Annotated in this window: 103 protein-coding genes, 3 tRNA genes and 1 pseudogene (2 of these 107 cut by a window edge); 37 read left to right on the plus strand and 70 right to left on the minus strand. The window is 73.0% G+C overall.

Annotated elements, in window-relative coordinates:
- The 6 genes in view from AOM03_RS04480 to AOM03_RS04505 are tightly spaced (at most 51 nt apart) and all read right to left on the minus strand, a layout consistent with a single transcriptional unit that may run on beyond the window.
- Positions 1 to 156, minus strand: partial view of an MFS transporter gene (locus AOM03_RS04480; protein ID WP_062378567.1) — the start only. Its footprint begins 1,062 nt before the window's first position; 156 of the gene's 1,218 nt are visible here — the first part of the coding sequence; the start codon lies at positions 154 to 156; its stop codon lies off the left edge, out of view.
- A complete protein-coding gene (locus tag AOM03_RS04485; protein WP_062378568.1) occupies positions 153 to 830 on the minus strand; it encodes a metal-dependent transcriptional regulator in 678 nt (225 codons plus the stop codon). The genes AOM03_RS04480 and AOM03_RS04485 overlap by 4 nt, the downstream gene beginning before the upstream one ends.
- Before the next feature lie 10 nt (positions 831 to 840).
- Positions 841 to 1,689 carry a metal ABC transporter permease gene (locus AOM03_RS04490; RefSeq protein ID WP_062378569.1) on the minus strand — a complete coding sequence of 283 codons (849 nt, stop codon included), beginning with the start codon at positions 1,687 to 1,689 and terminating at the stop codon, positions 841 to 843.
- Entirely contained in the window at positions 1,686 to 2,387 is a 702-nt protein-coding gene (locus AOM03_RS04495) for a metal ABC transporter ATP-binding protein (protein WP_062378570.1), read from the minus strand. The genes AOM03_RS04490 and AOM03_RS04495 overlap by 4 nt, the downstream gene beginning before the upstream one ends.
- The gene (locus AOM03_RS04500; protein ID WP_062378571.1) at positions 2,384 to 3,298 is read right to left on the minus strand and encodes a metal ABC transporter solute-binding protein, Zn/Mn family; all 915 of its coding nucleotides are present in this window, start codon (positions 3,296 to 3,298) and stop codon (positions 2,384 to 2,386) included. The genes AOM03_RS04495 and AOM03_RS04500 overlap by 4 nt, the downstream gene beginning before the upstream one ends.
- A 51-nt stretch (positions 3,299 to 3,349) precedes the next feature.
- Positions 3,350 to 4,057, minus strand: a complete 708-nt coding sequence (locus AOM03_RS04505) for a copper resistance CopC family protein (RefSeq protein WP_082092101.1) — start codon at positions 4,055 to 4,057, stop codon at positions 3,350 to 3,352.
- Between the two features lie 110 nt (positions 4,058 to 4,167).
- On the opposite strand from AOM03_RS04505, the gene AOM03_RS04510 reads away from it, so the two are divergent.
- The 3 genes from AOM03_RS04510 to AOM03_RS04520 are packed head-to-tail and all read left to right on the plus strand — an operon-like array spanning position 4,168 to position 7,225.
- The gene (locus AOM03_RS04510) at positions 4,168 to 5,295 is read left to right on the plus strand and encodes a glycosyltransferase family 4 protein (RefSeq protein WP_062378573.1); all 1,128 of its coding nucleotides are present in this window, start codon (positions 4,168 to 4,170) and stop codon (positions 5,293 to 5,295) included.
- Entirely contained in the window at positions 5,292 to 6,410 is a 1,119-nt protein-coding gene (locus AOM03_RS04515) for a glycosyltransferase (RefSeq protein WP_062378574.1), read from the plus strand. Before AOM03_RS04510 ends, AOM03_RS04515 begins: the two co-directional genes overlap by 4 nt.
- Positions 6,407 to 7,225 (plus strand): SGNH/GDSL hydrolase family protein, encoded by an 819-nt coding sequence (locus AOM03_RS04520; protein WP_162197260.1) that lies wholly within the window; start codon positions 6,407 to 6,409, stop codon positions 7,223 to 7,225. The genes AOM03_RS04515 and AOM03_RS04520 overlap by 4 nt, the downstream gene beginning before the upstream one ends.
- A gap of 28 nt (positions 7,226 to 7,253) precedes the next feature.
- Here the strand turns inward: AOM03_RS04520 and AOM03_RS04525 are convergent, their stop codons facing one another.
- A complete protein-coding gene (locus AOM03_RS04525; protein WP_082092102.1) occupies positions 7,254 to 7,823 on the minus strand; it encodes a hypothetical protein in 570 nt (189 codons plus the stop codon).
- A gap of 184 nt (positions 7,824 to 8,007) precedes the next feature.
- Here AOM03_RS04525 and AOM03_RS04530 point away from each other — a divergent pair, with 184 nt between their 5' ends.
- From AOM03_RS04530 to AOM03_RS04545, 4 genes are all read left to right on the plus strand, one after another.
- Positions 8,008 to 9,981, plus strand: coding sequence for a M3 family metallopeptidase (locus AOM03_RS04530; protein ID WP_062378577.1), 1,974 nt, complete (start codon positions 8,008 to 8,010; stop codon positions 9,979 to 9,981).
- 208 nt (positions 9,982 to 10,189) lie between these two features.
- A complete protein-coding gene (locus AOM03_RS04535; RefSeq protein ID WP_062378578.1) occupies positions 10,190 to 12,430 on the plus strand; it encodes an exo-beta-d-1,3/1,6-glucosidase in 2,241 nt (746 codons plus the stop codon).
- 23 nt (positions 12,431 to 12,453) lie between these two features.
- A complete protein-coding gene (locus tag AOM03_RS12970) occupies positions 12,454 to 13,890 on the plus strand; it encodes an MFS transporter (protein WP_062378579.1) in 1,437 nt (478 codons plus the stop codon).
- Positions 13,891 to 13,925: 35 nt separating this feature from the next.
- The gene (locus AOM03_RS04545; protein WP_062379200.1) at positions 13,926 to 14,699 is read left to right on the plus strand and encodes a fructosamine kinase family protein; all 774 of its coding nucleotides are present in this window, start codon (positions 13,926 to 13,928) and stop codon (positions 14,697 to 14,699) included.
- Positions 14,700 to 14,734: 35 nt separating this feature from the next.
- Here the strand turns inward: AOM03_RS04545 and AOM03_RS04550 are convergent, their stop codons facing one another.
- Both AOM03_RS04550 and AOM03_RS04555 read right to left on the minus strand, forming a co-directional pair.
- On the minus strand, positions 14,735 to 16,375 hold the full coding sequence (locus AOM03_RS04550) for a SulP family inorganic anion transporter (RefSeq protein ID WP_062378580.1): 1,641 nt from the start codon (positions 16,373 to 16,375) through the stop codon (positions 14,735 to 14,737).
- Positions 16,372 to 16,737: an ArsR/SmtB family transcription factor gene (locus AOM03_RS04555; RefSeq protein WP_062378581.1), complete on the minus strand. Its 366-nt coding sequence runs from the start codon at positions 16,735 to 16,737 to the stop codon at positions 16,372 to 16,374. Before AOM03_RS04555 ends, AOM03_RS04550 begins: the two co-directional genes overlap by 4 nt.
- Positions 16,738 to 17,045: 308 nt before the next feature.
- On the opposite strand from AOM03_RS04555, the gene AOM03_RS04560 reads away from it, so the two are divergent.
- The 4 genes from AOM03_RS04560 to AOM03_RS12655 are packed head-to-tail and all read left to right on the plus strand — an operon-like array spanning position 17,046 to position 19,895.
- Positions 17,046 to 18,230: an LLM class flavin-dependent oxidoreductase gene (locus tag AOM03_RS04560; protein WP_062378582.1), complete on the plus strand. Its 1,185-nt coding sequence runs from the start codon at positions 17,046 to 17,048 to the stop codon at positions 18,228 to 18,230.
- Positions 18,227 to 18,793 carry a MarR family winged helix-turn-helix transcriptional regulator gene (locus AOM03_RS04565; protein WP_227589880.1) on the plus strand — a complete coding sequence of 189 codons (567 nt, stop codon included), beginning with the start codon at positions 18,227 to 18,229 and terminating at the stop codon, positions 18,791 to 18,793. Before AOM03_RS04560 ends, AOM03_RS04565 begins: the two co-directional genes overlap by 4 nt.
- Positions 18,790 to 19,494: a CE1759 family FMN reductase gene (locus AOM03_RS04570; RefSeq protein WP_062378583.1), complete on the plus strand. Its 705-nt coding sequence runs from the start codon at positions 18,790 to 18,792 to the stop codon at positions 19,492 to 19,494. The genes AOM03_RS04565 and AOM03_RS04570 overlap by 4 nt, the downstream gene beginning before the upstream one ends.
- Entirely contained in the window at positions 19,491 to 19,895 is a 405-nt protein-coding gene (locus AOM03_RS12655; protein WP_176564416.1) for a GNAT family N-acetyltransferase, read from the plus strand. Before AOM03_RS04570 ends, AOM03_RS12655 begins: the two co-directional genes overlap by 4 nt.
- A 285-nt stretch (positions 19,896 to 20,180) precedes the next feature.
- Here AOM03_RS12655 and AOM03_RS04580 read toward each other — a convergent pair whose 3' ends face one another.
- The 3 genes from AOM03_RS04580 to AOM03_RS12660 form a co-directional block, all read right to left on the minus strand.
- Complete coding sequence (locus tag AOM03_RS04580) at positions 20,181 to 21,227, minus strand: glycerate kinase (protein WP_062378584.1); 1,047 nt, start codon at positions 21,225 to 21,227, stop codon at positions 20,181 to 20,183.
- Positions 21,228 to 21,294: 67 nt separating this feature from the next.
- Positions 21,295 to 22,629, minus strand: a complete 1,335-nt coding sequence (locus AOM03_RS04585) for a glycoside hydrolase family 43 protein (protein WP_174441929.1) — start codon at positions 22,627 to 22,629, stop codon at positions 21,295 to 21,297.
- Complete coding sequence (locus AOM03_RS12660; RefSeq protein ID WP_062378586.1) at positions 22,626 to 23,279, minus strand: NADPH-dependent F420 reductase; 654 nt, start codon at positions 23,277 to 23,279, stop codon at positions 22,626 to 22,628. Before AOM03_RS12660 ends, AOM03_RS04585 begins: the two co-directional genes overlap by 4 nt.
- A gap of 63 nt (positions 23,280 to 23,342) precedes the next feature.
- Between AOM03_RS12660 and AOM03_RS04595 the strand changes: the two genes are divergently transcribed.
- Positions 23,343 to 24,857 (plus strand): DHA2 family efflux MFS transporter permease subunit, encoded by a 1,515-nt coding sequence (locus AOM03_RS04595; RefSeq protein WP_062378587.1) that lies wholly within the window; start codon positions 23,343 to 23,345, stop codon positions 24,855 to 24,857.
- Positions 24,858 to 24,887: 30 nt separating this feature from the next.
- On the opposite strand, the gene AOM03_RS04600 is transcribed toward AOM03_RS04595, so the two are convergent.
- The 4 genes from AOM03_RS04600 to AOM03_RS04615 form a co-directional block, all read right to left on the minus strand.
- The gene (locus AOM03_RS04600) at positions 24,888 to 25,889 is read right to left on the minus strand and encodes a methyltransferase domain-containing protein (protein WP_162197261.1); all 1,002 of its coding nucleotides are present in this window, start codon (positions 25,887 to 25,889) and stop codon (positions 24,888 to 24,890) included.
- Between the two features lie 129 nt (positions 25,890 to 26,018).
- Positions 26,019 to 26,768 carry an SGNH/GDSL hydrolase family protein gene (locus AOM03_RS04605; protein ID WP_062378591.1) on the minus strand — a complete coding sequence of 250 codons (750 nt, stop codon included), beginning with the start codon at positions 26,766 to 26,768 and terminating at the stop codon, positions 26,019 to 26,021.
- 43 nt (positions 26,769 to 26,811) lie between these two features.
- Positions 26,812 to 27,297 carry an NUDIX hydrolase gene (locus AOM03_RS04610; protein ID WP_062378593.1) on the minus strand — a complete coding sequence of 162 codons (486 nt, stop codon included), beginning with the start codon at positions 27,295 to 27,297 and terminating at the stop codon, positions 26,812 to 26,814.
- Positions 27,298 to 27,463: 166 nt separating this feature from the next.
- Complete coding sequence (locus AOM03_RS04615; protein ID WP_062378596.1) at positions 27,464 to 29,131, minus strand: FAD-binding protein; 1,668 nt, start codon at positions 29,129 to 29,131, stop codon at positions 27,464 to 27,466.
- A gap of 111 nt (positions 29,132 to 29,242) precedes the next feature.
- Here AOM03_RS04615 and AOM03_RS04620 point away from each other — a divergent pair, with 111 nt between their 5' ends.
- On the plus strand, positions 29,243 to 30,094 hold the full coding sequence (locus AOM03_RS04620; protein WP_062378598.1) for an HAD-IIB family hydrolase: 852 nt from the start codon (positions 29,243 to 29,245) through the stop codon (positions 30,092 to 30,094).
- A gap of 110 nt (positions 30,095 to 30,204) precedes the next feature.
- On the opposite strand, the gene AOM03_RS04625 is transcribed toward AOM03_RS04620, so the two are convergent.
- From AOM03_RS04625 to AOM03_RS04685, 14 genes and pseudogenes are all read right to left on the minus strand, one after another.
- Positions 30,205 to 30,277, minus strand: a tRNA-Ala gene (locus tag AOM03_RS04625).
- Positions 30,278 to 30,386: 109 nt separating this feature from the next.
- Complete coding sequence (locus AOM03_RS04630; RefSeq protein WP_062378600.1) at positions 30,387 to 30,983, minus strand: histidine phosphatase family protein; 597 nt, start codon at positions 30,981 to 30,983, stop codon at positions 30,387 to 30,389.
- Positions 30,980 to 31,600: a histidine phosphatase family protein gene (locus AOM03_RS04635; RefSeq protein WP_062378602.1), complete on the minus strand. Its 621-nt coding sequence runs from the start codon at positions 31,598 to 31,600 to the stop codon at positions 30,980 to 30,982. The genes AOM03_RS04630 and AOM03_RS04635 overlap by 4 nt, the downstream gene beginning before the upstream one ends.
- Positions 31,597 to 31,965 carry a ribosome silencing factor gene (gene rsfS / locus AOM03_RS04640; RefSeq protein ID WP_062378605.1) on the minus strand — a complete coding sequence of 123 codons (369 nt, stop codon included), beginning with the start codon at positions 31,963 to 31,965 and terminating at the stop codon, positions 31,597 to 31,599. Before rsfS ends, AOM03_RS04635 begins: the two co-directional genes overlap by 4 nt.
- The gene (locus AOM03_RS04645; protein WP_156157612.1) at positions 31,965 to 33,824 is read right to left on the minus strand and encodes a hypothetical protein; all 1,860 of its coding nucleotides are present in this window, start codon (positions 33,822 to 33,824) and stop codon (positions 31,965 to 31,967) included. Before AOM03_RS04645 ends, rsfS begins: the two co-directional genes overlap by 1 nt.
- On the minus strand, positions 33,817 to 34,386 hold the full coding sequence (gene nadD, locus AOM03_RS04650) for a nicotinate-nucleotide adenylyltransferase (RefSeq protein WP_265101846.1): 570 nt from the start codon (positions 34,384 to 34,386) through the stop codon (positions 33,817 to 33,819). The genes AOM03_RS04645 and nadD overlap by 8 nt, the downstream gene beginning before the upstream one ends.
- 28 nt (positions 34,387 to 34,414) lie before the next feature.
- Positions 34,415 to 34,561: a hypothetical protein gene (locus tag AOM03_RS12850; RefSeq protein WP_169746412.1), complete on the minus strand. Its 147-nt coding sequence runs from the start codon at positions 34,559 to 34,561 to the stop codon at positions 34,415 to 34,417.
- Positions 34,562 to 34,621: 60 nt separating this feature from the next.
- Complete coding sequence (locus AOM03_RS04655; protein WP_062378611.1) at positions 34,622 to 35,905, minus strand: glutamate-5-semialdehyde dehydrogenase; 1,284 nt, start codon at positions 35,903 to 35,905, stop codon at positions 34,622 to 34,624.
- A 143-nt stretch (positions 35,906 to 36,048) separates the two neighbouring features.
- The gene (locus AOM03_RS04660) at positions 36,049 to 38,796 is read right to left on the minus strand and encodes a cation-translocating P-type ATPase (protein ID WP_062378613.1); all 2,748 of its coding nucleotides are present in this window, start codon (positions 38,794 to 38,796) and stop codon (positions 36,049 to 36,051) included.
- A 293-nt stretch (positions 38,797 to 39,089) separates the two neighbouring features.
- Positions 39,090 to 40,283, minus strand: a complete 1,194-nt coding sequence (proB, locus tag AOM03_RS04665; protein ID WP_082092107.1) for a glutamate 5-kinase — start codon at positions 40,281 to 40,283, stop codon at positions 39,090 to 39,092.
- The gene (gene obgE / locus AOM03_RS04670; protein ID WP_062378616.1) at positions 40,280 to 41,806 is read right to left on the minus strand and encodes a GTPase ObgE; all 1,527 of its coding nucleotides are present in this window, start codon (positions 41,804 to 41,806) and stop codon (positions 40,280 to 40,282) included. Before obgE ends, proB begins: the two co-directional genes overlap by 4 nt.
- Before the next feature lie 123 nt (positions 41,807 to 41,929).
- On the minus strand, positions 41,930 to 42,181 hold the full coding sequence (rpmA, locus tag AOM03_RS04675; protein WP_062378619.1) for a 50S ribosomal protein L27: 252 nt from the start codon (positions 42,179 to 42,181) through the stop codon (positions 41,930 to 41,932).
- Positions 42,182 to 42,195: 14 nt separating this feature from the next.
- Positions 42,196 to 42,504: a 50S ribosomal protein L21 gene (gene rplU, locus AOM03_RS04680; RefSeq protein ID WP_062378622.1), complete on the minus strand. Its 309-nt coding sequence runs from the start codon at positions 42,502 to 42,504 to the stop codon at positions 42,196 to 42,198.
- Between the two features lie 156 nt (positions 42,505 to 42,660).
- Positions 42,661 to 45,207: pseudogene (locus AOM03_RS04685) on the minus strand (Rne/Rng family ribonuclease); the annotation flags it as partial.
- A 420-nt stretch (positions 45,208 to 45,627) separates the two neighbouring features.
- Between AOM03_RS04685 and AOM03_RS04690 the strand changes: the two are divergent.
- The 5 genes from AOM03_RS04690 (at position 45,628) to AOM03_RS04710 (ending at position 53,120) form a co-directional block, all read left to right on the plus strand.
- Positions 45,628 to 47,109 carry a cytochrome ubiquinol oxidase subunit I gene (locus AOM03_RS04690; protein ID WP_062378626.1) on the plus strand — a complete coding sequence of 494 codons (1,482 nt, stop codon included), beginning with the start codon at positions 45,628 to 45,630 and terminating at the stop codon, positions 47,107 to 47,109.
- A gap of 13 nt (positions 47,110 to 47,122) precedes the next feature.
- A complete protein-coding gene (gene cydB / locus AOM03_RS04695) occupies positions 47,123 to 48,145 on the plus strand; it encodes a cytochrome d ubiquinol oxidase subunit II (protein ID WP_062378628.1) in 1,023 nt (340 codons plus the stop codon).
- Between the two features lie 7 nt (positions 48,146 to 48,152).
- The gene (locus tag AOM03_RS04700) at positions 48,153 to 49,733 is read left to right on the plus strand and encodes an ABC transporter ATP-binding protein/permease (RefSeq protein ID WP_062378631.1); all 1,581 of its coding nucleotides are present in this window, start codon (positions 48,153 to 48,155) and stop codon (positions 49,731 to 49,733) included.
- On the plus strand, positions 49,730 to 51,424 hold the full coding sequence (gene cydC, locus AOM03_RS04705) for a thiol reductant ABC exporter subunit CydC (protein ID WP_227589881.1): 1,695 nt from the start codon (positions 49,730 to 49,732) through the stop codon (positions 51,422 to 51,424). Before AOM03_RS04700 ends, cydC begins: the two co-directional genes overlap by 4 nt.
- 103 nt (positions 51,425 to 51,527) lie before the next feature.
- Complete coding sequence (locus tag AOM03_RS04710; RefSeq protein ID WP_162197262.1) at positions 51,528 to 53,120, plus strand: GAF domain-containing sensor histidine kinase; 1,593 nt, start codon at positions 51,528 to 51,530, stop codon at positions 53,118 to 53,120.
- 187 nt (positions 53,121 to 53,307) lie between these two features.
- On the opposite strand, the gene AOM03_RS04715 is transcribed toward AOM03_RS04710, so the two are convergent.
- The 12 genes from AOM03_RS04715 to AOM03_RS04770 form a co-directional block, all read right to left on the minus strand.
- On the minus strand, positions 53,308 to 53,925 hold the full coding sequence (locus tag AOM03_RS04715; protein WP_062378635.1) for a response regulator: 618 nt from the start codon (positions 53,923 to 53,925) through the stop codon (positions 53,308 to 53,310).
- Between the two features lie 19 nt (positions 53,926 to 53,944).
- Positions 53,945 to 54,943 carry a bifunctional DNA-formamidopyrimidine glycosylase/DNA-(apurinic or apyrimidinic site) lyase gene (mutM, locus tag AOM03_RS04720; RefSeq protein ID WP_062378637.1) on the minus strand — a complete coding sequence of 333 codons (999 nt, stop codon included), beginning with the start codon at positions 54,941 to 54,943 and terminating at the stop codon, positions 53,945 to 53,947.
- A gap of 95 nt (positions 54,944 to 55,038) precedes the next feature.
- Positions 55,039 to 55,740, minus strand: a complete 702-nt coding sequence (gene rnc, locus AOM03_RS04725; RefSeq protein WP_062378639.1) for a ribonuclease III — start codon at positions 55,738 to 55,740, stop codon at positions 55,039 to 55,041.
- Between the two features lie 29 nt (positions 55,741 to 55,769).
- Positions 55,770 to 55,964 carry a 50S ribosomal protein L32 gene (gene rpmF / locus AOM03_RS04730; protein WP_062378643.1) on the minus strand — a complete coding sequence of 65 codons (195 nt, stop codon included), beginning with the start codon at positions 55,962 to 55,964 and terminating at the stop codon, positions 55,770 to 55,772.
- 2 nt (positions 55,965 to 55,966) lie between these two features.
- On the minus strand, positions 55,967 to 56,518 hold the full coding sequence (locus tag AOM03_RS04735; protein WP_369345441.1) for a YceD family protein: 552 nt from the start codon (positions 56,516 to 56,518) through the stop codon (positions 55,967 to 55,969).
- Positions 56,519 to 56,643: 125 nt separating this feature from the next.
- A complete protein-coding gene (gene coaD / locus AOM03_RS04740) occupies positions 56,644 to 57,138 on the minus strand; it encodes a pantetheine-phosphate adenylyltransferase (RefSeq protein ID WP_062378646.1) in 495 nt (164 codons plus the stop codon).
- A gap of 9 nt (positions 57,139 to 57,147) precedes the next feature.
- Positions 57,148 to 57,729 (minus strand): 16S rRNA (guanine(966)-N(2))-methyltransferase RsmD, encoded by a 582-nt coding sequence (gene rsmD, locus AOM03_RS04745; protein WP_062378648.1) that lies wholly within the window; start codon positions 57,727 to 57,729, stop codon positions 57,148 to 57,150.
- A gap of 55 nt (positions 57,730 to 57,784) precedes the next feature.
- Positions 57,785 to 58,213, minus strand: a complete 429-nt coding sequence (locus AOM03_RS04750; protein ID WP_156157613.1) for a hypothetical protein — start codon at positions 58,211 to 58,213, stop codon at positions 57,785 to 57,787.
- 26 nt (positions 58,214 to 58,239) lie between these two features.
- The gene (locus tag AOM03_RS04755; RefSeq protein WP_062378652.1) at positions 58,240 to 58,770 is read right to left on the minus strand and encodes a hypothetical protein; all 531 of its coding nucleotides are present in this window, start codon (positions 58,768 to 58,770) and stop codon (positions 58,240 to 58,242) included.
- The gene (locus tag AOM03_RS04760) at positions 58,767 to 59,342 is read right to left on the minus strand and encodes a signal peptidase I (protein WP_082092110.1); all 576 of its coding nucleotides are present in this window, start codon (positions 59,340 to 59,342) and stop codon (positions 58,767 to 58,769) included. The genes AOM03_RS04755 and AOM03_RS04760 overlap by 4 nt, the downstream gene beginning before the upstream one ends.
- 22 nt (positions 59,343 to 59,364) lie before the next feature.
- Positions 59,365 to 59,940, minus strand: a complete 576-nt coding sequence (locus tag AOM03_RS04765; protein WP_062378656.1) for a hypothetical protein — start codon at positions 59,938 to 59,940, stop codon at positions 59,365 to 59,367.
- A gap of 154 nt (positions 59,941 to 60,094) precedes the next feature.
- Positions 60,095 to 61,333 carry an AGE family epimerase/isomerase gene (locus AOM03_RS04770; RefSeq protein ID WP_062378658.1) on the minus strand — a complete coding sequence of 413 codons (1,239 nt, stop codon included), beginning with the start codon at positions 61,331 to 61,333 and terminating at the stop codon, positions 60,095 to 60,097.
- Between the two features lie 140 nt (positions 61,334 to 61,473).
- Here AOM03_RS04770 and AOM03_RS04780 point away from each other — a divergent pair, with 140 nt between their 5' ends.
- A complete protein-coding gene (locus AOM03_RS04780) occupies positions 61,474 to 63,318 on the plus strand; it encodes a cellulase family glycosylhydrolase (protein WP_227589882.1) in 1,845 nt (614 codons plus the stop codon).
- Positions 63,319 to 63,710: 392 nt separating this feature from the next.
- Here AOM03_RS04780 and AOM03_RS04785 read toward each other — a convergent pair whose 3' ends face one another.
- The 3 genes from AOM03_RS04785 to AOM03_RS04795 all read right to left on the minus strand — a co-directional run bounded on the left by AOM03_RS04785 (position 63,711) and on the right by AOM03_RS04795 (position 69,037).
- Positions 63,711 to 65,012: an ISL3 family transposase gene (locus AOM03_RS04785; RefSeq protein ID WP_062378662.1), complete on the minus strand. Its 1,302-nt coding sequence runs from the start codon at positions 65,010 to 65,012 to the stop codon at positions 63,711 to 63,713.
- 231 nt (positions 65,013 to 65,243) lie between these two features.
- Positions 65,244 to 67,517, minus strand: coding sequence for an ATP-dependent DNA helicase RecG (locus tag AOM03_RS04790; RefSeq protein WP_062378664.1), 2,274 nt, complete (start codon positions 67,515 to 67,517; stop codon positions 65,244 to 65,246).
- Positions 67,514 to 69,037 (minus strand): DAK2 domain-containing protein, encoded by a 1,524-nt coding sequence (locus tag AOM03_RS04795; RefSeq protein WP_156157615.1) that lies wholly within the window; start codon positions 69,035 to 69,037, stop codon positions 67,514 to 67,516. The genes AOM03_RS04790 and AOM03_RS04795 overlap by 4 nt, the downstream gene beginning before the upstream one ends.
- Before the next feature lie 224 nt (positions 69,038 to 69,261).
- Between AOM03_RS04795 and rpmB the strand changes: the two genes are divergently transcribed.
- The gene (rpmB, locus tag AOM03_RS04800; RefSeq protein ID WP_062378670.1) at positions 69,262 to 69,453 is read left to right on the plus strand and encodes a 50S ribosomal protein L28; all 192 of its coding nucleotides are present in this window, start codon (positions 69,262 to 69,264) and stop codon (positions 69,451 to 69,453) included.
- Positions 69,454 to 69,662: 209 nt separating this feature from the next.
- Here the strand turns inward: rpmB and AOM03_RS04805 are convergent, their stop codons facing one another.
- From AOM03_RS04805 to AOM03_RS04830, 6 genes are all read right to left on the minus strand, one after another.
- The gene (locus AOM03_RS04805) at positions 69,663 to 70,604 is read right to left on the minus strand and encodes a thiamine-phosphate kinase (protein WP_082092112.1); all 942 of its coding nucleotides are present in this window, start codon (positions 70,602 to 70,604) and stop codon (positions 69,663 to 69,665) included.
- Between the two features lie 48 nt (positions 70,605 to 70,652).
- Positions 70,653 to 71,627, minus strand: coding sequence for an NAD(P)-dependent alcohol dehydrogenase (locus AOM03_RS04810; protein WP_082092113.1), 975 nt, complete (start codon positions 71,625 to 71,627; stop codon positions 70,653 to 70,655).
- On the minus strand, positions 71,624 to 72,643 hold the full coding sequence (locus tag AOM03_RS04815; protein WP_062378675.1) for an NAD(P)-dependent alcohol dehydrogenase: 1,020 nt from the start codon (positions 72,641 to 72,643) through the stop codon (positions 71,624 to 71,626). Before AOM03_RS04815 ends, AOM03_RS04810 begins: the two co-directional genes overlap by 4 nt.
- An 85-nt stretch (positions 72,644 to 72,728) precedes the next feature.
- On the minus strand, positions 72,729 to 72,953 hold the full coding sequence (locus AOM03_RS04820; RefSeq protein ID WP_062378678.1) for a helix-turn-helix transcriptional regulator: 225 nt from the start codon (positions 72,951 to 72,953) through the stop codon (positions 72,729 to 72,731).
- A complete protein-coding gene (locus AOM03_RS04825; RefSeq protein ID WP_062378680.1) occupies positions 72,953 to 73,399 on the minus strand; it encodes a hypothetical protein in 447 nt (148 codons plus the stop codon). Before AOM03_RS04825 ends, AOM03_RS04820 begins: the two co-directional genes overlap by 1 nt.
- 82 nt (positions 73,400 to 73,481) lie before the next feature.
- On the minus strand, positions 73,482 to 74,840 hold the full coding sequence (locus AOM03_RS04830) for an MATE family efflux transporter (protein WP_062378683.1): 1,359 nt from the start codon (positions 74,838 to 74,840) through the stop codon (positions 73,482 to 73,484).
- 372 nt (positions 74,841 to 75,212) lie between these two features.
- Here AOM03_RS04830 and AOM03_RS04835 point away from each other — a divergent pair, with 372 nt between their 5' ends.
- Entirely contained in the window at positions 75,213 to 75,725 is a 513-nt protein-coding gene (locus tag AOM03_RS04835) for a DUF3515 family protein (RefSeq protein ID WP_082092114.1), read from the plus strand.
- Positions 75,726 to 75,892: 167 nt separating this feature from the next.
- On the opposite strand, the gene AOM03_RS04840 is transcribed toward AOM03_RS04835, so the two are convergent.
- The 4 genes from AOM03_RS04840 to murA are packed head-to-tail and all read right to left on the minus strand — an operon-like array spanning position 75,893 to position 80,008.
- Positions 75,893 to 76,984: a D-alanine--D-alanine ligase family protein gene (locus tag AOM03_RS04840; protein ID WP_062378684.1), complete on the minus strand. Its 1,092-nt coding sequence runs from the start codon at positions 76,982 to 76,984 to the stop codon at positions 75,893 to 75,895.
- Positions 76,981 to 77,985 (minus strand): NAD(P)H-dependent glycerol-3-phosphate dehydrogenase, encoded by a 1,005-nt coding sequence (locus tag AOM03_RS04845; RefSeq protein WP_062378686.1) that lies wholly within the window; start codon positions 77,983 to 77,985, stop codon positions 76,981 to 76,983. Before AOM03_RS04845 ends, AOM03_RS04840 begins: the two co-directional genes overlap by 4 nt.
- Entirely contained in the window at positions 77,982 to 78,695 is a 714-nt protein-coding gene (locus AOM03_RS04850; protein ID WP_062378688.1) for a lysophospholipid acyltransferase family protein, read from the minus strand. Before AOM03_RS04850 ends, AOM03_RS04845 begins: the two co-directional genes overlap by 4 nt.
- Positions 78,696 to 78,697: 2 nt before the next feature.
- Positions 78,698 to 80,008 (minus strand): UDP-N-acetylglucosamine 1-carboxyvinyltransferase, encoded by a 1,311-nt coding sequence (murA, locus tag AOM03_RS04855; RefSeq protein ID WP_062378691.1) that lies wholly within the window; start codon positions 80,006 to 80,008, stop codon positions 78,698 to 78,700.
- Positions 80,009 to 80,130: 122 nt separating this feature from the next.
- On the opposite strand from murA, the gene AOM03_RS04860 reads away from it, so the two are divergent.
- The gene (locus AOM03_RS04860) at positions 80,131 to 81,132 is read left to right on the plus strand and encodes a PfkB family carbohydrate kinase (RefSeq protein WP_162197263.1); all 1,002 of its coding nucleotides are present in this window, start codon (positions 80,131 to 80,133) and stop codon (positions 81,130 to 81,132) included.
- 251 nt (positions 81,133 to 81,383) lie between these two features.
- Positions 81,384 to 82,352, plus strand: a complete 969-nt coding sequence (locus AOM03_RS04865; RefSeq protein ID WP_062378693.1) for a PrsW family glutamic-type intramembrane protease — start codon at positions 81,384 to 81,386, stop codon at positions 82,350 to 82,352.
- Between the two features lie 159 nt (positions 82,353 to 82,511).
- Here AOM03_RS04865 and AOM03_RS04870 read toward each other — a convergent pair whose 3' ends face one another.
- Both AOM03_RS04870 and AOM03_RS04875 read right to left on the minus strand, forming a co-directional pair.
- On the minus strand, positions 82,512 to 83,168 hold the full coding sequence (locus AOM03_RS04870; RefSeq protein ID WP_062378695.1) for a nucleoside/nucleotide kinase family protein: 657 nt from the start codon (positions 83,166 to 83,168) through the stop codon (positions 82,512 to 82,514).
- A 58-nt stretch (positions 83,169 to 83,226) separates the two neighbouring features.
- A complete protein-coding gene (locus AOM03_RS04875) occupies positions 83,227 to 84,054 on the minus strand; it encodes a CPBP family intramembrane glutamic endopeptidase (protein ID WP_227589883.1) in 828 nt (275 codons plus the stop codon).
- A 70-nt stretch (positions 84,055 to 84,124) separates the two neighbouring features.
- Here AOM03_RS04875 and AOM03_RS04880 point away from each other — a divergent pair, with 70 nt between their 5' ends.
- Positions 84,125 to 84,880 (plus strand): CPBP family intramembrane glutamic endopeptidase, encoded by a 756-nt coding sequence (locus AOM03_RS04880; RefSeq protein WP_062378697.1) that lies wholly within the window; start codon positions 84,125 to 84,127, stop codon positions 84,878 to 84,880.
- Between the two features lie 132 nt (positions 84,881 to 85,012).
- Positions 85,013 to 86,170 carry an ATP-binding protein gene (locus AOM03_RS04885; protein WP_227589884.1) on the plus strand — a complete coding sequence of 386 codons (1,158 nt, stop codon included), beginning with the start codon at positions 85,013 to 85,015 and terminating at the stop codon, positions 86,168 to 86,170.
- Between the two features lie 73 nt (positions 86,171 to 86,243).
- Here the strand turns inward: AOM03_RS04885 and leuD are convergent, their stop codons facing one another.
- Positions 86,244 to 86,882: a 3-isopropylmalate dehydratase small subunit gene (gene leuD / locus AOM03_RS04890; protein ID WP_062378699.1), complete on the minus strand. Its 639-nt coding sequence runs from the start codon at positions 86,880 to 86,882 to the stop codon at positions 86,244 to 86,246.
- An 11-nt stretch (positions 86,883 to 86,893) separates the two neighbouring features.
- Entirely contained in the window at positions 86,894 to 88,318 is a 1,425-nt protein-coding gene (leuC, locus tag AOM03_RS04895; RefSeq protein WP_062378702.1) for a 3-isopropylmalate dehydratase large subunit, read from the minus strand.
- Positions 88,319 to 88,372: 54 nt separating this feature from the next.
- Between leuC and AOM03_RS04900 the strand changes: the two genes are divergently transcribed.
- The gene (locus AOM03_RS04900) at positions 88,373 to 89,095 is read left to right on the plus strand and encodes an IclR family transcriptional regulator (protein ID WP_062378704.1); all 723 of its coding nucleotides are present in this window, start codon (positions 88,373 to 88,375) and stop codon (positions 89,093 to 89,095) included.
- A gap of 321 nt (positions 89,096 to 89,416) precedes the next feature.
- On the opposite strand, the gene AOM03_RS04905 is transcribed toward AOM03_RS04900, so the two are convergent.
- Entirely contained in the window at positions 89,417 to 91,327 is a 1,911-nt protein-coding gene (locus AOM03_RS04905; protein WP_062378707.1) for an acyltransferase family protein, read from the minus strand.
- Positions 91,328 to 91,498: 171 nt separating this feature from the next.
- Between AOM03_RS04905 and AOM03_RS04910 the strand changes: the two genes are divergently transcribed.
- Together AOM03_RS04910 and AOM03_RS04915 are read left to right on the plus strand one after the other, a co-directional pair.
- Positions 91,499 to 92,029: a flavodoxin family protein gene (locus tag AOM03_RS04910; protein ID WP_062378709.1), complete on the plus strand. Its 531-nt coding sequence runs from the start codon at positions 91,499 to 91,501 to the stop codon at positions 92,027 to 92,029.
- Between the two features lie 9 nt (positions 92,030 to 92,038).
- On the plus strand, positions 92,039 to 92,476 hold the full coding sequence (locus AOM03_RS04915) for a thiol-disulfide oxidoreductase DCC family protein (protein ID WP_062378711.1): 438 nt from the start codon (positions 92,039 to 92,041) through the stop codon (positions 92,474 to 92,476).
- 80 nt (positions 92,477 to 92,556) lie between these two features.
- Here AOM03_RS04915 and AOM03_RS04920 read toward each other — a convergent pair.
- Positions 92,557 to 92,629: transfer RNA gene (locus tag AOM03_RS04920), tRNA-Glu, on the minus strand.
- A gap of 193 nt (positions 92,630 to 92,822) precedes the next feature.
- Here AOM03_RS04920 and AOM03_RS04925 point away from each other — a divergent pair.
- The 3 genes from AOM03_RS04925 to AOM03_RS04935 all read left to right on the plus strand — a co-directional run bounded on the left by AOM03_RS04925 (position 92,823) and on the right by AOM03_RS04935 (position 97,058).
- Positions 92,823 to 93,881 (plus strand): serine hydrolase domain-containing protein, encoded by a 1,059-nt coding sequence (locus AOM03_RS04925; RefSeq protein WP_062378712.1) that lies wholly within the window; start codon positions 92,823 to 92,825, stop codon positions 93,879 to 93,881.
- Positions 93,882 to 94,192: 311 nt separating this feature from the next.
- Entirely contained in the window at positions 94,193 to 94,711 is a 519-nt protein-coding gene (locus tag AOM03_RS04930) for a ClbS/DfsB family four-helix bundle protein (RefSeq protein ID WP_062378715.1), read from the plus strand.
- A gap of 187 nt (positions 94,712 to 94,898) precedes the next feature.
- Positions 94,899 to 97,058 (plus strand): ATP-dependent Clp protease ATP-binding subunit, encoded by a 2,160-nt coding sequence (locus AOM03_RS04935; RefSeq protein ID WP_062378717.1) that lies wholly within the window; start codon positions 94,899 to 94,901, stop codon positions 97,056 to 97,058.
- 70 nt (positions 97,059 to 97,128) lie between these two features.
- Here the strand turns inward: AOM03_RS04935 and AOM03_RS04940 are convergent.
- From AOM03_RS04940 to AOM03_RS04950, 3 genes are all read right to left on the minus strand, one after another.
- Positions 97,129 to 97,203 (minus strand) — tRNA-Gln (locus AOM03_RS04940).
- Between the two features lie 94 nt (positions 97,204 to 97,297).
- A complete protein-coding gene (locus AOM03_RS04945; RefSeq protein ID WP_062378719.1) occupies positions 97,298 to 99,667 on the minus strand; it encodes an ATP-binding cassette domain-containing protein in 2,370 nt (789 codons plus the stop codon).
- Positions 99,668 to 100,021: 354 nt separating this feature from the next.
- The gene (locus AOM03_RS04950; protein WP_062378721.1) at positions 100,022 to 100,753 is read right to left on the minus strand and encodes an HAD family hydrolase; all 732 of its coding nucleotides are present in this window, start codon (positions 100,751 to 100,753) and stop codon (positions 100,022 to 100,024) included.
- Between the two features lie 120 nt (positions 100,754 to 100,873).
- On the opposite strand from AOM03_RS04950, the gene AOM03_RS04955 reads away from it, so the two are divergent.
- Positions 100,874 to 102,208 (plus strand): hypothetical protein, encoded by a 1,335-nt coding sequence (locus AOM03_RS04955; protein ID WP_062378724.1) that lies wholly within the window; start codon positions 100,874 to 100,876, stop codon positions 102,206 to 102,208.
- 98 nt (positions 102,209 to 102,306) lie between these two features.
- Here the strand turns inward: AOM03_RS04955 and AOM03_RS04960 are convergent, their stop codons facing one another.
- The 3 genes from AOM03_RS04960 to AOM03_RS04970 all read right to left on the minus strand — a co-directional run bounded on the left by AOM03_RS04960 (position 102,307) and on the right by AOM03_RS04970 (position 105,334).
- Positions 102,307 to 102,951: a GNAT family N-acetyltransferase gene (locus AOM03_RS04960; RefSeq protein ID WP_082092119.1), complete on the minus strand. Its 645-nt coding sequence runs from the start codon at positions 102,949 to 102,951 to the stop codon at positions 102,307 to 102,309.
- A gap of 42 nt (positions 102,952 to 102,993) precedes the next feature.
- Positions 102,994 to 104,475, minus strand: a complete 1,482-nt coding sequence (gltX, locus tag AOM03_RS04965; RefSeq protein ID WP_227589885.1) for a glutamate--tRNA ligase — start codon at positions 104,473 to 104,475, stop codon at positions 102,994 to 102,996.
- Positions 104,476 to 104,545: 70 nt separating this feature from the next.
- Positions 104,546 to 105,334, minus strand: coding sequence for a fumarylacetoacetate hydrolase family protein (locus AOM03_RS04970; protein ID WP_062378731.1), 789 nt, complete (start codon positions 105,332 to 105,334; stop codon positions 104,546 to 104,548).
- 67 nt (positions 105,335 to 105,401) lie between these two features.
- Here AOM03_RS04970 and AOM03_RS04975 point away from each other — a divergent pair, with 67 nt between their 5' ends.
- Both AOM03_RS04975 and AOM03_RS04980 read left to right on the plus strand, forming a co-directional pair.
- Positions 105,402 to 105,896, plus strand: a complete 495-nt coding sequence (locus AOM03_RS04975) for a ClbS/DfsB family four-helix bundle protein (RefSeq protein WP_062378739.1) — start codon at positions 105,402 to 105,404, stop codon at positions 105,894 to 105,896.
- Positions 105,893 to 106,900, plus strand: coding sequence for a heparan-alpha-glucosaminide N-acetyltransferase domain-containing protein (locus AOM03_RS04980; protein WP_062378742.1), 1,008 nt, complete (start codon positions 105,893 to 105,895; stop codon positions 106,898 to 106,900). The genes AOM03_RS04975 and AOM03_RS04980 overlap by 4 nt, the downstream gene beginning before the upstream one ends.
- Before the next feature lie 60 nt (positions 106,901 to 106,960).
- On the opposite strand, the gene AOM03_RS04985 is transcribed toward AOM03_RS04980, so the two are convergent.
- On the minus strand, positions 106,961 to 109,363 hold the full coding sequence (locus AOM03_RS04985; protein WP_062378744.1) for a glycoside hydrolase family 3 C-terminal domain-containing protein: 2,403 nt from the start codon (positions 109,361 to 109,363) through the stop codon (positions 106,961 to 106,963).
- 51 nt (positions 109,364 to 109,414) lie between these two features.
- The gene (locus AOM03_RS04990; protein ID WP_227589886.1) at positions 109,415 to 110,683 is read right to left on the minus strand and encodes an MFS transporter; all 1,269 of its coding nucleotides are present in this window, start codon (positions 110,681 to 110,683) and stop codon (positions 109,415 to 109,417) included.
- 138 nt (positions 110,684 to 110,821) lie between these two features.
- Here AOM03_RS04990 and AOM03_RS04995 point away from each other — a divergent pair, with 138 nt between their 5' ends.
- On the plus strand, positions 110,822 to 111,460 hold the full coding sequence (locus AOM03_RS04995) for a TetR/AcrR family transcriptional regulator (protein WP_062378749.1): 639 nt from the start codon (positions 110,822 to 110,824) through the stop codon (positions 111,458 to 111,460).
- On the opposite strand, the gene AOM03_RS05000 is transcribed toward AOM03_RS04995, so the two are convergent.
- Positions 111,457 to 112,446: a lipocalin-like domain-containing protein gene (locus AOM03_RS05000; protein WP_062378751.1), complete on the minus strand. Its 990-nt coding sequence runs from the start codon at positions 112,444 to 112,446 to the stop codon at positions 111,457 to 111,459. The two genes, AOM03_RS04995 and AOM03_RS05000, sit on opposite strands and share 4 nt — an antisense overlap.
- Before the next feature lie 132 nt (positions 112,447 to 112,578).
- Between AOM03_RS05000 and AOM03_RS05005 the strand changes: the two genes are divergently transcribed.
- Together AOM03_RS05005 and AOM03_RS05010 are read left to right on the plus strand one after the other, a co-directional pair.
- On the plus strand, positions 112,579 to 112,899 hold the full coding sequence (locus tag AOM03_RS05005; RefSeq protein ID WP_062378754.1) for an ArsR/SmtB family transcription factor: 321 nt from the start codon (positions 112,579 to 112,581) through the stop codon (positions 112,897 to 112,899).
- Positions 112,896 to 113,877, plus strand: the 5' portion of a protein-coding gene (locus AOM03_RS05010; RefSeq protein WP_062378756.1) for an alpha-amylase family glycosyl hydrolase. The gene runs 386 nt beyond the window's last position; the window shows 982 of its 1,368 coding nt (coding positions 1-982); it begins with the start codon at positions 112,896 to 112,898; its stop codon lies off the right edge, out of view. The genes AOM03_RS05005 and AOM03_RS05010 overlap by 4 nt, the downstream gene beginning before the upstream one ends.

Below are 113,877 nucleotides of genomic sequence, written 5' to 3' on the forward strand. Positions count from 1 at the left end.
CTGGATCACGGCGCCCGCGCCGGCCTGCGTGAGGCCGATGCCGAAGGCCGCGAGCACCATCGACGCGAGCACCCACGCGGGGTGCGCGGCATGGGACGTGCGGGGCGTGAGCCAGCGCGGCTGCGCGCTCGGGCGGGTGGGGGGCAGCGCGGTCATGCGCGGGCCTCCGGAAGGAGCCACACCGCGGACGCGGCGGGCGCGGGCAGGTCGAGCGGCGCGCCGCCGTCCACCTCGATGCGGGGACCGGATCCGTCCTCGCCCGGCCGCAGGACCGTCAGTCGCGCGTCGACCACCACCCCGAGCGCCGCGAGCTCGCGCAGCACCTCCGGGTCGGCATCGGACACGCGCGTCACGACCCACCGGCCGACCGCGGCCGCGGCCAGGTTCACGCCCTCCACGGCGTCGACCTCGCCCGCCGGGCTGGGGATCGGGTCGCCGTGCGGGTCACGGCGCGGGTGGCCGAGCAGGCCGTCGAGCGCGTCGATGAGACGCGCCGAGCACGCGTGCTCGAGCACCTCCGCCTCGTCGTGGACCTCGTCCCAGCCGTAGCGCAGCTGGGTCACCAGGAAGGTCTCGATGATGCGGTGCCGGCGCACCATCTGCAGCGCGCGGCGCTCGCCCTCGCGGGTCAGCGTGATGGCACCGTACGGCTCGTGCTCGAGCAGGCCGGCGGTCACGAGCTTGCGCACGTTCTCGGAGACGGTCGGGGCGGAGACGTTCAGCCGCTGGGAGAGGAACTTGGTGGTGACCGGGGTGTCGGTCCACTCGGTCGCGCTCCACACCACCTTCACGTAGTCCTGTGCGGTGGCAGACAGCTCCGCCTCGTCCATCGTCTCCTCCTCAGCGCACCGCCCGACGCAGGTGTCGCCGGAGGACACCGTACCTGCCGAAGGCGAAGGCCAGACCGAACGCGAGCCCGTGGACCGTGACGACGGTCGCGCCGGAGGCGGTGTCCAGGTGATAGCTCGCGTACAGGCCCACCACGGTGACCGCCGCGGCGATCGCCGGCGCGAGCCAGAGCATGCGCGCGAGCGAGTTGGTGAGCAGATGGGCGGTGGCACCAGGCGTGATGAGCATCGCGACCACGAGCACCACGCCCACCGCCTGGAGCGCGGCCACCGCGACCAGGGCGAGGACCGCGAGGATCATGGCGGCGGTGGCCCGGGGCGAGCGTCCCAGCGACGCCATGTGCGCGCGGTCGAACGCGAACCACGTGAACCGGTGCCGGAACGCGAGCATCACGCCCAGCGCGATCGCGGACAGCACGAAGACCTGCAGCGCGTCCGCATCGGACACGCCCAGCATGTTGCCGAAGAGGATGTGCGACCGGTCCACCTCGGACGTGGTGACGGAGATGAGCACCAGGCCCGCCGCGAACAGCGTCGAGAACACCACGCCGATCGCGGCGTCCTCCTTGATGCGGCTGTGCTCGTGCACCCCCTGGATGAGAGCGACCGCGAGCAGCCCGAACACGATGGCGCCCACCGCGTAGGGCAGCCCCAGCAGCGGGGCGAGCACCACCCCGGGAAGCACCGCGTGGCTCACCGCGTCACCCAGCAGCGACCAGCCGATGTGCACCAGCCACGCCGACAGCATCGCACCCACGCACGACGCCGCGAGCGTGATGACGAGCGCCCGCACCATGAACGAGTACGACCACGGGTCGACCAGCCACTCCACCGCGCTCACCGGCGCACCCCGAACGCGCGCGCGAGCAGGTCGTCGGTGAGGGCCTCACGCGGGGGTCCGTCGGCGATGACCCGCTGATGCAGGAGGATCGCGCGGTCGGCGAGGTCCGGCACGGACGCGAGGTCGTGCGTCGACATGAGGATGGTGCGCCCCTCCCCCACGAGCTCGCGCAGCAGCGCGTAGAAGGTGGCCTGCACACCCGCGTCGACGCCACCCAGCGGCTCGTCGAGCACGATGGTGGGCGCGTCCTGCACGAGCGCGCGGGCGAGCAGCACCCGCCGGCGCTGGCCGCCCGACAGCTCGCCGATCTGCCGGCGCTCGAGCCCGTCGAGGCCCACGCGCGCGAGCGCGTCGCGCACCGCGACGCGCAGGTGCGCGTGCGAGACGTGGCGCGCGTACGTGCCCATGGCGACCACCTCGGAGACGCTGACGGGGAAGTCCCTGTCCACCGCATCGGCCTGCGGCACGTATGCCAGCCGGCCCGCCCGGCGCGCGACCGCGGCGTCGCCCCCGTCGATGTGCACGGTGCCGCGCGTGGGGACCAGGGAGCCCGCGATGGCGGCGAGCAGCGAGGACTTGCCCGAGCCGTTCACGCCCAGCAGCACCGTGAGGCCCGGGCCCACGGCGAAGGAGACGTCGTCGAGCGCGAGCACCTCGCCGTACGCGACCGTGAGGCCGCGCACCTCGACGCCGTTCACGATCCCAGGCCCGCGGTCAGCGTGTCCACGTTCGTGGCGAGCAGGTCGAGGTAGGTGGAGGCCGGACCGTCGGCCGCCGTGAGCGAGTCCACGTACAGCACCCCGCCGAAGGTCGCGCCCGACTCCTGCGCCACGCGCTCCATCGCGGACGTGTTGACGGTGGACTCGCAGAAGACGGCCGGCACGTCGCGATCCCGGGCGATCTCGACGGCGTCGGCGACCGACTGCGGGGTGGCCTGGGTCTCCGCGTTGACGGGCCACAGGTAGGCCTCGTCGAGCCCGGCGTCCGCGGCGAGGTACGCGAACGCCCCCTCGCACGTGATGAGCACCCGCCGCTCGGGCGCGATCTCCGCGAGCGCCTGCGCGAGCCTGTCCCCCTCCGCCGCGATCTCGGCGACGTAGGCGTCCGCGTTGGCCGCGTACGTCGCGGCCCCGTCCGGGTCCATGTCCGCGAGCGCCGCCTCGATGGCCCGCACGTAGATCTCGGCGTTGTCCGGCGACATCCAGGCGTGAGGGTTCGAACGCCCCTCGTACTCGCCGCCGGCGATCGCGAGAGGCTCGATGTCCTCGGTGAGCGTCACGCGCGGCACGTCCACCTGCGCCAGGAAGTCCTCGAACCACGCCTCCAGGCCCAGCCCGTTGTCCAGGATGAGGTCCGCCTCCGACGCCCGCACCACGTCCGAGGCGGTGGGCTCATACCCATGGATCTCCGCGCCCGCGCGCGTGATCGACTCGACGCGCGCGCGGTCGCCCGCGACGTTGGCGGCCATGTCCGCGATGACGGTGAAGGTGGTGAGCACGACGAACTCGTCGCCGTTGGCCGTCGCGTCGTTGCAGCCGCCCAGCAGCGGCGTCGTGGCCAGGACCGCGGCGGCAGCGCCGATCCTTGTCCACCCGGGGAAGTTAGACATGCCTAACTTGTAGCGGTCCTGGCCCCTCGGGGGCAAGTCGCCGCGCGCGAGTCAGCCGCGCTCGCCCGGACGGCGGCGCGCCTTGACGACCAGCGCGATCGCCGTCGCGGTGAGGCTCAGCGCGCCGAAGCCCAGGAGCGCGCCGCGCGGCAGCGCCTCGGCCGGGGTCGTCGGCTCGTCGGAGGTCGACCCGGCGGTCCCGGTCGCCTCCGTTGCCTCCGTCCCCCCTGTCGTTCCCGCCTCACCAGTCGTCCCCGCCTCCCCAGTGGACGATGCATCGGCCGGGGACGACGCCCCGGTCGCCCCCTCGTCGGGGGCCCCGGACGCGCCGGCACCCCCCGCATCGTCCCCCGGCGCGAAGGTGAACGCGATCGTGCCCTCGATGGGGTGCCCGTCCTCCGCGACCACCCGCCAGGCGAGGGTCGCCTCGCCCGGCGCGAGCGCGCCGGCGGGCACGGAGGCCTCGATCACGTGCGTTTCGGGCAGCTCGGGCTCGAGCGTGGTCCGGGTCCCGTCCGCGGACTCGAGCACCAGCTGGTGGCCCAGGTCCAGCAGCGCGCTCGTGAACTCGAGCGACACCTCGGGCAACTCCTCGACGCTCGCGTCGGGGGCCGGGGTCGAGTCGACCAGCGCCGTGTGCGCCGCCGCCGGCGCGGCGACACCCACCACCCCGACGCCCACCACCCCGACACCGACGATCACGACGCCGAGGAACGCCGCGAGGGCCACCAGCACGGACGAAACAGAGGCTCGGCGCATGGGACCAGTGTCCCGCAGCGCGCGGCATCACCCGACCGTCACCGGACATTCACCGTCCGTTAGGGTCGCGTTGCACCCTTCGTTCACCTCGACTCCCGACACTGGGGTCCGTGAAGGTTGCCCTGGTTGCTGAGTCGTTCCTGCCGCACACCAACGGCGTCACCCATTCGCTCCTCAGGGTGCTGGACCACCTCACCGCGCAGGGTCATGAGGCGGTCATCATCGCTCCCGAGGCCAAGGGTGCCCCCGACCGCGTGGGCGCCGCCCGCGTCCGCCACGTGCCCGCCGTCGGCTGGCCCGGCTACCGCGACGTCCGCGTCTCGCTGAGCGGCCCGTATGCGCTGGGCCGCATGCTCGACGAGGAGCGGCCCGACCTGGTGCACCTCGCCTCCCCCTTCATGCTCGGCTGGTCCGCCGTGCGCGCCGCCTCCGCCCGCGCGATCCCCACCGTCGCGATCTACCAGACCGACGTGCCGGCCTACGCCGAGTCCTACAAGATGCCGTGGGGCTCGCCGCTGCTGTGGCACCGCGTCCGCCGCATCCACGAGCAGGCGGACCTCACCCTCGCCCCGTCGAGCCACGCCATGGACCAGCTCCGGGCCGCCGGCGTGCCCCGCCTGCGGCTCTGGGGCCGCGGCGTCGACACCGTCCGCTTCGACCCGGCCCACCGCTCCGAGGCGCTCCGCGCCGCCTGGGCGCCCCGCGGCGAGACCATCGTCGGCTACGTGGGCCGCCTCGCCCAGGAGAAGCAGGTGGAGGACCTCGCCGCCATCTCCCGCCGGCCCGGCACCCGGCTCGTCGTCGTGGGCGACGGCCCCGAGCGGGCCCGCCTCGAGCGCCTCATGCCCGAGGCCGTCTTCACCGGCTTCCAGGGCGGCGACGACCTGGCCCGCGCGCATGCGAGCTTCGACGTGTTCGTCCACCCCGGCGAGCGCGACACCTTCGGTCAGACCATCCAGGAGGCGCACGCCTCGGGCGTGCCCGTGGTCGCCGTCGGCGTGGGCGGCCCGGTCGACCTGGTCCGCCACGGCTCCACCGGCTACCTCTACGAGCCCGGCCGCCTCGACTGGATGGAGGCCGCGGTGGCCTCGCTGGTCGACAACCCCGCCGAGCGCCGCCTCATGGGCGCGCGCGGGCGCGCGGGTGTCGAGACGCGCACGTGGACCCACGTGTGCGACGCGCTCATGGAGCACTACCGTGACGCGGCCGGCAGCAGCTCGGTCGGAGTGGCGGCGTGAGGATCGCCCAGGTAGCGAACTTCTACGGACCGTCCTCCGGTGGACTGCGCACCGCGCTGCACGCGCTGGGCCACGGCTACGTGGGCCACGGCGACGAGGTCCTGCTGGTGGTCCCGGGCGACCACGACGCGGACGAGGACACCCCGCACGGGCGCCGCATCACGCTGCACAGCCCCGTCCTGCCGGGCACGGGCGGCTACCGGGCGATCACCCGCCTGGGCGCGGTGCACGATGCGCTGACGGAGTTCGCGCCCGACGCCCTCGAGGTCTCGGACCGGACCACGCTCGCCTCGCTGGGCCCCTGGGCGACCCGTCGCGGCATCAACGCGACCTTCATCGCCCACGAGCGCGTCGACCGCGTGGTCGGCGTGGCCATGCCGGCCGCCCTCGAGGGCGCCGTGCCCGGGCTCGCCGCCCGCCACGTCCGCTGGCTCACCCAACGCTTCCCCAGCATCGTCGCCACCACCGCCTTCGCCGGCGAGGAGTTCGCGCGCGCCGGCCACCCGGTCACCACCGTGCCGCTCGGCGTCGACCTCGACCGGTTCCACCCGGGCCACCACTCCCCGCTCGTCCGGCGTCGCCACGCGGAGGACGGCGAGGTGCTCATGCTCCTCGCCTCGCGCCTGTCGCCGGAGAAGAACCCGCACATCGCGATCGATGCGGCGCGCGAGCTCGCGCGGCGCGGTCGCCCCGTGCGGCTGGTGTGCGCCGGCGCGGGCCCCCTCGACGGGAGCCTCCGCCGCCGCGCCGCCGGAGCCCCGGTCGAGTTCCTGGGCTTCGTCAACGACCGCGCCCGGTTCGCGGCGCTGCTCGCGACCGCGGACCTCATCCTCGCGCCCGGGCCGCACGAGACGTTCGGCCTGTCGGCCCTCGAGGCGCTCGCCTCTGGCACCCCCGCCGTGGTGAGCGCGACGTCCGCGCTGCCGGAGGTCGTGGGCGACGCGGGCGTCGCGGCCGCGAACACCGCCACCGCCTTCGCCGATGCGGTCGACGCGCTCCTCTCCCGCGACGGCCGGGGCCGCCGCGCCGCGGCCCGCGCCCGGGCCGAGCAGTTCCCGTGGGAGGCGACCGTCAGCCGGATGCGGGCGGTCCACGGGACGCCGGTGGCCGCGTGACCAGGGGGCCGCGGGTCGTCGCGCTCGGCGACTCGATCACCCTGGGCATCGGCGACGGCGTCCAGCACTCCGACGGGAGCGTGGGCTGGGCCGCGCTGACGGCCCAGGCGCTCGGCGCGAGCCGCTTCGTCAATCTCGCGGCCAACGGGGTGCGCGCGCGTGACCTCCTGCGCGACCAGGTGGCCATCGCCGCCGCGGAATTCCCCGACGTCGTCCTGCTCACCGTCGGCGGCAACGACGTGCTGCGCGGCGACTTCTGCGCCACCGAGGTCGAGGACGCCCTGGGCGACGCCGTCACCGTGCTCGCCCAGCCCGGCCGGCGCATCGTCGCCATCCGTCTCGAGCGCATCGGCCTGTTCGACCTCGCACCCAAGGCCGTTACGGACGTCATGGCCCGCCGCATCGCCCAGGTGAACGCGGCCATCGCGCGCGTGGCCGCCCGCGGCGGCGTCGAGCTGTTGGACGGCGGACGCGTCATCGAGTCGGTCGGCGCCGAGGCCTGGCACATCGATCGCATCCACCCGTCGCCCGCGGGGCACCGAGCCCTCGCCCGGGCCGCCGTCGCGCGCCTCTCGGATCCGCGCGTCGCGGATGCCTGGCCCGCCGCGCGGCCCATCCCGGCGGCCCCCAAGCCGCCGTCGCGCCTCGCCATCGCGACGTGGCTCGTCGTCAACGGCGCGCCCTGGCTTCTGAAGCGCAGCCGCGACCTGCTGCCCCAGATCGCCGGAGTGGTGATGCGGGGCCTGGCAGACGAACGGCGTGCCCGCCCCACGGGCGGACACGCCGTCGAGGGCTACGCCCCCGTCGAGGCCTGAGCCTCGGCCGGGGGCGCGTCGCCCCGCGTCAGACCAGCCAGCTCTTCTCCCCGACCAGTCCGCGCCACCACTTGCCCAATCCGATGGACTGGTGCGCGAGCTCCACGTAGACGATCGCGAGCATCGCGAGCGCCATGACGATGTGGTCGTCGAGGACCGGGTTGGTGGTCGGCCACATCTGGGTCGCGTACATCATGAGCAGCATGGCCGTGCCGGCCCACGCGCCCACCTTGGTGCCGATGCCCAGGATCAGGGCGAGGCCCACACCCAGCAGGCCCAGCATGAACGGCCAGTCGGTCCAGCGCTGGCCGCCGAGCTCGACGAAGAACGCGTTGAACGGGCTGTTCACATTGCCGCCGTAGACCAGGTAGCCCTCGGTGATGGCGCCGCCGTTGATCCACGCCCGCTCGCAGAACGCGTCGATCGTGAACGAGCCGTCCTCCGCCGCGGTGCGGCAGGTCGAGAAGCCGAGGCCCAGGAACTTGTCCAGGAAGGCCCACAGGAAGTAGAAGCCGAGCGCGATGCGCGTGATGGACAGCATGGCCCATCCGAAGCGGCTGCGGCTGGTCGTCGTACTCGACGCCTCCGTATCGGTCATGTTGTTCTCCCTCCGATGCACGGGTCGCCGCCACGCGCGGCATAGAACCCGCTCCCTCACGCTACTCCCGTCTGTCGGGCATCTCGGCAGGTACGCGACGAAAACGCGGGAATCGTCACTCGCTCGCAACGCGACGTTCACGGCTCCGTCACGGGTCTCGCGCCCCGCCGCCTAGCATCGAGGCATGACCGATGCGCTTCCTCCCCTCACCCTGCCCGCCCACGACGAGCCCTGGCTCAACTTCTCCCGCGACTATGTGGGGAGCCGCCTCGACGAGGCGCGCGCGCTTCTCGCGCGCGTGCGCGCGGGGCGCGCAGGGGGCGCGCGCGGCGCGGGTGGCGCGGGCGACGCGGGCGACGCGGGCGACGCCGATGCGCTGGCAACGTGGGACGCCGCCGCCACCCTGGTGATGCACGCCGAGCAGTTCGCCTCCGCCCTGTCCGAGGTCCACCCGGACGCCGACGTCCGCAAGGCCTGCTCCGACCTGCACAACGAGGTGGTCCGGTTCCGCCTCGAGCGCGACTCGGACCCGGCGCTGTTCGCCGCGATCGAGGCGACCACCACCCCGGACGATGCGCTGGCCGCCCGGGCGCGGGACCTCACCCTGCTCGACTTCCGCCTTCAGGGCGCCCACCTCGACGACGCCACCCGCGCCCGGCTCACCGAGCTCAACTCGGCGATCTCCGAGGCGACCACCGAGTTCTCCGAGAACATCCGCGACGCCGTGGGCCGCGTCCGGGTCCCCGCCGAGGCGCTCGACGGGCTGCCCGAGGACTTCAAGGCCTCGCACCCGGCCGACGACGAGGGCCTCGTCACCATCACCACGGACTACCCCGACCTGGTGCCGTTCATGGACATGTCGCGCGACCGGGCCGCCCGCCGGCAGCTCCTCGAGGCCGACTACCTGCGCGCCTACCCGGAGAACGATGCGGTGCTCGCCCGCCTGCTGGAGCTCCGCGACGAGAAGGCGCGCCTCCTGGGCTACCCCGACTTCCCCGACTACGCGGTCGCGACCATGATGATGCCCTCCGGCGACGCGATCGAGGAGTTCATCGCGGACGTCAACACCGCCGCCCGACCGGCGGGGCTCGCCGATCGGGAGCGACTGCTCGCCCGTCTGCGCCAGGACGTGCCCGACGCCACGGAGCTCACCGCGGCGGACAACCGCTACTACATCGAGGTGCTCAAGGAGGAGCTGTTCGGGGTCTCGCCGCACGAGGTGCGCCGCTACATCGACTTCGCCAAGGTGCGCGACGGCATCCTCGACCTCACCGGCCGCCTCTTCGACGTGTCGTACGAGCCCGTCGACGCACCCTCGTGGGACGCGGACGTGACGGCGTACGACGTGATGTCGGAGGGCGAGCGCATCGGCCGCATCCGCCTCGACATGCACCCGCGCGAGGGCAAGTTCGGCCACATGGCCTGCTTCCCGCTGGTCAACGGACTCGAGGGGCGCCACCTGCCCGAGGCGTCGCTCGTGTGCAACTTCCCGCGCGGGCTCATGACGTTCGACGACCTGCTGACCTTCCTGCACGAGTTCGGCCACCTGGTCCACGCTATCTTCTCCGGTCACGGCCGCTTCGCGCGCCTCGCCGGGCTGTCGGAGGCGGGCGAGTGGGACTTCGTCGAGGCGCCCTCGCAGCTGCTCGAGGAGTGGGCCTACTCCCACGAGGTGCTCAAGGAGTTCGCGACCGATGCGGACGGCAACCCGATCCCCGCGGAGCTCGTGGACGCGCTGCGCGCCAGCCGCGACTTCTGCGAGGGCCTGCTCACCTGCCGCCAGCTCACCTACGCGACGCTCTCCTACCGCCTGCACCGCGACCACCCGACGGACATCGCGCCGGTCGCGGAGCAGATCGAGCGCGAGATGGACGTGCGCGATCCCATCCCGGGCACGCGCCAGTACTGCTCGTTCGGCCACCTCACGGGGTATTCGGCCTGCTACTACACCTACCAGTGGAGCCTGTCGATCGCGAAGGACCTGTTCACGGCGTTCGACCCCGAGCACCTCACCGACCCCGCCGTGACGCGCCGCTACCGCGACCTGGTGCTCTCACCCGGCGGCGAGAAGCCCGCGGCGCAGCTCATCGAGGACTTCCTGGGACGGCCCTACTCGACGCAGGCGTACCGCGACTGGCTGGGCTCCCTCGCGGGCTGAACCTCGCGGCCCGCTGCGGCCCGCCGCACCCGCGGCACCCGGGATGCGCCCCGGGAGGTGCTCATTGCCCGTTTCGGCTCGAAATGGGCAATGAGCACCTCCGGAGACGCTGCGGCGCACTCCACCCCGCCCTGTCGAAGCGTTTCGACACGGCGCCCGGGCCGTGGTACAAATCACCACGAAGCACATCGCCGTGAAAGGGATCCGCATGTCCGCACCCGCCTACCTCGACGCCACGCTGCCCACCCCGGAGCGCGTCACCGACCTCATCTCCCGCATGACGCTCCCGGAGAAGGTCGGCCAGATGATGCAGATGCACACCTACGACGGCGTGCCCCACGTCATCGAGGAGTTCCACGTCGGCTCGATCCTCCACGCCTCGCCCGAGCGCCTCGACGAGGCCCACACCCTGCAGGAGCGCACGCGCCTGGGCATCCCGCTGCTGGTCGGCGAGGACTGCATCCACGGCCACTCCTTCTTCGACGGCGCCACGATCTTCCCCACCCAGCTGGGCATGGCGGCGACCTTCGATGCCGACCTGGTCCGGCGCATCGGCCGCGCGACCGCCCGCGAGGTGGCGACCACCGGCATCCACTGGACCTTCTCCCCCGTCCTGTGCCTCACGCGCGACCTGCGCTGGGGCCGGATCTCGGAGACGTTCGGCGAGGACCCGTGGCTCATCGGCGAGCTCGCGTCCGCGCTGTTCCGCGGCTACCAGGGCGACGGACTGTCCGACCCGACGGCCATCCTCGCCACCGCCAAGCACTTCGCCGGCTACTCCGAGACCCAGGGCGGCCGCGACGCCTCCGAGGCGGACCTGTCTCGCCGCAAGCTCGCGTCCTGGTTCCTGCCGCCGTTCGAGCGCGTCGCCCGCGAGGGCTGCCGCACCTTCATGCTGGGCTACCAGGCCACCGACGGCGTCCCGATCACCGTCAACGAGTGGCTGCTCAAGGACGTCCTGCGCGACCAGTGGGGCTACACGGGCACGCTCATCACCGACTGGGACAACGTGGGCAACCTCATGCGCGAGCAGCGCCTGTTCCCCGACTACGGCCACGCCGCCGCGGCCGCCGTCAACGCGGGCAACGACATGATCATGTGCACGCCCGACTTCTTCCAGGGCGCCCAGGACGCGGTCGCCCACGGCCTGCTGTCCGAGCAGCGCATCGACGAGGCGGTCGCCCGCATCCTCACCCTCAAGTTCGACCTGGGCCTGTTCGAGGACGTGCGCCGCGCGGACCCCGAGCGCCAGCGCGAGGTCATCGCCTGCGCCGAGCACACGGAGCTCAACCTCGAGGCCGCGCGTCGGTCCCTGGTCCTCCTCCAGAACGACGGCACCCTGCCGCTCGAGCGTGGTGGTCGCGCGCCGTCGCGGATCGCGGTGGTAGGCCCCAACGCCGACGACGCCGACTGGACCCTGGGCGACTGGGCCGGCGCCTCCGGCCAGGCCGACTGGCTCATGCACGGTCACCCGCGCGAGCAGATCGCCACCGTCCTGGACGGCCTGCGCGCGCTCGCGCCGTGCGAGGTGACCTACGCCCGCGGCGCGGACATCCTCACCACGGGCCCCGACCCGGAGGGCGCCTTCTTCGCCGACGGCCAGCCCCGCCCCCAGGTGGTCGTGCCGTGCGAGCCCGACGAGGCGATGATCGCGGCGGCCGTCGAGGCCGCCACGGGGGCCGATGCGGTGGTCGCCGTCGTGGGCGACCGCATCGAGCTGGTGGGCGAGGGGAAGTCGACGGCCACCCTCGAGCTGGTGGGCGCCCAGGTCGCCCTGCTCGACGCGCTCGAGCGCACCGGCACGCCGGTGATCGTGGTCGTCGTGGCCTCGAAGCCGCTGGTGCTCCCCCCGTCCGCGCACCGCGCGGCCGCGATCGTGTGGGCCGCCAACCCCGGCATGCAGGGCGGCACCGCGGTGGCCGAGCTGCTGCTGGGCCGCATCGAGCCGTCCGGCCGCCTGCCCATCTCCTTCGCCCGCCACGCCGGCCAGCAGCCCACTTACTACAACCAGATCGACGCCCAGCACGGCACGCGCTACGCGGACCTCACGCAGCGTCCCGCGTGGGTGTTCGGCGAGGGGCTGTCGTACACGACCATCGAGTACTCGGACGCGCGCCTCGCGGCGACGGACCTGGGGATGGACGACGCCGTCGAGGCGACGGTCACGCTCACCAACACCGGCGACCGGCCCGCCCTCGAGACGGTGCAGCTGTACATCCGCGACGTCACCACGTCCGCGACGTGGGCCGACCGCGAGCTCAAGGCGGTCGCTCACGTGACCGTCGAGCCCGGCCAGTCCGTCGACGCCACCGTGACCGTGCCGGTCGCGGAGTGCTCGATCGTCAACGCGCGGGGCGAGCGCGTGGTGGAGCCCGGCGCGTTCCAGGCGCTCATCGGTCCGTCCTCCCGCCGCGACCAGCTCCTCGCCGCGGACTTCACCGTCGCCTGAGCACGTGCCCGTAGCCTGAGCCCATGACCGCCGTCCCCGCGGCCTCCGGCCCCGCGTCGGGCCCGTCCACGTCGCCCCCGAGGCGCCTGCGACGGGCCCGGCTGGGCGTGGCCCTGCTGTTCCTCACCAACGCCATCGCGTACGCCAACCTGGTGCCCCGGCTGCCCCAGGTGCGCGTCGACCTGGGGCTCAGCTACACGCAGTTCGGCCTCGCGATCGCCATGATGCCGGTGGGCGCCCTGGTGCTCGGGCTCAGCGCGGGGGCGCTGCTGCGTCGATTCCAGTCCGCGCGCGTGGGCACGGCCGGCATGATCGCGATCGCAGCCGCCGTGGTCGTGGCGGGCCTCGCGCCGAACGGCTGGGTCTTCGCGGGGGCGCTGTTCTTCGCGGGCGCCTTCGACGCCGTCGCCGACGTGGCCCAGAACGCGCACGGCCTGCGCGTCCAGCGCGGGTACGGGCGCTCGATCCTCAACGGGATGCACGGCATCTGGTCGATCGGCGCCGTCGCCGGCGGACTCATGGGCGGCGCGGCCGCCGGGCTGGGGATCCCGCTGTCGTGGCACCTGCTGGGCGTCGCCGTCCTCGTCGCCGTCGTGGTGCTGGTGGGACACCCGATGCTGCTGACAGGGCCGGACCCGCGCACGGACGCCGCGGCGCCCGACGAGCGCACCCCCGATGCCCCCGCCACCGGCGCTCCCACCGCAGAGGCTCCCGCCCCCGATGCGCCCCACCACAGCGTGCCCAACCCCGACGAGCTCACCCACGATTCGTCGGGCTCCCTCGCCGACGCCCCCGCCGTCGCCGCCCCGCACGTCTCCACCCAGCACACAGCCGACCCCACAACCGCCCACGGCGCCACGGCGCGCCCAGGCGTCGCGGGCCGCACGTGGCTCACCCTGGTCGCCCTCGGAGTCATCGCGATGTCCGGCACCTGGGTCGAGGACGCGGGAGCCACGTGGGGTGCGAGCTACCTGGGCGACGAGCTGGGCGCCGGCGCCACCCTCGCCGCGCTGGGATTCGTGGCGCTGCAGCTGTTCCAGTTCGTGGGCCGCATCACGGGCGACCGGATGGTCGACCGCTGGGGGCAGCGGGCGGTGGCACGCACGGGCGCCGCGATCGGCCTGCTCGGCATGGGCACCGCGCTCGCCCTCCCGACCGTCCCGGGCACCATCCTGGGCTTCGGAGCGGCGGGCTTCGGCGTCGCCACCCTCATCCCGTCCGCCATGGCCGTCGCCGACGAGCTACCAGGCTTCAAGCACGGCGCCGCGCTGACCTACCTGGGCTGGCTGCTGCGCGCGAGCTTCCTGGTCTCTCCGCCGTTGGTGGGGCTGCTCGCGGACTCCTTCTCCATCCGCGTCGGCCTCGCGCTGATGCCCGTCTCCGCGGTGATGGTGCTGCTGCTCGCGCGCGTGCTCACCCCCAAGGCGCTCACCCTCGCCGCGCACGGCGGCGCTCAGTGAACCTGCGGTGGCGCCCGCGCCGACTCCCGACCCGCGTGGAGACCGCGGACACCTTCGCCAAGCACCGCCCGGACGCCCCGGCCGGGTTCTTCGAGGCCGAGGCCGCAGGCCTGCGCTGGCTCGCGGCGGCGGGCGGCGCCCGCACCGTCGCCGTCGCCTCGGTGGCGCACGAGAGCATCGTCCTCGAGCGCATCGTCCCCGCCCACCCCACCCCCGCGGCGGCCCACGCGCTCGGCCGCGACCTGGCCCGCACCCACGCCGCGGGCGCGCCCGCGTGGGGCGCCCGGCCGGACGGCTGGGACGGCCCCCTGTTCATCGGCGAGCGGGGCATGCCGGCCACCACCGCATCGTCCTGGGGCGCGTTCTACGCCCAGGCGCGGGTCCTCTCGTTCCTGCCGCCCGCGCTCGAGGCGGGCTTCCTCACCGCGCGCGAGGCCGCGCGCGTGCGCGAGGCGTGCGCGCGCATCGGCGCCGGCGACCTGGACGACGACGCGCCGCCCGCCCGCATCCACGGCGACCTGTGGGCGGGCAACCTGCTGTTCGACGCGCGCGGGGCGGTCCTCATCGACCCGGCCGCGCACGGCGGCCACCCCGAGACGGACCTGGCGATGCTCGCGCTGTTCGGCGCCCCGCACCTCGACGCGATCCTCGCCGGCTACGCCGAGGCCGCGCCGCTGCGGCCCGGGTGGCGCGACCGCCTCCCCCTCCACCAGCTCCACCCGCTCGCGGTCCACGCCGCCGGTCAGGGCCGCCACTACGGCGTGGCCCTGGCCGATGCGGCGGCCCGGGTCCTCGCGCTGCCCGCCTGAGCGTCGGGACACCTGAGCGTCGGGCCGCCCGAGCGTCAGGCTGGCGAGCGCTCCCCCGCCACCAGTTCGCGCGCGTGCGCGACCGCCTCGGCGAGGTCGTCGTAGACGTGGTTCTCGTGGCCCAGGGCGCCGCGCACCCCGGCGTGCTCGACCAGCCGCTCGTGCCGATCCTGGACGCCCTTGACCAGCACGGTGACGCCGCGGCGCTCGAGGCCCGCGATGAGCTCGGCGAGCACCTGCGCACCGGTCGCGTCGAGCAGTTGAAGCTGCGACATGCGCAGGATCACCACGCGCACGCCGTCGATCCGCGCGACCCGGTCGAGGACCCGCTGCGCGTCGCCGAAGAACAACGCGCCGTCGAGGCGGAGCACCGCGATGCGGTCGTCGCCGGGCGCCACCGGCCCCGCGAGCTCCTCGCGGTGCACGCCTCCGGAGCTCGCGAGCTGGCGCAGCGCGAACAGCGCGGCCACCGCGATGCCGATCGCGACGGCGTAGATGAGGTCCACGGTCACCGTGATGATCGCCGTGATGACGAAGATGACGGCGTCCGAGCGCGAGCTGCGCAGGATCGCCCGCACCGTGCGACCGTGGACCATGGTCGCGGCGGTCACCATGAGCACGCCGGACAGCGCCGCGAGCGGGATATGCGCCACGACGCCCGAGGCGATCATCACGATCGCCAGCAGCACCAGCGCGTGCGTGACCGCGGCGAGGCGCGTGCGGCCGCCCGAGCGCAGGTTGACCGCGGTGCGCGCGATCGCGCCCGTGGCGGGCATGCCGCCGAAGACGCCCGCGGCCATCGAGGCGAGGCCCTGGCCCACGAGCTCGCGGTCGGGGTCGTAGGCGCCGGTGTCAGAGTGCGACGCGGCGACGCGGGCGGACAGGAGCGACTCGATCGCGGCGAGGGCCGCGACCGTGAGCGCGGGCAGGATCAGCGGGGTGAGCCCGTCGAGGGTGATCGCCGGGAGCGCGGGCATGGGCAGGCCCGCCGGCAGCTCGCCGATGTCCGCGATGTCGTTGGGGATGAGGCTCGTGGCGATCGAGGCGAGCGCGATCGCGATCACGGAGCCGGGCACCGCGCGCGTGAGGCGCGGCACGAGCAGCATGACGGCCGCGACGCCCGCGACGACGGCGAGCGTGGGCCAGGCCGCGGCCCAGTCGGCGGTGGCGATCGCCTGGCCGGCCGCGGCGATCGCGTTGCCGTGGAGGGACCCGGAGTCGATGCCCAGGGCCGCCGGGATCTGCTGGAGCCCGATGATCACCGCGATGCCCAACGTGAAGCCCTCGAGCACCGGCCACGGGATGAGGCCCACGAGGCGACCCAGCCGTGCCACGCCGGCGAGCACCACGAAGATGCCCGCGAGCACGCTCACCAGGGCCAGCGCCCCCAGGCCTCGCTCGGCGAGGATGGGCGCGAGCACCACGACCATCGCGCCCGTGGGGCCGGAGACCTGGACGTGCGAGCCGCCGAAGACCGCGGCGACCACGCCGGCGACGATCGCCGTGATGAGGCCCGCCTCGGCGCCCGCGCCGGAGGACACGCCGAACGCGAGCGCGAGCGGCAGCGCGACGATGCCCACGGTCAGGCCGGCGAGCAGGTCGCCGCGCCACGTGCGCGGCAGGTCGGCATAGTCGCGGCGGCCGGGCAGGAGGCCGCGCAGTCCGGTGGCGGTCATCGGGCCGCCTCCTCGGCGAGGAGGTCCGCCTCGCGGGCGAAGACGTCCGCCTGGTCGCGGCGGGTGTCGAGCACGTCCCTCAGGACGATGCGCGCCGCACCAAGCAGGTCCGCCACGCTCGCGTGGGCGAGCCGGTAGGTCACCTGACTGCCGCTGCGCTCCGAGGCGACAAGCCCGGCGCCGCGCAGCACCCGCAGGTGCTGCGACAGGTGCGAGGCCTCCAACCCGGTCTGGTCGAGCATCTCCGAGACGCCCAGCGCGCCGTGCTCGGCGAGCAGCTCGAGCACCCGGATCCGCACGGGGTGCGCCAATCCTTTGAACAGCTCCGACTTGACCTCGTTCAACGGACGCCCGGAGTCCATGGGCCACCCTCCCGCTTTTGATGACTTGATGGAATCATCATATGGAGGCCGCGGGACCATCACCCCTGACGTCCGGCCCAGGTGAGGCGGCAAGCCACCCGCGACCGCCGGCACCGCACCCGGACCAATCCACCGGGCCCGGCCTGACCCGGCCCCGCGCATCGTCCGCCGGCACCGCGCCGGCCTCCTCGATCCCTGCCGACCCCGCGCATCGTCCCTCCGGAATATCCCCGCACCCCTGGCGCTTATTACATGCATACGCATATATTTGAAGGGCGGGGCACCTCGCCCCGCACGGAGGAGGCACCATGCAGTTCGGCATCATGTCCGTCTCGGACATCACCCGCGACCCGGTCAGCGGCTACACCCCCTCGGAGAAGGAGCGCATCGACGCGATCGTGCGCATCGCGGTGCACGCCGAGGAGGTGGGCCTGGACGTCTTCGCGATCGGTGAGCACCACAACCCGCCGTTCTTCTCCTCTTCCCCCACCACGCTGCTCGCGCACATCGGCGCACTCACCGAGCGCCTCATCCTCACGACCTCCACGACGCTCATCACCACGAACGACCCGGTCCGCCTGGCCGAGGAATACGCGATGCTCCAGCACCTGGTGGGCGGCCGCATGGACCTCATGCTGGGCCGCGGCAACACCGCGCCGGTGTACCCGTGGTTCGGCCAGGACATCCGCCAGGGCCTGCCGCTCGCGCTCGAGAACTACAACCTCCTGCACCGCCTGTGGCGCGAGGACGTGGTCGACTGGGAGGGCCAGTTCCGCACCCCGCTGCAGGGCTTCACCTCGACGCCGCGCCCGCTCGACGACACCCCGCCGTTCGTGTGGCACGGCTCGATCCGCACCCCCGAGATCGCCGAGCAGGCCGCGTTCTACGGCAACGGCTACTTCGCCAACAACATCTTCTGGCCCAAGGAGCACTACCAGCGGCTCATCCGCTTCTACCGCCAGCGCTTCGAGCACTATGGCCACGGGCCGCAGAAGAAGGCGATCGTCGGGCTCGGCGGCCAGGCCTTCCTCGCGGAGAACAGCCAGGACGCGCACGCCCAGTTCCGGCCCTACTTCAACGAGGCGCCGGTGTACGGCCACGGCCCGTCCATGGAGGACTTCGAGGAGATGACCCCCCTGTCGGTGGGAAGCCCGCAGGAGGTCATCGACAAGACCCTCACCTTCCGCGAGGCGTTCGGCGACTACCAGCGCCAGATGTTCCTCATCGACCATGCCGGCCTCCCCGTCGACACCGTGCTCAAGCAGCTCGACCTGCTGGGCGAGCGGGTGGTGCCGGTGCTGCGCGAGGAGCTCGCCGCGCGCCGCGACCCCGAGGCCGCCGAGCCGCCCACGCACGCGAGCCTCGTCAAGGCGAAGTACGGCGACGCCGAGCCGCGCCAGCCGCGCCCCAACGCCAACCGGGGCGACAACGTCACCGGCGGCTCTCCCTACCAGGACTCGGAGGCCGAGGTCTCCGCGTACCCGGCGCCGTGAGCGCGCCCGTGACGCCGGCGGCGCCGGACGCGCAGATCGCGGGGGCGCCGGCGCCTGCCGCCAGCCGCCGCACCCGCACGGTCCTCGCGAACGATGCGTGGGAGTCCCTCCTCGCGGCCCACACCCACCTGATGCGCCGCTTCGGCGCGGAGGACATGTGGTCCGAGGTCTCCATGCGCGAGTACGACGTGCTCTACACGCTGGCCAAGCGCGACGAGCCGCAGCGCATCTCCGAGCTGGGCAAGCACGTCATGCTGAGCCAGCCCGCCCTGTCCCGGCTGGTCGAGCGCCTGGTCGAGCGCGGCCTGGTGGGCCGCTGCGCGGACCCCCGCGACGCCCGCGCGGCCCACGTCTCGCTCACCGAGGCGGGGCGCGCGCTGCAGCGGCGCATCGGCCTCGCGCACGGCCGCTCGGTCGCGGCCGCCATGACCGCGGCGCTGACCGACGAGGAGCTCGCCCTCCTCGAGTCTCTCAACCGCAGGCTCGCGGCCTCGACCCCGTCCTCGGCGCCAGCGCCCTCCCCGGCCACCATGCCCACCCCGACCCCTCAGGAGCCCTCGTGACCGACTTCCGCCTCGTCGTCGTGAGCGCCGGCGTGTCCGACCCGTCCTCGACCCGCCTGCTCGCGGACCGCGCCACCCAGCGAGTGAGCGCACTCGCTCGCGAGCGTGGTCACGCCGTCTCCGTGACCACGGTCGACCTCCGCGAGCTCCTTCCGGAGCTTCCCGCGGCCCTGTCGAGCCAGCTCCTGGGCCCGCGCTTCACGCAAGCGGTCGACGCCCTGGTCGCCGCCGACGCCCTCGTCGTGGCCACGCCCGTATACAAGGCGGGCGCCTCGGGGCTGTTCACCAGCTTCTTCCAGGTGCTCGACAACGACCTCCTCATCGGCAGGCCCGTGATCCTCGCCGCGACCGCCGGCACCGCCCGGCACGCCCTCGTGGTCGACGAGGAGATGCGCGCCCTCTTCGCCTACCTGCGGACCCTCCCCGTGCCCACGAGCCTGTTCGCCTCCACCGAGGACTGGACCGACAAGGCCCTGGGCCAGCGCATCGACCGCGCCGCGCGCGAGCTTGTCCTGCTCATGGATTCCGGCTTCGCACGCGCGGTGAGGGACGATGCATGGGGCAGCTACCAGCACACCTACGGTTCCGCCGGGGGCACCGAGCTGGGGATCGACCTCGACTCCGACATGATGCGTCTCGCCACCGGCGGGTCTCTCCGTTCGGGGGACGACGACCCGTTCGATCCGCGGGGGCCGGCGTGACCGGCGACGGAGCGGCCTCCGCCGCGGGCGACGGCGCGGCGAGTGCGCCGGCCGACGGCGCGGCGAGTGCGCCGGCCGACGGCGCCGCCGGCGCGAACGAATACGGAACCCGCGCGGTCGAGGTGGTCCGCAACGCCGAGCGCGGCCGCTACGAACTGCTCGTCGACCACGCGCTCGCGGGCTTCGCCGACTTCCGACTGCGCAAGGGGCGCATCGTCTTCACGCACACGGAGGTGGACGACGCCTACGGCGGCCAGGGCCTGGGCCGACGCCTCGCGGGAGACACCCTGGCGGACGCGGCACGTCGCGGCGAGCGCATCGTCCCCCGCTGCCCCTTCATGGCGCGCTACCTGCGCCGCAACGAGGTCCCCAACGCGGAGGTCGACTGGCCGGAGGACTGAATCGGCCCACCACCCCGCGCGCCTCGCGCCCTCGCCACCTCGCCAGCTCGCTCCGCCTCGCGCCCTCGCCACCTCGCGCCCCCTGCCGTCCGGGACACTGAGGACCGCAAAATCACCGGTTCTGCACCCTGCGGGACAGCGGGGACCGCACGCAGCGGCGCGCACCGGTCCCCACTGTCCCGCAGCGAGCACGCGGGGCGTATTCGCGGTCCCCACTGTCCCGGAGCCACAGGCGACCCGCGCACCCCGCGCGCCTCGCGCCGCGCGCCGCGCGCGCCGCGGTCCCTACTGTCCCGAACCCAGGGAGGGACCCCACTCCCGCGCCGCCCGCGCCCCCGCCTCCTCGAGCCACCGCCGCGGCTCCGCTTTCGCGGCCTCGACGGACCCGGAGAGGTCCGCGAGCGCGAGTGCCCGACACCCGGGATCCGCGTCGACCTGCCCGGCCACCACCGCGACCCGCGGGAACGAGTCGAGCGCGTGGCCCACGACCTTCCCCGTGAGCGACTGGTCGTCGAAGCGCCCCTCGCCGGTGACCACCAGATCCGCCTCCCGGGCCGCGGCCTCGAGACCCGACACTCGCGCGACCGCGGCGGCGCCGGGCACCAGCTCGGCGCCCCAGTGCGCGAGCGCGTAGCCGACTCCCCCGGCGGCGCCGGCCCCGGGCAGGCCCGGGTCGGTCCCGAGCCGCGCCGCGACCGCCTCCAGCCGCCGCTCCAGCACCACGACCTGCTCCGGCGACGCACCCTTCTGCGGCCCGAACACCGCGGCGGCGCCCCGCGGCCCCAGCAGCGGCGCGGTGACGTCGGTGAGCACGATCGCACCGCCTGCCGGAGGGCGTCTCGCGCCCAACGCCTCGAGCACGGGGATCCCGCCATCCGTGGACGCGGACCCGCCGATCGCGATCACCAGCCGCTCGCAGCCCGCGTCGATCGCGGCGGCCATCACCTCGCCCAGCCCGCGGGAGGTGGCCCCGAGCGGGTCGAGCGCGGGCATGAGGTGCAGCCCCGCGACCGCCGCGAGCTCACACAGCGCGGTCCCGTCCCCGAGGTCGAGCCACACGCCCGCCACGGGCTCGCCCGCGGGCCCGGTCACCTGCGGACGTGTCGTGCGGGCGCGGCGCCCGGGGGCAGGTGGGATCGCGGCCCGGAGCTCGGCCCCCGGCACCGCCGCGCGGAACGCGGCGAGGGTGCCCTCGCCGCCGTCTGCCTGCGGGATCTCGACCAACGCATCGTCCGGACGTACCCGCCGCCAGCCCCGGGCGAGCGCGGCGGCCGCCCGCTCGGATGGACAGGTGCCCTTGAACGTGTCGGGCGCGAACACCACCGTGGCCATGCGCCCACCCTGGCAGGCCGATGCGCGACCCGCCACGCAGAGCCGCCTCGGCGCGCCGCAGCTGCCGCTACGCGATCTCGAGCGTCGCCGCGACGTGAATCGCGGTCGCGCTGAACGGACGCCTGCCCGGCGCGTCCCACGCGCGCGAGGCCGCCTCGCCCACCCAGTCGTTGAGATTCGCGCCGAGCGTCCCGCGCAGGACTCCCGCGACCGCATGGCGACCGGGAGAGGCGGCCTCGTCGGCCGCCAGGGTCCACTCGACCGGGAACGATGCGGTGCCGCCCCCGTGCAGCGTCGCCTCGGCGCGGGCCGGCAGGGCGGCGCGCACCTCCTCGGTCGTGGCGCCGACCGGCACCCGCACCGTGCCGAGCGTCGGCGAGACGGCCTCGCGCGCATCGGCCGCCCGCACGGCGTCGTACTGCGCCCGGGTCAGCCCGATCACCCCGCCGTGCTTGGTCGCCGCCGGCAGGTCGAACCGGTCCGACTCGAGCAGCGCCCACGGCCGCTCCGCGTCCAGGTCCGTCGAGACGAGCGGGTGGTACCCGCCGTCGGGGATGACGTCCACATACAGGTACCAGCGGTCCTCGCCGTGCACCTTGAACATCGTGGGCCCCTCGACCCCGTGCCCGCGCGCGTACTCGTCGCCCAGGTTGTCCTGAACCGGAGTCCACACCGCATCGGCCTCCCACCAGCGCGCCGCCTGGGTGCGCTCCATGAAGATGCCCCGGCGCGTCGCCCCGTTGTCCTTGGTGACGCGGTAGGTGCGACCGGCGTGCTGGATCATCGAGCAGTCGATCGCGAAGTCGCCCGTGTCGAGGAGGACGCCGCCGTACTCCCAGGTCTCCTGCGAGAAGTCGCGTGTGGTCCCCCAGACGATGCGGTGGTGACCGCCGTCGATGCCGGCCGAGAAGTACACGACGAAGCCGCCGTCGCCCTCCGCGTACAGGTCGGGCACCCACGTGGTCTCGGGGGCCCACATCATGTCGAGCGCGGGCACCCCGGCCGCGGGCGCGCCATCCGGCGCGAGCGCCACGTCGAACTGGGTGAGCGGGGACCAGGAGATGAGGTCCGCCGACGTCCACACGTTCATCCGGGTGGAGTAGCCGTGCGTCCAGGCGTCCCACCCGGCCTCGTCCCCGCCGAACACCCGCAGGTCCGTCGCGATGATGAAGTACGTGGCCGTCACCGGATCGAACGTGAGGTGCGGGTCGCGCACGCCCGTCGTGGACAGGTGCGAGGCGAGCACGGGCTCTCCCCCATTGAGCCGGTCCCAGCGCTCCGGGTCGTCGCCGCGGGAGATCGACAGGTGGACCTTCTCGCGGTACCCCTGGGCGTCCTCGACGAAGTGCACCATGAGGTAGCCGAAGGGCTCCTCCGGGGACGCGGGCTCCCGGGGCGTCACCGCGCACCACCCTCGCGGCCGTGTCGCGCCCGCGCGACCACCCGGCCGCGCTGCGATTCCGGGAAGCGCGCGAGCATCTCTCGCAGCTCGGCGGCCGTCGCGTCCGAGCCGAAGATCTCCGTGCCGGGCTCGAAGGCCACCCCCGCCGCCAGGGGCCCCGCGAGCACGGGGTCGAAGCCCAGCGCGTCGACCAGCGCCGCGACGACGGCCGTGTCCCGCGCATCGTCCCCCGCGATCGCGATCCCCCGCCGGTCCGGATGCCCGGCCGGGTGCGGGAGGTTCTCCACCTCCCACGCGCTCGCGTGCCCGAAGGCCTTGACCACCCGCGATTCGCGCAGGAACGCCTGCACCGTCTCCGACGTGGACGTGCGCGGGTCGTCGAACTCCGGGCGGGCCCCGTCGACCTCCCACCAGTGGTTCATGGCGTCGACGACCAGCGCGCCCCTCAGCAACCCAGCGGGGAGCGCGCGATACCGGGCCAGGGGGATCGCGAGGATCACCACGTCGCAGGCGCAGGCCGCGGCCGGGTCGTCGGCGGACCCGGCGACCTCGACCGCGAGACCGGCGCCACGCGCGTGCCGCGCGAGCGCGCCGCCGAACCTGCCGACGCCCAGGACGCCCACGGAACGCGGCAGGTCGGGAGTGTCCACGCTCGCACCCTAGCGGGCACCCGGGACTTGGTGGAGGGCGTGGCCGTCCGGAACAATGTCTCGGTGACCCACGACGACTCGCCCCAGGCCACGACCCGCGCTCAGGCGCCGACGCCCACCGCCGCGCCCACCCGGGACGATGCGACGGCCCGGCGCAACAGCATCGTCATCTGGGTGCTCATCGTCTCCGCCTTCGTGGTGATCCTCAACGAGACGGTCATGGGCGTGGCCATCCCCCACCTCATGACCGACCTGGGCGTGACCGCGGTCGCGGCCCAGTGGCTCACCACCGCCTTCCTCCTCACCATGGCCGTGGTCATCCCGGTCACGGGATTCCTCCTGCAGCGGTTCCACACGCGCCCGGTGTTCATCGCCGCCATGACGCTCTTCGCCGCGGGCACCGCGCTCGCGGCGCTCGCCCCGGGCTTCGAGGTGCTGCTCGTCGCGCGCGTGATCCAGGCCGGCGGCACGGCGATCATGCTGCCGCTGCTCATGACGACCGTGATGCAGCTCGAGCCGCCCGCCACGCGCGGCCGTCGCATGGGGTCGATCTCGGTGGTCATCGCCGTCGCGCCCGCGATCGGCCCGACCATCTCCGGGCTGATCCTGTCCGCCCTGCCGTGGCGGTTCCTGTTCGTGTTCGTGCTTCCCATCGCGCTGACGACGCTCGCGATCGGGGCCCGGATGATCCGCAACGTGACCGAGCCGCGCGAGGCACCGCTCGACGTCCCGTCGGTCGTGCTCTCCGCGCTCGGGTTCGGCGGCATCGTGTTCGGGCTCAGCGCCATCGGCGAGCATGCCGACGGCGGCGCGGGAGCCACCACCGTGCTGGCGCTCGCGGTCGGAGGGCTCGCGCTCGCCGCCTTCGTGCTGCGACAGCTCGCGCTCCAGCGCATCGACGATGCGCTCCTCGACCTGCGCACCTTCCGCATCCCCACGTTCGCGGTGTCGATCGGGATGTTCGTCATCATGATGATGTCGCTGTTCGGCTCGATCATCCTGCTGCCGCTGTTCATGCAGGGTGTGCTGGGTCTCACGGTGCTCCAGAGCGGCCTGCTGCTGCTCCCCGGCGGCCTCATCATGGGCCTCGCGGCGCCGAGCGTCGGCCGGGCGGTCGACCGCATCGGCTCCCGCCCCCTGCTCATCCCGGGCGCGGCGATCCTGGCGGCCACCATGTGGACCCTCGCGGCGATCGTCGGCCCGGAGACCCCGTGGTGGCAGCTGCTGGCGTGCCACATCGCGCAGAGCGTGGGCCTCGCGCTCATGTTCACCCCGCTGTTCGCCGCGAGCCTGGGCTCGCTGCCGCCGCGGCTGTACTCGCACGGCTCCGCGACCGTGTCGACCGTTCAGCAGGTCGCCGCGGCCGCGGGCACCGCGCTGTTCGTGTCGACCATGGCCCGGGTGGCCACGGCGCACGAGGCGGCCGGGGAGACGGCCGCCCAGGCGCAGGCGTCCGGCATCGCGACCGCGTTCGCGATCGCGGGGGTGCTCGCGACGGGGGCGGTGGTCGCCGCGGCATTCATCCGGCGGCCCGTCGAGTCCGCCGGCGAGCAGACGGGCACCCCGATCGCTCACTAGGGGCGGGTGCGGACGAACCCGGCGCCGGGGCTACAGCTTCGGCACCTCGACCACGCCGTACACCCCGTCCGGCGCCGTGTACGCCACGGCGTCGGCGACCGGCACGTCCGCGGCCTCCATGAGCGCCACGACCTCCTCGCGCGTGCGCAGGCGCGCGCGTGTGGGTACGAGTGCCGCGAGGCGCACCAGCCGCAGCGGCCTGTCGTCGCGCATCGCCGAGAACACGAGGGACCCGCCCGGCCGCAGCAGCGCGAAGCCGCGCCGGATCGCCTCGACCGCGTGCGGCTCGTCGAGCGCCTCGACGGCGTCGACCAGGTCCACCAGGTCCTGCGTGCCGTCCTCGAGGTCCGGCGCCGTGCCCAGTTCGCCGCGCACGAACCGGTGATGCGCGGGATCCACCCCGTGGCGCACCGCGATGCGCAGCGCGACGTCGACGTCCTCGTCGCTGGCGTCGACGAAGGTCGCGGACACGTCCGTGCCGGCGGCCTCGGCCGTCGCGATCGCGCTGACGAGCGCGAACGCGTCGCCGCACCCGAGGCTCGCCCAGCGGACGGTGCCGCGCACGTCCACCAGGGAGCGCGTCGCGAGCCAGTGGACGATGCGCGAGCGGGCCCGGATGGCCCGCGCGTCCAGGGCGTGGGTCAGGAGGTGGCGGTCGGCGGCGGACAGTGCGTGCCCCGCGAAGAGCTCGTCGCCCCGGCCCGGCGACGCGACCCGCCGGGCGGCCGGCAGGTGAGGATTGGCGCGCGCGAGCGCGGTGCCGAGCGTCGCGCTCCAGGCACGAATCCCCGGCGAGCCGGCCAGCTCGCGGCGCACGTCGTCGGGAGAGCCGCCGTCCTCGAGGTCGTCCTCCCACGCCTGCATCTGCGCGTCGAGCGCCTCGCGCGCCCCCGGATCCGCGTCGGACTCGTCCTCGACCTGAACCCGCATCACGCGTAGGCCTCCAGGCTCGACTCCCGCACCGGTGACATGGACCTCGAGCCCCGCGAACGTGGGCCCCTGCGACGCGTCGGTCGCCACTGGCGTCGTCATGCACGCCTCCCCCCAGCGCCACGCGGCCGCCCCCACAGCCATGACCGCGTTCTCGCATGCTAGGAGCCGGGCGCGCGGCCCGACAAGGCCGCCGACGGAAATCGTGACCTCGCCGAGACCCGACGCCGGTCAGGCCGCGGACACCGCCACCCACGCGGGTGCCTTGGGCGGGCGCCCATCACCGGAGGACCGGCGCGTGACGCGCCGGCCCAGCCAGGGCAGCACGTAGCGGCCCATGTAGGCAGCCTCGCCCGCGACCGAGCGGGGCGGCTCGGCGAGATCGCCGCGGTCGGGAAGGACGGTCGGCACGCCCAGGTGGTCGAGCATGCGAGCGGCGACCCGCGCGTGGCCCAGGGGGTTGAGGTGGAGGCGGTCCGCGGACCAGTACGCGCCGTGCCGCATCTCGCCGTCCGAGTAGTTGTCGACGAAGGACACGTGGGGCGGCTGTGCGAGGCGCGTGCAGATCTCCATGAGGTCGTCCGCCCGCCGGGCGAACACCCTCCCACGGGGCAGGCGCGCGGTCGGGTCCGGGCCGCTGAGGAGCACGAGCCGCACCCCGGCTTGGCCGGCGAGGTCGACCACGCGCGACACCAGGTCCTCGACGCGGGCGGGATCCCATCCCGGCCGCATCATGTCGTTGCCGCCGCCGTTGAAGGTGAGCACGTCCGGCGGTGGGTCGAGCGCGAGCGCGGCGTCGCACTGCTCCGTCGCGATCGTCTCGAGCAGGCGCCCCCGGATCGCGAGGTTGGCGTAGTGCACGTCCCGCCCGGCCCCGGCCAGGCCCGCGGCGACAAGGTCGGCCCACCCGCGCATCGTCCCGTCGGCGAGCGGGTCCCCGACCCCCTCGGTAAAGCTGTCCCCGATTGCCGCAAATCTCACGGCCAGCACCCTAGCCCGAACCGGGGACGACGCGCCGCGGCGGTCAGCGCACGAAGGCCGTCACATCCGAGTCGCTCGCGCCCATCTCCACCCGGCGCCGCATGTCCTCGCGCATCTCCGGCAGCGCGTCGAGCGGGAACCAGCGGGCATCGGTGTTCTCGCCGTCGGCGGGGTGCGGCTCGCCGCTGATGTACCGGCAGCGGAAGGTGAAGTCGACGTACTGGGAGACGTCCCCGTTCTCGTAGGTCACCGGGGGCAGCACGTGCACCCACGAGAGCACCTCCGGCTCCGCCACGACGTCCGCCTCCTCGAGGCATTCGCGCACGGCCGCGACGGCGGGCTCCTCCCCCGGGTCCACGATGCCCGTCACCGGGGTCCACTGGCCGTTGTCCGCGCGCCGGACCAGCAGCACCTCGCGCCCGTTGCCCGAGGGCGCGGGGCGCAGCACCACCGCGGTCGCGCCGGGCAGCCACAGCATGTCGTGACCGATCTTGGAGCGCAGGTCGAGAACGAAGTCCGGAGTCGCCATGGCCGCCACGCTACGGCACCGCACGGGGCGACCTCAGGGACCCTGGGGCCGCCCCGCATCGGCCGCCACCACAGCGACCACCACGCGCCGGTGGTAGCTCCGGGCACGTCTCACCCCCAAGACGAGCCCAGAGCTACCGCTGGGAGGCCAGGCGCCCGACCCCCCCCTACCCGACCGCGACCCGCGAGCGCACGCCCGCGTGCTTGCCCGCCAGGTAGCCGAACACCAGCGCCGGGCCCAGCGTCGAGCCGGCCCCCGGGTAGGTGCGCCCCACCACCGACGCCGAGCAGTTCCCCGCCGCGTACAGCCCCTCGATGACCGTGCCGGACGTCGACAGCACCCGCGCGTTCTCATCCGTGAGCAGCCCGCCCTTGGTGCCCAGGTCGCCCAGGATGATCTTCACCGCGACGAACGGCCCGTGGGCGATCTCGCCCAGGTTCGGGTTGGGTCCGTGCGTGGGGTCGCCGTAGTAGTTGTCGTAGGCGTCCTTGCCGCGGCCGAAGTCCTGGTCGACCCCGTCCCGCGCGAAGGAGTTGAACCGCTGGATGGTCGCCTTGAAGTTGTCCTTCGGCACGCCCATCTTCTCCGCGAGCTCCTCGAGCGTGTCCGCCTGGACCGCGCTACCCTCCTCGAACAGCGCCTTCTTGCCCATGAGGAAGGCGTTGTTGAGGTAGCGGCGGCGGTGACGCACGTCGAGGATCATCCACGAATGGTTGGTGCGCTCGAGCCCGCGCTCGATCATCGCGTGCCCGAAGTCCACGTAGCTGGTCGACTCGTTGACGTACCGCTGCCCCTCCTGGTCCACCACGATGGTGAACGGCATGGACCGCTCGGAGACGATGAACGTGGCACCGTGCTCCCCGGCAGGGACCACCGACGGACCCCACCAGGCGTCGTCCATGAGCGCGACCTCCGCGCCGTGCCGTATGCCGATCTCGATCGCGGTGCCCAGGTTGTCCGGGCTGCCCGACGAGTACTCCTGGTCCAGCCCCTGGTACGTGGCCCGCCACGCGGCGTTGTGGTCGAAGCCGCCGGCGCCCAGGTGCACGCCCGCGCGCGTGCGAATGCGCCGCTCGCCCTCGGGCCCGGCCACCACGGCGCCCACCACGGCCCCGTCCTCGACGATCAGGTCGGTCAGCGGCGTGGCGAGCCTCACCTCGGTGCCCTGCTCGAACTTGGCGATCCACATCAGCCGCGCCGCGAGCGACATCCCCAGCCCCGAGGGCCGCTGGCCCACGGCGTAGCGGCCCAGGGTGCGCAGCACCATGCGCGCGCCGCCCACCGCGCCGGAGAACGTCGACCACGCCCTCGCCAGCAGGTAGGTGTCGCCCGCGAACATCGCGATCGGGGGCAGCGCCTTGCGCGCGTGGTCGTACCAGTCGCCGAACTTCTTGGTGTCGAACGGCGCGGGCTCCACGGTGCGTCCTCCGGCGATGCCGCCGGGAAGGTCCGGGTAGTAGTCCGGGTAGTACCGCGCGGGCTTCCATTCCATGCCGTGGCGCTCGAGCCACGAGTAGACCACCGGAGCGGCTCGCACGAACGCCCGGCGACGGGGAAGGGACGATGCGGGGCCCACCTCGTCGGGCGTGCCGACGCACGCGTCGAGGTACGTGAGCACCTTCTCCTCCGAGTCGGGGACGCCCAGGTCGCTCATGCCGGGGTGGGTCGGCAGCCAGCAGCCTCCGCCGCTCATCGCGGTCGAGCCTCCCCACTCCTCCGCGCCCTCGATCACCAGGACGTCGAGCCCTTCGTCCTTCGCCGCGATCGCGGCCGACATCGCGGCCGCTCCCGTGCCGACGACCAGGAGGTCGACCTCCTCGTCGAAATGCGTCATCACATTCTCCTCATGTCCGGGGACCGGACAGCGTTGTCCGGTAGCCATCAGGGTAGCGCGCGAGGGCGCGGATGAGGAGGGCTGGACGCCGGGTCGCGCTAGGTTGATGCCGTGACGACGACCCACACCGACCGCCGCGCCATCTTCCTCGACATCGACGGCACGTACGCCGACCACGGCGAGGTGCCCGAGGCCCACGCGGACGCGGTGCGCGCCGCCCGACGCGCCGGCCACGCGGTGCTGCTGTGCACCGGCCGGCCGCGCCCGATGATCCCGGCGCACATCCTCGAGGCGGGCTTCGACGGCGTCGTGGCGAGCGCCGGGGCGCATGTGGAGATCGACGGCCAGGTGCTGCTCGACCGCCGCTTCCCCGAGGACCTCGCCGCGCGCACCCGCGAGACCCTCGACGCCCACGGGACCACCTACGTGCTCGAGGCGCCCGACGCGAACTACGCGCTGCCACACGCGCGCCGGACCCTGATGGAGCTCATGTCGGAGCGCTGGCGCCGCGGCGGCGACGCCGCACCCACGCGCGGCCCCCAGGACGTGCTCGCGTCGATCCTGGCCGCCGAGTCGCTCGAGGGCATCAGCTTCGCCAAGATCACCACCTTCGCCGGCCGCACGCCGCTCGCCCAGGTGGCGCTCGAGATCGGCCCCGAGGTGGCCGCCATCCCCTCCTCGATCCCCGAGATGGGCGACGGCGCCGGCGAGCTGTACCTGTCAGACATCCACAAGGCCGTCGGGATGGCCATCGCGCTCGCGCACCTGGGCTTCGAGCACGAGGCGTCCGTGGCGTTCGGCGACGGCCTCAACGACCTCGAGATGCTCGCCTCCGCCGGCATCGGCGTGGCGATCGCGGATGCCGAGCCGCGCGTCATCGCCGCCGCGGACCGCGTGTGCGCCGGCCCCGCCACGTCCGGGCTCGCGACAGCGTTCGCGGAGCTCGGACTGCTCGATACCTGAGGTCCGGGCAGGCCCGAGAGCCGACGCCCGGGCGGGCCCGAGCCCGCCCGGGAAACAGAAGAGGCCGCCCTCGCGGGCGGCCTCTTCTCAAGTGCTGTCTCAACACTTCGTGGAGCTGAGGGGACTCGAACCCCTGACCCCCTGCATGCCATGCAGGTGCGCTACCAGCTGCGCCACAGCCCCAGATCCTTCAGGACCGGTGCCCCGAAGGGCGTAGACAACTATAGCGGATGAATTCCCAAGAGTGTTAATCGGCTCCCCGACCCACCCCGGGAGGCCCCCGAGGAAGGGCTCAGACCGCGCTCATCCCGTACCGCTCGAGCGACCAGTGACCCGGAGTCGCGCGCAGCACGTTCCAGCTCGCGTGCTCGAGCTTGCCCAGCAGGGTCGACTCGAGCGGGAGCCCCAGCAGCGCCAGCGAGCCGAGCATGATCGAGCTCCCGTGACTCACCGCGACGACCAGCGACGCGTCCTCACACGCCTCGGCGAGGCCCTCGGCCACGCGCGCGGCGGTGTCGGCGGCGGTCCCCCACCCCTCGATCCGCGGGTCCAGCCCGCGCCGACGCCGCTCGTAGTCCTCGGGCCAGCCCTCCCGCACCTCGTCCCAGGTGCGCCCCTCCCACTCGCCGTACGAGCGCTGGGTGAGCCGCGCATCGGCCACCGCGTCGACGCCGGCGACGTCCGTGACGGCCTGCGCCGTCGCGACGGCGCGCTGGAGCGGCGAGGTGACGATCCGGTCGGGGGTCCCGTAGGCCTCCACGAGGGCCGATGCGGCGGCACGGGCGTCGGCCAGGCCCTGGGCGCCGATGGGCACGTCGAGCGAGCCCTGAAGCCGGCCCTCGGCGTTGTACTCGGTGCGGCCGTGGCGCAGGACGATCAGGACGGTCATCGCGCGACCTCCACCGCCGGGGCGCCCACGTTGTGACGCTCGAGCGACCAGCCGCCGCCCGCCGCGGGGGCCAGGCGCGACCAGGCCGCGTTCTCGAGCTTGCCCAGGGTGCGGCCGGTGAGCGGGAGCCCCAGCAGCGACAGCAGCAGCATGCGTCCCGACGAGCCGTGCGCGACGAGCACCAGGTCGCCCGACACGCGCGACACCCACTCGTGGGCCGCGGCGCTCATGCGCGCGGCGACGGTCTCGTGGCGCTCGTAGCCGTCGAAGTCGGGCTCGAAGCCGGCCATCCAGGCGGAGTGGTCGTCGGGGAACCGCTCGGCGCGCTCGTGCGCCAGCAGGCCCTCCCAGTGGCCGTAGCGCCGCTCCCCTAGGCGCGCGTCGCGGTGCAACTCGCAGCCGCGGTCGCCCACGATGATGTCCGCGGTCTCCATCGCACGTCCGAGCGTCGAGGAGACCACCACGGGGTCGCCGTCGAGCGCCGGCCACAGCGAGTCGCGGGCCGCGCGCGCCTGCGCCCGTCCCGTGTCGTTGAGGGGGATGTCCGAGGAGCCCTGCAGGCGCCCGGCCAGGTTCCAGTCCGTCTGTCCGTGACGGACCACGAACAGCCGGGTCACTCGCCGGGCTCGAGGTCGAGCGCGATGACCGGGCAGTCCTTGTACAGGCGCTCGAGCTCGTAGTACGCGCGGTCCTCGTCGTGCATGACGTGCACCGTGAGGTCCGCGAAGTGCAGCAGCGCCCAGTGGCCCTCGCGCACGCCCTCGCGGACGAGCGCGTGCGCGTCGTGCTTGGCGAGCTCCTCCTCGACGGCCTCCGCGATCGCGACCACCTGCCGCTCGTTCGAGGCGGAGGCGATGACGAACGTGTCCGCCATGGGGCTCAGACCGGACACGTCGAGGGCGACGATGCTGTGGGCCTTCTTGTCGTCGGCCGCCCGGGCCGCCACGCGCGTCAGTTCCAGCGCGTGCTCGGTCGCGGCCATCAGGCGTTCCCCGTGAGGTGCCAGACGAGCACACCGAGCAGGAAGGCGACCGCGCCGATCACCGCGAGGTTCGCCCACCCGAAGCCGTGCGCGGCCTCCGGGTGGTCCATCTCGCGGCGCGGTGCGGGCTCGACCGGGATGTCGGTCGCCGGGCGCTCGTCGCCCACCTGCCCCTCGGGGGCGTCGCCCGCCGACGAGGTGGTCGCGGCGTAGCCCTGCATGATCCGCGTGAAGTCCGGGATCGGGATGTCCTCGGACGGCGTGTAGTCCTCGACCTCGCGGGGCGTGGCCTGGCGCAGCGGGTGCGCGTCCCAGATCGAGGTGGCCGCGGCCGATGCGACGGGCAGCTCCCCGGACGACGGCGCCCCTGCGGGGTGCAGGCCGGGTGTGCCGTCCTCGGCGCCGACCGCGGGGGTGTCGACCCGGACGCCGACCGGAGCGAGCTCCTCGACGACGGTGGCGTCGACATCGGAGTCCTCGGCAACCGAGCTCTCCGGCGCCTCGTCCGCCGCGGCAGTGTGCTCGGCAACCGTGTCGTCGGCAACCGTGTCGTCGGCAACCGTGTCCTCGGCGGGCGCGGACTCCGCCTGCTCGGCGGCCTCCTCGGCGGTCTCTGCCTCGGCCATGGCGGGCGCTGCCGCGGGGCGCCAGAGCCCGGGCATACCGCCCTGGGGGGTCCGGCCCGGGGTCGCGTCGCGGTCGGTCTCCTCCTGGGTGGCGGCCTCGTCGGACGCGATCTCCTCGTCGGCCGTGTCCTCGGTCTCGACGGCGTCGGCGGTCGACTCCGGGGCGGCCTGGCGGCCGGCGCCCGGCGCGGCGGCGGGACGCAGCTGCGCGGCGGTCATGCCGGCCATGGCGGCCTCGGTGAGGCGACGGATCTCCGCGGCGCCGTCGGCCTGACCCTGCGCGGGGGCCTCGACGGCCTCCGGCGCCTCGGGCGCGGCCTGCTGGCTGGCGAGGCGCTCGCGCAGGCGGCGGGCCTGCAGCGAGCCCGGGGGGAAGAGCGACTCGAGCTCGGCGGGGATGCCGCCTCCCGGCGTCAGCGCGTCGACGGCGCGGCGGCCCTCGTCCGTGCCGGGCGCGGCGGAGGCCTGGGGGTCGTTGTCGGCGGCGGGCGCCTGGGTCGGCGTGGGCGCGGCGGGCGCCTGGGTGCCCGCCATCCGCGGCGCGAGGCCGAACCTGAACGGGGTGCGCTTCGGCAGGGTCGGCGCCTGCGGGGCGGGCTCGGCGGCGGGCTCGCCACCGGCATCGCCGCCCGGCTGAGCGGTCGGCTCCTCGGGCTCCTCGCCCGCCGGCGACTCATCACCGGGTGCCTCATCACCGGGTGCCTCATCACCGGGGGCCTCGTCGATCGGCGCCTCAGCCACCGGCGCCTCGTCGACGACGGCCTGGTCGGCCGGCGCCTCGGGCGTCGACTCGACCGCGGGCTCCCCCGCGGCCTCGGCGACCTCGGCCTCTGCGGCGACCACCGCATCGTCCACCGGCGCGGCGGCCTTCGCCGCCTTCTCGGCCTTCTCCGCCTTGCCAGCCTTTTCGGCCTTCTTCGCCTTCTTGGCCTTCTTCGCCTCGTCGCGGGCGCGGCGCTCGACGGCCTCCTGCTGGTCGAGCGCCTCGGGAGTCATCGCGGGGATCTGCCCCGTCGCGATCATCTCCTCCTCGGCCGTCCAGGTCTCGAGGGGACGCTCCTGGCGCTCGAGGCGGCGGCGCTCCTTGCGCGACAGCGCGACGCCGTCGGGGCTGGTCGCCGGAGCGTCGACGGAGATCTCCGGGATCGCCGCGGTCGGCTGCTCCTGGGCGGCCTTCCTGGCCTCGGCCTCGCGTCGCTCGCGGCGCGACATGGGCCTGCCCTGGTCAGTCATCAAGTCCTCCGTCATACAGACCGTGCTCGGCGATGTACTCGGCCACCCGGCGGGGGACGAGGTAGCGGATCGGACGTCCGTTCCTCACCCGGCGACGCACATCGGTCGAGGATATCGCCAATTCGGGGGCCTCCACCAACACGTGAGGCCACTCCAGCCTCACCAACGAGTGACCGGGCCGGGTCACTCCCACGAAGGTCGCCAACTCGGTGAGCCGCTCGGGCTCGCGCCACTCGTCGAGGCGGGCCAGCGCATCGGCCCCCGTGATGAAGAACAGCTCCGCGTCCGGGCGCTGCGCGCGCAGGTCCATGAGCGTGTCGACCGTGTAGGTGGTGCCGCCGCGCTCGATGTCGACCGGGGAGACGGCGAGGCGCTCGTCGTCCTCGGCGACCAGGCGGCACATCGCGAGCCGATGCGCGGGGGACGCCGCCTCCATGCCCTCCTTGAACGGCTGGCCGTTCGCGGGCACCAGCAGGACCTGGTCCAACCCCAGCTCGGCGCAGACCTCGGACGCGATCGCGAGGTGACCCAGATGGATCGGGTCGAACGTGCCTCCGAGCACGCCGACGCGCGCGATCCCAGCCCCCACGTCAGTGGCGCGAGCCCAGGCTCCGGAACGCGTAGGTGACGAACAGCAGGCCCATCAGGCCGGTGAAGGCCAGCAGCCCGATCGCGGGCGCGGGGATGGGGAGTTCGTTGACGACGTGCTCGGCGGTGGTGGCGACCTCGGTGATCACAGGGGGGACTCCTCTCGTCGCTCCCGAGTATGCCACCGCGAGGGACGATGCGGGGGAGACCTACGGACGAATCTGGCCCTCGCCGTAGACCACCCAGGTGGTGGTGGTGAGCTCGGCCAGGCCCATGGGTCCGCGGGCGTGCAGCTTCTGGGTCGAGATGCCGATCTCCGCTCCCAGCCCGAACTCGCCGCCGTCCGTGAAACGGGTCGACGCGTTGACCATGACGGCCGCCGAGTCAATCCGGGACACGAAGGCGTTCGCCGCGTCGACGTCGCTCGTCACGATCGCCTCGGTGTGGCCGGTCGAGTAGCGGCCGATGTGCGCGAGGGCCTCCTCCATCGAGTCGACCATCCGGACCGCGAGGTCGAGCGACAGGTACTCGGTGGCCCAGTCCTCCTCCGTGGCGGGCACGGTGGCGACGTGGGCGGGCGCGAGCGCCGCGATCGCGGCGTCGACGTGGAGCGTCACGCCCTTGTCCGCGAGCGCCGTGAGCACCGCAGGGACGTGCGCGGCCGCGTCCTGGTGGACCAGCAGGGTCTCCGCCGCGTTGCACACGCCCACGCGGTGGGTCTTGGAGTTGACCACGATGTCGACCGAGCGCTCGAGGGGCGCCGTCGCGTCGAGGTAGACGTGGCAGTTGCCCTCGCCCGTCTCGATCGCCGGCACCGTCGAGTCGCGCACCACGGTCTGGATGAGGTCGCGGCCGCCGCGCGGCACCAGCACGTCGACCAGGCCGCGCGCGTTCATGAGGACGCGGGCGCCGGGGCGGCCGTGCGCGTCGATGGACTGGACCAGGTCGCGGGGCAGTCCCAGGCCCTCGAGCGCGTCCTGCAGCACGGCCACGATGACCTCGTTGGAGCTCGCCGCCGCCGAGCCGCCGCGCAGCACCGCCGCGTTGCCGGACTTCAGCGCGAGGCCCGCCGCGTCGACCGTCACGTTGGGTCGCGCCTCGTAGATCATGCCCACGACGCCCATGGGGACCTGCTTCTGCACCAGGCGCAGGCCGTTGGGCAGGGTCGAGCCGCGGCGGATCTCCCCCACCGGGTCGGGCAGCGTCGCGACGTAGCGCAGCGCGTCCGCGATGGTGGCGATGCGGGCCTCGTCGAGCGCGAGCCGGTCGAGCAGGCCGGGCTTCATGTCGTTCGCGCGGCCGCGCTCGAGGTCCTTCGCGTTGGCCTCGACGATGCGCGGCGCCTGGGCGACCAGGGCATCGGCCATGGCGTGAAGGGCCTGGTCCTTGACGGCGCGGGTGGCGGTCGCGAGCGTGCGCGACGCGGCCTTGGCCCGGCGGCAGACGTCCAGGACGGCGGTCTCGACGTCCGATGCGATGGCGGTGTCGGTCATAACGGACAAGTGTAGGCGCGCCGCCCCGCGGACACTCCGCACGGATCCTGATCCGACACGCCGCTCCCGAGGGCCGATGCACGGGTGGCGCCCGGCGTGTCGGCCGCCAGTCCGTGCGGAGTGTCCGGCAACGAGCGGACGGCTCAGCGCGCCCGGGCCGGCGCGACCGCGTGCGCGACGTCCGGCCTGCCCTCGCCGGTCCCCCGCCGGCGCAGCGCCTTGTCCACCTCGACCACGGCCACGACGAACGCCGTGAGCCCCAGGCACGCGAGCCACTGCCCGCCGGTGAGCGACGTCGTGTCGAGCCACCTCTGCAGGAAGCCCACCTCCGTCACCGCGACGAGGAACAGGACCGGCCCGACGAGGATGCGCGGCGCCCTCCCCCACGGCGCGGTCAGCCCGGACTCGGGGTCGCGGCGCAGCTGCAGCCCGGTGGTGAGCGTCCCGAGCCCCACGATGATGAACGCCATCGTCATGGGCGCCGAGGCCTCGTCCGGGGACATCTGGTCCTGCCCCACCAGCAGCGGCACGAACGCCGCGACGAACAGCGCCGCCCCGTACAGGGCCCACCGCATCACGTTCGGCCCCGCGGCCAGCCCGGCCGACGGGTCGCGCGGCGGCCGCTGCATGAGTCCCGGCGGCGACGGCTCAACGATGATGAGCAGCACCGCGAAGATGACGATCACGAAGTTGAGCGTGAGCGCCATGGTCGGGGTGAGCGCGACGCCCTCGTTGAGGTTGATCGCGCTCGCCACCAGGAAGAGCAGCAACAGGGCGATCAGCTGCGACATCTGGAACGTGAGGTAGCTCGCGATCTTCTGATAGACCACCCGGCCCAGGTGCACGGCCTTGACCAGCGTCGCGAAGTTGTCGTCCGTGAGCACGAGTTTGGCGGCCTGCTTGGTCACCTCCGAGCCCGACCCCATCGCCACGCCGATGTCCGCCTGCTTGATGGCCGCCGCATCGTTCACCGCGTCGCCGGTCATGGCGACCACCTCGCCGCGCTCCTGGAGGCGCTGGACCAGCCGCAGCTTGTCCTGCGGCGTGACCCGGCCGAAGACCGACAGGCGGTCGAGGCGCGCGTCCACCTGCGCATCGGTCATGGCCGCGAAGTCCGCGCCCGCGATGCCGTCGCCGGGCAGCGACAGCTCCCGCCCGATCGCCGTCGCCGTCACCACGTGGTCGCCCGTGATCATGCGCACGGCGATGCCCGCGGCGTGGGCCTCGTCGACGGCCACCTTCGCCTCGGGCCGCAGCGGGTCGACGATGCCGACCACGCCCACGAAGGCGAGGTCCCGCACGGCGGCCATGGGGTCCGCGACGGCGGCCTCCTCCTGATCCGCGTCGATGAGGCGCAGGGCGAGGGCCAGGGTCCGCAGGCCCTGCGAGGAACGATGCTCGATCTCCTCGGTGACGTCGTCCGCCAGGTCCGTGATGGGCACCTGGGTGCGGCCCGCGACGAACGCGGTCGCGGAGCGGGCCAGGAGCACGTCGGGGGCACCCTTGACGATGCAGATCATCCGCCGCTCGCCCTGCCACTGGACGTGGTGGAAGGTGGCCATGAACTTGTAGTCCGAGTCGAAGGGAACCTCCGCCTCGCGCGGGAAGCGGCGCTTGATCTCGGGGACGTCGACGCCCAACTTCTCCGCGAGCACCACGAAGGCGGCCTCCGTCGGGTCTCCCACCACGACGCCGTCGGGGCTCACCGTCGCGTCGTTGGGCAGCGCGAGGGCATAGGCGATGGGCGCGCCCAGCGGCACCTCGTCGCCCTGCGAGCGCCGCACCCGACCGTCGAACGAGTAGCCCGCGCCGTCGACCGTGAAGGTCTCGCCGCCCACCCAGACGCTGCGCGCCATCATCTCGTTCATGGTCAGCGTACCGGTCTTGTCCGAGCAGATCGCGCTCGTCGCACCCAGCGTCTCCACGTCGTTGAGGGACGCGATGACGGCCTTGGACTCCGCGAGGCGGGACGCGCCCCACGACAGCAGCCCCTGCACGAACGTGGGCATGCCGGTGGGGATCGCGGAGATGGCCACCGCGGTGCCCAGGAACATCACGTCCGCGAACGCCTGGCCGCGCGCCAGCCCCGCGACCACGATGACCGCGACCGCGCCCCACGCCACCGCGCCGATGATCCGCGTGAGCCGGCCCAGCTCCTTCTGCAGCGGCGACTGCACCCGCTCGACGCTGGACAGCATCGTGGCGATCGCGCCCATCTCCGTCGCCATGCCGGTCGCGACCACGAGCGCGGTCGCCGTGCCGCGGGTGACGGAGGTGTTCTGGTAGAGCATCGACCGCCGGTCCCCCAGCCCCGTGGCCGGGTCCGGCAGCGCATCGGCGGACTTCTCGATGGGCGCGCTCTCGCCCGTGAGGGCCGCCTCCTGGGTCTCGAGGGCGTTCGCGCGGACGATGCGCGCGTCGGCCGGGACGATGTCCCCCGCCTCGAGCTCGATCACGTCCCCGGGGACCAGCTCGGGCGCGGGGATGGAGGTCAGGGCCCCGTCGCGCAGGGCGCGCACCTGGGGCACCTGCATGGTCGCGAGCGCATCGACGCTCGCCTGGGCCTTGCGCTCCTGGCTGGCGCCCGACCAGACGTTGAACACCACGAGCAGCCCGATGAGCACCGCCGTCGAGCCCTGGCCGATCACCGCGGAGATCACCGTCACCGCCAGCAGCATGAGGTTCATGGGGTCGGCGAGCTGGCAAAGCGCCATCTGCCAGAAGGTCGCGGGCGCGGCCGCCGTGAGCTCGTTGGGGCCGTAGGTCGCCCGCCGCGCGGTCACCTGCTGGCCGCTCAGTCCGGTCAGCCCGACCCCCAGGTCATCGGCCGCCTCCGCGGGCGTCATCGCCCACCACGCCGTCCCGTCCCGCTGGGTAGCATCCGCGCTCATACCAGGCCCCTTCGCTCGATGCTTCGAGTCTAGGGAGCCGACGCGCGCGCCGCGAGGCAGGATCGCCTCCGCCACGCCGCCGCGTCACGCCTCCCGCGGGGTCACCGCCCCCGCGACGTCACCCCTGCCTCGACGTCACTCCTCCACACACGCCGGCCGGATTTCGCCGCGAAATTGCTGATATCGCGCCGACACGCCGACGACACGCCGGTCCGTGTGTGGACCAGCGCAGAAATCGTGTGGACAGGTGACGGCGCGGGCGGGCGCGGGCGCGTCGGGGCCGAGGCCGCGGGTCAGAGCACCACGAGGTGGTCGATGTGGATGAGCTCGCGCGCGTACGCGTCGCCCAGCACCTCGCCCAGGGCGTCCGTGGACAGGCCCTTCATGCGGTCCGCCTCCGCGGAGGAGAACCCCGCGAAGCCGCGCGCCACCAGCGTGCCGTCGAGGCCCAGCAGGTCGACGGGCTCCCCCGCCTCGAAGTCGCCGCGGATCTCCACGACCCCGGCCGCGAGCAGCGACGCCCGCCGGCCGCGCAGCGCGGCGACGGCGCCGTCGTCGAGCACGATGCCCCCGCGCGTGCGCGCGGCGTGCGCGAGCCACTCGAGCCGGTGCGTCTCGTGCTTGCCGGTAGGAAGGAACAGGGTGCCCACGTCCTCGCCGGCGACGGCGTCGGCCGCGTCGGCGGCGGAGGCCAGCACGACCGCCACCCCGGAGTTGGTGGCGATCGAGGCGGCCTCGACCTTGGTGATCATGCCGCCGGTGCCCACCTTGGAGCCGCGGCGGGACACGTCGATGCCCGCGAGGTCGTCGGGCCCGTGCACCTGGGCGATCCGCCGCGCCCCGGGGGTGCCGGGCTTCGCCGTGTACAGCGCGTCGACGTCCGTGAGCAGCACGAGCACGTCGGCGCGCACGGCCGTCGCCACCAGCGCCGCGAGGCGGTCGTTATCGCCGAACCGGATCTCGTCGGTCGCGACCGTGTCGTTCTCGTTGATGATGGGAACCACGCCCAGGTCGAGCAGCGCGCCGAGCGCCCGCCGCGCATTGCGGTAGTGGGCGCGCCGGATCATGTCGTCCGCGGTCAGCAGCACCTGACCCACGGTGAGCCCGTAGCGCGCGAAGGCGACGGTGTAGGCGTGGATGAGCGCTCCCTGCCCCACCGACGCGGCGGCCTGCTGCAGCTCGAGGTCCGTGGGCCGCCCGTCCAGCCCCAGCGGCCCGATGCCCGCGGCGATCGAGCCGGACGTGACCAGCAGCACCTCGCGCTCCTCCGAGCGCGCCGCGCCCAGCACGTCGACGAGCCGCGCGAGGCGCACCTCGTCGAGGGTGCCGTCCGGGTGGGTCAGGGACGACGAGCCGACCTTGACGACGATGCGCCGGGCACGGGCCACCTCGACGCGGCCGGGGGCCTCGGGGCGGTCGGCGCCGGCACCCTCGCGGCCGGGGGCCTCGCGCCCGGTCGCAGCCGCGCCCGCGCCCGCCTCGCTCACTCGTCGTCCTCGGCCGGATCCGTCCAGTGGCCGGCGTCGCGCTCGGTCCACAGCTCCTCGCGGGCCGCGGCTCGCGCGTCCATCCGCTCCTTGTGCTCGCGGCGCTTCTCCGCGCGGGTGGCGCGCTGGTGGCGCTCGTGCTCCTCGATGCGCAGGTCCGAGCCGCGCGAGCCGAGCAGCTCCGCGCCGGCGGCCATGGTGGGCTCCCAGTCGAAGACGATGCCGCCCTGGCGCGGGCCGATCACCACCTCGGAGCCGGGCACCGCGCCCGCCTTGAACAGGGCGTCCTCGACGCCGATGCGCGCGAGCCGGTCGGCCAGGTAGCCCACCGCCTCGTCGTTGGCGAAGTTGGTCTGCCTGACCCACCGCTCGACCTTGACGCCGCGCACCTGGTAGTAGTCCTCGGCGCCGTCGCGCACGTGCTCGACGGTGAAGCCCGAGTCGTCGACCGCCTTGGGCCGGATGACCACCGGCGCCTTCTCGAGGACGGGCGCCTTGGCGCGCTCCTCCTGGACCATGCGGGCGAGCGCGAAGCCCAGCTCGCGCAGGCCCTCGCGGCTCACGGCGCTCACCTCGAAGACGGGCATCCCGCGCGCCTCGAGGTCCGCGCGCACCATGGCGGCGATGTCGCGACCGTCGGGCACGTCGACCTTGTTGAGGATGATGATCTGGGGACGCTCGGCGAGCGGCACGCCGCTGATCGCCTCGTCACCCGAGTAGGCCCGCAGCTCCGCGGAGATGACGTCGAGGTCCGTGAGCGGGTCGCGGTCGGACTCGAGGGTCGCCGTGTCGAGGACGTGCGCGATGACGGAGCAGCGCTCGATGTGGCGCAGGAAGTCGTGACCCAGGCCGCGCCCCTCGGAGGCGCCGGCGATGAGGCCGGGCACGTCCGCAACGGTGAAGCGGGTGCCGCCGGCCTCGACCACGCCCAGGTTGGGCACCAGGGTGGTGAACGGGTAGTCCGCGATCTTGGGGCGCACGCGGCTCATGGCGGCGATGAGCGAGGACTTGCCGGCGCTGGGGTAGCCCACGAGCGCCACGTCCGCGATGGACTTGAGCTCGAGGACGATGGTCGCCTCCTCGCCCGGCTCGCCCAGCAGCGCGAACCCGGGCGCCTTGCGCTTGGTGGTGGCCAGCGCGGCGTTGCCCAGTCCCCCGCGGCCGCCCGCGGCGACCACGAGCTCCGCGCCGTCGCCCACGAGGTCCGCGAGCACCTCGCCGTCCTTGGTCTTCACGAGCGTGCCGTTGGGCACGGTCAGGCGCAGGTCCGGCGCGTTGGCTCCGTGACGAAGGTCACCGGCGCCCTGCTTGCCGTTCTCCGCGGTGCGGTGGGGCGCGTGGTGGTAGTCGAGCAGGGTCGTGGCCTGCGCGTCCACCACGAGCACCACGGAGCCGCCGCGGCCGCCGTTGCCGCCGTCGGGACCGCCCAGCGGCTTGAACTTCTCACGGTGCACCGAGGCGACGCCGTGGCCTCCGTTGCCCGCGGTGACGTGCAGCGTCACCCGGTCGACGAACGTGGCCATGGCTCCTCCTAGGAATGGCGAGGGACGATGCGGGGCCGGCCCCGTGCATCGTCCCCAGCCTAGAGACGCGTCAGGGGCGCTGCCTCGCGGCGCGCCCCTGACGGAAGTGTGAGTCGAGTGTGCTTACGCCTCGACGATGTCGACGACCTTGCGGCCGCGACGCTGACCGAACTGCACCGAGCCCGCCGCGAGGGCGAAGAGGGTGTCGTCCTTGCCACGGCCCACGTTCTCACCGGGGTGGAAGTGGGTGCCGCGCTGGCGGACGATGATCTCGCCGGCGTTGACGGCCTGGCCGCCGAAGCGCTTGACGCCCAGGTACTGGGGGTTCGAATCGCGACCGTTGCGCGAGGAGCTCGCGCCCTTCTTGTGTGCCATGAGTGCTTCCTCGCTTACTTGATGCCGGTGACCTTGAGACGCGTCAGGTCCTGGCGGTGACCGATGCGCTTGCGGTAGCCCGTCTTGTTCTTGTACTTGAGGATGTCGATCTTCGGGCCGCGCTCGTCACGAATGACCTCCGCGGTCACCTTGACCTTGCCCAGCGCCGAAGCGTCCGACGTGACGGTCTCGCCGTCGACGAGCAGCACCGGAGCGAGCTCGACAGTCGAGCCGGCCTCCGCCTGCATCCGGTCGACAACGACGATGTCGCCAACGGAGACCTTCTCCTGGCGGCCACCGGCCTTCACAATCGCGTACACCATGATCTATTCCTCGTGAAACTCGTTGTTCGATCCCTGGATGGGATCCGATTCCTGCCGCAGCCGCTCCCCCGGAGGGCGCAGGCAGGGCGATGGCGCTCTCGCGCCGACGCACTAATGTACCGGCTCGACCCGCCTCGGGTCAAACCGAACGGGCGCTCAGTCCTCGGCCGGCGTGTCGCCCGAGCCGGAACGGTCGGGAAGCACCACCGGGATGTCGAGCACGGGCTCGCCCGCGCCCGTCTCCGAGGCCGCCGCGGCGACCTCGTCGTCGTGGTGGTGCGCCTTCTCCGCGGCCGCCGCGATGGACGCGAGCGTCGCCTTGACGGCGGCGCGGGCCTCCTCGCGGTCGTCCAGCGCGTGGGTCTCCCCGTGCACCGGCGCCTGGTGGTGGTGCGCGTCCTTGGGCTCGCTCGTGGACTCATCCTTGGGCGGCTCGGGCTGCGACTGCTGCTTGCCGCCGCGGCCACCGCGACCGCCGCGCGAGCGGCGCGTCTCGGGCTGCTTCTCGCTCGCCTCCGCGACGGGCTCGCCGTGGACCAGGAAGCCCCGGCCCTTGCAGTGGTCGCACGTCTCGGAGAACGCCTCGACCAGGCCCTGGCCCACGCGCTTGCGGGTCATCTGGACCAGGCCCAGGGAGGTGACCTCCGCCACCTGGTGCTTGGTCCGGTCGCGGCCCAGGCACTCGATGAGGCGGCGCAGCACGCGATCGCGGTTGGCCTCGAGCAGCATGTCGACGAAGTCGACAACGATGATGCCGCCGATGTCGCGCAGGCGCAGCTGGCGCACGATCTCCTCGGCCGCCTCGAGGTTGTTGAGGGTCATCGTCTCCTCGAGCGTGCCGCCCTTGCCGACGAACTTGCCCGTGTTGACGTCGATGACCGTCATCGCCTCGGTGCGGTCGATGACCAGCGAGCCGCCCGAGGGCAGCCACACCTTGCGGTCCATGCCCTTGGCGAGCTGCTCGTCGATGCGGGAGTCCGCGAAGACGTCGCCGGTCGCCGTGTACTTGTGCAGGCGCGGCATGAGGTCCGGCGCCACCTGGCCCACGTACATGGACAGCGAGTTCCACGTGTCGTCGCCCTGGATGGTGAGCGAGTCGAAGTCCTCGTTGAAGATGTCGCGCACCACGCGGATGGCCATGTCCGGCTCGCCGCGCAGCAGCTTGGGGGCCTTGGCGCCCGACTTGGACTCGTCGAGGATGGTCTGCCACTGGCGCTTGAGGCGCTCGACGTCGGCGCGCAGCTCCTCCTCCGAGGCGCCCTCGGCCGCGGTGCGGACGATCACGCCGGCGTCGGCCGGGATGACCTCACGGAGCAGCTTCTTGAGGCGGTTGCGCTCGGTGTCGGGCAGCTTGCGGCTGATGCCGGTGACGCCGCCGCCGGGGACGTAGACCAGGAAGCGGCCCGCGAGCGAGATCTGCGAGGTGACGCGGGCGCCCTTGTGCCCGATGGGGTCCTTGGTGACCTGCACCATGACCTGGTCGCCGGGCTTGAGCGCGAGCTCGATGCGCTTGGCCTTGCCCTCGAGGCCGGCGGCGTCCCAGTTGACCTCGCCGGCGTACAGCACCGCGTTGCGGCCGCGGCCGATGTCGATGAACGCGGCCTCCATGCCGGGCAGCACGTTCTGGATGCGGCCCAGGTACACGTTGCCCGCCATGGACTGCTGCGCCTGGTGCGACACGTAGTGCTCGACCAGGACGTCGTCCTCGAGGACGCCGATCTGCACGCGGCCGTCCTTCTCGCGCACCACCATGGAGCGCTTGACGGACTCGCGGCGGGCCAGGAACTCGGCCTCGGAGATCACCGGGCGGCGGCGCTGGCCGTCGCGCGAGTCGCGGCGGCGCTGGCGCTTGGCCTGCAGGCGCGTGGAGCCCTGGAGCTGATCGTCGGAGCCGGAGCCGCCCGAGCCGCCCGAGCCGGAGCCCGATCCGGACCCGCCGGACGAGGAGCCCGACCGCGATCCACGACGGCGACGACGACGGCGCGAGCCGCCCTCGCCGGACTCGTCGTCCGAGCCGGCGTCGTCGGCGGAGTCCGCCGCGTCGGTCGAGGCGTCGTCCCCGGACCCGGCGTCGCCGCGCTCGAGGGCGTCGCCCTCGCCGGACTCGCCCTGCGCGGGGTCGCCCTGCGCCGACTCGCCGTCGCCCTCGCCGGGCGTGCGCTTCTTGCCGCGCCCGCGGCCGCCGCGCCGACGGCGGCGGCGCGAGCCGCCCTCGCCGGACTCGTCGCCCGCGTCGTCGGACGCGCCGGAGCCGTCGCTGGAGCCTTCAGAGCCGCCCTGCGCGTCACCCTGGGCATCGCCCTTGGCGTCGCCCTTCGCGTCGCGGTCGCGCTGCGGCGCGTCGCCGGAGGCGTCCTTCGCGGCCGGGGCCTCGGCGGGAGCCTTCGCGCCGTCGCCCTCGGCGGGCTTGGCCTTCTTCTTCTTGGCGCCGCCGGACTTCTTCTTCTTGGGCGCCGCCTCGCCGTCGGCCGGAGCATCGCCGGCCGGAGCATCGTCCCTGGCCGCCTTGGACCTCGACGCCTTGGGCTTGTCCTCGGCGGGCTTCTCCGCGGGGGCCGCCGGGGCGGCGAACGCGGGCTGGGTCGCCGGCTGGGCCGCGGCCGGCGGACCGGCGGGGGCCGATGCACGGCGGGGGCGGGCGGGCTCGGGCGCCTGGAACAGGGGTGCCGTGACCGGTGCGGTGGTGTTGTTGTCCTCGCTCAACGCGGGTACCTCGAATCGAGACCCTCCACATCGGGTCCCGACCTCATCGTCGTTCGCGGCTCGCCTCGGGCGGCCACGGAAGTCTGCTGGTCGCGTCAGTCAACCGTCACGAGCGCCTATCCCCGATGTCCCCGGGGCGAGCCTCGCGGGACCGGACGGGACTGGCAGCTGCGGTGCCGCTGACCTGCCGCGGGTGGACGCCCCATGTGGCCGGGCGCCTGTCCTGCCGACCATTCTGTCACATGACGCCCCGCAGACCTATTCTTTGCCTTCCCGCGGCGCGGCGGGCGGGCCCGCCCGTGTCATCAACGCCCCTGGTGCGCCACTAGACTGAAGGGCAGCCAGGGACCTTCGTCCCCCCACGCTCACGAGCGCCCGCGAGTAGCGTGAATGACAACTTCGTTGAGGAGGTCCCCGCTCATGGAAGCCCTCGAGCTCGCGCGGTGGCAGTTCGGCGTCACGACCGTCTACCACTTCATCCTCGTGCCGCTCACCATCGGACTCTCGGTCCTGGTGGCGATCCTGCAGACCGCCTGGGTCCGCACCGGCAAGGAGAAGTACCTGCGGCTGACCAAGTTCTACGGGAAGCTGCTGCTCATCAACTTCGCGCTGGGCATCGCGACCGGAATCGTGCAGGAGTTCCAGTTCGGCATGAACTGGTCCGAGTACTCGCGGTTCGTCGGCGACGTCTTCGGCGCGCCGCTCGCCATGGAGGCGCTGCTCGCCTTCTTCCTCGAGTCCACGTTCCTGGGCCTGTGGATCTTCGGCTGGGACCGGCTGCCCAAACGGCTGCATCTGGCCACCGTGTGGCTGTTCTCCATCGGCACCGTGCTGTCCGCGTACTTCATCATCGCGGCCAACTCGTGGATGCAGCACCCCGTGGGTGCGGAGTACAACCCGGAGACCGGCCGCGCGGAGATGACCGACATCATCGCGGTGCTCACCAACAACACGACGCTCGTGGCGTTCCCGCACGTCATCGCGACCGCGTTCCTGGTGGCCGGCACGTTCGTGGGCGGCATCGCCGTCTACTGGATGGTGCGGCGCTCGCGCGAGGACCGGCAGCACGCCGACCTGCCGATGTACCGCACCGCCGCCCGGTTCGGCGCGTGGGTGATGATGATCTCCGGCGTCGCCGTGATCGTCACCGGCGACGTCCAGGCGAAGCTCATGTTCGAGCAGCAGCCCATCAAGATGGCCGCGGCCGAGGCGCTCGTCGAGACGCCCGACGGCCCGGCCCCCTTCTCCCTGCTGTCGATCGGCAACCTCGCCGGCGACGATCCGGGATCGGTGAGCCACGTCATCGAGATCCCCGGCCTCACGTCCTACCTGGCGACGGGAGACTGGAACGGCGAGGTCCTGGGCCTGAACGAGCTCCAGGAGATCTACGCCGAGCGCTACGGCGCGGTCGACGCGAACGGCGACGAGATCGAGTACCGGCCCAACCTGCTGGTCACCTACTGGTCGTTCCGCCTCATGATCGGCCTCGCGGCGTTCTCCGCCGCGCTCGCGCTGGGCATCCTGTGGTTCACCCGCAAGAAGAGCCCGGGCATGCCGGGGTGGATGAAGACCCTCGCGCTCGTGTCGCTGCCCATGCCGTACCTGGCCGCGAGCTTCGGCTGGATCTTCACGGAGATGGGCCGCCAGCCGTTCGTGGTCGCGCCCAACCCGACCGGCTCGGATCAGATCATGCTCATGACCATGTTCGGCGTCTCCTCCTCCGTGAGCATGGGCGAGGTGCTCACCTCGTTCGTCCTGTTCACGGTCGTGTACGCGGTGCTCGGCGTGTTCTGGTTCCGCCTGATCCAGCGCTACGCGGTCGAGGGCGCCCCCCAGGTCGCCGAGCCCGCCGTCCAGTCCGACGACGACGACACGGCCAAGCCGATGTCGTTCGCGTACTAAGGAGTCCCCGCTCATGGATCTCGCACTCGTCTGGTTCATCCTCATCGCGGTCCTGTGGACCGGATACCTGGTGCTCGAGGGCTTCGACTTCGGCGTGGGCATGCTCATGCCCATCATCGGCAGGTCCAACAAGGGCCGCCGCGTGGTGCTCAACACCATCGGCCCCGTGTGGGACGGCAACGAGGTGTGGCTGCTCACCGCGGGCGGCGCGACCTTCGCGGCCTTCCCCGAGTGGTACGCGACCATGTTCTCCGGCTTCTACCTGCCGCTGCTGATCATCCTGCTCGCGCTCATCGTGCGCGCGGTCGCGATCGAGTACCGCGGCAAGATCAACGACGAGTCGTGGCGCGCGCGCTGGGACTGGGTGATCATCGGCTCCGCCTGGGTCCCGTCGATCCTGTGGGGCGTCGCGTTCGCCAACCTGGTGCGCGGCGTCAACCTGGACGCGGACCACCAGTACGCGGGCAACTTCTTCGACCTGCTCCACCCGTTCGCCCTGCTGGGCGGCCTGGTGACGCTCACCCTGTTCCTGTCGCACGGCTCGATCTTCCTGTCGCTCAAGACCGACGGGGAGATCCGCGAGCGCGCCGAGGCGTTCGCCAGGAAGGCGTCGCTCGTCGCGGTCGCCGTCGCCGCCGTGTGGGCCCTGTGGGCGCAGCTCGCCTACTCGCGCAACGCCTGGACGTGGGGCGCGCTCGTGGTCGCCGCCGTCGCGCTCATCGGCGCGTGGGTGTCCTCGCTCCAGGGCCGCTTCGGCTGGGCGTTCGCCTCCAACGCGGTCGCGATCATCGGCGCGGTGACGCTCATCTTCGGCGCCATGTACCCCAACGTCATGCCCGCGCTCGAGCCCGCGAACTCGCTCACGCTCGACAATGCATCGTCCACGGACTACACGCTCACGGTGATGACCTGGGTCGCGGCGATCATGACCCCGGTGGTGCTCGCCTACCAGGCGTGGACCTACTGGGTGTTCCGCCGCCGCCTGTCGCTCGAGCACATCCCCGAGCACACCGAGCTCACGTTCCTCAAGCGCTAGGGAGCCCATGCGTCCACTCGATCCGCGGCTGGTCCGCAGGATCGGCCCGGCCCGCCGCTACATCATCGTGACGGCGGGCCTCGGCTTTGCCACGGCCGTGCTGATCCTGCTGCAGGCCCTCCTGCTCGCGCGCCTGCTCGCGCCCGTCCTCGCCCCCGCGCCCCTCGACGGGGACGGCCTGGGCTGGTGGGGCCGCCTGGTGCCCGAGTCGACCCGCACCCTCGAGACGGGCCTGGCGTGGCTCGCCTGCGTGGTCGCCCTGCGCGTGCTGCTCGCCTGGCTCCAGGAGCGGCTCGCGCACCGCGCGGGCGTGGCCGTCATCTCGCAGCTGCGCGAGGCGGTGGTCGCGCACGTCGCCACCCTGGGCCCCCGGTGGGCGGCGAGCGGCCGCGGCACGGACGTCGCGACCCTCGTGACGCGCGGCCTCGACGACCTGCTCCCCTACTTCGTGCGGTACCTCCCCCAGCTCGCGCTGTCCGCGACCGTCACGCCCGTGATGATCGTCGTGGTGCTCGGGCTGGACTGGCTGTCCGCGGTCATCGTGGTTACGACGCTGCCGCTGGTGCCGGTCTTCATGGTGCTCGTGGGCCTGCTCACCCGTGAGCGCTCCGAGCGCCACCTCGCCGCGATGCAGCGCCTGGGCACCCGCACGCTCGACCTCATCGAGGGCCTGCCGACGCTGCGCGCGCTCGGTCGCGAGCGCGGCCCCGCCGCCCGCGTGCGGGCGCTCGGCGAGGCGCAGGCCAAGGCCACCATGGGCTCCCTGCGCATCGCGTTCCTGTCGGGCATGGTGCTCGAGCTGCTCACCACGCTCGCCGTCGCGATCGTCGCGGTGACCATGGGCTTTCGGCTCATCGGCGGCGGGATCGGCATCGAGACCGCCCTCGCGGTGCTGGTCCTCGCCCCCGAGGCGTACCTGCCGCTGCGCAACGTGGGCTTCCACTTCCACGCGTCCGCGGACGGCCTCGCCGCCGCCGACTCGGCGTTCGGCCTGCTCGAGGATCCCTCCGCCGCGGCCGCGCGCCGGGGCCTGGGCGCCGCGCCGGAGCTGCGCGGCGCCACGCTCGAGGTCGAGGGCCTCGCGGTCGCCACGCCGGACGGCCGCCGCCTCGCTCCCGGATCCCTGTCCTTCCAGGCGGAGCCGGGCCGCATCACCGCGCTGCGGGGCCCCAACGGGGACGGCAAGTCCACCGCGCTGCTCGCGGTCGCCGGCCTGCTGGCCCCCGATGAGGGCCGGGTGGCCGTGGACGGCAGGACCGTCCTGAGCGCCGATGCGGCGGTCGAGGAGTCCTCCTGGCTCGCCCAGGTCGCGTGGGTGCCGCAGCGCCCCGACCTGGGTCCGGAGGGACGCACCCTGAGCCTGGGCCAGCGCCAGCGCCGCGCTCTCGAGCGCGCCTTCACCTCGGGCCGCCCGCTGGTGCTCCTCGACGAGCCCACCGCGCACCTGGACCGCGCCTCCCGTGCGCAGATCCTTGCGCGCCTGCGCGCGCTCACCGCGGCCGGCGCCACCGTCGTGGTCGCGACCCACGAGGCGGAGGTCCTCGAGGAGGCCGATGCGGTGGTCGACGTGACGGCGGTCCTCGCGTGAGCGCGGCGACCCGGGCGGGCCGCCCGGCCCCCGGCGCGGGCGCGGCCCCGGCGACCCGTGCATCGTCCCCCGAGCCCGACCGCCGCGTCCTGGCGCGGGCGCTGCGCGACACCGGCGTGCGGCCCTGGCCCGTCATCCGCGCCGTGCTCGCCGGCACCATGGCGCTCGGCTCCGCCGTGGGCCTCGCGGCGACCGCGGCGTGGCTCATCGCCCGCGCCGCGCAGATGCCCTCCCCCGCGGACATCGCGCTCGCGGCGACGGTGGTGAGGTTCTTCGGCATCAGCCGCGGGCTGTTCCGCTACCTCGAGCGCCTCGCGAGCCACGACACGGCGCTGCGCGGCGTGGTCGAGCTGCGCGAGCGCGCCTACGACCGGCTCGCGGCCTCCGGCGCCCGCACGGTGCTGGGGCTGCGCCGCGGCGACCTGGTCGCGCGCATGGGCGCCGACCTCGACGCCGTGGGCGACGCGGTGGTGCGCGCGCTCATCCCCGTGGGCGTGGCCGTCACCGTGTCGACCATCGCGGTCGCGATCGTGGGCGTCATCACGCCCGTCGCGGGCGTCGCCCTGGCCGCGTGCCTGCTGCTCGCGGCGGTCGTGCCGGCGGTGCTCACCCACCGCTCCGCGCGGATCGCCGCGGTCGCGGGCACCCGCGCCCGTGCCGAGGTGACCGCGACTGCCCTGTCTGCGATGGACGGCGCCGCGGAGCATCGCGTGTGGGGCGAGACGCGGGCCGCGGCTTCCGCGCTCGAGGACGCCGACCGCGACGCCGAGCACGCCCAGGAGCTGGCCGCCCGGCCGGCCGCGCTCGCCGCTGGGTCCCAGGCGCTGTTCTCCGGCCTCGCCCTCATCGCGCTCGTGGCCATCGCCATCCTCGCGGTCCAGTCCGGGGAGCTCGGCGGCCCGCTCGCGGCCGTTGTCGCGCTCCTGCCGCTGGCGGCGTTCGAGGCCGTCGACGCCGTGCCAGCGGCGGCGATGCAGTACCACCGCTCGGCGGCCGCCGCCCGGCGACTGTCCGCGTTCGACGGCGCCGGGGCGGGCTCCGACGCCGACCGTCACCGTGCATCGTCCACCCTCGACCTGGACGGGCTGCGGGCCGCCTGGCCCGGCATGGAGCCCACCCGGCCCGTCACCGCGACCGTGCGGCCGGGCGAGGTGCTCGCGGTCATCGGGCGCTCGGGCGTGGGCAAGACGACCCTGCTCACCACGCTGGCGGGGGCCCTCGAGCCCGCGTCCGGGAGCGTGCGGCTCGACGGGGAGCCCGCGGGCGAGGCGGACACCGGCGTGGTGGCCGCGATGACCGCGGAGGACGCGCACGTGTTCGGCACCACGGTGCTGGAGAACCTGCGGGTCGCGCGCGGCGACGTGTCCGAGGCGCAGGCGTGGGACGCGCTCGACCTCGTGGGGCTCGCGCCGTGGGTGCGGGGGCTGCCCGACGGGCTGGAGACCGAGGTGGGGCCGGGCGGCCACAGCGTGTCCGGCGGCGAGCGGCGGCGCCTGCTGCTCGCGCGCGCGGCCCTGTCCCCCGCGCCCGTCCAGCTGATCGACGAGCCGGCCGAGCACCTGGACGACGACGGCGCGACCGCGCTGCGCGCGATGGTCGCCCGCTGGCGCGGCCAAGGCCGTACCGTGGTGCTCGTCACCCACGACCACTCCCTGCTGGACGTGGCCGACCAGGTGGTGGACCTTGACTGACCGCGCCGCGGCCGTTGACGGGGCCACTGCCGCCTACCCGACTGTTCCCCACCCGACCGTTGCCGACCCGACTGTTCCCCACCCGACCGAGGAGGACGTGCCCGTGTCCGACGCGCTGACCGATGCGATCGTGGCCCTCAACGCGCAGCTGGACCTGCCGCACGTGCTGGACCGGTTCCTCGCGGCGGCCACGGACCACACGGGCGCGAAGTACGCCGCGATCAACGTGCTCGACGCCGAGGGCGTGAGCGTCGACTTCCACTACCGGGGCATGTCCGCGGAGGTGTGGCAGCGGCTGGGGCGTGCCCCCAACTCGGTGGGCGTGCTGCACCAGATCCCCGCCGAGGGCGTGCTGGTGCTCGAGGACCTCACCCAGCACCCCGCGTTCGGCGGGCTGCCGCCCGGTCACCCGCCCATGGGGTCCTTCATGGGCGCCTCGCTCAAGGTGCGCGGCTCCGTCTTCGGCTACCTGTACCTCGCGAGCAAGGACGGCGGCTTCACCGCCCGCGACCAGGAGGTGGTGGGCGCGCTGGCGGCCGCCGCATCGGTCGCGATCGACAACGCCCAGCTGTACGCGAAGGCGCTCGAGCGCGAGCGCTGGCTCGCGGCCTCCCAGGACATCACCACCGCGCTGCTGGCGGACCCGAGCAGCGAGGAGGCGTTCGACGAGATCGTCACGGCCGCCAAGGACCTCGCGGGCGCGAGCCACGCGGCGCTCGTGCTGCCCGGCGTCGACGGCGCGTGGACCATGGAGATCACCACGGGCGAGCGCGCGCACGAGCTGCTCGGGCTCGACCTGCCGCAGGAGGGCCAGGCGGTGAAGGCCATTCACTCCGGGATGGGCATCATCTCCGCGGAGCCGCCGGGCACCTACGTGCTCGAGGTGGTGTCGACCTTCGGCCCCTCGCTGTACGCGCCGCTGCGCGCCGAGCACCGCACCGTGGGCCTGCTCATGCTGTGGCGCGACCGCGGCATGGCGGCCTTCGCCCCCGAGGACCTCGCGATCGCCCAGCGCTTCGCCAACCAGGCCGCGATGGCGCTGTCCGTCGCGGAGCTGTCGCACGTGCGCAACATGACGCAGATGCTCGAGGAGCGCCAGCGCCTCGCCGACGACCTGCACGACTTCGTGTCGCAGGAGCTGTTCGCCACCGCGATGCAGATCGAGGCTGTCGCGGACGAGGTCTCCCCCTCCCAGCGCGAGCGCCTGGTGCGCACGCTGGGACACATCAAGCGCGCGCAGCACGAGGTCCGCGGCGTGATGGGCACGCTCGCCGGCCAGCGCACCTCCGAGCCCATCTCCGAGCGGATCCGGCGCGAGCTGGTGATGGCGCAGGACTCGCTGGGCTTCACCCCAGTGGTGCAGGTCGACTGGGCCGAGGTGTCGCACGCAATCGCGGGCGACCCCACGCTGTCCGACGACGTGGTCGCCGTGCTGCGCGAGATGCTCTCCAACGTGGCCCGGCACTCGGGTGCGACGGCCGTGACCATCTCGCTCGACGCGCCCAAGGGCCGTCTCGTGGTGCAGGTGACCGACGACGGGATCGGCCCCGGCGGGGCGACCAACCGTCACTCGGGGACGTCGAACCTCGCGAACCGCGCGCTGCGCCGCAACGGCACCTTCACGCTCGCGCCGGTGCGCCCCAAGGCCGAGCGGCCGGGCACCGTGGCCGAGTGGAACGTGGAGGCGGCTGGCTGAGGCCCGGCCCGCCACCGCGGGGCTGCGCGCGCCGCTCGCGCTGCTCCCGCGTCACTGCTCCACACACGCCACCGCGAAACCGCCGCGGATTCGCTGATATCCGCGCGACACGCCGTCGACACGCCGAGCGGTGTGTGGAGCAGTGTCGAAAACGTGTGGAGGGGTGACGCGGTCCGGGACGGAGAGGTCAGCCGCGGAAGGAGTGCGCGCGCTTGGCCGTCGCCCAGGCGACCACCTGGGTGCGGCGCTGCAGGCCCATCTTCGCGAGCACCGAGGTGACGTGGTTCTTCACGGTCTTCTCGGCGATGCCCAGCTTCTCGGCGATCTCGCGGTTCGCCAGGCCGGCGCCCACGAGGTCGAGCACGCGACGCTCCATGGGGGTGAGGCGGGCGACCACGTCGTCCTCGTGGACGGTGATGTGCTGGCCGTGCTCACGACCGGTGGCCGCGTCGCGGACCGCCTGGAGCACCTCGGGCGAGCCGGCGGTCTTCGCGAGGAACACGTCGGCGCCGGCCGCGCGGGCGGCGGCGCGCGCCTCGTCGTCGTCGTAGCTGGTGAGCACCACGATGCGGGTGTCGGGCAGCTTGTGGCGGACGTGGCTGATGACGTCCAGGCCGGTGCCGTCGGGCAGGCGCAGGTCGGAGAGGATCACCTGAGGACGCACGGCCTCGGCGCGGCGCACCGCCTGCGCGACCGTGGAGGCCTCGGCGACGACGGCGATGCCGTCCGCACGCTCGAGAATGTCGCAGATCCCTCGCCGGACGACCTCGTGATCGTCAAGAACCAGCACTGTGATGTCAGACATACCCGGAATGCTACCGCGTCTAGGACCTTTGCCCCTCACGACGCGCAGCCCATCTCCGCTGGCATCGCGCGCACCAGTGCGTCGACCGCCCGCCGATGGTCTCGCGCCGCAGCGCCGAGCCGCACCGCGAGCACGGCTCCCCCGCCCTCCCGTACGCCTCGAGCGAGCGCGAGAAGTACCCGGATTCCCCGTTCACATTGACGTACAGGGCGTCGAAACTGGTGCCTCCCTGGGCGAGCGCGCGTCCCATCACCTCACGCACGGCCTCGAGCAGCGTGCGCGCGGACGATGCGGTGACGGCCCTGGCGGGACGCTCCGGGTGGACGCGGGCGAGCCAGAGCGCCTCGTCGGCGTAGATGTTGCCGATCCCGCTCACGACCGTCTGATCGAGCAGGACCTGCTTGATGCCCCGGGTCCCGCGCCGGAGGGCGCGCGAGGCGGCGACCAGGTCGAGCGCCGGGTCGAGCGCGTCGCGCCCGATGTGGGCCACGGAGGCGGGCAGCACGGGCATCGACGTCCCGAGCCCGCCCGGGCCGCCGTCGGGGGTCGCGACGAGCGGCTCGGCGTGCAGGTAGCCGAACGTGCGCTGGTCGAGGAAGTCGAGGGTGAGGTCGGGCTCGGCGAGCGTGAGGCGGGCCCGACAGTGCCGGTGCGGCTCCGGAGCCTCGCGGCCCACGGCGTCGTGGACTCGGAACTGGCCCGACATGCCCAGGTGGGCCGACAAGGCGAGGACGGGCGGCGCGGAGGCGCGCGGCGCATCGTCCACGGACCCTGCATCGTCCACGGCCCCTGCCCCTGCCCCTGCATCGTCCTCGGACAACTCCGCCCAGAGGAACTTGCCCCGGCGGACCAGCCGCGCGAGGCGCGCGCCCTCGACCAGGGCGGCGAACTCGGCGGCGCCCCCGGGCAGGAGCCGCACGCACGAGTCGCGGCGGATCTCGACGCGGGAGATGCGGGCGCCGGTCACGAGCGCGGCGAGGCCCTGCCGGACGGTCTCGACCTCGGGCAGCTCAGGCACGGGTCAACTCAAGCACAGCCCGACTCCAGCACGGCCCAACTCCAGGACAGTGCGGATCGACCTCCGCGCACCGCGGGCACGCGCGGGCCCGCGGATCAGGTGGCGGAGACGTCGGTGAGCGAGGCGTACGCCTGCGCGGCGGCCTCCTGCTCGGCGTGCTTCTTGGCCGTGCCGGTGCCGGTGCCGCGCGGCTCGCCCTTGAGCAGGACGGTGGCGGTGAAGAGGCGGGCGTGGTCGGGGCCCTCGCCCACGACGTCGTAGACGGGCGCGCCCAGGCCGCGCTCGGCGCAGGCCTCCTGGAGCGACGTCTTCCAGTCGAGCGCGACGCCGGAGGTGGCGGCGGCCGCGATCAGGTCGCCCACGTGCCGCATCACCGCGGTGCGGGCGACCTCGAGGCCGTGCGTGAGATAGATGGCGCCCAGGATCGCCTCGAAGGCGTCGCACAGGATCGAGTCCTTGTCGTGGCCGCCGGTGGTCCGCTCGCCCTTGCCCAGCAGGACGCAGGGTCCCAGCTCGAGCGCGCGGGCGGCCTTGGCGAGGGAGCGCTGCGAGACGATCGCGGCGCGCATCTTCGCGAGCTCGCCCTCGGGCAGGTCGGGGTGGGTGCGGTATAGGTGCTCGGTCACCACGACGCCCAGCACCGAGTCGCCCAGGAACTCCAGGCGCTCGTTGGTGGGCAGGCCGCCGGCCTCGTAGGCGAACGACCGGTGAGTGAGCGCGAGCACGAGCAGATCGGGATCGATGTCGACCCCCACCCGGGCGATCAACGCGTCAGCGGCGTCGTGTCCGGGTGTCATCTGCTCGTGCTCGCGGAAGGCTCGGTAACTCAGCCCTCGTGCTCGGTGCGCAGCGCCTCGACGTACTGGCGGCCGTTGTAGGCGCCGCACGACGGGCACGCGGTGTGCTGCAGCTTGAGGGCCTTGCACTGGGGGCACGTAGCGGTGTTGGCAGCGGTGGTCTTCCACTGCGAACGACGCGCACGGGTGTTGCTGCGCGACATCTTGCGCTTCGGAACAGCCACAGCTAACTCTCTTTCTCGTCGAACAGTCTCTGGAGGGTCGACCACCGGGGGTCGAGGTCCTCGTGGGCGTGCTCCGGATCGTCCGCGAGCCGCGCGCCACACTGGTCGCACAGCCCCGGGCAGTCCGGGGTGCACAGCGGCGTGAACGGGAGGCTCGTCACCACCGCGTCCGTCACCACCGTTTCGAGTTCCAGGACATCGCCCTCGAGCTCGAACAGGTCCTCCGCGTCCCCTTCATCCTCGTCGCGCTCGGCGTCGGGATAGGCGAACAGCCCCTGCACGGGCGCGGCCACATCGTGGCGCACCGTGTCGAGACAGCGTCCGCACTCCCCCGTCGCTTGCGCGATGACGGTTCCGGAGACCCAGATGCCCTCCTGCACCGACTCGAGGCTCAGGTCGAGCCGCACGTCGGAACCGGCGGGCACCCCGATGAGATCCGTGCCGAGGTCCGTGGGGGCCGGGAACGTCGTGTCCACCATCCGCTGGGCGCCGGGGCGTCCCATCAGATCGCGCACTACGAGGTCGAACGGTGAGGTCGCAGGGTGGTGTGCCACGTGCGCCTCCCGAGTCGTTCCGGCCCTTGAGGACCACGGCCCGCGCCTCACGGCAGGGCCAGCGCAATACTGTACGCGATGGAGGGCTCCCACTCAAGTCGGGCGCCCCTGGACGATGCGCGGGTTCAGACCCGCTCGCGCTCCTCCGCCGCGACGGCGGCGGAGACGGCGTCCACGACGCCGTCCGGGACGTACCGGGAGATGCTGCCGCCGTGGCGCGCGATGTCCCGCACGAACGACGAGGCGACGTGGCTGAGCGCGTTGTCACCCGTGATGAACACCGTCTCGATGCCCGTCATGGAGCGGTTCATGAGCGCCATGGGGCGCTCGTAGTCGTAGTCCGTGCCGCCGCGCAGGCCCTTGACGATCACGCCGGCGCCCACCTCGCGGCAGAAGTCCACGAGCAGCCCGTCCACCGGCATGACGTCCACGCCCTCGAGCGGGGACACGGCCCGCCGGGCGAGCTCCACCCGGGCGCCCACGTCGAGCATGGGGGTCTTGGCGGTGTTGTGGGCGACGGCGACGATCACCCGGGAGAACATGGCTCGCGCGCGGGTCGCGATGTCCACGTGTCCCCAGGTGACGGGGTCGAACGAGCCGGGAAAGACGGCGGTGGTCATGGCACGAACCTATCGTTCGCCGGGGTCGCCCTCCAAAGCGCCTGGCACGGCCTCCGCGTAGTGGATCGCGGTCTCCCCGTAGGCCTTGCTGGCGACGGGCTCGAGGCCCGCGGGCCACGGCGCGTCGCCCGCGCGGGCGGACCACTCGAGCACCACGGCACCCCCGGGGACGATGCGCGGGGCCAGGGCCGCGAGCACCGCGGCCAGGTCCGTGGCCGGGATGTCGTAGGGCGGATCCGCGAGCGCGAGGTCCCACTCCTGATCCCCGCGGGAGAGGAAGGTGGCCGCCCGCTCCTTGGCGACCTGGACGCGTCCCCCGGCGCCCAGGTCGCGGACGTTGCCGCGGATGACCCCGGCGGCCCGCGCATCGGCCTCGACGAAGGTCGCGGAGGCCGCGCCCCTGCTGAGGGCCTCGAGCCCCAGGGCGCCGGAGCCGGCGAACAGGTCGAGCACGCGCGCGCCGCGCAGCAGGTCGGCGTGGTCGAGGCGGCTGAACACGGCCTCGCGGACGCGGTCGGTCGTGGGGCGGGTGCCGCGCGGGGGGACGGCGATGCGCCGGCCTCCCCACTCGCCCGCGATGATCCTGGTCATGGGGCCAGCGTAGGGGGCGGCGGCGCGGTGCGCTCCTGCGCACTTCTCCGCGCGGCTACGCCGCGGGCACGCAGATGCGCACCGTCGCGGGGGTCCCTGCGACGACGGATCCGCCGGCGCCGCGCCCGGTCACCAGCAGCGAGTCGCCGTCCGCGACCGCCGAGCCGGGCGTGACGCTCACGTCCGCGAGCGTGAGCCCCGCGAACGGCGGCACCGTCGTGTCGAGTCGCAGGCTCCAGGCGAGGGGAGCGGCGGAGTCGGTGGTGATCGTGACGACGGCGCACGGCCGCTGCCCCTGCACGACGGACTCGACCGCGATGGCCACTCCCTGGACCTCGGTCGTGATCACGCCCGCGAACGGATTGTCATCCCAGTAGCCGGCCGACACGACCGCGGTGACGGCGACCTGGTCGGTCCAGGCCGCGGAGGTCCGCGTCGTCGCGAGGCCGGCGATCGCGAGGAACGCGACAGCCAGGCTCGTCACCGCCGCAGTCGCCGCCGCGCGCCGCGTCATGGCGCGCGCTCCGCGCGGCGCCGGCCGCTCCAGGCGAGAATCCCACCGGCACCCAGCGCAGCGACCGCGAGCGCCACGAGCGGCCAGCGCACGGCGCCGCCGGTTGCGGAGAGTTCCCCGGCCTGCATCAGCGTCACGAGGCCGACCGCGGTGCCCGTGCCGGAGGCGAGCCGGGGCAGCGACGCCGTCACGGTGAACGTGTAGCCGCCGGCCTCCACGCGCTGCCCGGCGGCGCCGGGCGTGACGTCGATGCACCCGTCCGCCGCGCACAGGGCCGCGGAGATGTCGAGTTCGCGGGCGATGCCACTGAGCTCGATCCACTCCGAGCTCGTGACCACGGCGTCCACCGGCACGTCCAGCGCAGCGGTGCCGGTCGCGACGTCGCCGGGGCCGAGCGTGCCCAGGTCCACCGTGGCGGCCGCGGAGATGGGCGCGGCGTACGTCGTGCGCGCCTGCGTCGCGGCGAGCGCCAGCGTCGCGACGGCGAAGACGGCGACGGCCGCGGCGACGAGCGCAGCCCTGCTCACCGCTCCCCCGCCCCCGTCGCCGGCTCGGCGACCGTCGGGCGATCCCCGGCCCGTGCATCGTCCCCGGAAACGGCGGGGCGGCGCGGATCGCGCAGCAGCGCGAGCACGACGAGCGCCGCCACTCCTGCCAGCCCGGGGATCACGACGCCCGGCGTGCCCAGGGACATCACCCAGCGCCCCAGCTCAGGCACCTGCACCTGCGGCGTCCAGACGGGCCCCTCACCCACGTAGGGGACGGGATCATCGTCGTCGTTCGCGTCGCCACGCATCACGATCTCCCAGGCCTCGCCCTCGACCTCGATCGAGACGATGCGGTGGGTGACCAGGACGCCCGTCTGGGGGCTCACCATGGTTGCCACGTCACCGACGGCAAGGTCCGCAGGCGCGGCGCGGGTCGCGATGAGCAGGTCGCCGGTCATGATCTGGGGCTCCATCGAGCCCGAGATGACGATGAGCGGCTTGACCAGGCCCACCTGGGTCGCGGCCCACAGCCCGCCCGAGAGCACGCCGACGGAGGCGGCCACCCAGAGGGCGGCGCCGCCGAGGGTGCGCAGCACGCGCGTGAGCGTCACAGACGGAGGCGAGGGGGCCGGGTCAGGACGCGGTGCCGGTGAAGCTCAGGAAGAAGGAACCCGTGGCGCCCACGTAGCTGCGATCCCAGTCGGGTGCCGTCACCGTGACCGTCGCGGCGTACTCGGCGTAGACGCCGGTCGAGGCGTCGTAGGCGGCCAGGACGACGCCGTCCGTGTCGGTCACCGCGACATCCGCGGGGTCGTCGGCGTCGGAGGCGGTGAGGTCCAGCGTGCCGTCGAACAGGTCGCCGACGAGGGTCACCCCCGGCGTCGCCAGGGTGATCTCGGTCGAGCCCGCGTTGCGGAGGAGGACGTCGAACTGGCGCACCTCGCCCGGCAGGAGGTCCTCGAACTCCGCGACGTCGATGACCACGACTCCCGAGGTGTCGCTGGCCTCATCATCGTTCGCGTCCTCCCAGGAGACTCCGCCGTCGGCGCTTCCCTGGAGGTCGAAGGTCGCGGCCGAGGCGTCGGCCACGAACAGGACGGTGTCGGTCCAGGCGGCGGAGGTGGCGACCGCGCCGATGCCGACGACCGCGATGCCTGCGAGGGTGATCTTGAGTGCGGTGCGGCGCTTGCCGCTCTGGTCGTGGGGCATGGGGCTCTCCTCAGCGCACGTGGGATGTGAACCGGAGACCGGCGCCCGTGTACGCACCGACCAGCGGTAACGGCATTATTACGACGCCGCCACCCCCCGCGTCAAACCGTGTGACACAGGTCACACGGGCGGGCGCCGATCGCATCGGAGCGAGCTAGCCGATGCGGCGCATCACCTCGAGGCACGCGCGCACGTTGTGATACGGGTCCCTCCAAGGTCCCATCTTCACGTCGCCGGCACCCTCGGTCATCACCCGGTTGTCGGGGTCCAGCCGGGCGTGCCAGTCGCCGTGCTCGCGGTCGACCAGGTGTCGCTCGATGAAGTCCCAGGCGCGGATGGCCGCGGCGCGATCCTCGCGACGGCCGCCCAGCTCGTAGGCGGCGAGCCATCCGACCACGCCCTCGGCCTGCGTCCACCAGTGGCGCTCGCGGTCAACGGCGCCGGTGTGGTCGCCCAGGTAAGGAACGGCGCCGTCGGCCTCGAGCGCGCGCTCCCGCACGGCCTCGGCGAGGTCGAGGGCGACGCGGCGCGCACGGCGTTCGAGCCCCGCGTCCGCGATGCCCGCCGCCGCGATCTCCCGCCAGGCCTCCTGCACCAGCCAGGACGCCTCGAGGTCGTGTCCGTAGGTCACCGCGTCCGAGAGCGGGCGCCACCGGCGGTCGAAGTAGACGGCCGCATGGGGGAAGGGCTCGGCGCGCACCACGTTGTTGAGGAACGTGCGCAGCAGCGCCGTAAGGGACGCGGCCACGCGGGCGTCGCCGCTCGCGCGCAGCAGCTCGGTGAGCGCCTCGAACACGTGGATCTGGGTGTTGGTGGTACGAGGAACCGTGGGGTCGGCGTCGGACAGCGCGGTGCGGTCCGTCGGGGTCCAGTCGCGGGCGAGGGCCTCGGCGTAGCCGCCGCGCTCCTCGTCGAGCGCCGCGGCCTCGAGGGCGCGCGCGAGCCACAGGGCACGGTCGAGCGCCTCGTCGTCGCCGGCCACCCGCGACCACCGCGCCAGGGCGAGGATGGCGAAGGCCTGCGCGTACACCTGCTTGCGGTCGTCGAGCACGGCGCCGTCGCCCGCGGTCGCCCAGTAGACGCCCCCGTAGCGCGGGTCCCACATCCGGTCGACCAGGGTGCCCAGGGCGAGGCGGGCGGTGGTGAGGTAGCGCTCACGGCGTTCGGGGAGCGCCTCCGCGGCCGCGGCGAACGCCCACAGGATGCGCGCCGCCACCACCGAGTGGCGCGGCCCGTCCCGGTACTCGAGGTCCCGCGTGACGACGCCGCGGAGGTTCCCGTCGGCGTCGAACGCATGCCGCTCCCAGAAGGGCAGGATGCCGTCCGTCAGCTGCGCCTGCGCCAAGGCGCGCAGGCTCGCCAGCTGCACATCGGAGCGGTCGAGCGGAAGCACGGCGACTACTCTAAGCACCCGGCGGGCCCGACAGGGAACGCCATGCCATCGGTGCCGCACCCGGTGGCGGCGCGTTGCCTGAGTCGATGTGTGGAGAGCAAGTGAGTTTTCGTGTGGCCGCGAGGCGGGTTCCCCGCCCCGTGTGGATCGTTGCCGGCTGCGTCGGACTGGTCGGCCTGGGCGTGGGAGGCACGCTGATGGTGACGTCGCTCGCGGGAGGCGCCGCGGCGGAGCCCGGCGCCGGACCGTCCGAGGCGTCGTCGCTTGCCTCGCCCGGCGCGGCCTCGCCCGGCGCGGCCTCGCCCGGCGCGCCCGCCGGCGCCACGCCCTCCCCCGCCACCTCCTCCGCGGCCGCGGACGCGCCCGCCGTGTGCACCGTCTCCGCTGCGATCGAGAACACCTGGGAGGGCGGCTTCCAGGCCGCGCTCACGATCGAGGCGCACGCCGCCCTCGAGGACTGGTCGGCTTCGCTCGACCTGGGCGACGCGACGGTCGACGCCGCGTGGAACGCCACGCTCGCCTCGGGCGCCACGGGCCGCGCCACCGCCGGCGCGGTCGACTACAACCGCGCCCTCGCCGCGGGCGACGCCGTGGACTTCGGCTTCACCGCGTCCGGCGACGCGCCCGACGCGCTCGCACAGGGGTGCGACGGCGCGGCGACCGGCGCAGACGGCGAGGCGGAAGCCGGGGCGGGCGGCGCATCGTCCCCGGTCTCGAGCACGGATTCGTCCACCCCCGCCGCGGATGTCCCGCCGGCGACCCCGGGCGACGGCGACGACTGGCTGCGCACGGACGGCAACCGCATCGTCGACCTCGACGGGAACCAGGTGTGGCTCACAGGGGCGAACTGGTTCGGATTCAACACGTCCGAGCGCGTGCTCCACGGCCTGTCCAACGCGGACATGGACGCGATCCTCGACCAGGTCGCGCAGCGCGGACTGAACGTGCTGCGCGTGCCCATCTCGACGGAACTGCTACTCGAGTGGCGTGCGGGCGAGGCCCAGGTGCCCAGCGCGATCAACCAGGCCGGGCCGCAGGCGGGGCTCACGACACTCGAGGTGTTCGACGCGTTCCTCGCGGGATGCCGGGAGCGCGGCGTCAAGGTGATCCTCGACGTGCACTCGGCGGAGGCCGACAACATGGGCCACATGGCGCCGATGTGGTTCTCAGGGTCCGTGTCCGCGGCGGACTTCGTCACGGGCTGGGAGTGGATCGCCCAGCGCTACCGCGAGGACGACACGATCCTGGGCTTCGACCTCCAGAACGAGCCGCACGGGCAGGCCGACGAGTCCCCGCGCGCCAAGTGGGACGGCTCGCGCGACGCGGACAACTGGGCGCACGTGGCCGAGTCGCTCGCACTGCGGCTGCTCGAGATCCACCCGGACGCGCTGGTGCTCGTCGAGGGGATCGAGATCTACCCGCGCGACGGGCGGTCGTGGGGCTCGACGGATCGCGAGGCGTACTTCTCCACGTGGTGGGGCGGAAACCTGCGCGGCGTCGCGCGTCACCCGCTGGACCTGGGCGAATACCAGGACCGACTGGTGTACTCGCCGCACGAGTACGGGCCGCTCGTGTACGAGCAGGAGTGGTTCAGGGGCGCGTTCTCCCGCGAGTCGCTCGAGCACGACGTGTGGGGCCCCAACTGGCTGTACATCCACGACCAGGAGGTGGCGCCGCTGCTGATCGGCGAGTGGGGCGGGCGCCTGGGCCAGGACGAGCGGCAGGACCGATGGATGGAGGCGGTGCGCGACCTCATCGTGGACCGGCGCCTCCACCACACGTTCTGGTGCGTGAACCCCAACTCCGGCGACACCGGCGGACTGCTGCTCGACGACTGGGCGAGCTGGGACGAGGAGAAGTACGCGCTGCTGCGGCCCGCGCTGTGGCAGGACTCTCAGGGTCGCTTCGTGTCGCTCGACCACCAGGTGCCACTGCCCGGCGGGGTGACGGTCACGGAGTTCTACGAGGCCGGCGGGTCGCTGTAGGGCGATCGTCTCCAGGCCGCCCGCGCCCGCGGCCCGCGCCCCTCTCCACGCGCCCCTCTCCACCCGACCCCGTTTCCCCTCGAATTGGTACGTGGTGGTCTCTTTCGCGAGGTGGCTGCGCCTGAGGGGTAGCTGGTTGTCGTGTGGCAGGGCTGAGCCGACTCGTCGGTAGGAGAGCGTGGGGGTTCTCTTCGCGGCGCTAGCCGAATTCATGCGTTTTGGACGGGCGGTTCGCGCTCCGCCCAAAACGCGTGAATTCGGCTAGCGCGCGGCAACAAGATCCTCTGCGCTCCCGTGCCTGGTTCGGCTCGCGCGACCGGCCACGGCTCTGCCACGGCATCGGAGCCTGACCCGCACCCGTCGGGTGACCGAGCCAAAGCGGCTCTTCGCATTTAGGGGTGTAGGAGTGGTCTGAAGCCGCCGGCCTCGAGCAGGGACCTGGCGATGTAGTGGGTGAGGTTGCGGAAGCCCAGGGCGGATCCGCGGAGGTGCTCGAGTCGGCCGTTGATGGCCTCGGTGGGTCCGTTCGAGGTTCCTGGCCGGTCGAAGTACGCCAGGACGTCGGCGGCGCGATGGCTCAGGGTCCGGCCGAGGCGGCGCAGCTCGACGAGCGGTGCCGGCACGCCGGTGCGCAGTGACTCGATGAGGCCGGCGAAGTTGGCGCGGGCGGCGACGCGGTCGGGGTGGCGGTAGGCGGTGATGATGCGCTGGTAGACACCCCAGGTGACCTCGACCTCAGCATGGTCGTCGGTGTCGAACAGCGCCTCGAGGCGTGCCCACTGGCGGTCGGTGAGGTACTCCAGCCCGGTATGCAGGATCCGGCGGGCCATGTACAGCGGGTCGCCGGCCCGTCCTCGATGGCCGTGGATGGCTTGCTGCAGGCGGCGACGGCACTGGTCGAGGGCGTCGCCGGCGAGCTTGACCACGTGGAAGGGATCCATCACGGCGGTCGCGGTCGGGAGTTCCTCGGCAGCTGCGGTCTTGAACCCGGAGAAGCCGTCCATCGCGATGGAGTCGATCCGGTCCCTCCAGCACTGAGGCCTCTCGGATAGCCACGTCTGGAACGTCTGTTTCGATCTGCCAGGGATCATGTCGAGTAGCCGGGCCGGGCCGGTCTTGTCGCGTACCGGAGTGAGGTCGATGATGACGGTGACGTAGTTGCCGCCGAACCTGCTGTGTCGCCACACGTGCTCATCGACCCCGAGGACCCGCACGCCGTGGAAGCGGGTGGGGTCGTTGATGAGCTGGCGGTGCCCTTCGGTCAGGACCGCGTCGTTCGCGGTGTGCCACGCGACGCCGAGCCCCGCCGCGATCCTCGCGACGCTGAGGTGGTCCACGACGAGCGCCGTCAGCGCCCATGCGAGGCCGCCGCGCGAGACCTTCGCCCGTGGCTCGGCGGCCGCGCGTAGGTCGTCACGCCAGAACCGCTCACACGAGGCACAGCGCCAACGTCGCACTCGGATCGCCAGTGTCGTGGGTCGCCCACCGAAGGGCTCATGCGCGAGCGTGCGAACTGTCGTGCCGCGTGACACGCCCCGGCCCCCGCACCCGTGACAGCGGTCGTCAGGGTCGGCGACGCGGCACTCGAGCACCGCCCGATCGTCGTCGATCCGCTGCCCGGTGACCGTCAGGCCCAAGGCGTCGAGGTTGCAGAAGGTCGTGAGGTCGGGCGCGGCGAAGGTAGCGTGGGACAAGTCGAGGTCTTCCGGACGGGTGTGTAGGAACTTCCATCCTGGGGGACCTCGACCCCTACCCCCGACCACATCACCCCGCAGACCGACCTACACCGTCAAATGCGAAGAGCCGCCAAAGCGACAATCAGCTACCCCTCACGCGCGGGAATCGCTCAGAAGCGACCACCAGCTACCCATTCGGAAGCAGCGGGCGGCGGGCGCGGGCGGGGCGGCGGGCGCAGGCGCGGGGCCCTACGAGCGGCTGAGGAAGTCCTCGCGCTCGGGGTCGAGCATGGAGGCGATGGCCGCGGCGAGCTCGGGGTGGGAATCCAGCGCGGGGTCCGTGTCCACCAGCGCCGTGGCCTCGCGGCGGGCCTCGTCGATGAGCGCGGCGTCGCGCACCGCCCGCAGGAGCCTCAGCGAGTTCCGTCCGCCCGACTGGGCCGCGCCCAGCACATCGCCCTCGCGGCGCAGCTCGAGGTCCTTCTCCGCCAGCACGAAGCCGTCCGTGGTCGCCGCGAGCGCGGACAGCCGCTCGTGCGCGGTGGTGCCCTCCTCCGCGAGCGAGACGAGCAGGCACAGCGAAGGCTTGTCGCCGCGGCCCACGCGCCCGCGCAGCTGGTGCAGCTGCGAGATGCCGAAGTGCTGGGCGTCCAGCACCACCATGACGGTGGCCTCGGGGACGTCCACGCCCACCTCGATCACCGTCGTGGACACCAGCACCGGCGCCGCACCGGACGCGAAGCGGGCCATCGCGGCGTCCTTCCGGTCCGCGGTGAGTCGACCGTGCATGGCCTCCACCTCGATGCCGGCGAGCTCGGGCCGCGCGCGCAACTGCTCGGCGACCTCCGCGACGGCGGCGAGCGGCGGTCGCGGCGGCCCGCCAGCGGTGTCGGTCGCGCCGGCGGCGGCGGCGTCGAGATCAAGGGTGCCGCCGCCGGATGCCCCGGCACCGCCGTCGGCGTCGACCGGCGTCTCCTCGGCCTCCTCCTCGGTGTCGCCGTCGATGCGCGGGCAGACCACGTAGGCGCGCCCGCCCGCCGCGACCTCCTCGCGCACGCGCGCCCAGATCCGGTCGATCCACGCGGCGTTCCCGGCCGGGACCAGGTGCGTCACGGTCTCCTGGCGGCCCGCGGGCCGCTCCCCCAGCACCGAGGTCTCGAGGTCCCCGAAGACCGTCATAGCCACGGTGCGCGGGATGGGCGTCGCGGTCATCACCAGCGTGTGCGGCACCCGCTCGCCGCGCGCCCGCAGCGCGTCGCGCTGCTCGACGCCGAAGCGGTGCTGCTCGTCGACCACCACCAGCCCCAGGTCCGCGAACTGGACCGTCTCGCTCAGCAGCGCGTGCGTCCCGACCACGATCCCCGCGGCCCCGGAGGCCGCCTCGGCCAGCGCGAGCCGCCGCTCCTTGGACCCCTGGGACCCGGTGAGCAGCGTCACCCGCGTCGCGGCCTCCGCGGCGGTCAGCATCCCCGCGTCGGCGAGCGGCCCCAACAGGTGCCGCAGCGACCGGGCGTGCTGGGCGGCCAGCACCTCGGTGGGGGCCAGCAGCGCCGCCTGCCCGCCGGCGTCCACCACCTGCAGCATGGCGCGCAGCGCCACCACGGTCTTGCCGGAGCCCACGTCGCCCTGGAGCAGCCGCAGCATCGGAGTGTCGCGCGCGAGGTCGCCGGCCAGCGTCTCCCCCACGGACCTCTGCCCCGCGGTCAGCGCGAACGGCAGCCGGGCGTCGAGCGCGTCGACCAGCCCCCCGGCCGCCGCCGGACGAGGCACGGCCGCGAGCGCCGCGTGGTCGGCGCGCCGGCGCGCGAGCGCGGTCTGCAGGACCAGCGCCTCCTCGAAGCGCAGCCGCTCCCGGCCGCGCCGTGCATCGTCCACCGTCTCGGGAACGTGGACCAGCCGCAGCGCCTCGAGCAGGGTGGGCAGGCCGCGCGACTCGCGCAGCGAGGCGGGCAGCGGGTCGGGGACGTCCGCCTCGGTGAGCGGGTCGAGGACCCCGCGCACGGCCTTGCCGATGCGCCAGGTGGGCATGCTCGCGACCGCCGGATAGAGCGGGATGGGGCGGGAGGCCTCGGCCAGCGCATCGTCCTCGGTGGCCGAATCGACGCCCACGATGAGGTAGTCCGGGTGCGTGAGCTGGCGGCGCCCGCGGTAGTCGCCCACCGTGCCGGTGAAAAGTCCCTGGCGGCCGGCGCGCAGCTTGTCCTCGTGCATGCGCAGCACCCCGGCGCGCTTGGCGAAGAACGTGAGCTGCAGGCTGTCGTGGCCGTCGGTGACGATCGCCTCGAGCATCGCGCCGCCGCGGGAGCACATCTGGCGCACCGTCGCGGACCTCACCTGGGCCATCACGGTGACGTGCTCGCCGATCGCCAGGTCGCCCAGCCGGGTCAGCTGGCCGGGCTCGCCGTAGCGCCGGGGGTAGTGGCGCAGCAGGTCGCCCACGGTCTCCAGGCCGAGCTTCCCGAGCGAGGCCGCGGTGCGCGTGCCCAGCACCGTCGCGAGCCTCTCGTCGAGCCGTGAGGTCACGCGCGCTCCACGCCGACGAGCAGGGGCGGCCAGGACTGCCTGCCCTCGTAGATGACCACGTCGGCGCCCGGCGCGCGCGCCTCGAGGGAGGCGCGCGCGGCCTCGCCCACGGAGTCGTCGATGCCGCGCGCGAGGATGAGCGTCACCACCTCGGTGGAGCCGTCCACCATGCGGTCGAGGTCGTCGTCCAGGGCGTCGCCGGTGCTCTGCGCGACCGCGGTGCGCTCCACCGCATCGGTCATGAGCCCGACCACGTCCTCACCGGGCGTCGCGAGCGCCGACGCCGCGATGGCCGCGATCACCTGCGCCTCGTGCGCCGCGTCGACCACGACCAGGCGGGGCCTGCCGCGCCGGTCCGCGAGCGCCCGCGCGGCGGCGAGCAGCTCCGGCGTGCCGGCGACCACGATCGCCTCCGCACCCGAGGCGTCGCGCACCGCGCGCATGACGCCGCGCTGGCCCAGCGCCGCGGGGTCGGGGACCACCAGCACCACCGCGCCGGCGTCGGCCAGCGGCTCGGCGAGCCCGGGGCACGTGGTGAGCGCGACCACGCCGGTCGCGGTGCGGTCGGGGAAGCTCGACATGGCGATCGAGCGGACGATGACCTGGCGCGCGTGCACCTCCGACGCCACCATGACGGCACGGTGGGACTCGTCGGTGTGGACGTGCGCGTGGAGCACGCCGTGGCCGGCGTTGACGGCGACCGAGTCGCCGATCGCCTCGAGATCCCGCGCGACGCTCGCCCGCAGCTCGTCCGTGTCGACGTCCTCGGCGGGCTCGGCGACGAACATCACCTCGTACGCGCCGCCGTTCGGATCGCCGTGGCCCAGCCTGCCGGGCGAGGTCACGCGGTGGCCGCGGCCGGGCAGCTCCCACTGGACCTCGGGGGACGCCGCGAGCGCGTCCGCGCCGGCGATGGTCTCCGCGAGCATCTCGAGCTGCAGCACCAGCGCGGCGGCGCCCGCGTCCACGACGCCCGCCTCGCGCGCGCTGGGCAGTTGCTCCTGGGTGCGGCGCAACTCCGCCCGCGCGCCCTCGACCGCGGCGACGATGACGGCCTCGCGCGCCCCGCCCGTCGCGGAGACGTCCGTGGCGGACCGCGCCGCCGACCGCGCGACGGTCAGGATGGTGCCCTCCACCGGCGTGCTCACCGCCGAGTACGCCGCCTGCGCCGCGTGCGCGAGCGCCTGCGCGATCGCGTGCGCGTCGACCGCGTCGAGACCGCCGCGCTCGTCGATCACCCGCAGGAACGAGGACAGGTACTGGCTCACGATCACGCCCGAGTTGCCGCGCGCGCCCAGCAGGGCCCCGCGCGCGAAGGCCGCGACCACGTCGCGATGCGAGGCGTCGCGCGGCAGGCGCGCGATCGCCCTGTTGCCCTCCTGCAAGGTGAGGTAGACGTTGGTGCCCGTGTCCGCATCGGCCACCGGAAAGACGTTGATCTGATCGAGAGTGCCGCGCGAGCGCTTCATCGCGTCGAGGCCGGACCCCAGCCACCGGCGCAGCGCATGCGCTTCGCTCACGGTCACCTCCGGTCCACGCCGCCTGCGGTCCCGGACGGCCCTCGTATTATGGTCACACGACGCACCGACACCGCCGGGCCCGCCCCTGCATCGTCGCGCGCGACCCGCCGCGTTTGCCGGGTCCGCGCCTTGTCGGTTACTCTAGTGCGGTTGCCCGATCATCCGGGCCCCACAACTTTGGCAGGTCGAGTGGTCGATCTGCGCCCAACACTAGGAGAACTATCGTGGCTGCCAATTGCGACGTCTGCGGCAAGGGACCGTCCTTCGGTCACAGCATCTCGCACTCGCACCGCCGCACCAAGCGTCGCTGGAACCCGAACATCCAGCGCGTTCGTGCCGTGGTGTCGGGTGCCCCCAAGCGTGTGAACGTGTGCACCTCGTGCCTCAAGGCCGGCAAGGTTCAGCGCGCCATCTGATCGCGCACGGGGCCTGACCCCGTGACCTGAAAAGGCGGGTACCGCGTGGTACCCGCCTTTTCGCGCGCCCGCGTCCTGGACACTGCGCACGGATTCGAGTCCGACACGCCGTTCCCGGGGACGATGCGCGGCCTCCTCACCGGCGCGTCGCGCCTCATTCCGTGCGGAGCGTCCGCGGGGGCCGCGGGGGCCGCGGGGGCCGGGCCGGGTCAGCCGCCGAAGTGGTCCCAGCCCTGCGCGGTCGGGACCTCACCGTCCACGCGGACACCGGCGAAGGCGTCCGTGGTGCGGCCAACCACGGTCCAGCCCGCCGGCACCGCGCCCTCGGACGGCAGGACCGCGAGCATGTGGTGGTCCTCTCCCCCGGTCAGCGCCCACGCGGTCGCGTCCCCGTCGAGCGCGGCGGCCACGCCGTCCAGCGCCGGCAGCCGCGGCACGGACACCGCGTCGATCTCGATCCCGACCTCGGACGCCCGGGCGAGGCGGCCCGCGTCGCGCACCAGCCCGTCGGACACGTCCATGAGCGCGGTGGCCCCGTGCAGCGCGGCCTCGAGACCGGCGCCGATGCGCGGGCGGGGTCGCAGGAACAGCCCCACCGTCTCCTCGTCGACCAACTTGCCGGCGGACAGCTGCGCGAGCCCCGCCGCGGCCGACCCGAGCGGCCCGGACACGGCCACGACCTGGCCGGGCAGCGCATCGGCCCGGGTCACGGGCTCCATACCGTGGGTCTCGCCCAGGACGGTGACCGAGATGGAGATCTGGCGGGACGCGGACAGGTCCCCGCCGACCACGCCGACGCCGTGGGGCTCGCAGGCCTCGCGCAGGCCGTCGGCGAACCGCAGCACCCAGTCGGCCTCGAGGGCGGGCGGGGCGGCGAGCGTGATCTGGAGCGCCGTGGGGACGGCGCCCATGGCGTCGATGTCCGCGAGGTTCTGCATCGCGGCGCGCCAGCCCACGTCCTCCGGGCTGGACCAGTCGAGGCGGAAGTGGTGGTCCTCGAGCAGCACGTCCGAGCTCACCACCAGGTCGCCGTCGACCGCGACGACGGCGGCGTCGTCTCCGGGGCCCAGGATCTCCGCGTCGGTGGTGGGAAGCCGCGGGGCGAACGCCGCGATGAGGGCGTCCTCCCCCATGTCGCCGATGGTCATCATGCGCGCAAGCCTAGGCGCGCCCGGGCCGGGACCCGGTCGCGTCCGTGCTCACGCCACCTGCAGCACCACCTTCCCGGCCACGTGCTGCGCCTCGAGCGCCGCGAACGCCTCCGCGGACCGTTCGAGCGGGTAGGTCTCCTGCACCACGGGGTGCAGTCGGCCCTCCGCCATCCAGGCCGCGACGCGAGTGAGATTCTCGTGCGACGGCTCGGTGCCCACGACCACCACACGCCGGCGCGCGACCGGCGCGACCGCCTTGGCGGAAAAGATCGCCCACGCGGGCCCCAGCAGCGGCCCGCCGCCCAGCCCGCCGGCCGCCAGGTACACCCCGTCGGGCTCGATGATCCGCTTGAGCCTGGTGAGCCTGGTGGTGCCCACCGTGTCGTAGACCACGTCGAAGGTCTCGCCGCAGTCGAGCACGCTCTCGCGCGTGTAGTCGATGACGCGGTCCGCGCCCAGGTCGCGCAGCATCGCGGCGTTGCTCCCCGAGCACACCGCGACCACGCGGCTCGCGCCCAGGACGCGCGCGACCTGCACGGCCAGGTGGCCCACGCCTCCCGACGCGCCGATGACCAGCACGCGCCTGCCCTCGCATCCACCGCCGTCCTCGAGCCCCCCGAGCGCCGTGATGGCGCCGATGGGGATCGCGGCGGCGTCCGCATCGGACACCGCGTCCGGGATGCGAGCGACCCTGGAGGCCTTCGCGATCGCGTACTCGGCGCAGGCGCCGAAGCCCAGGAAGCCGAAGGCGCGGTCGCCCACCTCCCAGCCGTCGACGCCGGGGCCGAGCGCGTCGATCTCGCCCGCCGCATCGGCCCCCACGACCCGCTCGCCGGGGGTGAACAGTCCGTAGGAGAAGCGCGCGAGCCACGGGTCGCCGCGGTAGATGTGCCAGTCCCAGGGGTTCAGCCCGGAGTCGCGGACGCGGATGCGCACCTCGCCCTCGCCGGGCTCCGGGACCGGGATGTCACGGAGCTCGTGCGTCTCCGGCCCACCGTACGAGTGATAGGTCACTGCCTTCATGGTGTCACCACCACCTTTCCTGCGGCGTGGTGTCCGGCCACGCGGTCGAGTGCTGCGGAGGCCTCCGTCAGCGCGAAGACGGTGTCGAGGTGCGGGCGCAGCGTGCCCGCCGCCACCATCGAGGCGAGCGACTCGAGGTCCTCGCGATGCGGCGCCGAGACGAAGGTCGTGACGCGTCTGCCCCGGGTCACCAGGTTGATCCACTGAGCCTTGGCGACCCGGGTCATCGGTCCGCCGTCGGGTCCGGGGACGCCCGAGTTGGGCAGCAGGGTGCCGCCGTCCGCGACGAGCGCGAGCATCTCCCGGATGCGGTGATTGCCCACGTTGTCGAAGACCAGGTCGAAGCGTTCGCCCAGGTCGAGCAGCGACTCGCGCGTGTAGTCCACGACGCGGTACGCGCCCAGGTCGCGCACCCAGTCGACGTTGCGCGTCGAGCACACGGCGGTGACATGCGCACCGCGCGCGGCCGCGAGCTGCACGGCGAGGTGGCCGATGCCCCCGGAGGCGCCGTTGACGAGCACCCGGGCGCCGGACTCCAGGCCCCCGGGCTTCGCGCCCACGGGCTCCAGGCCCCCGGCCCGCAACCCGTGGAGCGCGGCGAGCCCCGCCATGCCCACCGCCGCGGCGTGCTCGGGCGGGACCGCGTCGGGAAGCCTCGCGAGCCGCGCGGCCGTCGCCGTCGCGTACTGCGCCAGCGACCCGCGTGCCGCGCCGAACACCCGGTCGCCCCGGCTCAGCCCCACGACCGAGGCGCCCACCTCCATGACGGTGCCCGCCGCATCGGACCCCCGGACGGGGTTCCGGGGCCGCCGGAGCCCGGAGCCGAGCCGCAGCACCCGCGGGACGCCGCGCATGAGGAACACGTCGGCCGGGTTGATCGCCGCCGCCTCGACGTGGATGAGCACGTCCTTGGGTCCGGGCGCAGGAACGGGAATCCGGCCGGTGGAGATCGTCTCGGCGCCGCCGTACTCGTGTTGGATGGCCGCGATCATCAGGGTGTCGGTGGCGTCGGTCATGGCGTCGCCGCCCGGCGCGCCGAGAGCGCGCGATGGTTGCTGAAGAACTGCATGACTCCCCCTCCCCGCCCGTGGCGGGCGGGTATCAGGCGGCGTCCTCGGGGTATTGGAAGACGTCGTCCAGCGGCACCTCGAAGGCCCGCGCGATCTGGAACGCCATCTCGAGCGACGGGCTGTAACGGCCCTGCTCGATGGCGATGACCGTCTGGCGGGTGACGCCGATGCGCTCCGCCAGCTCGGCCTGGGTCATCTCCCCGTGCGCGAAGCGCAGCGCGCGGATGGAGTTCATGACCTTGGTGGAACGGGCCATCACATGCCCGTCCGGTAGGCGTGGGCCCGGGAGCCCGCGGCGATGATGCCCGCGAGCAGGCCCGCGAGGAACAGGGTGTTGGCGACCCAGAACGGGTCGAGGTCGAGCATGAGCTCGATGGTCGCGGCGAGGCCTCCCACCGAGGCCATCGTGTACGCGCGGGAGTTGCCCAGCCGCTCGATGTCGCGGTCGCGCACGTCGCCTTCCTCGAACTGGGCCTTCTCCCCCGCCATCTCGGCGTTCACGGCAGTGGCGATCGCCGAGGCGATCGTGCCCAGGATGATGAACACGATGAGCGAGCCCCAGGCCCACAGCATCGGGGTGATCCAGCCGATCTGCGCGACCGGCCGGTCCGCGGCCTGCGTGAGGACGACCGTGAAATACACGAGTCCCACGAGCGGGAACACGACGAGGGACGCCCAGACGGTGCGCTCGGTCATGGTCATCGCGGCCTCCCATGTCAAGGGAACTTGACATCTCCAAGGTAAGACCGCCTTGACATGCTGTCAAAGGTTCTTGACATGAACCTCACGCCGGCTCGTGCTCGAGCCACCTCCCGGCGCGGGTCACCCGCCAGTACGCGAGCCCCAGGAAGGCCCCGCGCGCCACATTGAACAGCAGGAACGCGCGCCACAGGTCGTGGTTGGGCGCATCGCCGATCCACCACAGCCCCGCCAGCAGCGCGGGCACGAAGACCGCGAGCGCGGAGGCGATCATCATCGTCATCATGTCCCGCGACCGGCCCGAGCCCAGGAAGACGCCGTCGAACAGGTACGCCCCGGCGGAGGCGAGCGGGAGCCAGACCACCCAGGGCATGTACTCCTCGGCGGCCGCGGTGACGTCCGGCAGGTTCGTGAGCACGCGCAGGAACGGGGTGTGCGCGACCAGGTAGACCAGGGTGAACACCAGGCCGATGCCCACGGCGGGCACCGCCGACGCCGCGACCGCCCGATGGAAGCCGGGCACGTCGCGCCGGCCGATCTCCCGCGCCGCCATCGCCTCCGCCGCGTGCGCGTAGCCGTCCTGGCCGTAGCTGGCGAGGAGCATGAGCTGCATGAGGATCGCGTTCGCGGCGAGGATGTCCGGCCCGAGTCGCGCGCCGTACGCGGTGACGAAGGTGAGCACCGCATACAGGACGCCGGTGCGCACCAGCAGGTGCGTGTTCATCTGCGCGAGCCGCCGCCAGCCCGACCGCAGCCCGCGCCCCCGCCAGCGGCGCACCGCGGCCCGCTGTATCGCATCGGCCCGCCTCCACCACAGCGCGAGCGCGACCACCAGCCCGACCCATTCCGCGATCGCCGTCGCGGCTGCGGCGCCGGCGCTGTCCCAGCCGAGCCCGCCGACGAACAGCACGTCGAGCCCCAGGTTGAGCACGTTGACGGTCGCGACCACGGCGAGCGGCCGGCGCGTGTCCCCCGCGCCCACGAACCAGCCGTTGAGCACCAGGGTCAGCAGCGCCGCCGGCACCGAGGCCATGCGGATCCACGCGTACTGGACCGCGAACGTCCGCACGTCGCCGGCCGGCGCGAGCACGCCCATGAGCAGGGGTATCGCGACCCACTGGACGACGAGCACCGCCCCGCCGATGCCCACCGCCAGCAGCGCGGCGCGCTGCGCATGGCTGACGGCCTCCTCCTCGCGGCCGCCGCCCAACGCCCTTCCCACCAGGGACGTCGTCCCCGTCCGCAGGAAGGCGGCGAGCCACAGGAGCCCGGACAGGACGGTCGAGCCCAGCGCCACGGCGCCCAGGTGGGTCGCGGTGGAGAAGTGGCCCAGCATCGCCGTGTCGACGAGCCCCACGAGCGGGACCGTGACGTTCCCGACGATCGCGGGCCACGCCAGGGCGAACGCGCGCCGATGCGGGAGCCGGGCGAGCGCGAGAGTCACCGGCCGAGGCTACACCGGGGACGATGCGCGGGTTGCGGGCCGCGCGGCGGCCTCCGCGGGTGCGGGCGGCGGCCTCCGCGGGTGCGGGCGCGGCCTCCGCGGGCGTCGGCGCCAGGGTATGGGGTGCGGGACGCTAGCCGAATTCATGCGTTTTGGGCGGGCGTGGGCCGCCCGGAAGACACTTCCCAAAGTGCATGAATTTGGCTAGCGCCGCAAAGGCAATCGCCCCGCGCTCCGCCTTCGGGTCTTCTGCACCGACGTGCCACATGCCCCGTGCCCCGGGGATTCCGCGGCCCAGCGCCCCCGTGCCCCCGGGATTCCGCGGCTCGCGGACGACCTTGGGCATCGTCCCCGGTCCCCTAGGCTTTCGGCATGCACCGCCGCCACCGCGACCGCCCGACGAGGGCGACCGCCGTCGCGGCGCTCCGTGCGGTGGCCGGAGGCGCGATGGCGCTGGTGGCCGCGGCCGGGATGACCGGCTGCGCGCACCCCGTCGTCGTGGACGCGGCGCCCTACGCCGCGGACCCCGACTGCGCGCGCGTGATGATCGCGATGCCGGAGGTGGTCGGCGGGCTCGAGCGCGTCCCCACCACGTCGCAGGCGACGGACGCGTGGGGCGAGGACTACACGCTGGTGATGCGCTGCGGCGTCGAGCCGCCGGGCCCGAGCACGGACGAGTGCCTCGCGGTGGAGTCGGGCGACCTCACGGTCGACTGGCTCATCGTCGACGAGGGCGACGCGTGGCGCACCACCACGTTCGGTCGCTCCCCCGCCGTCGAGCTGCTCGTGCCCAAGGAGCGCGCGCAGGACGCGATCGGCGACGTGCTCGCGGAGGTGTCGCGCGCGGCCGCGAAGGCACCGGCCAACGGCCTCGAGTGCCGCTGAGCCGCCCAGCCCAGCCCAGCCCCGCCCCGCCCCGCCCCGATCACCTCTCCACACACGGTGGCCGAGGAACGCCGCGAAAATGCTGATATCCGCGCGACACGCCGACGACACGCCGGGCCCTGTGTGGAGAGGCGTAGAAAACGTGTGGACCAGTGACGCGGGGTGCCTCAGCGCAGCCCGACCGGACGCGCCAGGGCCACCTCGAGCATCGTCTGCACCAGCTCCGGGTACTCGACCCCGGCGGCGGCCCACATGCGCGGGTACATCGACGAGGGCGTGAAGCCGGGCATCGTGTTGATCTCGTTGACCACCACGGACCCGTCCTGCGTGACGAACACGTCGACGCGCGCGAGGCCCGCCCCGTCGACGGCGCGGAAGGCGCGCGCGGCGACATCCGCCACGAGCTCGGCGACGGCGGGCTCCAGCGACGTGGGGCACAGCAGCGCCGCGCCGTCGGCGTCGAGGTACTTGGCCTCGAAGTCGTAGAAGGCGTGGTCGCCCTGGGTGACGATCTCGCCGGGCGGCGAGGTCAGCAGCACGGTCGCGGTCTCGAGCACGGCGGTCTCGATCTCGCGGCCCACCACGGCGGCCTCGATGAGCACCTTGGGGTCGTGCTCCTGGGCGTGCGCGACGGCCGCCTCGAGCTGATCCCACGACGTCACCTTCGAGATCCCCATCGAGGATCCGGCGCGCGCGGGCTTGACGAACACCGGCAGGCCGAGCGCCACGATGTCCTCGCGCTGCTCCTCGACCCCGCGGTGCGCGGTCACCACCACGTCGGGCGTCACGGGCAGGCCCGCGTCCCGGAACGCGATCTTCATGAACTGCTTGTCCATGCCCATCGCCGAGGCGAGCACGCCCGACCCGACGTAGCGCACGTCGACCAGCTCGAGCAGGCCCTGCAGCGTCCCGTCCTCGCCCCACGGCCCGTGGAGCAGGGGGAACACCACGTCGATCGTGCCCAGCGACCGGACGGCGCCATCGGCGCCCACGACCCGCCACTCGGACGAGGACGCACCGAACGGCGGCAGCACCGTCTCGCCGGACGTCCCGACCACGGGCATGGCGCCGTCGACGATCCCCCAGGCCGACGCATCGTCCGATGCGACGGTCCACTGGCCGTCCGGCGTGATGCCGATCGCGACGACGTTCCAGCGCTCGCGGTCGATCGCGCCCAGGACGCCGCCGGCGGTGACGCAGGAGACGCCGTGCTCGGAGGAGCGGCCGCCGAACAGGACGGCGACGGTGGGGCGCGTCACCCCTCGACCTCGGACTTGCGCGGCCGGGACAGGAGCGCCTCGATGACGGCGCCCACGGGTGCGCGCTGCTCGAGCATGGTCACCACGCCGGCGCAGATGGGCACGTCCACGCCCGCGGATGCCGCGAGCTCCTGGACGGCGAGCGCGGTCTTGACGCCCTCGGCGACGCCGTTGGTCGCGGCGATCGCGTCCTCGAGGGACAGCCCGTTGCCGATGTGCGCGCCCAGCGTGTGGTTGCGCGACAGCGGCGAGGCGCACGTGGCGATGAGGTCGCCCATGCCGGCCAGGCCGGAGAAGGTCTCGGGGCGCGCGCCCAGCGCGAGGCCCAGGCGGGTCATCTCCGCGAGGCCGCGGGTGATGACGGTCGCGGTGGTGTTGTGGCCGTAGCCGAGCCCGTCGGTGATGCCCACGCCCACGGCGATGACGTTCTTGTAGGCGCCGCACAGCTCGACGCCGGGGAGGTCGTCGTTCGTGTAGGGCCTGAAGTAGGACGATGCGGTGGCCTCGGCCACACGCTCGGCCGCGGCCTGGTCGGGGCACGCCACCACGGTCGCGCACGGCTGACGCTGGGCGATCTCGCGGGCGAGGTTCGGGCCCGAGACCACGGCGACGCGCTCGGCGGGCAGGTCCCACACCTCAGCGATGACCTGGGACATGCGCCGGTACGTGCCCGTCTCGATGCCCTTCATGAGCGAGACGACCACCGCATCGGCCGGAATGAGGTCCTTGAGGGGCGCGAGAATCTGGCGCGCGAGCTGCGCGGGGACGGCGACGAAGACGAGCTCGGCGCCGGCGAGGGCCTGGGCCACGTCCGTCGTCGCGACGAGCGTGTCCGGCAGGGCCACGCCCGGCAGGGACAGCTCGTGGGTGCGCCGCTCCTGGATCTCGGTGATGACGTCCTCGTCGCGGCCCCACAGGGTGACGTCCGTGCCAGCGTCGATGAGCACCTGGCTGAACGTGGTGCCCCACGCGCCGGAGCCGAGCACCGCGGCCCGGGTCACTTGGCGTCCCCCTGCTTGCGCATGTCGTAGGGCGTCTCGGGCGGGGTCTCGCCGCGGATCTCGGCCACCATGTCCGTCAGCGTAGCCATGATGCGGTCCGTGGCGGCGCGCAGGGTCGCGGCGTCGAGCTCGCCGCCGCGGAACTCGTCGAGGTCGACGGGCGGGCCGGCGACCACGGTGATCCGCTTGGGCGGGATGGGGTGGACCATCTTGCCGTAGCGCGGCAGCAGGCGCTGCGCGCCCCACTGCGCCACGGGGATGACCGGCACGCCGGTGGACAGCGCCATCCTCGCCACGCCGGTGCGGCCCACCATGGGCCAGAAGTCGGGGTCGCGCGTGAGCGTGCCCTCGGGGAACATCGCGATCATGTCGCCGCGCTTGAGCACCTTGACGCCCTCCTCGAGCGCCTCGATCGCACGGGACGTGCCGCGGTGGACGGGGATCTGGTCGAAGCCGCGCACGATCGGCCCGATGACGGGCGCCGTGAACAGGCTCGCCTTCGCCAGGAAGCGCACCGTGTGGCCGTTGTCCCACAGGAAGTGCGCGAGCGTGATGGGGTCCGCGTAGCTCATGTGGTTGGACACGGCGATGAAGCCGGTGTCCGTGGGCAGGTGCTCCGCGCCGTGCCAGTCCTTGCGCGTGACGGACTGCATGATCACGCGCAGCGGCTTGGCCGCGTTGCGGTACCAGCGCGACGGCTGGGTCGCCACGGCTACTCGACCTCGGCGCCGAGCGCGGCGAGCTTGGCGCGGAAGTTCTCGTAGCCGCGGTCGATGATGCCGATGCCGTGCACGGTGGACGTGCCCTGGGCCGTGAGCGCCGCGATGAGGTGGGAGAAGCCGCCGCGCAGGTCGGGCACCTCGATGTCCGCGGCCTGGAGCGGCGTGGGACCCGAGATGACGGCCGAGTGCTGGAAGTTGCGCTCGCCGAAGCGGCACGCGACGTTGCCCAGGCACTCGCGGTAGAGCTGCACCTGCGCGCCCATCTGGTTGAGCGCATCGGTGAATCCGAAGCGGTTCTCGTAGACCGTCTCGTGGACGATGCTCAGGCCGGTCGCCTGCGTGAGCGCGACGACGAGCGGCTGCTGCCAGTCGGTCATGAAGCCGGGGTGCACGTCCGTCTGGAGCGCGATGGGCTTGAGATCGCCGCCCGGGTGGAAGAAGCGGATGCCGTCGGCCGTGACGTCGAACTGGCCGCCCACCTTGCGGAACACGTTGAGGAACATGCCCATGGTGCGCTGCTGCGCGCCGCGCACGAAGATGTCGCCCTTGGTCGCGAGCGCCGCCGAGGCCCACGAGCCCACCTCGATGCGGTCGGCGAGCGACGTGTGGTCGTAGCCGCGCAGCTCCTTGACGCCCTCGATGGTGATCGAGCGGTCCGTCGACACGGAGATGATGGCGCCCATCTTCTGCAGCGTGTCGATGAGGTCCTTGATCTCGGGCTCGACGGCCGCACCCTCGAGGTGCGTGACGCCCTCGGCCATGACGGCGGTGAGCAGGAGCTGCTCGGTCGCGCCCACGGACGGGTACGCGAGCTTGTGCTTGATGCCGGTGAGGCCGTTGGGGGCCTTGAGCAGCAGCCCGTCGGGCATCTGGGTGACGGTCGCGCCGAACTTCTGGAGGATCTCCAGGTGGAAGTCGATGGGCCGGTCGCCGATCCGGCAACCGCCCAGGTCCGGGATCACGGCCTCGCCCAGGCGGTGCAGCAGCGGGCCGCACAGCAGGATGGGGATGCGCGAGGACCCGGCGTGCGCCGCGATCTGGGCCGCGTCCGCGGGCACGAGCGCGGAGGTGTCCATGTGCAGGTCGCCGGCCTCGACGTCGTAGTCCACCGGCGCGCCGTGGAGGCGCAGCAGGGAGGACACCACGCCCACGTCACGGATGTTGGGCACGTTGCGCAGCGTCGACGGGGTCGAGCCGAGCAGCGCAGCCACCATGGCCTTGGACACGAAGTTCTTGGCGCCACGAACGGTGATCTCGCCCTTCAGCGGGCGGCCGCCGGTGACCCGGATGGAGTCGGTCATGCGGACCATCTTCCCCCATACGTGACGGGACCCACGAAACGACCGGCCGGTTTCGCCCCTCGCGGAAACGGCCGGGGGACGATGCACGGGCCGGGTCGGGCGCCCGCCCTAGAGTGGGCGAGGTGAGAGCCACCGCCGGGCCGGGCCGGAACCGAGCCACCGCATCGTCCCCCGTCGCTGCCCCGTCTACCAGCACCGCGCCGTCCACCAACACCGCGCCGTCCACCAGCACCGTGCTGTGCGCAGGGCTCGCCACGCTGGACATCATCCAACTGGTCGAGCGCGTGCCGGCGGCCAACGAGAAGGTGGTGGCGCGCAACTTCGTCATGGCCGCGGGCGGCCCGGCCGCGAACGCCGCGGTGGCCGCCGCGGCCTGCGGGGCGCGAGCGACGTTGGCGACCGCGCTGCCGGAGCACGATCTCATCGGGCTGATCGTCGCGGACCTGGCCCGGTGTGGAGTGGACGTGGTCCGCGCCGCCGCGTACGGCGGCCCTCCCATCACGGCGTCGATCCTGGTCACCGCGGCGACGGGCGAGCGCGCGGTGGTCTCGCCGTCCGGGGCGGCCACGGTGGGGACGCCCGAGGCGACGGGCGCGGCGGCGAGCCTCGACGGGGTGGGCGCCGTGCTGATCGACGGCTACTTCCCCACCGTGACCCTGCCGCTCGCGAGGGCGGCCCGGGAGCGCGGCATCCCGGTGCTGCTCGACGGCGGGAGCCACAAGCCGCACACGGACGCGGTGGTGCGGGAGGTGGACCTCGCGGTGGTGTCCGACGACTTCGCGCCGCCGGGCACGGACGCCTCGCCGAGTCAGGTATTCGACTATCTTGCCTCGCTGGGAGTGACGCGCGCGGTCATCACGCGCGGGGACCGGCCCGTTCTCTATCGGACGCCCGCGAGTGCGGGCGAGGTTGGGGTGACGCCCGTCTCCCCCGTGCTCGACACCCTGGGCGCGGGCGACTTCTTCCACGGCGCGCTGGCCACGCGCGTGGCCGCGCTGGGATTGAACGATGCGCGCCTTCCCGCGGACCTGGAGTTCGCGGCGGCCGTGGTGGCCAAGTCGCTGGGCTCGTTCGGGACGCGTGCGTGGCTGTCTGCGGGCTCGGAGGACCATCCCGGTCGCTAGTCGCGGCGCGCTCTGGTGCCGCGGTGCCCCGACTGCCCGCGCCGCCCGGTTCCCCGGTTGGCCAGTCCCCAGGTTCCTCGGTTGGCCACTCCGCCCGGTTGCCCGGCTGCCCCCGCCCAACCCGGTTGCCCGGCGGCCCCGCCCGGCCCGGCCCTGGAACTCGAGGCGGAGCCCGGACCGGGGGTTTCCCCTACCCCGGGTGGGGCGCGCGCCCCGGTGTCGGCCGTGGCTCTGCGGGGTGGAATGGAGCCATGACGAACCCGACGCCCTCCGGCGCCACCGCCGCCCCCGAAGCATCCACGCCCTCCGGTGCACCCGCCGTCACTTCCGCCGCCTCCGCCGAGCCCGCGGTGAGCCGCGTCGCCCGCATCGCCGCGATCGCGACGACCGTCGCCGCGGCCGTCCTCACCGGCCTCTACCTGTGGCACATGCTGCTGCGCGCGCAGCCGCTCGACGCGACCGCGTCGGAGTCGGGCTCGCTGCTGCTCCACCACCCGGCCGCGGCGGGCACGGCGATCGTGCTGGCGATCGCGGCCTCGGTGATCGCCGCGAGCTACGTCGGCCGGTCCCTGCGCCGCTTCGGCACTCCCCTGCTGCTCGGGCTGGGGCTGCTGTGGGGCATGGGCGCGCCCGTCGTGGTGGGCCAGGTCGAGTGGCTCGACCCGATGTCGCCGGCCGGCGCGGTCGCGGGTCCCGTCATCGAGGAGGTCGTGAAGGCCTCGCTGCTCGTCGGCGTCGCGCTGCTCGCCGGGCGCCTCATCGCCAGCCCGGTCCGCGGCGCGCTGCTCGGCTGGGCCGTGGGCCTCGGATTCATGCTCACCGAGAACCTGCAGTACTTCCTCAACTTCCTCGTCTACAAGCCCGAGGGCTCCGGCGACGGCTGGATCGCGGTCGCGGTGCGCTCGGTCTCCACGCTGACCGGCGGCCACTACGTCTACACCGCGCTGGTGGGCCTGGCGATCGGCGCGGCGCTGGCGCGGGGCGGCCGGCTCCGCCTCGTCGGCGCGACCGCCGCGGGCCTGGGCCTCGCCGCCGTGGTCCACGTGGCCGCGAACATGACGCCGCTGGCCGCGATCGTGCTGCTGGTCATCACGATCCTGCTCGCCCGCCGCATCCGCCGCGCCGCCACCCGCGAGGCGACCCCGACCCCCGAGGCCGCCCCCGCCCCTGAGTCAGACCCCGCGTCCGCCGCCACGGTCCGGGACAGTGTGGACCGCTGAATCACCCTTCCCGCGTGCTGCGGGACGGTGGGGACCGGTGTGCCATGCGCGCATCGGTCCCCGCTGTCCCGCAGGATGCGCGACCGCGGTCTGAGCGGTCCTCAGTGTCCCGGACGGGCGTCGGCGGTCCTCAGTGTCCCGGACGGCGGAAGACGGTCCTCAGTGTCCCGGACCGGCGGAGGTGCCCTCGCCCTCCCGGACCAGCGAAGCGCCGTCGACCACCACGTCGGCGGAATCGAGCGCCGCGGCCACGAGGCGCGCGTTCGCAGCGTCCACGCGGTCCACCCAGGCGACCGCCGCATCGGCCTCCCGGCCCGTGGCCACGCGCCGCGCGACCAGCCGCTCGCGGCACACCGCCCACGGCACGTCGAGGTGCCACAGCTCGTCGAGGTGGCGGCGCACGTCCTCCCAACCGGGAATCCCCAGGTAGTTGCCCTCGGCGATGACCACGCGGATCTGCGGCGGCACCGCGATGCGGCGGGGCACCACTGCGTGGAGCTCGCGGTCGTACTCGGGCGCGCGCACCGCGGAGCGCCGCGCCTCGCGGATGTCCCCGAGCAGCCGCGCGAGACCCTCACGGTCGAACGTCTCGGGGGCGCCCTTGACGTCGGCCAGCCCCTGTTCAGCCAGGTCGTCCGGGCCCAGGTGGAAGCCGTCCATGGGCACCACGACCGCGGGCGTGCCGGTAGCGACCAGGTGGGCCGCGAGCTCGCGGGCCAGCGTGGACTTGCCGGACCCGGGCGGCCCCGCGACGCCCACCAGGACGCGCCCCGACGCGGCGAGGGCGCGGGCGCGCTCCCCCAGGATCTCGATCATGGCGCGGCCTCTCTCACGGACTTCACGGATCTCTCGGACTTCACGGACTTCACTAACTTCACGGCGCCGTCACGAAGACGTCGAACAGGTGCGGGTGATGCGCGTGGACCAGGACCCCGAACACCACCGCGTCGAACAGCAGATGCACCGTCACCACGTAGGGCAGCGACTTGGTCCGGGCGAAGATCCACCCCTGCACCAGCGCGAACGGCACGGTGAGCCACGGCCCCCACGCCTGATAGCCCAACTCCCACAGGAAGGACACGAACACGACGGCCTGCAGCACGTTCGCGAGCGGCATGGGGAAATGCGCGCGCAGCAGGGCGAAGACGATGCAGATGAAGAACAGCTCGTCCCACAGCCCCACCGCGTTCACGCCGATGAACAGGCGCACGATCTCCCCGGTGGAGTCGAGGTCCGGCCAGTTCGTGTAGACGCCCGAAGAGATGAAGTAGTACGGCAGCACCAGGTACGCGATGACCACGACGGCCACCAGATACAGCCACATGGTGCGCGTCCACCGCTGCCCCGTCCCCACCGGGAAGCGGATGGTCGAGTCCCGGAAGCCGATGCGCGAGATCAGCGTGGGGACCAGCACCGCCAGGGACAGGGCCACGGTGAAGCGGGCCATGCCCGCGTCGGAGAGGTCCGCCTGGAGCGAGATGGCGGAGATGATCGCCTGGCCGAGCGCGATGAGCCCCAGGTCGCGCGCAAGGCGCCGGTCGACCGCCGCCGCGAGCGCCACGCCCGCCACCAGCGGCACGTAGCCGAGCGGGCGCACGTGGACCGCGAACAGCAGCACGGCGGCCCCGACCACGAGGACCGCCGCGGCGACCCGCGCGGCCGTCCGTGCATCGGCCCTCAACTCGGGCGTCTCGACGGTCACGAGGGAACTATGCCAGAGGCGCGCGCCCGCCCTGACCCGGATGGGGCCGCCCGCGCGGCAGGATCGGGGCATGAGCGTTCCGACCACCCCCGCACCGCCCGCCCGCCGCATGACCTGGTTCGGCCTGGTGGGCCTGATCGTCGCCTTCGTGATCGGGCAGTCGATCGTGTCCATCGTCTTCTTCGACGCGCTGTCCGAGCGCGCCTTCCCCGACGTCCACGCCGGGCTCAAGGTGGCGGCGGTGCACGGCGCGGGCACGGCCATCGTCGCCCTCGCCATCACGTGGAAGCGCTGGTGGCCGCAGGTGCTGCGCGACCACCTCCCCGCCCGGAGGTGGGTGTGGTGGCCGTCGCTGGTGCTCATTGCGGTCGCCATCGGCATGGCCGACTACGGGCGCATCGGCGAGGCCGGCCTCGCCGTGCTGGGCGCCGTCGCGCTGGGCACGCTCATGATCGCGGTGGGCGAGGAGCTCCTGTTCCGCGGCGTGGCGGTCGTGTTCCTGCGCGAGCGCTTCGGGGAGCTGGGCGTGGCACTCCTCAGCTCGCTCCTGTTCGGCCTGGTCCACTTCCCCGCCGGCCCGGTGCAGGTGGTGTTCTCCGCCCTGCTCGGCTTCGTGCTCTACCTGGCCCGACGCGTCTCCGGCGGGCTGATCCTCCCCATCGCGGTGCACGTCGCATGGGACCTCAGCGTCTTCACGGCGTCGCTCAACAGCACCGAGCCGGTAAGCTCCGACGCCTCGTTCGCCCTCGCGATCGCGAACGTCCTGGTCGTCCTCGTGGCGGCGATCCTCTGGCGCCGGGTCTCCCCCGCATCGTCCCGGGCCTGAGCGAGCACGCCTCTCCATCGACCCGCGAGGACGCCGGGAGACACCGAGGGCCATGCCGCGTGGCCACCTCCGCTCGAGAATCCCATCGACAACTCACCCCGCAAATCAAACATGGCGTATTAGAATTTCAGGGTGAGCAACCTGTGGCTTCCGCGCGATCGTGACACCACGCAACTGCGCGCCGCGCTCGATCGCGCACCTGCCGTACTTCTCACCGGGCAACGCCAGGTGGGCAAGACCACCCTGGCACGCAAGCATGTGTCCCCACAGCGCAGCCACTACTTCGACCTCGAGGACCCCCGAGACCAGGCGAGGCTCGCCGATCCGATCCTCGCACTGGAGCGCCTCTCAGGCACGGTCGTGATCGACGAGGCGCAGAGGCTTCCCGGGCTGTTCCCCGCCCTCCGCGTGCTGATCGACCAGGACCGCAGACCCGGCCGATTCCTCCTGCTGGGCAGCGCCTCGCCGGACCTCGTCGGCCTGGGAGCGGAGTCGCTCGCCGGCCGAGTCGCGCTCGTCGAACTGGGCCCGCTCGGGCTCGCCGAGGTCGGCGCGGGCCACCTCGATGCACTGTGGCTTCGCGGGGGACTGCCCGAGGCGTTCACCGCCGCCAGCGATGCGGCCGCGGGCGCATGGCTGGGCGACTACATCTCGACCTTCCTCGAGCGTGACCTCGCGCAGCTCGGCTCGCGCGTGCCCGCGACCACCATGCGCCGCTTCTGGACCATGCTCGCGCACCGCCACTCCGGCACGTGGAACGGCGCCGAGATGGCGCGCTCACTCGACGCCTCCCCACCGACCGCTCGCCGGTACCTCGACTCGCTCACCGACGCCCTTGTGGTTCGCCAGTTGCAGCCCTGGGTTGCGAACATCGGCAAGCGGCAGGTCCGCTCACCCAAGGTGTACCTGCGCGACAGCGGCACCCTGCATCGACTCCTGGGGATCCCCACCATGGACGACCTGCTCTCGCACCCGATCCTCGGCGCGAGCTGGGAGGGCCTCGTGGTCGAGCACATCGCCCGATGGGGCGTGCCGATGTACTTCTGGCGCACGCAGGACGGCGCGGAGATCGACCTGGTTCTCGACCTCGGCTCCGCGCGATGGGGCGTCGAGATCAAGCGCACGGACTCCCCCAAGGTGACGCCGAGCATGCGCCACGCGCTCGACGACCTGGGCCTCGAGCGCATCATCGTCGCCCACGCGGGAACCGACCGCTTCCTCCTCGCCGGGCGAATCGAGGCGATCGGAGCAGGCGAGCTGCTCACCTCGGAGGGACCGCCTGCCCCCTGAGCGCGCGACGGAACGCGGCGAGGGCCGCACCCCGGGTGGGATGCGGCCCTCGCGGGACGATGCTGTGGCCGGGTCAGGCGACCGGGCGCGCCGCCTCGATCTCGACCTTGGGCAGGGTCTTGGCGGGCAGGGTCTGCGGGCGCCACGCGTCGCGGGTGGCCTCGAACGCGGTGATGTCCTCCTCGTGCTGGAGGGTGAGGCCGATGTCGTCGAGGCCCTCCATGAGGCGCCACCGCACGTAGTCGTCGATCTCGAACGGCACGGTGAGCTCGCCGCAGGTGACCGTGCGGTCCTCGAGGGAGACGGTGATCTGCTTGCCGGGCTCGGCGTCGAGCAGCTTCCACAGCAGCTCGACGTTCTCCTGGCTCACCACGGCGGCGAGCAGGCCCTGCTTGCCGGAGTTGCCGCGGAAGATGTCCGCGAAGCGCGACGCGATGACCACCTTGAAGCCGTAGTCCTTGAGCGCCCACACGGCGTGCTCGCGGGAGGACCCGGTGCCGAAGTCGGGGCCGGCGACCAGGACGGAGCCGTTCTGGTACTCGGGACGGTTGAGGATGAAGTCGTCGTCGCCGCGCCAGGCCGCGAAGAGCGCGTCCTCGAACCCGGTGCGCGTGATGCGCTTGAGGTAGACGGCGGGGATGATCTGGTCGGTGTCGACGTTCGAGCGGCGCAGCGGGACGGCGACGCCGGTGTGAGTGGTGAACTTCTCCATGGCGATTCTCCTTACGCGAGCGCGGCCGGCGCGTCGACCAGGTCGTCGGGGCTGGACAGGGTGCCGCGGACCGCGGTGGCGGCGGCGACCAGGGGCGACACCAGGTGGGTGCGGCCGCCCTTGCCCTGGCGGCCCTCGAAGTTGCGGTTCGACGTGGAGGCCGAACGCTCCTGGGGCCTCAGCTGGTCCGGGTTCATGCCCAGGCACATCGAGCAGCCGGCGTTGCGCCACTCGGCGCCGAAGTCCTTGAACACCCGGTCGAGGCCCTCGGCCTCGGCCTGGAGGCGGACGCGGGCGGAGCCGGGGACCACGAGGAGGCGGACACCCTCGGCCTTGGTGCGGCCCTTGAGGATCTCTGCGGCGGCGCGCAGGTCCTCGATGCGGCCGTTGGTGCACGAGCCCAGGAAGACCGTGTCGACGTGGATGTCGCGCAGCGGGGTGCCGGGCGTGAGGCCCATGTACTCGAGGGCGTTCGCGGCGGCCTCGCGGTCGGCCTCGTCCGCGAAGTCCTCCGGGTCGGGGACGTTGGCGGACAGCGGGAGGCCCTGGCCGGGGTTGGTGCCCCACGTGATGAAGGGCTCGAGGTCGGAGGCGTCGAGGTCGACCTCGGTGTCGAAGACCGCGTCGTCGTCGGTGGTGAGCGTGCGCCAGTACTCGACGGCGGCGTCCCAGTCCTCGCCCTCCGGAGCGTGGGGGCGGCCCTTGACGTACTCGAACGTCGTCTCGTCCGGCGCGATCATCCCGGCGCGGGCGCCGGCCTCGATCGACATGTTGCAGATGGTCATGCGCGCCTCCATGGACAGCGCACGGATGGCCTCGCCGCGGTACTCGAGCACGTAGCCCTGGCCGCCACCGGTGCCGATCTTGGCGATGATCGCGAGGATGATGTCCTTCGCGGTCGAGCCCTTGGGCAGCGTGCCGTTGACGTTGATCGCCATGGTCTTGAAGGGCTTGAGCGGCAGGGTCTGGGTGGCGAGCACGTGCTCCACCTCGGAGGTGCCGATGCCGAACGCGAGCGAGCCGAACGCGCCGTGCGTGGAGGTGTGCGAGTCGCCGCAGACCACGGTCATGCCGGGCATCGTGAGTCCCAGCTGGGGCCCGACGACGTGGACGATGCCCTGGTCGGCGTCGCCCAGGGAGTGAATGCGGATGCCGAACTCCTCCGCGTTCTCGCGCAGCTTGTTCACCTGCTTGCGGCTCGTCTCGTCCGCGATCGGCAGGTCGATGTCGAGCGTGGGGGTGTTGTGATCCTCGGTCGCGATGGTGAGGTCCGGGCGGCGCACCGGGCGGCCCGCCAGGCGCAGGCCCTCGAAGGCCTGCGGGCTCGTGACCTCGTGGCACATGTGAAGGTCGATGTAGATGAGGTCGGGCGCCCCATCCTCACCCTTGCGGACCAGGTGACTGGCCCACAACTTCTCCGCGAGCGTGGTTCCCATGGCGATCCTCCTGACCTCTCGACATCTCAGAATTTGAGACGCTAGTATCGCTCTATGGACAATCATAGCGGAGTCGGCGTCATCGACAAGGCAGCCGCGATCCTCTCCGCGCTCGAGCGCGGGCCGGCCACCCTGGCCGAGCTCGTCGACTCCACCCATCTTGCCCGACCCACCGTGCACCGCCTCGCACTGGCCCTCGAGCACCACCACCTGGTGGGCCGCGACGCCTCCGGCGCGTTCGTGCTGGGGCGCCGCTTCGCCCAGCTCGCGGCCTCCGTCAACGAGGACCGGCTGGTCTCCGCGGCGCAGCCCGTGCTGGCGGTGCTGCGCGACCGCACGGGCGAGTCGGCACAGCTGTACCGCCCGCACGGCGACGAGCGCATCTGCATCGCGGCCGCCGACCGGCCCGTGGGCCTGCGCGACTCGATCCCCGTGGGCACCACCATGACCATGGGCGCCGGCTCCGCCGCCAAGGTGCTGCTCGCCTGGGCCGACCCGGAGCGCCTCCACCGCGGCCTCGCCGGCGCGCGCTTCACCGCCGCGGACCTCGAGCGGGTGCGCGCCCGCGGCTGGGCCGAGAGCGCGGGCGAGCGCGAGCGCGGCGTGGCCTCCGTGTCCGCCCCCGTGTGGGGCGCTGCCGGCACCGTCATCGCCGCGGTGTCCATCTCCGGCCCGTCCGAGCGGCTCACCGTCCGCCCGGGCCAGCAGCACGCCGGCGCCGTGACCGAGGCGGCGCGCCAGCTCACCGAGGTGCTGCAGCGGACCGTGGTGGCCTGAGGCGCCGGCTCCGCTCCGCCTCCAGCGCCAGCTCCAGCCGGATCCGCGCCGGCTCCACCCTGACCCGCCCCGGCTCCACCCTGATCCGCGCCGGCTCCACCCTCCCGGCCGTCGGACGATTCCCACAGCAATCCGACATACGGGTCGCCGCCGACTCGTATGTCGGACGAAACGGCCACGCGTCCGACATACGGGTGGGGGCGCGGGGCGCGGCCGCGCGCGGGCAGCGCCGGGCGGAGGCGGTACCGGGCGGGGGCGGGGGGTGAGCCCAGGCGCGGGCAACGCCGGGCGGAGCACGGGTGCCTCCAGGCAGCAGCCAGATCAGCCCGCCGGGGCCTCCCCCGTCAGCGCCATCGTCTCGAGGAACTCCGCGAAGTGCGGCTTGCCCTCCTCCGTGAGGTGCAGCCCGTCCTCGAGCCACTCGGGGTGGTCCGCCACGAACGCCGCCCAGTCAGCGAAGACCACGTTCGGATAGTCCGCGGCGACCGTGCGCATCGTCTCGTTGGACGGCTCCACGTACGCGAAACGCGCGGTCGAGTCGATGAGCACCACGCGGTCGCGGTCGGCGAGCTCGTCGAGCGTCGAGCGCAGCGCGGACTCCTTGACCGGCCCCGCCGTGCCCATGTGCATCATCACCACGGGCCGGAGCGTGCCCGCCCGCTGCGCGGTGAGCACCGCGTCCATGATGTTGCCCGGCGAGCGGTTGATCGCGGCGTCCACGGTGGAGCCGGGGAGCTCGGCCTTGAGCTCGTCGGCGGCCCACAGCGCGACCGAGTCGCCGTAGAGCGCGATGTCCGCGGTCGTGACCGGGGCCGATGCACCGGCCGCCTCGTCGTCCGCGCCCGCCTCCCCCGCAGGGTCGGCGGCAGAGTCGTCGACGGAACCCGAGCCCTCGGCGACCTCCTCGCCGGACCCGGCCGCAGCATCGTCCGGGGCCGGTTCCGCCGTGATGGCGACGGTCGACCCGAGCGCGGTGCTCGCGGGATCCGGCACGGCGACCGTGAAGGACACGCCCACGACGAGCGCATACACACCCGCCACGCCGAGCCCGATCATCGCCGGGCGGCCGCGTCCCACGAATCCCTCGGCCCGCGCCCGGTTCCACCAGGCGCCCAGCCGGCCCTCGCGGATGGGCTGTTCGAGGTAGCGGTAGGACGCGGCGGCGACCGCGAGCACGAGCGCGACGCGCAGCGCCTCGACCCACCAGCCGGTCCAGGGGAGGTCCTGGCCGGGGCGGGTCACCAGGAAGATGGGCCAGTGCCACAGGTAGATGCCGTAGGAGCGCTGGCCCAGCCAGCGCATCGGCGCCACGTCGAGCAGGGCCCCCAGAGGTGAGGCGGGGTGCGTCGCGAGGACCAGGATGGCCGCGACGAGCGCGGCGACCGCGAGGAAGCCGCCACGATACATGGCAGGCGAATACTCGTTGACGCTGACCATCACCCAGCCGAGCGCGGCGAGCAGCCCGAGCCCCACGACCAGCAGGAGTCCGCGCGCGGGGGGCGCCACGCGGGTGGAGGCCCGCCCCGGCCGCCAGATGCCCGCGAGCGCGGCTCCCAGCAGGATGGACATGGCGTGGGTGTCGGTGCCGAAGTACACGCGCGTGGGGTCCGCGTCGAGCGGGTAGCCGTGGTGGTGGGAGATGATCGCCATCGCGAGCGTCGAGATCGCCGCGAGCGCGAGCGCGACCCCGACCAGCAGCTTGCGCACCGAGCTGCGGCGCGCGAGCGCGATGCCCGCGACCAGCGCCACCACGCACGGCCACACCAGGTAGAACTGCTCCTCCACCGCGAGCGACCACAGGTGCGCGAGCACGTTGCCGCGGCCGATCAGCTCGAAGTAGGACTGCTCGTCGGCGATGTACCACCAGTTGGAGACGTACAGCATCGCCGCGATCACGTCGCCGGTGAAGCGGTCGATGGAGTCGCGCGCGACCGTCGCGACCAGCAGCGCGGTGCCCGCGATCATGCCGAACATCGCCGGCAGCAGGCGGCGCGCGCGGCGCATGTAGAAGCGGCCGAAGCGGATGCGGCCGTGCCGGGAGCGCTCGGTCAGCAGCAGCGTGGTGATGAGGAAGCCGGAGATGACGAAGAAGACGTCGACGCCCAGGAAGCCGCCCGGCAGCGCGCCGAGGCCCAGGTGGAAGACGACGACGGCGGCCACGGCGAGCGCCCGCAGCCCGTCGAGCCCGCGGATGTGCGCGGGCGTCGACGAGTAGTCATCGGGATCGCTCACATGCCCTCGGGCACGCGTACCAGCGGTAACGGACATGACCACCTCCGTCCGGCAGGTTAGGCCGGACGATGCAACGGTTGCGGGAGGGCGCGCCGCACCCGGGCGACCGGTCGCCCAGGCCCGGGACCTAGGGCCCTGGCAGGCGCGGGAGCACGCGAGGACTCTGGCGACATGAACGTCGTTATCGTGTTCGAGTCGCTGTGGGGCAACACGGCCGCGATCGCCCGTGCGATCGCCGACGGCGTCGGGGAGTCGGCGCACGCCCTGTCCACTGCGGAGGCGACGCCCGACGTGGTCGCCGCCGCGGGCCTCGTCATCGCCGGCGCGCCCGTGCACGCGATGGGCCTGCCGAGCGAGCACTCCCGCGAGTCGGCGAGCCGCAAGCCCCAGGGCGCCGGGCACCTGGCCGCGGACCTCTCGCACCCGCCCATGCGGGACTGGCTCGATGCCCTCCCTGCGGGCCCGCGGCTCGGGGCGGCCTTCGAGACGCGCATCCGCGGCCCGCTGGGACGCGGCGCCGCCTCCGGCATCGCGCACGCGCTCGAGTCGCACGGGCTCACGCTCATCGACGGCCCCCGGAGCTTCAACGTGCACCTCAAGACGTCCTCGTCCGAGTCCGCGGCGCTGCTGTTCGACGGGGAGCTCGACGCCGCGCGCGAGTGGGGCGAACTGCTGAGTGAGCGGGCGCTCGCGCGTCGCTAGCCTGGCGCCATGCGCGCGATCGTGGTCTTCGACGGCGACTGCGGCCTGTGCAACGGGTTCGTCGCCTGGCTGATCCGCCGCGACCGCGAGGCCGCCTTCGGCATCGCCGGCTCGGCGGGCGAGGTGGGCCGCGCGGTGCTCACCGCCGCGGGCCTGCCGCACGAGGTCGCCGCCTCGACGCTGGTCGTGTGGGACGGCACCCACGCCTTCACCAGGTCCGATGCGGTGGCCGCCGTGGCGCGCCGCCTCCCCTGGCCGTGGCGCACGGGAGGCGCGCTGCGCATCGTCCCCCGCCGGGTGCGGGACGGCGTGTACGACGCCGTGGCGGCACGGCGGCCCCGGCGCCCCGCCGAGGATCCGGCGTGCGGCACTCCCCCGCCCGCGCTGGTCGCGAGGTGGCGCGCGCGGCTCGCGAGCCTCGAGGACGTCGCGGCGCTGTCGGATTGACCCGCCGACGAGCCCGCATGCGACGCGGTCCTGGCCTGAAAACACGAAATCCCCGCCCTGACGGACGAGGATTGCGAGAGTAGCCCCGACGGGATTCGAACCCGCGCTACCGCCTTGAGAGGGCGGCGTGCTAGGCCGCTACACAACGGGGCCCTAGCTGCTCCGGCCTCCCTCCCGGGCGGCTGGCGCGAGATAAGACTTTACAGCATGGTTTCCGGGATCACCAAATCCGGGCGAGCGTGACGCTCGTCACCCTCGCGAAGGACGCCTCGCGGCCGACCCCCGAGCGTCAGGATAGTTCCGGGGGACGATGCACGGCCCACCCTTTCGCGCCAGGCTGGGGGCCATGACGGACGCCTCCACCACCCCGCGGCTCGACCGCATCGCCGCCCGCTACGCCGCCCGCCCCGACACCAACCAGGTGCGGGCCGCGATCCGGCGCGACGGCGGCCCGACCTGGTCGTGGGCCGAGCCGGGCGCGCGCGACCGGTTCGCCGTCGCGTCGACCACCAAACTGGTGACCGCGACGCTCACGTTGAGTGCGGTCGACCGGGGGCTGCTGCGCCTGGACACCGCGGCCTCCACCGTCCTGGGCCTCGAAGCCCTGGAGGGCCTGCACGTCCGGCGTGGCCTCGACGCGCGGCCGGAGATCACGATCGAGCGACTGCTGAGCCACGCGACGGGGATCGCCGACTACTTCTCCGACCGGGGCAACGACGGCCGGATCCTCCAGAAGGACCTGCTCGAGGCCGACGAGGCGTGGGACGCGCGTTCCGCGATCGACCGCGTGCGCGGCGTGAAGCCGCACGGGCACCCGGGCCGCGGGCTCGCGCACTACTCGGACACCAACTACCGGCTGCTCGAACTCATCCTCGAGGAGGTCGAGGGCGCCCCGTACGCCGACCTGGTGCGCACGCGGATCGCCGAGCCGCTGGACCTCGACTCCACCTTCCTGCTCACCCCCGCCACGCTCGACCGCTTCGACACGATCGCGCCGCTGCTGGCCGGGCGCGACCCCCTCGTGGTGCCGCGGGTCCTCGCGTCCGCGGGCGCGGACGGCTCGCTCGTCTCGACGACCGACGACATGCTCGACTTCGCCGACGCCTTCTTCGGCGCGCGGCTGTTCTCGCAGGAGCTGCTCGAGCGCGCGCTCGCGGACCGCCGACGGATGCTCGTGCCGCCCGGGCAGTACGGCCTCGGAGTGATGCGCGTGCGCTTCAACGACGCATGGCGGCCCCGCCTGCTGCCCCCGCTGTTCGGCCACTCGGGGATCACGGGCGCGGGACTGTTCCGCGCGCCCGATGCGGGCCTCACCATCGCATTCGGCGTCAACCAGTTCTCCAAGCCGGCGCTGGGCTACCGGTTCATGGCGGAGCTGATGAGTGCGGCGCTGCGGGAGCTCTGAGCGGACCCGCCGGCAGACCGACCCCGCGCCGCGCCGCCCCACCCCTTCGCCTTGAGCCGCCGCCCGCGGCGCGCCACACCCCCGACGACGCGAAGGACGGACCGATCGGTTTCGTGCGCCTACGCGAATTCATGCACGATGCACGGGCGCGCCCAAGGCAGGCGCCACCGCTCGCACCCCACTCTCCACGCGCCACGCGGAACCGGGCACGCGGCGGGGGCGCCGACCTCGCGTGCATCGTGCATGAATTCGCGGAGCGTCGCGACAACAGGCGCCCTGCGGCGCCTTGGCGCCCGATCTAGCATCGACTCATGGCCCGCCCGACGACCAAGACGGCGCTGCTCGAGGCTGCGCAGGAGGGCTTCGACGGCCTCGAGCGACTGCTCGACGCCATGTCGGACGAGGAACGCGAGGCCACCTTCGAGCTCGAGGACCGCGATCGCAACGTGCGCGACGTGCTGATCCACCTCACCGCCTGGCACCGCCTCCTCGTGGACTGGATGCGCGCGAATCTTGCCGACGAGCGCCGCCCCTTCTTCCCCGCCCCGTACACGTGGAAGACGTACGGCGACATGAACGTAGAGATCTGGCGGGCGCACCAGGACGTGCCGCTCGGCGATGCGCGGCGCGCGCTCCGCGCCAGCCACGCCCAGGCGCTGCGGTCCATCGAGGAGCTCGACGACGCACAGCTGTTCGAGCGCCAGCACTTCGACTGGACGGGCACCACCACCGTCGGTAGCTACTGCGTGTCGGCGACCTCGGCGCACTATGCGTGGGCCGCGAAGAAGCTGCGCAGGCACCGCCGCGCGTTCGCGGCCGCATCGCACTAGCCCGCGCCGCCGAGCCCGCGCCGCCACCCCCGGTCACACCGCCCGCGCCGCCCACACCGCCCACACCGCCCGCGCTCTCCCCCACACCTTCCCGCCACACCCCCTTGCGCCACCCAATGTGCGTTATGTAAAGTTGAGCGCAGGCGACTCAAGTTCAGAAGTCGTACGCATCAACCAGGAGGTTCACATGACCAGCCAGCCGATGGCTCCTGAGGGACAGGAGCAGGCCAGCGCGCTCGAGCAGTTCGGCCAGGACTTCACGGCCCTCGCCGAGTCCGGCGCACTGGACCCCGTGATCGGACGTGACGAGGAGATCCGTCGCGTCATGCAGGTGCTCACCCGCCGCACCAAGAACAACGCGGTCCTCATCGGCGAGCCCGGCGTGGGCAAGACGGCGATCGTCGAGGGCCTCGCCCAGCGCATCGTCGCCGGCGATGTCCCCACCTCCCTCAAGGACCGCCGCGTCGTCGAGATCGCGATGAGCTCGATCGTCGCGGGCGCCGCGTTCCGCGGTCAGTTCGAGGAGCGCCTCAAGGCGGTGCTCAAGGAGGTCGAGGAGGCGGAGGGACGCATCATCCTGTTCGTCGACGAGCTCCACACCATCGTGGGCGCCGGCAAGGCGGAGGGGTCCGTCGACGCGGGCAACATCCTCAAGCCCATGCTCGCGCGCGGCAAGCTGCGGATGATCGGCGCGACCACGCTCAACGAGTACCGCGAGCACGTCGAGACCGACAGCGCCCTCGAGCGCCGCTTCCAGCCCGTCTACGTGGGTGAGCCCAGCATCGAGGACACCGTCGCGATCCTGCGCGGCCTGCAGGACAAGTACGAGGTTCACCACGGCGTGAAGATCACGGACGAGGCGATCGTGTCCGCGGCGAAGCTGTCCGACCGCTACATCTCGGACCGCTTCCTGCCCGATAAGGCGGTCGACCTCATCGACGAGGCGACGAGCGCGCTCAAGATGCAGCTCGACTCCCTCCCCATCGAGCTCGACCGCTCGCGCCGGCGCATCATGCAACTCGAGATCGAGCGCACGCAGGTGGCGAAGGACAAGTCGCAGCACGCGAAGGACCGCCGCGCGGAGATCGACGCGGACATCGCGCGCCTCACGGCGGACTCGGAGGAGCTCAACATGCGGTGGGCGCGCGAGAAGGACCTCATCGTCCGCGTGTCCGGCGCGACCGAGCGGCTCGAGAGCCTGCGCGGCGAGCTCGAGCGGGCCGAGCGCCTGGGCGAGCTGGAGAAGGCGGGCCGCATCCGCTACGGCGAGATGCCCGCGGCGGAGAAGGACATCACCACGGCGCGCGCCGAGCTCGACGCCATCCCCGAGGAGGAGCGCATGCTCCGCGAGGAGGTCACGGGCGAGGACATCGCGGGCGTGGTCGCCAAGTGGACCGGCGTACCCGTCGAGAAGCTCCTGACCGACGAGTCGAGCAAGCTGGGCCACCTCGAGGACCGCCTCCACGAGCGCGTCGTGGGCCAGCACCGCGCGATCGCCAGCGTGAGCGACGCGATCCGTCGCGCCCGCGCGGGGATCTCCGACGCGCATCGTCCCATCGGCTCGTTCCTGTTCCTGGGCCCCACCGGCGTGGGCAAGACCGAGCTGGCCCGGGCGCTCGCCGAGCAGCTCTTCGACGACGAGCGCGCCATGATCCGCATCGACATGTCCGAGTACATGGAGTCGCACTCCGTGGCTCGCCTCATCGGCTCTCCCCCGGGGTACATCGGCTACGAGCAGGGCGGCCAGCTCACGGAGGCCGTGCGTCGGCGCCCGTACAGCATCGTCCTGTTCGACGAGGTGGAGAAGGCCCACCCCGACATCTGGAACGCGCTGCTCCAGGTGCTCGACGACGGCCGCCTCACCGACGGCCGCGGCCGCACGGTCGACTTCACCAACACGATCATCGTGATGACGTCCAACCTGGGCTCGGACATCGTGCTCGCGTGGGACGGCCAGGACCGGGCCGCGCTCGAGCGCGACCTACACGAGGTGCTGCGCCGCTCGTTCCGGCCCGAGTTCCTCAACCGGCTCGACGACGTGGTGGTGTTCGACCGCATCGACCCCGCTGCCATGGAGGGGATCGTCGCGACCGAGCTGGCCAGGGTGGTCGCCCGGCTCGCCGAGGCGAAGGACATCCACCTCACGGTGGACGATGCGCTGCGCGCCTCGCTCGCGAAGGACGGCTTCGACCCAGCGTTCGGTGCGCGGCCGCTCAAGCGGCTCATCCAGTCGCGACTGCTCAACGAGCTCGCCAAGGAGATCGTCGACGGCCGCGTCGCCGAGGGCGACCGCGTGGTCGCCGGCTGGGACGGCGAGGCGGTGACGCTGGCTGGCTCGGGCGGCTAGCGCATCGTCCCCGGACACGGCGCCGGACGCACGAAGAGGGGCCCGCCATCAGGCGGGCCCCTCTTCAGTCTGGCTGGGCTACAAGGATTCGAACCTCAACTAACGGAACCAGAAACCGTCGTGCTGCCAGTTACACCATAGCCCATCGGGTCTTGCGAACCGAGTGACCACTATAGCCGACATTCGGAGCGATTCCAAACCGGCGCCTGCCCCCGGCGCCCGCCCGAGCGCGCGCCCCGCTACTCCCCCACGTACTGCGCCAGATGCTCGCCGGTGAGCGTCGACCGGGCGGCCACCAGCTGCGCCGGCGTGCCCTCGAACACCACGCGGCCGCCGTCGTGGCCGGCGCCGGGACCCAGGTCGATGATCCAGTCGGCGTGCGCCATCACTGCCTGGTGGTGCTCGATGACGATGACGGTCTTGCCCGCGTCGACCAGCCGGTCGAGCAGCGCGAGCAGGTGGGCGACGTCCGCGAGGTGCAGGCCGGTGGTGGGCTCGTCGAGCAGGTAGATGCCGCCCTTCTCCCCCATCCGCGTCGCGAGCTTGAGCCGCTGACGCTCGCCGCCCGAGAGGGTCGTGAGCGGCTGGCCGAGCGTGAGGTAGCCGAGCCCCGCATCGTCCATCCGGGCCAGGATCGCGCGCGCCGCGGGCACCTTCGCCTCACCCTCGGAGAAGAACGCGAGCGCCTCTTGGACCGGCATGTCGAGCACGTCCGCGATCGACCGGCCGCCCAGCGTGTGCTCGAGCACGGCGCGCTCGAAGCGGCGGCCCTCGCACTCCTCGCACGGCGTCTCGACGGTGTCCATGACGCCCAGCTCCGTGTAGATGACGCCGGCGCCCTTGCACGCGGGGCACGCGCCCTCGGAGTTCGCGCTGAACAGGGCGGGCTTGACGCCGTTGGCCTTGGCGAAGGCCTTGCGGATCGGGTCGAGCAGCCCCGTGTACGTCGCGGGGTTCGACCGGCGCGACCCGCGGATGGCGGACTGGTCGATCGAGACGACCCCCGCATCGTCCGGGATCGATCCGTGCAGGAGCGAGCTCTTGCCCGAGCCCGCCACGCCCGTGACGCACACGAGGACGCCCAGCGGCACGTCGACGTCCACGTCCTTGAGGTTGTGGGCCGCGGCCCCGCGGATCTCGAGCGCGCCCGTCGCCGTGCGCGGGGCCTCCTTGAGAGCGGCGCGATAGCCCAGGTGGCGGCCGGTGCGGGTGTCCGAGGCGCGCAGGCCCTCGAGGGTGCCCTCGAAGCAGATCTCGCCGCCGCCGGAGCCCGCGCCCGGCCCCAGGTCGACGATGTGATCCGCGATCGCGATCGCTTCGGGCTTGTGCTCGACCACCAGGACGGTGTTGCCCTTGTCGCGCAGCTCGCACAGCAGGGCGTTCATGCGCTGGATGTCGTGCGGGTGGAGGCCGATGGTCGGCTCGTCGAACACATAGGTGACGTCCGTGAGGGACGAGCCCAGGTGGCGGATCATCTTGGTGCGCTGCGCCTCGCCCCCGGAGAGCGTGCCGGACGCGCGGTCGAGCGAGAGGTACCCCAGCCCGATCGAGACGAACGCGTCCATGAGGTGGCGCAGGCTTCCGAGCAGCGGCGCGACGGAGGGCTCGTCGAGGTCGCGGAGCCAGGCGGCGAGGTCGGTGATCTGCATGGCGCACGCATCGGCGATGGACACGCCCGCGATCTTCGACGAGCGAGCCGCCTCGCTCAGTCGCGTGCCGCCGCACTCGGGGCACGGCTGGAAGGTCACGGCGCGCTCGACGAACGCGCGGAGGTGCGGCTGGAGCGCGTCGAGGTCCTTCGAGAGCATCGACTTGCGCACCTTGGGCACCAGGCCCTCGTACGTCATGTTGATGCCGGCCACCTTGATCTTGGTGGGCTCCTTGTAGAGGAAGTCCTCGCGCTCCTGCGGGCTGTACTTCGCCACGGGCTTGGCCGGGTCGAGCAGGCCGGACTCGGTGTAGAGGCGCACGGCCCAGCCGTCGGCGGTGTAGCCGGGGACCGTGATGGCGCCGTCGGCGAGCGACTTGGAGTCGTCGACGAGTTGGGTGAGGTCGATGTCGTTGACCCGGCCCATGCCGTCGCACGCCGGACACATGCCACCCTGGCGCGAGAAGGACACCTCCTTGGCCTTCTCTCCGCCCTTGGCGAGAGTGCCGGAGGCCGATACGGACGCCATGTTGAAGGAGAAGGCCTGCGGCGGGCCGATGCGCGGCTCGCCCAGTCGCGAGAACAGGATCCGCAGGAGGGCGTTGGCGTCCGTCACGGTGCCCACCGTCGAGCGCGAGTTCGCGCCCAGGCGCTCCTGGTCGACGAGGATCGCGGTGGTGAGGCCCTCGAGCCGGTCGACCTCGGGGCGCGCGAGCGAGGGCATGAAGCCCTGCACGAACGCCGAGTACGTCTCGTTGATCATGCGCTGCGACTCTGCGGCGATGGTGCCGAAGACGAGCGAGCTCTTGCCGGAGCCGGAGACGCCGGTGAAGACGGTGAGCCGCCGCTTGGGGATCTCGACGGTGACGTCCTTGAGGTTGTTGACCCGCGCGCCCTCGACACGGATGAGGTCGTGGGCGTCGGCGGGGTGGGTGGTGGCCTGGCGGGCGTCGTGACTCACGTGCGTCAGTATCCCCCGCGGGAGGTTGCGGGACGTCGCTGGACGATGCGGCGGCGCCTTGGGCCCGTTGCGCGGCAGTGCCCGGTAGTTGGCTCCGCGACGCTAGCCAAATTCATGCACTTTGGGCGAGGCCCCATGCCGGTGCGCGACGGGTGCCGGCACCGGGGCGATGGCGTGGCGACGCTAGCCGGATTCACGGAAAGCGGGCGGCGGGTGATCGCCCGCCCAAAACGCGTGAATTTGGCTAGCGCGCCGAAGGCAACCACCCCGCCACCCGCCCGGCGACGCCGCAGACCGATGCGCGGGCCCGACTCGAGGTGCGTGGACTCGACGCCCCGCCGCCGCGCCCCTCGACTACCCCAGGCCGAGTCGTTCCGGCAGCTCCGCGAGCGTCGAGATCCGGACGACCCCGCGCGCCGTGGCGGTCGCGACGTCCTCCGGCGCCACGGGCCGTGGGTGGTGGCCGGGACGGTCCAGCCAGACGGACGCGAGGCCGGCGTCGAGGGCGCCCACCGCATCGGCATCGAACTCGTCCCCCACGTAGGCCACCTCGCCCGGCTCGAACCCGAGCAGTTCGCACGCGAGGTGGAACACCCGCGGGTCCGGTTTGCCGAAGCCCAGGGTGTCGACGCCCACGAGCATCCGCACGTCGAGGCCGCACGCGTCCAGCTTCGCCTCCTGGACCGCGACGTCCGCGTTGGAGAGCGCGCCGTACGGAAGGTCGGCGAGGTCGAGCGCTCCGAGCGCGCCCGCCGCATCGTCGTGCGCGGCCCAGCCGTCGCGGAAGTGGCGGTCGAAGCGCACGGACCACGTGGCGTAGGCCTCGTCGTCGAGGCGAGGGCCGCCGAAGAGCGCGTGCAGCTCGTTGACGCGACGATGCCGCTGCTCCCGGTGCGTCATCTCCCCGCGGGTGTGGGCGCGGTACCAGCCGCCCGCATCGGCCCTCCAGACGCGCACCAATTCCTCGGGATCCGGCGCGTCCAGGTAGTCCGCGCCCGCCGCGGCGAGGGCGTGCCGGAAGGCACCCCTCGTGTCGACGAGGGTGTCGTCGACGTCGAACAGCACCGCGCGTATGGCAAGAGTCACATCGCCATCGTAGGAGGGTCGATCGGAGTGCACTTTGTCCCGTTCTGCACCCCCCGCGCGCCGAATGCGTCTTTGACAACGATTCTCAGTATCGCTAACTTTCCCACCATGCGTTCAAGAATGATTCCCACTATCGCTTCCCTTGCCCTCCTCCCCCTCCTCGCCGCGTGCGCCACCGACGCGGCCGACGAGGCCCCCGCCGCCGTCAACCCCACCGACTCCGCCGAGGCCACCGCCACCGAGGCGGCCCACGTCGACGAGCACGAGCACGACGACGACCACGCGGTCGCCGCCGAGGAGCACGGCGAGGCCCAGCCCCGCATCCTCGTCACCTACGCGGACTCGGCCGAGCTGCTCTCGCTCGACGGCACCGACGTGGCGTCCCTGGCCTCGTTCGACATCGTCGAGGGCGCCCGCGCGGACCTGGGCGGCGACGGCCGCCACGCGTACCTGGTCGACTACTTCGGCGGCACCACGTCGATCCTCGACACCGGCACGTGGGCGCAGGCGCACGGCGATCACTTCCACTACTTCACCACCGACGCGACCCTGCTCGACGAGCAGATCCTGGGCGCCACCCCGTCCCACGTCGTGGGCCACGACGGCATCGTCGCGGTGTTCCTTGACGGCGAGGGCGCGATCGAGATCGTGGACGAGGCCTCGCTGGCCGAGGGCGTCCTCGCCACGACCACCATCGCCACCAACGAGCCGCACCACGGCGTCGCCGTCCCGCTCGGCGACCAGGTGCTCATCACGGAGACGCCCGACGGCGGCCTGCCCGACACCGTGGTCCAGGTGGCGCTCGACGGCACCGAGATCGCCCGCTACCAGGGCGAGTGCGTGGGCCTCCACGGCGAGGTGACGTTCGGCACCACCGCGATCTTCGGCTGCGCCGAGGACATGCTGGTGATCGACACCGCCGCCCACACGACCACCCGCATCGCCTACCCGGCCGACGCCGCGGGCACCCGCGTGGGCACCTTCTACGGCACCGGGCCCGTCGTGGGCAACTGGGGCGCCGAGGAGCTGCTCTTCATCGACGCCGAGGCCGGCACCACCGAGGTGGTCAACGTGGGAGCGACCATCGGCGCAATCTCCCGCCTGGGCGACGACATCCTGGTCCTCACCACCGACGGCGTGCTGAGCGTGCTCGACGACCACGGGCACGTCGTGTCCTCGGTTCAGGCCATCGACGCCTTCGAGCTGCCCGGCGGGCACTCCACGGCGAAGCCCGCGCTGGGCGTCTCGGGCGACACGGTCGTGATCTCCGACCTCAACGGACAGCAGCTGGTGCTGGTGGACGCGCACGAGGCGGACGTCATCGGTTCGTACGCGCTCGCGGGTGAGCCCACGGGCTTCGTGATCGCGAACGCGGCGCCGGTCGAGACGGCCGCGCACGACCACGACCACGAGGACGAGGACGCGCACGACCACGACCACGACCACGACCACTGAGCCGGCCTCCGGCGGTCCGGGACAATCCGGACCGCCGGAACGCCGCTCCCGCGCGCTGCGGGACAGCAGGGACCGCCGATGCCTCGGCGCATCGGTCCCTACTGTCCCGGAGCGCGCTTTTCAGCGTCGAGGGCGGTCCTCACTGTCCCGGACCGGAGGGGGTGGTGGGCGGCAGGGGTGGCGGCCCCAACGGCACCGCGGCGGCGCAGCCACGCCTCGCGCGTCAGCTCCATGTCGACCCAGGTCGTGCCTTCAGAAACATCACGGCCGGTCTCGACGAAACCCGCCTTGGCGTAGGCGCGGATCGCGCGCGGATTGTCCGCACGCACGTCCAGGGTCAGGCGCGACAGCCCCACCGCGGTGAACGCGTGCGCGACCATCAGCGCCGTCGCCTCGGACCCGAGGCCACGGCCGTACCAGTCCGGCCCGCGCAGCGCGATCCGATAGTTGGCCGACGACGCAACGGCATCGAAACCGTTGAGAACCGCCTCGCCGGCGAACTCCCCCGTCGCGACCTCCTCGATGACCAGGTCCAACCGCGACGGCGCGGACGGCCTCGACAGCACCCACTCGGCGATCTGCTCGCGGGTGAAGGTCGCATCGGTCCCGGTCAGGGCCGCCCCCACCGGCTCGTTGACCATCTCCCACGCCGCGTCCACATCGGACGGACGGTACGGGCGCAGGACAGCACGAGAGCCTCGGAGCGTGGGCTTGGCCCACGCTCCGAGGCTCTCGGCGGTCATGGTCGGAGGGAGGCGGGCACGATCACAGGGACGCGAGCACGCTCAGAGCGACGCGCGCAGGTTGCGCAGGCGCGTGAGCGCGGACTCGCGACCCAGGATCTCCATCGACTCGAACAGCGGCGGCGACACGAGGCGGCCGGTCACGGCGACGCGCAGCGGGCCGTACGCGAAGCGCGGCTTGATGCCCATCTCCTCGACCAGCCTCGCCTTGAGCGCGTCCTGCTGCGCCTCGGGCGAGAAGTCCTCGAGCCCGGCCAGCACCTCGAGCGCCGCATCGAGGATCTCGGCGGCGTTCTCCGGCAGCTTGGCGCGGGCGGCGTCCTCGACGACCACCGCATCGTCCTCGATGAAGAGGAATCCGAGCATCCCGGGAGCCTCGCCCAGCAGGTTGATGCGGGTCTGGACCAGGGGCATCGCCTCGGCGAGGACCTGCTCCTCGTGCGGGGTGAGCTCCTGCGCGGAGGCGGACGAGACGAAGCCGGCCGCGTGGAGGTAGGGCACCACGCGCGCGGCGAGGTCGCCCACGGGGAGCAGGCGCATGTGCTCGGCGTTGATCGCCTCGGCCTTCTTGAGGTCGAAGCGCGCGGGGTTGGGGTTGACGTCCGCGATGTCGAAGGCCTCGACCAGCTCGTCGACGGTGAACACGTCGCGGTCGGGGCCGATCGACCAGCCCAGCAGGGCCAGGTAGTTGAGCAGGCCCTCCGGGAGGAAGCCGCGGTCGCGGTGGTGGAACAGGCTCGACTCGGGGGCGCGCTTGGACAGCTTCTTGTTGCCCTCGCCGGTGACCATGGGCATGTGCGCGTAGGTGGGCACGGTCTCCGCGAGGCCCAGCTCGACCAGGGCGCGGAAGAGCACGATCTGCCGAGGCGTCGAGGACAGCAGGTCCTCGCCGCGGAACACGTGCGTGATGTGCTGGAGCGCGTCGTCCACGGGGTTGACGAGCGTGTACAGCGGGACGCCGTTGGCGCGCACGATCACGTAGTCCGGGACGGTGCCGGCCTTGAAGGTCACCTCGCCGCGGATCAGGTCCGTGAAGGTGATGTCCTCGTCGGGCATGCGCATGCGCAGGACGGGCTCGCGGCCCTCGGCGCGGAAGGCGGCCTTCTGCTCGTCGGTGAGGTCGCGGTCGAGGTTGTCGTAGCCCAGCTTGGGGTCGCGGCCGGCGGCCTTGTGGCGGGCCTCGACCTCCTCGGGCGTGGAGAAGGACTCGTAGGCGTAGCCGCCCTCGACCAGCTTGGCGACCACGTCGCGGTGGAGGTCGTGGCGCTCCGACTGGCGGTAGGGCGCGTACGGGCCGCCGATGTCCGGGCCCTCGTCGTACGTGATGCCCAGCCAGGCGAGCGCGTCGAGCAGCTGCTCGTACGACTCCATCGAGTCGCGCTGCGCGTCGGTGTCCTCGATGCGGAACACCAGCTTGCCGCCGGTGTGGCGCGCGTACGCCCAGTTGAACAGGGCCGTGCGGATCAGGCCCACGTGGGGCGTGCCGGTGGGCGACGGGCAGAAGCGGACGCGGACGGTGCTCATGGTTCTTCCTTCTGGCATCGGGGGACGATGCGGTGGCCGGGTGGGGACGATGCGGTCGCGGGGTGCGGGTTCAGTCGCGCCGGAGGACGGGGTTGCGCAGGACGCCGAGGTCCTCGATCTCGATCTCGACGATGTCGCCGTGGTGGAGGGTCGTGACGCCGGACGGGGTGCCGGTGAGGATGATGTCGCCGGGCAGCAGCGTGGTGACCTCGGAGACCATCGACACGGCGTGCGCGACGTCGATGATCATGTCGCGGGTGTTGCCGTTCTGGGTCGCCTCGCCGTTGATGCGGGAGGAGATGTCGACGTCGTCGTGGGCGAGCTCGGTCTCGATCCAGGGGCCCAGCGGCAGCGACGTGTCGAAGGCCTTGGCGCGGAACCACTGGTCCTCCTGGCGCTGGAGGTCGCGCGCGGTGACGTCGTTGGCGCAGGTGTAGCCGTAGATGTGCTGCTCGGCGTTCTCCGGGCTCACGTCCTTGCACACGCGGGAGATGACCACCGCGAGCTCGGCCTCGAGCTGGACGTCCTCGCTGTAGTGCGGCAGCACGATCGGGTCGTCGGGGCCGATCACGGTCGTGTTGGGCTTGAGGAACAGGATGGGTACCTGCGACGCGGGGCCGCGGTGCGGGATCTCCTTGGCGTGGGCCTCGTAGTTCTTGCCCAGGCACACGATCTTGGAGCGAGGGATCACGGGCGCCAGCAGGCGGACGTCGTCGGTGAGCGGGATCCGCTCCCCCGTGACGGTGCCCGGCGTGTACATCGGGTCGCCGGTGAGGACCACGAGCTCCTCGGAGCCCGCCTCTCCGTCGACGATGGCGTACTGGGGCTCGGCTCCGGTGGTGAAACGGGCGATGCGCATGGATGCCAGCCTAGTCGCTGCGGCTCGGGACGCTCGCGGACCCCGGGACCCCGCCTACGATGGCGCCATGGCAGCCAGCGACCGTCTCGCCACCGAGGGCCACGCCGCCCTGGTGCGCCTCCTCGCCCGGACCGATGCATCGTCCACCTGGTATCTGGGCGTCTCCTACCGCAACCGCCGGGTGACGGATGTCCTCTCCCACCTGCACGCGTGGCACGTCCTGTTCCACGGGTGGATGCTCCAGCACCGCGCGGGCAACGTGCCCGAGTACCCGGCGCCCGGGCACTCGTGGGACGAGCTCGAGATGCTCAACGACCAGCTCTACGAGGCGCACCGCGACCTCGACTACGCGCAGGCGCGGGAGAGGCTGACCGCGTCGCACTCGCGCACCATCGAGATCGTGCGCGGCATCGACGATGCGGTGCTCGAGGATCCCGCGGCCATGCCGTGGACCCGCGGCCGCCCCCTCGCGGAGGTGGCGCACGAGTGCCTCGCGGGCCACTACGCGTGGGCCGAGGGCGTGCTGGACGATGCGGGGGTGCCGGGGGCGCCCTCCGCGTGACCCCTGCGACCCGCCGCCTGGCGGGACTCGACCTCGCCCGCGGGCTCGCGGTGGCGGGGATGGTCGTCGCGCACACGGCCGATGAGGAGGCCTGGCCGCTGCTCGAGCACGCGCACGGGCACCCCTCCGCACTGTTCGCGGTGCTCGCGGGCGTGACCATCTCGCTGATGCTCGGCGGTCGCGGCGGTCCGGGCGATCCGGTGGCGGTGCGGCACACGCGCATCCGGGTCGCGGTGCGGGCCGCCGTGCTCATCGCGATGGGACTGATGCTCGACGCCGCGCTGCCCGTGATCGCGGTGATCCTTCACCACCTGGGCCTCATGATGCTGCTCGCGCTCGCGTTCCTGCGCTGGCGCGCCTGGGGACTCGCGACCGCGGGCGCGACGTGCCTCGTCCTGGGCTCCACGGTGGTCGCGGCGATCCGGCCCGAGGCGCCGTGGGATGCGCTGCCCCTGGCCGAGGCGCTGTGGTCGACGCGCTATCCCGTGGTCTCGTGGCTGGGCTACGTGCTCATCGGGATGACGGTGGGGCGCCTGGACCTGCGTCGCGGGTCGACGCTGGCGGGACTCGCGGGCGCCGGTGCGGGCGCGGTGGCGGCCGGGCTGGCCGCGAGCGCCGTGCTCGATCCCCGCTGGGGCTCGATCGCGGCGCACGCGTACACGCCGGCGGAGATGACCGTCAACGTTGGCGTCGCGATGCTCGTGATCGCCGCGACCGGGGCGCTCGCGCCGCTCGCGAGGTCGTGGCTGTCGCCGGTCGCCGCGCTGGGCGCGATGGCGCTCACCGCGTACGTGGCGCACCTGCTGGTCATCGCCGCGGTGGGACCGGAGATGGTGCGCGAGCCATCGACCGTGGCCGGTGCGGTGCTGCTGGTCGTCCTGCTCGCGAGCGCGTGGGCGTGGCGGAGGTGGCGCGGCCAGGGACCGCTCGAGCGCGGGCTCACCGTGATGTCCTCCGCCGCGGCCGACGGGGACCTCGCGGCGCGGGAGTGGGCGCGGCAGTGAAGCGGGGTGCGTGGCCCGCCTGGCGGGAGGGGACGCGAGCCACGCCCCCTCCCCAGCGGCTCAGCGCCGGCGCGGCAGCAGGTTGAGCAGGCCCAGCGCCGTCCGGAGCACGCCGAACCCGAGCTTGCCCTCGGAGCTGAGGACCAGCGCGCGCAGCGGCATCTGACCCATGATCGCCTCGAGCATCGCACGCGTGGCCGGGTCCGCGTCGGACACGTCCATCTTGTCCGCGAACATCGCCAGCAGCCGCTTGCGCAACCCCTTGCCGAAGGCCACCTCGGTCAGGTCGTTGACGGTCGAGTCCAGGTGGAGCGGCGTCAGCGGGCGCGGCGTGGGCACCGGGCGTCCGAGCAGCGCGGCGAACTCCGCGTCGGTGGCGATCGCCGCGGCCGGCCGCCTCGTCGGCGTCACGGTCTCCCCCGCGGAGACGTCGATGGTGGTCGCCACGCGGATCCGGCGCGACGACGAGCCCAGGCGGATCTCGTAGCGCCCGTCCTCGACGCGCCACCCGCCCTGGGCGACGTCCCAGATCGCGAAGGACCGGTGCGACAGGGGCAGCGACACCGTGGTCGACTCGCCCGCCTCGAGCTCCACCTTGGCGAAGCCCTTGAGCTCCTGCTCGGGCCGGTGCACGGCGGACGACTCGGCGTGGACGTACAGCTGCACCACCTCGGTGCCGCGGCGGGCGCCCGTATTGGTGACGGTCACCGCGACCTCGCGGTCGGCGCCCGTGCCGGTCACGGCCACGTCCGCGTACTCGAAGGTCGTGTAGCTCAGCCCGTGCCCGAAGCAGAACCGCGGGTCGATGCCCCAGGTGTCATGGAAGCGGTAGCCCACGTACAGCGACTCGCGGTACTCGACCTGGGTGGGGTGATCGGAGAAGTTCGCGTGCGCCGCGAGGTCCTGGGCGCGCACGGGGACGCTCTCGGCGAGCCGTCCGCCGGGCTCGACATCGCCGAACAGGACGTCGGCCAGCGCGGAGCCGCCCGCCTGGCCGCCCAGGTGAGTCTCGAGGATCGCGGCGACGCGGTCGGCCCAGTCGATCTCGACCGCCGCGCCGTTGCTCAGCACGACGACGGTCCGCGGGTTCGCCTCGGCGACCGCGCGCACCAGTTCCTCATGGCCCGGCGGCAGCCGCAGGTCCGTGCGGTCGAAGCCCTCGGACTCGTAGGTCGACGGCAGGCCGATCATCACGACGGCGACGTCCGCCCCGGCGGCCGCCTCGCGCGCCTCGCTGACCAGTCCGGGAGTCGTCGTGCCGTTCTCCGCGTCGTATCCGCGGGCGTAGACGACCGACCCGTCCTGACCCAGGCGCTCCTCCACGGCCGCCAGCGCGGTGTCCAGACGCGTCGGGTTGACGAGCGAGCTGCCGGCCCCCTGGTAGCGAGGGGTCTCGGCGAACGCGCCGATGAGGGCGACGCGTCCGCGCGCGGCGAGCGGGAGGACCCCGTCATTGGCGAGCAGCACGGTGCCCGCCGCCGCGGCCTCGCGAGCCAGTGCGTGGTGGGCGTCGTGGTCGGGGCCGAGGCCGCCGTCGCGGGCGGCGCGCTCGGCCGCCACCCGCAGCGCGAGCTCAATGACCCGGGTGCACGCCGCGTCCAGCGCGGCGGCGTCGAGCCGTCCGCCGTCGATCGCCTCGCCGACCTCCTTGTCCCACGCGCCGTGGCTCGCGGGCATCTCGAGGTCGAGGCCCGCGTCGAGGCTCTTCACGCGGTCCGCGACGGCGAGCCAGTCGGAGACCACCAGCCCCGCGAAGCCCCACTCGTCGCGGAGGATGTCCGTGAGCAGCGCGCGCGACTCGCCCGCGTGGTCGCCGTTCACCAGGTTGTAGGCGCACATCACGGTCCACGGCTCGGCCTCGGTCACCGCGATCTCGAAGCCGGTGAGGTAGATCTCGCGCAGCGTGCGCTCGTCCACCACCGTGTCGAGGCGCATACGGAACGCCTCCTGGTTGTTGGCCGCGAAGTGCTTGACGCACGCGCCCACGCCCTCGGACTGGATGCCCCGCACGAGCGCCGCGGCCGCCTTGCCCGACAGCAGCGGGTCCTCGGAGAAGTACTCGAAGCTGCGACCGCCGGCGGGGTGGCGCTTGATGTTGAGGCCGGGGCCCAGCAGGACGCCGACGTTCTCCACGCGGGTCTCGCGCCCCAGCGCGCGGCCCACGCGCTCGATGAGGGCGGGGTCCCAGGTGGACCCGAGCGTGACCGCCGGCGGGAAGCAGGTGGCGGGCACCGAGTCGTTGAGACCCACGTGGTCGGAGGTGCCCGCCTGCTTGCGGAGGCCGTGGGGGCCGTCGGTCAGCATGATCGACGGCACCCCCTCGGCCTCCAGCCCGCGGCTGTTCCAGAAGTCGGCGCCCGCCACGAGCGACAGCTTCTGCTCCCGCGTGAGCCGTGCGGTGATGCGCGCCGCCGCGGCGGTCGGGGTGGCGACGGGTGCGGTCGTCTCGTGGACGGTGGTCATGTCAGGTACTCCTCGAACGGTGATGGATGGGATGGCTGGTGGCGGCGTCGCTCAGCGCACGGCCTTGATGGGCCACACGGTCACGGCGCCGAGCACGGACAGCACGAGCGCCACCGGGAACAGCGCGGCGTAGCCTCCGAAGATGACGATGATGAAGCCGGCGACTCCGGGGGCGAGCGTCTGCGGCAGGGTCGCCGCGATGTTGACCACGCCCAGGTCCTTGGCGTACGAGGCGCCGGACGGGAGCACCTCGCTGATGAGCGCGGTGTCCACCGCCTGGAACATGCCGAAGCCGAGCGCGGAGAGGACGCTGAAGAGCACCCAGCCCGTCACGTTGGGCATGAACAGCGGCACCAGCATCGCGAGGCCCACCAGCGCGGACGAGGCGAACACGAAGATCTTGCGGCGGCCGATGCGGTCGGACATCGGGCCGGACACGACGGTCGAGATCAGCAGGCCCACGATCGAGATCGCGCCGAACACGGGGATCATCGCGGCGGCGTTGTCGCCGAGCCCGATGTAGTCCTGGAGGATGTACAGCTGGTACCCGGTGGCCATGAAGTAGCCGGTGTAGAGGAGCAGGCGGCTGGCGAACGCCCACGCGAAGTCCGGGTGCTGCTTCGGGTTGACCCAGAACATCCGGAAGAAGTCGACGGCGCTGAACGGGGCGCGCTCGAGGTCCTTGCTGGAGGCGTCGGGGTTCATCACCACGAACAGCGTCAGCGTCACGAGCGCCGTGCCCGCGAGGATCATGTAGCCGGTTCCGATCGCGCCCGCGAAGGTCGCGCCGAGCACCTGGCCGGCGAAGGCGCCGACCATGACGCCGAGCCCCGCCATCGCGGAGAAGGTGCCACGGAGCGACCTCGGGATCCGGTCGGGAAGGATCGCCGAGAGCGGCGCGAGCACGAAGTTGTAGGCGATCTGCACGGACACCCAGGCGATGGTGACGTGGACCAGGGAGTTCGCGGCACCCATGCCGACGAGCGCGAGCCCGCCGACGAGCGCGCCGCCCACGATGAACGGGGCGCGGCGGCCGTAGCGGCTGCGCGCGCGGTCCGACAGGGTGCCCGCGATGGGCTGCGCGATCATCGCGACGAGCGCGCCGATCGTCGTGACCACGGCGAGGTTGGCGACCTTGTTGTCGGCGTCGATCCCCTGCACCTGCAACGGCAGCAGGATGCCGGTGACCGCGCCGATGATCATGAACGCGGAGGCGTTCGCGGGGACGATCCCCGCGACGAGGCGCTTCACCTCGCGGGGCATCTTGGGCCGGGCTGCTACCGGCTCGTCCTGGATGGACGGCTCTGTCGTCGTTGACACGTTGTGCTCCTTGGTTCCTGTGTCGCTTCGTCGCGATGACTGGTCGCCGCGCGGCGACGATTCATAACCTACCGGCGGTTGGGATTGAATGTCAACCGCCGGTAGGTTTTCTCGACCCGGAGCCCCTAGACTCGAGCCATGACTCAGCGAGGCACCTACGCGAAGGGCGTGGCGAAGCGCGAGGAGATCCTCGCGTCCGCCCTCGAGATCATCGCGGCCAACGGGTTCTCGGGAGCGTCGCTCCAGGAGATCGCCCAGGCGGTGGGCCTCAGCAAGGCGGGCGTGCTCCACTACTTCGAATCGAAGGAGGAGCTGTTCGTCGAGGTGCTGCGCAGACGCGACACCCTGGACCGCGCCGAGACGGCCGCAGGGTCGGACCTGGAGGTGCGCGAGCTCGAGTCGCTGGATCTCGAGACCCTCGATCGCGCGGGGATCACGCTGCGGACGCTCGTCGCCCCCATCCGCCACAACGTCGAGGTGCCCGGCCTGATCCAGCTGTACGCACGGCTCGCGGCCGAGGCGACCGACCCCGACCACGCGGCCCACGACTACTTCATCGCGCGCTACGCGGGCTCGACCGCCGGCGTCGCGCACCTGGTCTCCCTGCTGCGCGACGCCGGCCGCCTGCGAGCCGACCTCGACCCCGAGGCCGTGGCGGACATGCTGCTGGCCCTTGCCGACGGGCTGCAGACCCGCTGGCTCATGGACCCCCAGATCGATATGCCCGCCCGCATCGAGGCGTTCATCTCCCTGCTCGAGCCCAACGGCCCCGACTAGAACTCGACGCCCTTGAGGAGCGACGCGCTCCCGCCCTTGTTGTCCTCGTTGAGCACGCCCGGCAGCAGCTCGACGAACGCGAGCGCGACCTCCTCGCCCGCCTCGTTCCGCACGGAGCAGAGCTCCTCGAAGTAGCTGAGGTTGATGTTGCCGTCGAAGATCGGCGCGATCGTGTACCGCTCCTCCTTCTTGCCGGGGACCACCAGGTTCCAGCCGGCGGACCACCTCTTGCCGGAGTGCATGATCGTGCGCGTGGTGGTGAGCGTGTAGTCGTTGAGGCGCTCGCTACGGCCATCCGCCGTGATGTAGGTGCCGTCGGCGTAGCCCATGTGGGGGAAGGCGAACAGCATCATCTCCTCGCCGTCGTGGAACCGCAGCGACATCCACTCCCACTGCGACTCGCGCGCGGTGAGCGGGTAGTTGCCGCCCTGCTTGTCGAACCACGTCTTGCCCGTGATCCGCTGCCGCTTCCCCTTGAAGGTGAGCGTCCCGGTCGTGGGCATGTTGGGGTACGAGTAGTAGTAGGTCGTCGCCTTCTCGTCGCCCTCGACACCCATGTAGAGCTTGCCGCCGTCGCAGTGCCAGAAGGCACCCTTGCCCCACCCAAGGCTGACGTCGATCGCGAAGTCCTTGTGGTTGATCTTCACCGTGAACCCGTCGGGGCCGCGCTTGAGCTCGAAGCGATCCGCGTAGGCGAGGCGCTCGTCGGTCAGCGTCGCCTTGCGACCGGTCAGGCTCGCGTCCTGCAGGTAGTGGTGCTCGCCGGTGACCATGTCGGTCAGCGCCGCCTGGAGGAGCTTCGGCGTGACCAGCGGGACGGCCCCCATGCTCACGAGGGTGAACTGGTAGGTGAAGCGGTGCCCGCCTGCCGTGTCGACGATGCCGGTGCAGTACCACCACTCGCTGCAGCCCCGGTGGAGATTCCACTCGCGGTCGAAGCTCACCAGGCTGTCCGGGGTGTAGGACACCTTCTTCATCTTGCCCATGCGCGGCCCTTTCCTTGCTGTCGCGTGGCCCACCGGGGAGTCCCGCGGTGACCACCATATGGTCCAACATCTTCGACCATATCACCTATGGTCCAACTTGCCGAACCATTACCGTAGGGCTAGCGTGGGCCCATGAGCGACCCCCGCCCCGACCTTCGCGCGCTGTTCGACGAGTCCCGCGAGCTGTTCGTCGCGTTCGGGGACAGGCACCGCCAGGACATCGTGGTCGCGCTGAGCGAGAACCCGAACCTCACGGTCCGCGAGGTGTCCGAGCAGATCGGGCTGTCGCGGCCGGCCACCTCGCACCACCTGCGCATCCTCCGCGAGGCGGGCCTGCTCAGCGAGCGGCGCGAGGGCCGCAGAACGTTCTACTATCCGACGCTGCGCACCTCGTTCGAGCAGCTCCGGACCCTGCTCGCCGAGGTCGAGCGGCAACGTCAGCCGGTCCAGTGAACGCCGCGACCGGCCGCGAGCCCGACTGGGTCGCCCAGGCGATCTGGTGGCACGTCTACCCGCTCGGGTTCACCGGCGCCGAGCGCGCCGGGCTGCCCGCCCACGCACCCGCGCACCACCGCCTGCCGCAGCTGATCGACTGGCTCGACCATCTTCTGGAGCTCGGCGCCTCCGGCCTGCTCCTGGGGCCCGTCTTCGAGTCCGAGACCCACGGATACGACACCGTCGACCACCTCGCGATCGACCGGCGGCTCGGCACGGACGCGGACTTCGACGCGCTCGTCGCGGCCGCCCACGCCCGCGGAGTCCGGGTGATGCTCGATGGCGTCTTCAACCACGTGGGCCGCGCGCACCCCGCCTTCGCCTCGGTGCTCGCGCAGGGCCCGTCGGCGCCGACCGCGCCCTGGTTCCGTCTGCGCTGGCCGGGCGGCGCGGACGCCTGGCGGCCGGGGATCGAGCCCGAGTACGACGACTTCGAGGGCCACCGCGCACTCGTCGCGCTCGACCACGCCTCACCCGAGGTCGCGGACCACGTGGTCGAGGTGATGCGGCACTGGCTCGACCGCGGGGCGGACGGGTGGCGCCTCGACGCCGCGTACGCCGTTCCCGCCGCGTTCTGGGCCGACGTCTGCGCGCGGGTCCGCGAGACCCACCCCGAGGCCTACCTCATGGGCGAGGTGATCCACGGCGACTACGCGGCGTTCGTCCGCGACGCGGGCCTGGACTCGATCACCCAGTACGAGCTCTGGAAGGCGGCGTGGTCGAGCCTCAACGATGGCAACTTCCACGAGCTCGCCCACGCTCTCGGCCGTCACGACGCGATGCTCGCCACCTTCAGCCCCTTCACCTTCGTGGGCAACCACGACGTCACCCGCATCGCCTCGAGGCTCGACGACCCGCGACACCTCGAGCACGCGGTGCTGCTCCTGGCCACCCTGCCCGGGACGCCCGCCGTGTACGCCGGCGACGAGCAGGCCT

This window comes from Demequina pelophila (assembly GCF_000971175.1).
GTDB lineage: Bacteria > Actinomycetota > Actinomycetes > Actinomycetales > Demequinaceae > Demequina > Demequina pelophila.

Coding starts and splice junctions, on each gene's coding strand:
- AOM03_RS04655 (WP_062378611.1), bottom strand. CDS start 35,905: ATGACCGACACCGCCATCGCATCGGACGTCGAGACCGCCGTCCTGGAC.
- gltX (WP_227589885.1), bottom strand. CDS start 104,475: ATGAGCACCGTCCGCGTCCGCTTCTGCCCGTCGCCCACCGGCACGCCC.
- leuD (WP_062378699.1), bottom strand. CDS start 86,882: ATGGAGAAGTTCACCACTCACACCGGCGTCGCCGTCCCGCTGCGCCGC.
- AOM03_RS04715 (WP_062378635.1), bottom strand. CDS start 53,925: ATGTCTGACATCACAGTGCTGGTTCTTGACGATCACGAGGTCGTCCGG.
- AOM03_RS04530 (WP_062378577.1), top strand. CDS start 8,008: ATGACCGATGCGCTTCCTCCCCTCACCCTGCCCGCCCACGACGAGCCC.
- AOM03_RS04615 (WP_062378596.1), bottom strand. CDS start 29,131: ATGACGCATTTCGACGAGGAGGTCGACCTCCTGGTCGTCGGCACGGGA.
- AOM03_RS04765 (WP_062378656.1), bottom strand. CDS start 59,940: ATGCCCCACGACCAGAGCGGCAAGCGCCGCACCGCACTCAAGATCACC.
- AOM03_RS04880 (WP_062378697.1), top strand. CDS start 84,125: ATGAGCGTTCCGACCACCCCCGCACCGCCCGCCCGCCGCATGACCTGG.
- AOM03_RS04985 (WP_062378744.1), bottom strand. CDS start 109,363: ATGACCACCGTCCACGAGACGACCGCACCCGTCGCCACCCCGACCGCC.
- AOM03_RS04925 (WP_062378712.1), top strand. CDS start 92,823: ATGACGGACGCCTCCACCACCCCGCGGCTCGACCGCATCGCCGCCCGC.
- AOM03_RS04915 (WP_062378711.1), top strand. CDS start 92,039: ATGCGCGCGATCGTGGTCTTCGACGGCGACTGCGGCCTGTGCAACGGG.
- obgE (WP_062378616.1), bottom strand. CDS start 41,806: ATGGCCACGTTCGTCGACCGGGTGACGCTGCACGTCACCGCGGGCAAC.
- AOM03_RS04555 (WP_062378581.1), bottom strand. CDS start 16,737: ATGGACTCCGGGCGTCCGTTGAACGAGGTCAAGTCGGAGCTGTTCAAA.
- rsfS (WP_062378605.1), bottom strand. CDS start 31,965: ATGGCCGCGACCGAGCACGCGCTGGAACTGACGCGCGTGGCGGCCCGG.
- AOM03_RS05000 (WP_062378751.1), bottom strand. CDS start 112,446: ATGGGCAAGATGAAGAAGGTGTCCTACACCCCGGACAGCCTGGTGAGC.
- cydB (WP_062378628.1), top strand. CDS start 47,123: ATGGATCTCGCACTCGTCTGGTTCATCCTCATCGCGGTCCTGTGGACC.
- AOM03_RS12970 (WP_062378579.1), top strand. CDS start 12,454: ATGACCGCCGTCCCCGCGGCCTCCGGCCCCGCGTCGGGCCCGTCCACG.
- AOM03_RS04820 (WP_062378678.1), bottom strand. CDS start 72,953: ATGGCCCGTTCCACCAAGGTCATGAACTCCATCCGCGCGCTGCGCTTC.
- AOM03_RS04975 (WP_062378739.1), top strand. CDS start 105,402: ATGGCAGCCAGCGACCGTCTCGCCACCGAGGGCCACGCCGCCCTGGTG.
- AOM03_RS04535 (WP_062378578.1), top strand. CDS start 10,190: ATGTCCGCACCCGCCTACCTCGACGCCACGCTGCCCACCCCGGAGCGC.
- rpmA (WP_062378619.1), bottom strand. CDS start 42,181: ATGGCACACAAGAAGGGCGCGAGCTCCTCGCGCAACGGTCGCGATTCG.
- murA (WP_062378691.1), bottom strand. CDS start 80,008: ATGACCGACTCCATCCGGGTCACCGGCGGCCGCCCGCTGAAGGGCGAG.
- AOM03_RS04505 (WP_082092101.1), bottom strand. CDS start 4,057: ATGCGCCGAGCCTCTGTTTCGTCCGTGCTGGTGGCCCTCGCGGCGTTC.
- AOM03_RS04660 (WP_062378613.1), bottom strand. CDS start 38,796: ATGAGCGCGGATGCTACCCAGCGGGACGGGACGGCGTGGTGGGCGATG.
- AOM03_RS04630 (WP_062378600.1), bottom strand. CDS start 30,983: ATGACCGTCCTGATCGTCCTGCGCCACGGCCGCACCGAGTACAACGCC.
- AOM03_RS04560 (WP_062378582.1), top strand. CDS start 17,046: ATGCAGTTCGGCATCATGTCCGTCTCGGACATCACCCGCGACCCGGTC.
- rnc (WP_062378639.1), bottom strand. CDS start 55,740: ATGACACCCGGACACGACGCCGCTGACGCGTTGATCGCCCGGGTGGGG.
- AOM03_RS04870 (WP_062378695.1), bottom strand. CDS start 83,168: ATGATCGAGATCCTGGGGGAGCGCGCCCGCGCCCTCGCCGCGTCGGGG.
- AOM03_RS05005 (WP_062378754.1), top strand. CDS start 112,579: ATGAGCGACCCCCGCCCCGACCTTCGCGCGCTGTTCGACGAGTCCCGC.
- AOM03_RS04835 (WP_082092114.1), top strand. CDS start 75,213: ATGCACCGCCGCCACCGCGACCGCCCGACGAGGGCGACCGCCGTCGCG.
- AOM03_RS04935 (WP_062378717.1), top strand. CDS start 94,899: ATGACCAGCCAGCCGATGGCTCCTGAGGGACAGGAGCAGGCCAGCGCG.
- rsmD (WP_062378648.1), bottom strand. CDS start 57,729: ATGACCAGGATCATCGCGGGCGAGTGGGGAGGCCGGCGCATCGCCGTC.
- AOM03_RS04825 (WP_062378680.1), bottom strand. CDS start 73,399: ATGACCATGACCGAGCGCACCGTCTGGGCGTCCCTCGTCGTGTTCCCG.
- AOM03_RS04690 (WP_062378626.1), top strand. CDS start 45,628: ATGGAAGCCCTCGAGCTCGCGCGGTGGCAGTTCGGCGTCACGACCGTC.
- coaD (WP_062378646.1), bottom strand. CDS start 57,138: ATGACCACCGCCGTCTTTCCCGGCTCGTTCGACCCCGTCACCTGGGGA.
- AOM03_RS04600 (WP_162197261.1), bottom strand. CDS start 25,889: ATGACGACGCCAGTGGCGACCGACGCGTCGCAGGGGCCCACGTTCGCG.
- AOM03_RS04550 (WP_062378580.1), bottom strand. CDS start 16,375: ATGACCGCCACCGGACTGCGCGGCCTCCTGCCCGGCCGCCGCGACTAT.
- AOM03_RS04500 (WP_062378571.1), bottom strand. CDS start 3,298: ATGTCTAACTTCCCCGGGTGGACAAGGATCGGCGCTGCCGCCGCGGTC.
- AOM03_RS04865 (WP_062378693.1), top strand. CDS start 81,384: ATGACGAACCCGACGCCCTCCGGCGCCACCGCCGCCCCCGAAGCATCC.
- AOM03_RS04485 (WP_062378568.1), bottom strand. CDS start 830: ATGGACGAGGCGGAGCTGTCTGCCACCGCACAGGACTACGTGAAGGTG.
- AOM03_RS04960 (WP_082092119.1), bottom strand. CDS start 102,951: ATGACCGCCGAGAGCCTCGGAGCGTGGGCCAAGCCCACGCTCCGAGGC.
- AOM03_RS04900 (WP_062378704.1), top strand. CDS start 88,373: ATGGACAATCATAGCGGAGTCGGCGTCATCGACAAGGCAGCCGCGATC.
- AOM03_RS04955 (WP_062378724.1), top strand. CDS start 100,874: ATGATTCCCACTATCGCTTCCCTTGCCCTCCTCCCCCTCCTCGCCGCG.
- AOM03_RS04970 (WP_062378731.1), bottom strand. CDS start 105,334: ATGCGCATCGCCCGTTTCACCACCGGAGCCGAGCCCCAGTACGCCATC.
- AOM03_RS04930 (WP_062378715.1), top strand. CDS start 94,193: ATGGCCCGCCCGACGACCAAGACGGCGCTGCTCGAGGCTGCGCAGGAG.
- AOM03_RS04995 (WP_062378749.1), top strand. CDS start 110,822: ATGACTCAGCGAGGCACCTACGCGAAGGGCGTGGCGAAGCGCGAGGAG.
- AOM03_RS04525 (WP_082092102.1), bottom strand. CDS start 7,823: ATGACCGATACGGAGGCGTCGAGTACGACGACCAGCCGCAGCCGCTTC.
- AOM03_RS04645 (WP_156157612.1), bottom strand. CDS start 33,824: ATGACTGACCAGGGCAGGCCCATGTCGCGCCGCGAGCGACGCGAGGCC.
- leuC (WP_062378702.1), bottom strand. CDS start 88,318: ATGGGAACCACGCTCGCGGAGAAGTTGTGGGCCAGTCACCTGGTCCGC.
- AOM03_RS04805 (WP_082092112.1), bottom strand. CDS start 70,604: ATGATGACCATCGGCGACATGGGGGAGGACGCCCTCATCGCGGCGTTC.
- AOM03_RS04810 (WP_082092113.1), bottom strand. CDS start 71,627: ATGAAGGCAGTGACCTATCACTCGTACGGTGGGCCGGAGACGCACGAG.
- AOM03_RS04610 (WP_062378593.1), bottom strand. CDS start 27,297: ATGGCGACTCCGGACTTCGTTCTCGACCTGCGCTCCAAGATCGGTCAC.
- rplU (WP_062378622.1), bottom strand. CDS start 42,504: ATGGTGTACGCGATTGTGAAGGCCGGTGGCCGCCAGGAGAAGGTCTCC.
- AOM03_RS04580 (WP_062378584.1), bottom strand. CDS start 21,227: ATGGCCACGGTGGTGTTCGCGCCCGACACGTTCAAGGGCACCTGTCCA.
- AOM03_RS04815 (WP_062378675.1), bottom strand. CDS start 72,643: ATGACCGACGCCACCGACACCCTGATGATCGCGGCCATCCAACACGAG.
- AOM03_RS04910 (WP_062378709.1), top strand. CDS start 91,499: ATGAACGTCGTTATCGTGTTCGAGTCGCTGTGGGGCAACACGGCCGCG.
- AOM03_RS04700 (WP_062378631.1), top strand. CDS start 48,153: ATGCGTCCACTCGATCCGCGGCTGGTCCGCAGGATCGGCCCGGCCCGC.